Here is a 115,343-nt window from a genome sequence, read left to right on the forward strand (position 1 = left end):
ACGGACTTGAGGTCGCTGAAGGTGTGCACCTCGGAGGCGGGACGGCCGTCGGAGGTGGGTACGGGGACGACGCCCCAGTCGACGCTGTCCTTGTACGCGGCGATCGCCCACGGTCCGACGGTGGCCATCGCCGCCTTCCCGTCACCGAACGCGTCGCCGGGGTACGCCTCCTGCGGCGCCAGCTTCTGCGCGTACAGGCTGCGCCAGAACGTGGCGGCCTCGCGGCCCGCCGGGGAGTCGAACTGCGGCTTGCCGTTCTCGACCAGGGGCTTGCCGCCGCTCTCGGCGATGAAGGCGGGGTAGAAGTCGAACCACGACTGGAAGAACTCGCTGCTCGGGGCCGGCCAGATGGCCGCCTTCGCCGCCCCGCTGTGGACCAGGGTGCGGGAGGTGTCCAGGAACTGGTCGTAGGTCGCGAGCTTCGGGTGCTCGGGGTCGAGTCCGGCCTGTTTGAAGAGCTTCTTGTTGTAGAGGATCATCACCGGGTTGCTCTTCCAGGGCAGTTGGCGGAACGCCCCGTCCTCGGACCGGTACTGGTCGGCCAGCGAGCCGCTGCGCGCCTCGATGTAGCTCTTCGCGCCGGGGAAGTCGTCGAGATCGACGAGCCCGGCCTGTTTCTGGAACTGCGGGACGGACGCGGGCGAGGTGTTGAACACCAGGCATGCCGTGTTGCCCGCGATCACCGAGGCGCTGATGGCCTCCTCGGAGGTCTTGCCCGCGGGAATGTTCTGCGCGGTGACGTGCTGGTCGGGGTGCAGCTTGTTCCAGTCCGCGACCATCTGTCTGCCCCAGGCCGCCTCCTGGGCGTTGTTGGACAGCCAGACGGTGATGGGCCCATGTGCCTTGGCCGCCGTCGCGGCGTCGGGTCCGGACCGGGCGCAGGCCGCGAGTGCGCCCGCCATCGCCAGCGCGAGCAGCGCGGACGCCGTTCTCCTGAACATGATCTCTCCGTACTCTTCGCGTCCGGCCCCGTTGCCGGACGCGGTCCCCGAGGGGTGCCCCGCTCCTCCGCTACGCGGTCGGGGCCGGGCCCACAGATCCCCGGGGCAGGAACTCGGCGGGCGGCAGCACGACGTCGGGCGCGCTGCCGTCCCTGACAACCAGATCCAGCGCCCTGGCCGCCGCGATGCCCCAGCCCTCGGCGTTCGCGCGGGCGGAGGACAGCGGCGGGTGCGTGAACCGGGCCAGTGGTGTGTCGTCGTAGCCGATCACCGACAGGTCGCCGGGCACGGACACCCCCAGCTCCTGCGCCACGGCGAGACCGGCGGTGGCCGCCAGGTCGTTGGCGAAGACGATCGCCGTCGGAGGCTCGGGCAGGGCGAGCAGTTCGCGGGTGGCCGCGGCACCGCCCTGCGCCGTGAAGCCGCCGGAGCGCACCAGGTCGGTTGCCAGCCCGTGCGCGGACATCGCGTCCTGCCATGCGCGGCGGCGCCGCTGGGCATGGCGGAACTCCGATGGTCCCTCCACATGGGCGATACGACTGTGCCCCAGTGCGGCGAGGTGCCCCACGGCCGTCTCGAACGCCGGGAGGTCGTCCAGTTCGACCGCGCACAGGCCCTCGGCCCATTCGGGGCGCCCGAGCACCACGGCGGGCAGGCCGACGGCCCGCACCAGGGCGGGGCGGGGGTCGCCGACCCGCAGGTCGGTGACGAACACGCCGTCGACCCTGCGGTCGGCGGCCAGCCGCTCGTACACGGCCTGCTCGCGGCTCAGGTCGGTGACGTGCAGGACGAGCCCGTCACCCCGTTCCGACAGCACGGACTCGATCCCCGCGATGAAGGCCGGGAAGAACGGGTCGGCACCGAGCAGCCCCGGCTCGCGGGTCACGACCAGTCCCAGGGCACCCGCCTTGCCGCGGGAGAGCGCCTGGGCGGGCCGGCTCGGCCGCCAGCCGAGCTCGTCGATGGCCGCCCGGATCCTCGCGGTGGTCTCCGCCGAGAGCCCGGGGCGGTCGTTGAGCACGAACGACACGGCGCTGCGGGAGACACCGGCCCGCCGAGCGACGTCGGCGATGGTGGGGCGGTGAGCCATGGCTCCTCCAGACAGCGTCTAAACCGATTTAATTTGCTGTGCGGCGAAACTAAACCGGTTTAGGTGGGAGGTCAAGAGATCTGTGCGGCAGATCTCGGAACGACGCGCGAGAGGCTGCGGACGGCATGTCCGCAGCGGGCGCCGGACGGCGGGTGTGCGGGCGGTCCGGGTGCCGGGTACCGGGGTCCAAGGTCCGGGTACCGGCGGGGCTCCAGGTTCGCCGGGGTGCCGGGGGCGCCAGGTTCGCCGCGGTGCCGGGCCTCGATCACCGGCCGCCGGGGCGAACGCCGGCAGGGCCCGGCTCGAAGGCCCTACGAAGGTCCTACGAGGACACTCGGATGCCGGGGCGGCGGCGTGCCAGGTGGCGCGAGCCGAAGAAACCGGGCCGAACACGTCAAGTGATGGAAGAACGAGGCGACTTGAGATCGTCCGAACGGTCGGAGTCCGAACGGGCCGGAGAACGCGGCACGTGACGCTGCCGCCGCTGCCAGCGTCGCACCGCCCTCGATCCGTGAACTCCGGTGATTTCGGCTTCAGTTGTTGACGTCGGGCAGGGGTGCGGATACAACCCGAGAGAGCGCTCTCACGCCTGCAGTTGCTCCAACCCCCACGCACGCCGGCTCGGCCTGAGGAGATCCCATGCAGACTTCCGCCAGCGCACTCGCCACCAGACCACCCACCGGTGTCTTACGGTCCCGCACGGCTCTCGGCCTGGTCATCGCCCTTCTCGTCGCCTGCGTCGCCGCCCTGACGCCGACGTCCGCGCACGCCGCCGACCAGATCCTGTCCCAGGGGCGCCCGGCCACGGCCTCCTCGACGGAGAACGGCTCGTTCCCCGCGTCGGCCGCAGTCGACGGCAACCCCGGCACGCGCTGGTCCTCGGCGTTCGCGGACCCGCAATGGCTCCAGGTCGACCTCGGCTCCGTCCAGCAGATCACCCGCGTCACTCTCAACTGGGAGGCCGCCTACGCCAGGGCCTACCAGATCCAGACCTCCACGGACGCGAACACCTGGACCACCGTCTACTCCACCACCACCTCCACCGGCGGCGCCCAGAATCTCGGCGTCACCGGCAGCGGGCGCTATGTGCGTGTCTCCGGAACGGTGCGAGCCACCCCGTACGGCTACTCCCTGTGGGAGTTCCAGGTCTACGGGCCCGGCAGCACCACCCCGCCGGACAGCTTCTGGGGCAGCACCAGCGACATACCCCCGGCGAGCAACGCCGTCGAAGTGAAGATCCTCAACCGCACCAACGGCAAGTACCCCGACAGCCAGGTGTACTGGAGCTTCAACGGGCAGGTCCACTCCATCGCCGAACAGCCCTACCTCGACATGCCGGCGAACTCGGCGGGCCGCATGTACTTCTACCTCGGGTCGCCCAACGGCCCCTACTACGACTTCATCGAGTTCACCGTCGGCAACAACGTCTTCAACGGCAACACCACCCGGGTCGACGCCTTCGGCCTCAAGCTGGCCATGCGTCTGCACGCCAAGGACGGCTACGACGTCGAGGTCGGTGAGAACCGGCAGACCTTCGCCGAGGACCGCGCCACGACCATGCAGCGCTTCACCGACGCGGTTCCGGACCAGTTCAAGGTGCTGGCCCGGACCCAGGCTCCGTACCGGATCATCGCGCCCGGCAGCGACCCGAGCTTCCGCACGGGCGGCGTGAACGCCAACTACTTCACGTCCTACGCCCAGTCCGTCGGCGTCAACGCGGCCACGTCCGACATCTTCGGCTGCGCCGCCTCCCTCGCCGCCAATCCCGACATGTGCGCCGCCCTCAACCGCCACGTGGCCACGCTGCCGGCCTCTCAGCAGTCCGACCCGGCCCAGTACTACAAGGCGGCACCCGCGAACTACTACGCCAAGTTCTGGCACGACAACGCCATCAACCACCTCGCCTACGGCTTCCCCTACGACGACGTGGCCGGCCAGTCCTCCTTCGTCTCCCACGGCGACCCGCAATGGCTCCTGGTCGCCGTCGGCTGGTAGCCGCGCCGGTGTCATGTCGGTCGTCCGCGCCCGCCTGACGGCATGACCCGTCCTCCGCTCCGACGAATCCGGCCCGGCCCGGGACCATGCGGTCCTGGGCCGGGCCGGATTCGTCCCCCGGTTCCCGGTCAGTTGAACGCGGCCGCGAACATGCCGGGTTCGTAGGAGCCTCCCCGCTGATGCACGATCACGGCGAGCCGGTTGGCCGCGTTGATCAGGGCGACCAGGGAGACCAGCGCGGCGAGCTGGTCGTCGTCGTAGTGCTCGCGCGCCCGGGCCCAGGTCTCGTCGGACACGCCGTGGTGGGCGTCGCCGAGCCGGGTGCCCTCCTCGGCGAGCGCCAACGCGGCCCGCTCCGCCTCGGTGAACACGGTGGACTCGCGCCAGGCGGCGACCAGGTGGAGCCGTACCGCGCTTTCGCCGGCGGCCGCCGCCTCCTTGGTGTGCAGGTCGACGCACCAACCGCAGCCGTTGATCTGGCTGGCACGCAACGAGACCAGTTCCTGCGTGGACTTCGGCAGCGGCGACTGGTGGATCACCAGGGCCGCGTTGGCGAACCGCTTGCCGAACCTGGCGGCGATCTCGTTGTCGAACATGTTGAATCGGGCGTCCATGATGTCGTCCTCACTCGTGGAGATGCGCTGAACGAACACGAGATGCCGGCGACCCGATCCCTGTGACGGGGCGATCGTGTGACGTGCGCCACCCCTCTGGGCTGTCACAGAGCCACGGAGGCCGGTGTCTTGTGTGCGTGGCACCACCACGAGGACCAACAGGCGGGAGCAGCCGGTGCGGAGCGAGCGGAGCGGACCCACGGACGACACGGGCGGGCAGCCGGCCGACGGCGGACGGGCGGACCTCGCCACCGAGGCTTTCGTCGCGCATCGCAACCTGCTGTTCACCGTCGCCTACGAGATTCTCGGCTCCGCCGCCGACGCGGAGGACGTCCTGCAGGAAACGTGGCTTCGATGGGCGGCCGTCGACCTCGGCACGGTGCGGGACCAGCGCGCGTACCTGGTCCGGATCACCACACGGCAGGCGCTGAGCCGACTGCGTACGCTGGGCCGTCGCAAGGAGTCCTACGTCGGCCCGTGGCTGCCCGCGCCCCTGCTCACCGCACCCGACGTGGCCGAGGACGTCGAACTGGCCGACAGCGTCTCGATGGCGATGCTGCTGGTGATGGAGACGCTGACGCCCACCGAGCGGGCGGTCTTCGTGCTGCGCGAGGTCTTCGACCTCGGATACGACGAGATCGCCGAGGCCGTCGACAAGAGTCCGGCCGCGGTGCGCCAGGTCGCGCACCGGGCACGGGCACACGTCGCGGAGCGCAGGCCGCGTGAGATCGTCTCCCCGGCCGAGACCAGGGACGCGCTCGACGCCTTCCGACGGGCGACAGAGACGGGCGATCTGCAGAGGCTGCTCGACATCCTCGCGCCGGACGTGGTCTTCCTCGGTGACGGCGGCGGAGTGAAGCAGGCCGTCCTGCGTCCCGTCGTAGGGGCCGAGAAGGTGGCCCGCCTGCTGACCGCCGGAGGGAGCAGGACCACCGCGGCATCCCTGCGACCGGCGCAGGTCAACGCCTACCCGGCGCTGATCCTCCGGCTCGACGGCGCGATCGACACGGTCTTGGCGGTGCGCATCGACGACGGCCTCATCACCGGGCTCTACGCCGTGCGCAATCCCGAGAAGCTGTCGCACATGGAGCAGGAGACGGTCCTGCGCCGCTGAGCACAGACGGGAACTGTCGGACAGGGCCTGAGGGGCGGGAATTCGGTCACTGGCCGACACACGGGCTTGCTACGTTCTTGATCGGTTTTCGCAGGCGGCGGTCGGTGAGTTGGAGGTTTCGGTGGAGGATGCTGCGCCGTTGGATCTGGTCGGGGTGGACGCGGAGGCGGAGAGGGCCTACCGCCACCTGCTGGCGCGCGGCGGCGGCACCGTGGACGGCGTGACGGCGGCGCTCGGGGTGACGTACCAGGAAGGGCTGGCGCTGGTCGAACAGCTGCACCGCTTCGGACTGGTCACCCGGCGTACCTCGGGAGAGTTCCTCACCGTGGATCCGCGGCACGCACTGCGCGCTCTGGTGGAGTCACGCGAACGGCAACTCGCGTCCGTGCGCGATGCCGCGGGCTCCCTCGGGGCGATCTTCGACAGCGCGAGACGGGCCAGGAACGGCGGTCACGGGACGCTGGTGATCAGCGGACCGGAAGCGGTCGGCGACCGCTACTACCGGTTGAAGCAGGCCGCGCGCGCCGAGATCTGTTCCCTCGACCGTCCGCCGTTCCTGCTGGCCCCGAACGGACCGCTCGACGAGGCGGTGGTGGGCCGTGGTGTCCGGGTCCGCGCCGTCTACGCGGCCTCCAGCTTCGTCGCCGACGGCGGATGGCCGGAACTGGGCAGTCTGGTGTCGAGAGGCGAGGAAGCCAGGATCACGCCGACGCTGCCGATCAAGCTCTCGATGGCCGACCGCTCGGCCGCGATGGTGTCGCTCAGTCTCTCGGCCGGGAACACCGAGTGCCTCTACACCGAGGCGCCCCCACTGCTGGATGCGCTCGCGGAACTCTTCGAGCGCTACTGGGCGGCCGCGTCCCCGCTGGCCCGCGACCCAGGTCCTGATGCGCCGCTGCCGCCGGTCGGTCTCCCGGAGGAGGACCGCAAACCCACGGACGAGGAACGGAATCTCCTGGCCCTGTTCGCGGCCGGCGTCAAGGACGAGGCGATCGCCCGCCAGTTCGGGATATCGTCACGGACGCTGCGAAGGCGCATACAGGACCTCTACGCGGAATTGGGCACGACCAGTCGGTTCGGCGCCGGCGTCGCGGCGGCTCGCCGCAACTGGGTCTGAGTGCGCGGTTGCCTTCTCACGGACACTCAGGCGCACCGTCCGCGATAAAGCAAAAAGCTTCTCCGTAAAGGGAATTGACGATGCGTCAAGACGCGTGAAAGGAGTGCCCGACCATGTGCGACGGGTGGCCACCCCACGGTGTCCTCCCGGCGAATTCCCGTGTTTGCACCGCCACTTGTCCACTTGAGGACAATGGCACTCAAGGGACATGGCGAGTTCTTTACAGCGAGGCAGATGAATGACTGACTACGGACATCTTTCGCACGCCTAGCTCGTGAGGTTCCCTTGCGCATACCTCCGTCGCCCAGACGCGGCCTGACCGTCGCGGTCGCCGTGCTCGTGGCACTGACGACCACCGGTCCGGCCGTGTCGGCCGGGACGCCCCTCTCATCCACCACATCCGCCGCCGGACGTCCGCAGGCCACGGGAAACGTCACGCTGATCACAGGCGACAAGGTCGCGGTGACCGTCAGCAACGGCCGTACCAGCGCGACCGTTACCGATCCGCAGGGCAGGCCCGGCGGCGCCCATGTCATGTCGGTCGGCCCCGACACCTACGTGTACCCCGACGCGGCGCTGCCCTACATCGCGTCAGGAGCGCTCGACGAGCAACTGTTCAACGTCGACGAACTGCTCAGGGACGGCTACGACGACAGCCACAGCGACCGACTGCCGCTAATAGTCACCTATACCGATGCCGCCGCGCGCTCCCGCAGCGCGAAGACCCCGGACGGCGCGCGCAGGACCCTGACGCTCAGCAGCATCCAGGGCGCCGCGATATCCGCCGAGCACGCGCGGACGAAGGACTTCTGGGCCTCCCTCACCGGCACCGCTGGGACCCGGTCGGCGGCGCGCTCGGCCGTGAACGCACAACCGTCCGGGCGGCTGACGGACGGGATCGCCAAGGTGTGGCTGGACGGCAAGGCCAAGGCGACGCTGTCCGACACCACCGCGCAGATCGGCGCGCCCGAGGTCTGGGCGGGCGGGGACACCGGTCAGGGCGTGGACGTCGCCGTGCTGGACACGGGAATCGACGCCGCGCACCCCGACTTCGCGGGACGGATCGCCGCGTCGGAGAGCTTCGTACCCGGTCAGGACGTCACCGACCGGCACGGCCACGGCACCCACGTCGCCTCGACCGTCGCAGGCACGGGCGCCGCGTCCGGCGGCAAGGAGAAGGGTGTCGCGCCGGGCGCCTCGCTGCACATCGGCAAGGTCCTGGACAACGATGGCAGCGGTCAGGACTCGTGGATCCTGGCCGGCATGGAGTGGGCGGCCCGCGACCAGCACGCGAAGGTCGTCAGCATGAGCCTGGGCGGTGATCCCACCGACGGCACCGACCCGCTGAGCGAGGCCGTCAACCGGCTCAGCGAGGAGACCGGGGCGCTGTTCGTCATCGCCGCGGGCAACTCCGGCCCGGAGGCGTACAGCATCGGCGCGCCGGGAGCGGCGGACGCCGCGCTGACGGTCGGCGCGGTGAACGGTCCGGGCAAGGGCGTGGACCAGCTGGCGGAGTTCTCCAGCCGCGGGCCGCGCGTCGGCGACAACGCCGTCAAGCCCGACCTGACCGCCCCCGGCGTCGACATTCTCGCGGCCCGGTCGCAGTACGCGCCGGAGGGTGAGGGCGCGTACCAGACCATGAGCGGCACCTCCATGGCGACGCCCCATGTCGCTGGCGCCGCGGCCCTGTTGGCGGCGAAGCACCCGGACTGGAACGGGCGGCAGCTCAAGGACGCGCTGGTCAGCACCACCGCCAGTACGCGGCAGTCCAGCCCCTACCAGGGCGGCAGCGGGCGGCTCGACATCGCCGCGGCGGTGAAGGCCACCGTGGTCGCCTCCGGTTCCGCGTTCGCCCAGGTCCACTACCCGTACACGCCGGGCCAGACGGTCCGCAAGGACGTCACCTACAGCAACGTCGCGGACGAGCCGGTCACCCTGGACCTGAGCCTCGTCGCGGACAACATCCCCGCCGGGCTGTTCACCCTCACCGACACCCACCCGACCGTGCCCGCGCACGGGACCGTGGCCGTCGGTGTGATCACCCATCTCGACCAGGCGGCGGACAACGCCGCCTACACCAGTCAGCTCACCGCCACCGGCCCCGACGGCACGGTTCGCGCCCGTACGCCGGTCGGCGTGAACAAGGAGGGCCGGCGCGTCAAGCTGTCGGTCACCGCGAAGGACCGCAAGGCCGAGGGGCTGCCCGGCACCCTCGTACTGAAGGACATCGACCGGAACACCGTGCCCAAGGTGTACACCGTCGACTCCTCCGGCACGCTTGATCTCAGCCTGGTGCCGAGCACCTACGCGGCCTGGATGTACGCCGATGTCCCCGGCATCGACGGCACGCACACGCTGGGCCTCGGCCTGTTCTCCGCACCGGAGGTCGACCTCACCAAGGACCGGTCGCTCCACTTCGACGCCGCCGACCTCCACCGGGCCGCGGCGCTCACACCGCAGCCGACCTCGAACAGCTTCATGCGGGTGGACCAGTACCGGTCGAACGGCGATGTGCTCCCGTTCCTCGACAGCTACATGCCCGAGTACTGGCGCTATGACAGCCTCTGGGCAGCCCCGACGCCCAAGGTGACGCAGGGCTCGTACACCTTCGCGACGCGCTGGCGGCAGATCCAGCGGCCGCTCACGTTCTCCCTGGGCTCCCAGACGTACGAGAGCGCCGTCGTGCAGAGCATGTCCCCCGTGCTGCCCGAGGGCAGCACCGCGTACCGGGCCGTCTGGGCCGGGGACGGTTCGACCGCGGACTTCGGCAGAGTCAAGATCCGCGGCCAGGTGGCGGTCGTCCGCCGCAGCGACACCGTGTCCGCCCCGGACCAGGCCGCGGCCGCGGCGAAGGCCGGCGCCAAGCTGCTGCTGATCCTCAACGACGGCTACGGAAAGCTGGATCCGTGGGCCGACCTGCCCGACGCCGCGCCGCTGCCGGTCGCCTCGCTCGGTACCGACGACAGCATCCGCCTGCGGAGCGGGCTTCGCTGGCCCGGAGTGGGACTGCTGAAGGTGGTCTCGCACCCTCAGCCGCACTATCTGTACGACCTGGTGCGGCACTACGACGGGGCGGTTCCCCGGAGTCTGACCTACCGGCCGAGTCCGGGCGAACTCGCCAGGATCGACGAGTCGTTCCGCGACACCAAGCAGGGCAAGGCCGTACAGATACGGTACGACCTGACCGTCGACTCCGGTCTGCCGTTGAACAGCAATGCCACCCCCGTCCCCGCCCAGGGCACCCTCACCTCGTGGGTGACGGCGGATCCCGGCGTCTCATGGGTGACCCAGGCCGCGGTCAGCGACCTCGGGCAGCAGGGACCACCACGCTCGTACAAGGGGCGCGGGACATCCCGGGAGGTCTGGCTCTCCCCCGTCCAGCACCCGCGGCTCCTCGATGACAGCGCCCACCGCGCCCCCTTCAGGATCGGCGATGTCATCAGCACTTCGTCGATCACCGCGTGGGGGGACTCCGGCAGCCACGCGGGCGTGGTCTGGGCCGACGGGGACACCTCGAAGGTCTCCCTGTACCAGGGTGGCCAACTGCTCGGCGAAGTCGTCAACGAACGGATCGTCACCGTCGAAGGCGTACCGACCGATTCGCTGCCGTACCGGATCGTGGTGGAGGGGAAGCGTGACCTGCCGGGCCGGCCGTACTCGACCCGGACGCGTACCGAATGGGGATTCACCTCCGGCACCACGGACTACAGGGTCCTCAGCCCCCTGCCGCTCATCCAGCTGGACTACGCGGTGGCCGCCGACCTCTCCGGCCGGGCGGGCCGACGGAGCTCGGTGACCGTCACTCCGTCGCACTTCAAGGGCGCGACGGGCGCCGCCCCGGTCCGTACCGTGAGCCTGGAGGTCTCCTACGACGACGGCGCCACCTGGCACCGGACGACGCCGCGCCACTCGGGCGCGGACTGGAAGGCGTCGATCGACGCGCCCTCCAGGGCGAGGTTCGCCAGCCTGCGTACGACAGCGCGGGACGCGGGCGGCAACAGCGTCAGCCAGACCGTGATCCGCGCCTTCGGCCTCAAGTAGGCGAACAGGGCGGCCGGCACGACCTGTGGGCCCCTGTTCGCGCCTTCGCGAACAGGGGCTCATTGGCGTCGCTGTCCGGCACCGTGGCGCCGCCAGCACCTGAGTCCTGGTCGGTGAAGCGCCGGTGAGACGTCGCACCTGACGGGAACTGCATCCATACGACTGAATCGCCACCCGGCCGGGAACATCGGGGTCGGGGTCACGGTTGATCACAGTATGGCTTCTGAGACACGTGAGGAATTCGGGCGGATCGGTATCTGGAGCGGTGCTCTGCACCGGTCGCGGGTCGACGACGCGGGCAAGGAAGCGATCGCGGAAGCGGTCGCCGAGCTCGAAGACCTGGGGTACGGCACTCTCTGGCTCGGCGGCAGCCCCTCACCCGACGACGCCGCGGCTGTCGTCGACGCCACCCGCACGGTCACCGTGGCCACGGGCATCCTGAGCATCTGGGAGCACACGGCTGAGGAGGTGACGGCGCGGATCGCGGAGCTCGACGCGAGCGCCCGTGGACGGTTCGTCCTCGGCCTGGGCGTGAGCCACGGTCAGTTGGCCCCGCAGTACGCGAAGCCGTACAGCGCGATGGTGGCCTACCTGGACGCGCTCGACGCCGCCACCCCGCCCGTGGACCGTGGTCACCGGGTCCTGGCGGCGCTCGGCCCGAAGATGCTGAAGCTCGCGACCGACCGGGCACTGGGTGCGCACCCCTATCTCGTCACCACCGAGCACACGGCGGAGGCCCGCGAGGCACTCGGTCCCGACGCGCTGCTCGCCCCGGAACTGTCGGTCGTGCTCGACACCGACCTCGACCGGGCACGTACCACCGCGCGGACCATGCTGGCGATGTACCTCCAACTGCCCAACTACACCAACAATATGCTGCGCCTGGGGTTCACGGAGAGCGACTTCGAGGACGGCGGAAGCACACGTCTCCTGGACTCCGTCTTCGCCCTGGGCGACGCCGAGCGCGTGCGAGCCCGGACCCGGGAGTACTTCGACGCCGGCGCCGACCACATCGCTCTCCAGGTACTGACCGCCGATGAGGGCGGAGCCGGTCTGCCGCGGGCCGAGTGGCGTGAGCTGGCCGCGGTGTTCGCCGACGAGCTGTAGAGAGCGGAAGTGCTCTGGATACGGCGATCAGCGGTCGGAGACCTCACGCAGCCATCGCGCATGCCGCCGGACGCGTGACGCGTCGACGGGGAAGTAGCCGGCCCAGGCCTCGTCCAGCGACGTCCAGGTCGCGGGCTGTCCTCTTTCGGTGACCAAAGGCGTCGCAGCGTCCACGATCGCGACGAAGGACAGTCCAAGAGTCGCCGGCCACCGCGGGTGATAGGAGCGCACGGTGGCCGCGGCGGGTTCCCGCAGCAGCTCCGCCTCGACACCGGTCTCCTCGAAGAGCTCGCGGCGTGCTCCCTCCCGGGGAGTTTCCCCGGGCTCGACCCGGCCGCCCGGCGGGACCCGGCCGCGCCACCGGTGATGGACCAGCAGCACCCGGGAGAGGTCCTCGTCGAAGACCCACACCTCTGCGGCAAGTGGCCCCGGAGGCCCCTGGGCGGCAGAAGTGAGCCACCGTCCGGCGCCGTCGAACTCCGTTCTCGCCAGACGGACATCGGCAGTCGCGGCCTCCACCACCCGAGGGTCGAACGCGTCACGCATCATCGGGACAACATAGGGCGGGGGTCTGACATCGCAGACGCCCGACAGCGTCTGGGACGCGGTCCCCCCGGTCGTGCGCCGGGCGGTCATGCACGGTCAGCCGCACCGATCAACCCGCACCGGTCGGTCGTTCTCCGGTGGTCGTACCGGCTCGTTGCCGCCGCGCGGACCGGCGACGAGCGTCGTCATGGGCGGCGCGCAGAAGCCTCACGACCGTGTCCGCCGTCCTGTCCCCGGGAGTGACGACACAGATCCAGCCGTACGCTCCGTAGACCGGGTGCGGCAGCACACGGTCCGCGGCCGTGTGGTCGCGGGGACGGCCGTCGAGCGCGCGTGGGTCCTCCCCCACGAGCTCGCGGAACCTCGCGCGGCCGACGTGGATGTTGACGCGCCAGCGGTCCGGCGGATCGAGGTCGGAAGCGGTGTCGCCGGGGTGGTTGCGGGTGACGATCGTTCAGGGTCCCCCCCGGGCGTCGGCCGCGAGCCGGGCTTCAGGAACGGGTCCGCCGGGCGGGAGCGCCGTAGTCGTCGGCAGGCCCCCACCTGCCCGGAAGGGCCGGACGCGTCACGCCACTACGGGTTCGCCGGGCCCCCGAGGCCTTCGTCCTCGCCGGTCTCCAGGCCCTGTTCCGTCCAGACCACCTTGCCGTGTGAGGTGTAGCGGGTTCCCCAGCGCTGGGTGAGCTGGGAGATGAGGAAGAGGCCGCGGCCGCCCTCGTCCGTGGTGGCCGCGCGCCGCACGTGGGGTGAGGTGCTGCTGGCGTCGGAGACCTCGCAGATGAGGGTGCGGTCACGCAGCAGGCGTAGCTCGATGGGGGGCGAGGCGTACCGGATGGCGTTGGTGATCAGTTCGCTGAGGATCAGTTCCGTGGTGAACACCGCGTCGTCCAGGCCCCATTCGGTGAGTCGGCGTTCGACCGCAGCGCGCGTCTCGGCGACCGTCGCGGGGTCCGCGGGAACGTCCCAGGAGGCGAGGTGCTCGTCGTCGAGGGCCCGCGTGCGGGCCACCAGGAGGGCGATGTCGTCCCCGGGGTGGCCGAGCCGGTCGGGCACCAGGGCGTCGAGCACGGCTTCGCAGGTCTCCTGCGGTGACCGGCCCGGGCGTCCGAGTACCTGGCGCAGCCATTCCTGCCCGGTGGCCGGCTCCGGGTTGTGGTGCTGGAGCAGGCCGTCCGTGTAGAGGACGAGCCGGCTGTTCTCGGGGACGTCGACGGTGAGGCTCTCGAAGGGCTGGCCCCCGAGGCCCAGGGGCGGGCACTCGCGTACGCGGGGGAAGTCCGCGGTGCCGTCCGGCAGGATCAGGACGGGCGGCGGGTGGCCGGCCCGGGCCATGACGCACTGCCTGCGGACCGGGTCGTAGACCACGTACAGGCAGGTGGCCCCGGTGAGTACGGAACCGTCCGCGTCCCCGGCGCGGCCGGGCCGCCGCTCCCCACCGGCCGGGCGTCCCTCGTCGCGGTCGAGGCGGATCACCAGATCGTCGAGGCGGCCCATGAGTTCTTCGGGCACCAGATCCAGGTCCGAGAAGTTGTGGACGGCGGTGCGCAGGCGTGCCATGGCGACGGCGGCGTGCAGGCCGTGCCCGGTCACGTCACCCGCGACGAGGGCGACACGCCCGCTGGAGAGCGGGATGACGTCGAACCAGCCGCCGGCCGCCGTCGCCTGTCCCGGCAGATAGCGGTACGCCGCGTCCACGGCGTTCTGCTCGGGCAGCCCGTGCGGCAGCACCGGGTGGCCTCGGCCAGGGGTTGCAGTGTCGTGCTCGGACGTGCTCGGACGGGCGGACTTCAGCGCGTCCAGTACGGCCGGGGAGTGGGCGAAGGTCTCGGCGACCGCGAGCGCGCGCGTGCGGGCCTCCTGCGTGGCCTCCTTCCGGTCCTGCAGCACCAGGACCGTGGTCGCGGCGGCTATCAGCAGCACCGCGATGGTCACGGCCAGCGCGAGCATCTGGCCCGCGATGCTGTGCGGGAGGAGGCTGAAGCGGCTCCGCCTGCGGCCGGGTCCGGGGCGGGATCAGCACCCCGGTCCAGACGCTCGCGCCGCCCGGAAAACCTGCGTCCGATCAGGCTGGGCGGTGTCCGGGACCTGTCGACTGCCCGAGGCATACAGCCATGGTCGTACGCACTATGAGTAAAGGTCCAACCATATGACCGTCCGTACGGATTATTGATGTCACGGATGCCGGTCACGGGCGCCGGAGTACCACGGTGGGGCCCGTGATCCTCCGGGCCCACGGGCCGGGGACGTCAGGTCGTCGAGGTGCGGGCCGGTGTGCGTCGCGGCCGGGGTGGACCCGCGCGCCGTCACTCGAATCCGGCTTATCGTGCTCATATGGGTGATGTTCGGTGCGGCTGGTGCGACAAGCCGCTGCCGGATGAGGCCGGACCCAACCGGCGGTACTGCGGACCGGCCCACCGGCAGGCTGCCTGGCGGGCGCGCCGCCGCTGGGAGGCCGCGGCCCAGGCGCGCCATGCGCTCGTCCTGGCCGACGCGGAGCTGCTGTCCCGGGCGCGGACGATGTCGCAGGAGGCGGCCACCCAGGATCCGGAGCGGATGGCCACGACGGCGGGCCACTGTGCCGCGGCCGCCGGCCACAGCGTCGCGGCGGCGGAGATTCTCGGGCTGGCCGAGCAGTTGGTGCGGTCCGCGGTACTGGCCGACCGGCAGGGCGGGGCCGACTGGACGCGGATCGGCGCGGGGCTGGGGATGAGCGGCGCGGCGGCCCGGCACCGCTTCGGACGGATGTGCGCCCGCGAGCAGGACGGGCAGGGGGCGCGCGGCCCGTCACCGCCCGTCGGCTCCACCGGTTCGACGCACCCGGAAGCGCTCGGCGCGCTGCTGCTCCCGGCGGTGCGGGACACCGGTGCGTCCGTGAGCGGGATCTACCTGTTCCGGCCGGGCCGGCCGGTGCTCCACCTGGCGGTGACGACCGGGGGCACGACGGTCGCGCTGTGGGAAAGGGTGGAACCGGCGGCCGAGGGGCCCGTGGCCGAGGCGGTACGCGAGCAGCGCCTGGTGTGGGTCGCCGGCCATGCGGAGCTGGCCCGCCGCTATCCGCGGGCCGCGCTCACGCTGCCCTATCCCGTGGCGGTGGCGGCCGCACCGGTGACCACCGGCGCCACCATGTGGGGCGCGCTGGCGTTCCTGTGGCCCGGTACGCATCCGCGCCTGCTGAGCGCCGTCGAACGCGACGCGGTCACCACCGCGTGCCACCGCGTCGGCGCGTTCCTGCGGCAGGCCGCCGCCGACGGGCGGCCGGTCCTTCCCACGGAACGTCCGCACGTCCCGGACCCGCCCCGGGCCCGCACCCCCGGACCGGCGGAGGCGCTGGCCGCCGTAGATCTCGTCGACCGCCTCCCGGAGGGCTGTCTGGCGCTCGACCTGGACAACCGGATCACGTTCATCGACGCCACCGCCCGCGATCTGGTCGGCGGGAGCATTCCGGACCTGCTCGGGACGTCGTTGTGCGAGGCCCTGCCGTGGCTGGACGAGCCGGTCCTCCAGGACCACCAGCGAGCCGCGACCATAAGCCGTCGCCCCGCCGTCTTCACGGCCCTGGGTCCACAGGGCCGGTGGCTGGACTTCGAGCTGCATCCCGACGTCTCCGGCACCACTGTCCGTGTCACTTCCGCCGACGAGGCCGGTCCGGCGGACCGGGCACGGCGGGGCGGCCGGGACGGCGCCCTCGTCCCGACGCGGGCACGCGTGCTGTACGACCTGATGCATCTGGCCGCCTCACTCACCGAAGCCGTCAGTGTGCAGGACGTGGTGGAGCTGGCGGCCGACCAGATCATGCCCACCTTCGACGCGCAGGGCTTCGTCCTGTCCGTGGCCGAGGACGGCCGGCTGCAGATCGTCGGCTCCCGTGGGTACCGGGACGAGGTACTCAGGCCCTTCGACGGACCGCCGCTCACCGACCGGTCGGCACCGACGGTGTACGCCCTCACCGCCGGAGTCCCTCTCTTCTTCGGCTCCCCTCAGGACATGGAGAGGTTCCACCCCGACATCCCGCGGCTGACCGGGAGGGCGGCATGGGCCTTCCTGCCCCTGGTCATCTCGCGTCGCCCGGTCGGCTGCTGGGTGCTGTCCTTCGACCGTCCCCGCCCCTTCGGTCCCGACGAGCGTGCCGTCCTGACCTCGCTGGCCGGGCTGATCGCCCAGGCCCTCGACCGCGCCCGACTCTACGACGCCAAGCACCAGCTCGCCCACGACCTGCAGAGTGGCCTGCTCCCCACGACCCTGCCCGCGGTGCCCGGCCTGGAGGTCGCGGCCCGGTACCTGCCCGCGGCCCGTGGCATGGATGTCGGAGGCGACTTCTACGACCTCATCCGTCTGGACGCCACCACCGTCGCCGCCGCCATCGGTGACGTCCAGGGGCACAACGTGCACGCCGCCGCTCTGATGGGACAGATCCGCACGGCCGTCCACGTCACGGCGGGGGCGTCACCCGACGAGGTCCTCGCCCGTGCGAACCGTCTGCTCACCGACTTCGACCCGGGCCTCTTCGCCAGCTGCCTGTACGCGCATCTCGATCTCGCGCATCATCGCGCGCATCTGGCCACGGCGGGTCACCCGCCGCCGCTCCTGCGCGACGCCCGCGGACGTACCGAGGTCCTCGACCTGCCGCCCGGGCTCCTGCTCGGTATCGACTCCGCCGCCGACTACCGGACCACCGAGATCCCGCTGCCACCCGACTCGCTGCTGGCTCTGTACACCGACGGCCTGATCGAAACCCCGGGCGGCGACATCGGCGAGGCCGCCGCCGACCTCGCGGATCACCTCGCCCGCATCGCGGACCAGCCCGTCGGCACCCTCGCCGACGCCCTCATCCGGCACACCCCCCACACCGACCCGCGCAGTGACGACGTGGCCCTGCTCCTGCTCCGCGCGACGGACGCGACCTGACGGACGATCCGGCCGGCGGCCGCCGAAGGGACCGGCGCCCGGAGCACGTCGCGATCCTCCGGAGGAGCGCCGTCGCTCCAGCACACGGGGAGGCCCGGTCCGCCGCCTCGGGGAGCGACGGACCGGGCCTGCGTCCACGGTGCCACACCCGCCCCTGACGCGCTCGCCCGCCGGGCGACGGCGGCGCGGGAGGGCGCGGGACGGCGCGGCTCCCGAACGGAACGGAATCCGGGCGGAGCCGCATGGGGGACCTGCGGCACGTCGAGCGGGGACCACGCGCCAGAGCGTGACCGACCTGCACGATCCTCACGAGCCGCCGACCGGTGCGACGCCCACAAGCCTGCGATCCGCCTCGTGTCCACGAGCCGGTGATCTCCACGATGCCCACGAGCCACCGCGCGCGGCACACCCGTGCCTGCCGCCTCGCCCGTACGAGCGAGGTCCCCGGCGCGACGGACCGGTCGGCCCCCTGCCGCTCAGGACGGTGCCGGGCGCTTCGTGGGTGTCAGTTCGGCCAGGAGGAGCGTCCGGTCGTCCGCGCCGCCCCCGCTCGGCGACGTCTTGTGCAACAGCCGCTGGCCGAGTGATTCCAACGCGTCCGGGCCCTCGGTTCCCACGGGTTCGGCGCCGTCCGTGCCGAGGAGACCGGCGAGGCGGGCGATGCCCTGTTCTATGTCGGTGTCGCGGGACTCGACCAGACCGTCGCTGTAGAGCAGCAGCAGTATCGGTTCGGGCACCCGGACGACGGTCGGTTCGTAGCTGCCCATACCGAGTCCGAGGGGCAGCCCCGCGCTGGTGAGCGTGACGGGTCTGGCGCGTCCGTCCGCAGTACGGATCAGGGGGGGAGGATGGCCGGCTCCGACGAAGGTGCAGAGCCGCTTCTCCGCGTCCCACTCGGCGTACATGCAGGTGGCGAAGGAGGCACCCGGCGTGTCGCAGGCCAGTTCGTCCAGCCGGCGCATCAGCTCGGCCGGCGTGATGTCCAGCCCCGCGAGGGTGCGGACGGCCGTGCGCAGCTGGATCATGGCGACGGCCGATTCCGGCCCGTGCCCCATGGCGTCCCCGACGATCAGACTGACGCGGCCCTCGGACCGCGGCAGTACGTCGAACCAGTCGCCGCCGATGATGTTGTCCTGCCCGGCCGGGAGATAGCCGTGGGTGATGCGACACCCCTCGAACGTCTGTGAGGTCGCGGGCAGCAGGCTCTGCCGGATGGCCAGCGCCATGCGACGTTCGCGTTCGTAGCGCCGCGCGTTGTCCAGGGCCACACAGGCCCGCGCGGCCAGCGATTCCACGGCGGTGGCGTCCGCGGTCAGGAAGGGCGCCCGGTCCGGGCCGCGCGTGCACGCGATGAACCCGACCGCGATGCCCCGCAGATGCAGCGGGACGACGAGGAAGGATGCCGTCCGCAGCAGGGCGTCCATCCGGACGTCGTCGCCCCCGGCGGCGCTGAGCCGCTCCGACGTGTGGGCGTCGACCGAGTCGAGCAACTGTGTCGTACGGGTGGCGATGCAGCGCGTGTACGGGGTCTCGCGGGGAAAGACGATCACCTCGCCGACGGGCAGCGTCCCCTCCCAGTCCTCGGGCGCGTCCGTCCCGATGCGCAGGGCCAGTCGCCGGGCCTCGATCTTGGCCGGATCCGCGGAGTGGTACGCGTTCTCCTCCAGCAGCCACCGCTCCAGCAGGTAGACCGATGCGGCGTCGCAGAACCCGGGAGCCAGCGCCTGGACGACATGGCTGCCGGTCAGGTGCAGGTTGAGTTCCGAGCCGATGGCGTCGGCCGCGCCCGAGAAGACCGGCCGAAGGCGCGCGAACGTGGCTGCCGCATCGTCCGCGTGACTGTGTGCTTCGTTCCGCAGGGCGGTGCCTTCCACTGGAGGGGGTCGAATCGCGTGGCATGGACACACCTCGCCGCGCCTGGTCGGCAACTATATGATGGGGCGTCAAGATCACTTCCAGAACGGGGAGTTGTGGTGTCAGGTAGCGAAGGTCTGCCTCAGGGGGTCGACCCGGACAAGGCGAGCGTGGCCCGGATGTACGACGCAATGCTGGGCGGCCAGCACAATTTCGCCATAGACCGGGAGGCGTTGGCGGCGTTCACGGCCATCGACCCGCAGGTGCGCACACTGGCCCGGGCCAACCGCGCCTTTCTCGGGCGGGCCGTGCGTTTCCTGGTCGACGCCGGGGTGCGGCAGTTCATCGACCTCGGATCGGGCATCCCGACCCAGGGCAACGTCCACGAGGTGGCGCAGGCGGCCTGCCCGGGAGCCCGGGTGGTGTACGTGGACAGCGATCCGGTCGCCGTGGCGCACAGTGCCGCGTTGCTCGCCGACAACCCGGACACGGACATCGTTGACGCCGACATCCGTCGCCCGGCCGATGTGCTGTCCTCGCCGCAGGTACAGAAACTGATCGACTTCGATCAGCCCGTCGCCGTGCTGATGATCACGATCCTGCACTTCATCGCGCCCGAGGAGGACCCGGCCGGCATCGTGGCCGCGTTCCGGGACGCCCTTCCCGAGGGGAGCTGGCTGGCGCTGACGCACGCGACGAACCAGGACCGCCCCGACACCGCCGCCGCCGTGGGGAAGTTGTACCGTTCCCGGGCCACCTCGCCGGTCACCGCCCGGTCCCACGGCGAGATCCTCGGACTCTTCGACGGCTTCGACCTCGTGGAGCCCGGCCTGGTCTACGTACCCCTGTGGCGCCCCGATGCGGACGACCACGTCCCGGAGAACCCGTCGGAGTACTGGGTGTACTCGGGCGTCGGCCGCAAGCGTCCGGCGGGCGCCTGAGCCGGTCACCCGGCGAGCCTCTCGGAGGCTGTCCCCGGGTCACCGTCAGGGTCGCCGGCCGGAGCGTCGGCTCTCGCCACGGACGTGGTCGTCGGCCCGGTCCCGGGCGCCCCTGATGCGTACCGGCCCTGATGGTGCTCCATCCGCGTCCGGAACTCGCGCTCCCTCCGCGGAGGGCCGCCCGCGCCGGACAGGCCCGTCCGGTGCGGTGGTCAGGGGATGACGGCGTCGATGCAGCCTCCGTCGACCCGCAGCGCGCCCCCCGTGGTGGCGGAGGCCTGGTCCGAACTCAGGTACACCACCATGTTGGCGATCTCCTCGGGAGCGATCAGACGCCGCAGCAGCGACTGCGGTCGGTGCTCTCTCATGAAGACCCGCTCCGCCTCCTCCCAGGGCAGGTCACGGCCGACCAGTTCGTACACGAACTCCTCGACGCCGGCGGTGTGGGTGGGGCCGGCGAGGACCGAGTTGACGGTGACGCCCGTTCCGGCGGCCTTCTTCGCGAAGCCGCGGCCGACGGCCAGGAGAGCGGTCTTCGTCATGCCGTAGTGGATCATCTCCTCGGGGATGGCCACCGCCGATTCACTGGCGATGTACTGGATGCGGCCCCAGTCGCTCTCGATCATCCGCGGCAGGTACGCACGGGTGAGGCGGACCGCGGCGAGCACGTTCACCTCGAAGTACCGGCGCCATTCCGCATCGGTGATGTCCAGCGGGTCCTGGGAGCCGAAGACACCCAGGTTGTTGACGAGCACGTCGACGTCCGGCAAGGCGTCGAGGGCACGCCCGGCACCGTCCTCGGAGGCGACGTCCGCGTCGATGGCGACGAAGTCACCGTCCGGCACCTCCTCCCGCAGTTGCCCGACCGCCGCGTCGACCCTCTCCTTGTCGCGGCCGTTGACGCCCACCCGCGCCCCAGCATCCGCGAGACCGGCCGCGATGGCGGCCCCGATGCCCTGCGTCGACCCTGTCACCAGGGCGGTCCGTCCCGTGAGATCGATGCGCATGTACGACTCCCTTGCTGTGGCCGGCCGAGGTGCCGGTCCGGGGTCCAGGCCCTGGAGCACGGCTCTCACCCGTGCGTGGGCCGCCGCACTCCGTGTGACGCGACGGCGTCACGTCGTGGCCACGCCGATCCGGAACGACGCCGACGTCCCTCGCCCGCCCGCGCCCGGGCCTCGAGCCAGGCATCCGCCGCGCCGTCCCCGTGGCGTTTCCGTGCCGCGGGCCGGTGCCGACTACGGCTGCCGGCCGCAGGGCCGGGCGGTGGACGGCCGCCGTCGGCAAGCCGCCGTCGGCACCCGGGCCTGGGGTCACGCGGCCTCATCCCTGTGCGTCGTCCGCCGGCGTTCAGTCCGCCAGCATCGTGTGCAGCGCGTCGAGACCGTCGCGGTAGACGCCGGTGAACAGGGCCACCATCTCGTCGTCGCTCGCCCCTTGCGGGTAGAAACGGCCGGACCACTGCACTTCGGCACTGTCGGGCTCGCCGGGCACGGTGTGCACCCGGAGCGTCGCGAGATAGCCGACGACGGGGAACGGCGCCTCCACGATGGTGTACGAGTAGGACCGGTCCCCCTCGCTGAACCCGACCAGCCGCTCGACGACGACCTCTCCGTCGCCCATGATCAGCCGACGGACACGGCCGCCCTCCAGTGGCGTGCTCTCGGGGATCTGCGGAACCCACTCGGGCAGGGAACCGAAGCCGCCGATCACCTGCCACACGCGCCCGGGGGACGCGGGGACGACCCTGCTCACCGAGGTCGATGCCATTGCTTCTGCTCCAGGACTCGTCGGTCTGCGGGGGCGGGAGTGCTCGCGACAGTCGGGCCGGTCGGCTTCACACCTTTCACAGATCATCATAAAAGGCACATGCGATGAGAGGCACGCGGAACCCTTCGCGCGGCCCACGGAGGCCCTCACGCGGCATGCCGAGGCCCCCGCGCCACGGCGTCCGGCAGGGCGTGACCGCCACGGCGGGCGCCCGCTCCGTGTCTCCTGCCGCCCGGCCCTGGGCCCCTGAGCACGCGGGGTGGACGCAACGGGTGGCCGGAGAGAGTACCGTGGCGTCACCGAGCGCACCTCGCATGCCGTTATCCGTTTCGGCGTCGCCCTCGGGGAACGGCAGACGCCGGAGCTGTGCGCTCCGGCCGGAAATGAGCCGCCCCATGCCTTCTGGCTCGTACTCTCGCGCCGTCATCCGTATTCCGTTCGGCGCCCCGCGGTAGCGGACTTCCTGGTCCCCGAGGTGTTCCGGCACCTCGCCCCCCTTGAGCCGATGACCGACGAAGAGGATGCGGCACTCATGTACTCACAGGACGCGATCTCCGGCCATCGCCGGGGCCGCCCCGAACCGACCGCCGAGATGGTCTCCGGACTGGCCTGCCTCATCTGCGGCACGGACTACCGGAACGCACCGGACGCGGACGCGGTGGTGGTCTCGCACCGCGACGACGGACAGCTGCTCGCCTGTCACGGAACATGCGCCCGGCTGGCGAGCGGGTCGGTCACCGGGCTGGAGGAGACACCCCTCCCGCTGGACGAGCGCCTGCGCAGACACGAGGCCCGTCAGCGCTGAGACGGGGAGGCACGTGGCACCCCGGACGCACCCTCCGGCGGTGGTCACGGCCGACGCGCGCCCGGACTCCCCCGGCTGCGGCCGGCGCCCGCCCGCGCAGCGCGCGCAGGCGACGACGAACCCATCTTCATGACAGTTACATGACAAGGAAGCGCATGACCCTTATGAGTCTCGGAGTCCTTGCCTCCTCCCGCAAGGAGAACGAGTTCCGGCTGCCGTTGCACCCCGACCACCTCGAACGGATCGCCCCGGACGTCCGCGAGAGGATCTTCCTGGAACGCGGCTACGGCCGACGGTTCGGCATCGACGACGATGCCCTGCTGCCGCTCGTGGCGGGCCTGCGCTCCCGCGAGCGGCTTCTCGCCGAGTGCGAGGTGCTGCTGCTGCCCAAACCGACGCACGACGACATCGCCGAGCTGCGCGAGGGCCAGGTGCTGTGGGGATGGCCGCACTGCGTTCAGGACGGGAAGACGACCCAGCTCGCCATCGACCGACGACTGACCCTCGTCGCCTGGGAGGCGATGAACCACTGGACGTCCACGGGCGCGTTCAGCGTCCACGTGTTCCACAAGAACAACGAGCTGGCGGGCTACTGCTCGGTGCTGCACGCCCTGCAGCTCGGTGGCGTGACCGGCAGCTACGGACGTCGGCTGCGCGCCGTGGTCATCAGCTTCGGCGCCACGGCGCGCGGAGCGGTCACGGGACTGGGCGCGATGGGGGTCTCCGACGTCACGGTGCTCACCCAGCGCGCCGCGGCGGCGGTGGCCTCGCCCATGCCGTCGGTCGTGATGGGCCACTTCGAGGAGCAGGCGGACGATCCGTCGCGCCTGCGGGCCCTCACCGCGGCAGGTCCCGTGCCGCTCGCGGAGTACCTGGCAGGGTTCGACATCATCGTCAACTGCATCCGGCAGGACACCGACGCGCCTCTGATGTTCGTCAGCGAGGAGGAGCTCTCCCTGTTCCGCCCCGGCACCTTCTTCGTCGACGTCGCCTGCGACGAGGGCATGGGCTTCGGCTGGGCCCGTCCGACCACCTTCGGCGAGCCCATGCCCACGGTGGGACCGGACTGCCACTACTACGCGGTGGACCACAGCCCGTCCCACCTGTGGAACTCGGCCACCTGGGAAATCAGCGAGGCGCTCCTCCCCTACCTGCGCAAGGTCATGAGCGGCCCCGCCGCCTGGGAGGCCGACGCCACGGTCAGGAACGCCATCGAGATCCGCGACGGCGTCGTACGGAACCCGAAGATCCTCTCGTTCCAGCACCGTACGGCCGCGTACCCCCATGCCCCCCAGATCCCGGCCCCGACGCCACGCCCCGCCGCGCAGCCGGCCTGACAACGCCCGAGGTGTTCGTCACCGGCCCTGCGGCCGGTGCCGGCCACCGCGCGCTCGCCGGCCGCGCCTTCCCGGAATCAGGCTTCCGCGCGCTTCGGCAACCGCCAGTTCGGCCGCGGGAAGTGGCAGGTGTAGCCCTCGGGGTACTTCCGCAGGTAGTCCTGGTGCTCGGGCTCGGCCTCCCAGAAGGCGCCGGCCGGCACGACCTCGGTCACGACCTTCCCCGGCCACAGTCCCGAGGCGTCGACATCGGCGATGGTGTCCTCGGCGACCCGTCGCTGCTCGTCGTCGAGATAGAAGATCGCGGAACGGTAGCTGAGGCCGATGTCGCCTCCCTGCCGGTTCTTCGTGCTCGGGTCGTGGATCTGGAAGAAGTACTCCAGGATGGCCCGGTAGTCCGTCACGGCGGGATCGAAGGTGATCTCGATCGACTCGGCGTGCGTTCCATGATTGCGATAGGTCGCGTTGGCCACGTCGCCGCCGCTGTATCCCACCCGCGTGGCCAGGACACCCGGAAGCGTCCGGATCAGTTCCTGCATCCCCCAGAAGCAGCCACCCGCCAGCAACGCCTTTTCCTCAGTGGCGCTCATAGCTCTTCACATCCCTTTTCGTCTCTTTGCACGGTCCACGTGCGGACCGTGCGGACTCAACGGCGCGACCACCGGCCGTTCCCCCACGGACAGACGTCGAAAACGTGCCCGGAAATTCCCGTCGGCCCGCACCGCCTGGCAGTACGCCGTCCGGCGACCGCCCGGAACCCACACCCGAAGTGAATCACGGAGCGCACGCCGCACGGTGAGCGGAAGCCGTCGCCGGGCGCACGTCCGGCGGCCGGCCGGCCGGTACGGCACTCGCCGTCCACCGCGGTGCCCCGGGTCAGGGCGACCGGCGCAGCCCTGCGACGAGGAGTTCGACCAGTCGGCGCGCGTCATAGCGCGGATCGGCGTCCGCGCCGATGCAGAGGTTCCCGACGCCGCGCATGAGCACGATCGCGTCCATGTCGGAGCGGATCTCGCCGGCGGCGGCCGCGGCTTCGAGCAGCCGGCCGCACACGGGCACCAGACGGTCGAGGAAGTAGTCGTGCAGCGTGTCGAAGCCGGCGGCGTCGGACTGCAGCACAGCGGCCAGTCCGTGCTTGGTGACCAGGAAGTCGACGAAGAGATTGATCCACTGCCCCAGTGCGACATGGGGGGTGGGGCTGCTCGCCAGCAGGGCCGGACCGGCCTCGGCGCAGGCTTCGACCTGGTGCCGGTAGACGGCGATGATGAGATCCGCCCGCGTCGGGAAGTGGCGGTAGATCGTGCCCGTCCCGACCCCGGCCTTGGCCGCGATGTCCCGCACCGGCGCCTCCACACCCGAGGTCACGAAGATCGCGGCGGCCGCGTCGAGCAGCGTCTCCTCGTTGCGCCGGGCGTCCGCCCGCTTGGGCCGGGCCGTACGCCCCGCCTCCCCGTCGCTGTCACTCACCGCGCCATCCTCTCCACCACCGGGCTTGCTATCCGGAACGGCGTTCCGTATCTTCAAACGGGACAAGGTTCCGTTTGCTCATCATCCCAGAGCCGGGCCCGACCGCCAAACCGTGCGCGGCCGGCCGCCGACCCGTCGGAAAGGCCCGGCGACGGCTGTGCGGGAAGCCCGTCGCGGGTGAACGCGAACACGGTGGCGGCCCGCGTCGGCACGACACGAAACCGGCCCGCTCCCGACCCGGCGCGGACCTCCGACGCACCGAAGACCCCCACCGAACCGACCGCGCGAAGAACTTGAACGGAAGGCACCTCCATGCCCGAAACATCCATGGCGACCACCCCGACCGGCACGCTCACGCCCACCCCGGTCGTCTCCGTGAAGCCGGTCGTGCTGCCGGCCCCCGGCCGCGGTGAGGACCTGCGGGTCCGGGTGTCCGCGCCCACGACCGGGCACGACCTGCCCGTCATCGTCTTCTCGCACGGCTACAGCTGGTCGATGGACGGTTATGCCCCACTGGCGGACTTCTGGGCTGCGCGCGGCTTCGTGGTCCTGCAGCCCACCCATCTCGACTCGAAGACGCTCGATCTGCCTGCGGACGACCCCCGTACGCCACTGATCTGGCGTTTCCGGGTCGAGGACATGAAGCGCGTCATCGACCGGCTCGACCTGCTGGAAGCTTCCGTTCCGGGCCTCGAAGGGCGCCTGGACCGCAGTCGCGTCGCCGTGGCCGGTCACTCCTGGGGGGCCCAGACGGCGAGCATGCTGCTGGGCGCGCGGGTGCTCGACTCCGAAGGTGCCCCCGGGGAGGACATGTCCGACCCGCGGGTCTCGGCGGGTGTGCTGCTCGCCGCGCCCGGCCGGGGCGGGGACGACCTGTCTCCGTTCGCGGCCGAGCACTTCCCCTTCATGAACCCGTCCTTCGACCACATGACCCCGCCGGTCCTCGTGGTAGCGGGGGACGGGGACCAGTCCGCGCTGTCCGTCCGGGGACCGGACTGGTTCACCGACCCGTACTTCCTGAGCCCGGCCGGCAAGAGCCTGCTGACCTTGTTCGGCGCGGAGCACTCGCTCGGCGGGATCCCCGGGTACAGCGTCGCGGAAACCACCGACGAGAGTCCCGAACGAGTCGCCCTGATACAGCAGTTCACCTGGGCGTTCCTGCGCACCGCGCTGCACCCCGGGGACACGAGCTGGCCGACGGTCCGCTCCGCGCTGGAGGCCGATCCCAAGCCGCTGGGCGAGGTTCGGAGCAAGTAGCGAGGCGGGTCGTGCCACCGGCCCCAACCGGGCACCGCACCCTGTGCCTGCGGCCCTGCGACCCGCTCGGGCGGCCCTGTGCCTGCGGCCCTGCCCGGGCGGGCGGCCGGAGCGTGACCGGAGGCCGGGAGGCGGAGCGCCGTGTTCTTGGCGCTCCGCCTCCGGGTCACGGGCGGTCGCCGGTGCCGCCGCCGGTGGGCGCGGCGGTCTGCTGACGGCCTCCCGGACGTGGTGTGCCGGCCGCGTCGTGGACGCTGTCGTGGGCGGCGGCCGCCACCGCTTCGGCCGTGATGCCGAACTCGGTGTAGAGACGCTGGTAATCGGCCGAGGCGCCGTAGTGCTCCAGACTGACGATGCGTCCCGCGTCCCCGACCACGTCGCGCCAGCCCTGTCCCACGGCGGCCTCCACACTGACCCGTGCCCGTACCGCGGGCGGCAGCACCTCGTCCTGGTAGTCACCGGGTTGGGCGGCGAACCACTCCCGGCACGGCATCGACACCACCCGTGCCCTCAGACCGTCCCGGGCCACGAGGGCACGGGCGTCGAGGGCGATCTGCACCTCCGAGCCCGTCGCGACGAGGATGACGTCCGGCATCGCGCCATCGGCGCCATCGGCAAGGACGTAACCACCGTGTGCCGCACCGGAGGCCGCGGCGAACTCCCCGCTGTCGCGGTCCAGGACCGGCAGGTTCTGACGGGTCAGGATCATCCCGGCGGGGCGGTCGGTGTGTTCCAGGACGGTGCGCCAGCAGGCGGCGGTCTCGTTCGCGTCGGCGGGACGCACCACGTCCAGACCGGGGATGGCGCGCAGCGCGGCGAGGTGTTCGACGGGCTGGTGGGTGGGCCCGTCCTCGCCGAGACCGATGGAGTCGTGGGTCCACACGTAGGTGGCGGGCAACCGCATCAGCGCCGCCAGGCGCACGGCGGGACGCATGTAGTCGGAGAAGGTGAGGAAGGTGCCGCCGTACGGGCGGGTCAGGCTCTGCAGGGCGATGCCGTTGAGCACCGCGCCCATGGCGTGCTCTCGGATCCCGAAGTGCAGCGTGCGCCCGTACGGGCCGCCCTTCCACTCCCTGGTCTGCCGGTCGGCCGGAAGGAAGGACGGTTCGCCCTCCATCGTGGTGTTGTTGCTCTCGGCCAGGTCGGCCGAGCCTCCCCAGAGTTCGGGCAGTACGCCCGCGAGCGCCGTGAGGACCTGGCCGGACGCCTTCCGGGTGGCCATGCCCTTAGGGTCGGCCGGGAACTCGGGCAGGGCGTCGGTCCACCCCTTGGGGAGCTCCTGTGCCCGGAGCCGGTCCAGCAGTGCCGCGCGGTCCGGGTCGGCCTCCCGCCAGGCGTCGAACGCCTCCTGCCACCGGGCGTGCGCCTCGCGGCCGCGCTCGGAGGCGGCGCGGGTCCGCGCCAGGACCTCGTCCTCGACGACGAACGTGCGCTCGGGGTCGAAGCCCAGCAACTCCTTGGTCGCGGCGACCTCCTCGTCGCCGAGCGCCGAACCGTGGGCCTTCCCGGTGTTCTGCTTGGTCGGGGCCGGCCAGCCGATCAGGGTGCGCAGCATGATCAGCGAGGGGCGTCCCGTTTCCGTTTTGGCGGCCTCGATCGCGGCCAGCAGCGCGTCGACGTCCTCCACGTAGTCGCCGGTGCGGGTCCAGTCCACCGTCTGCACGTGCCAGCCGTACGCGGCGTAGCGGGCGGGGACGTCCTCGCTGAAGGAGACGTCGGTGTCGTCCTCGATGGAGATGTGGTTGGAGTCGTAGAACACCACCAGGTTCCCCAGCTCCTGATGGCCGGCCAGCGACCCGGCCTCGGCGGTGACGCCCTCCATCATGTCGCCGTCCGAGGCGATCACGTACACGTGGTGGTCGAAGGGCGAGGCACCGGGTGCGGCGTCCGGGTCGAGCAGGCCGCGCTCGCGGCGCGCGGCCATCGCCATGCCCACCGCGCTGGCCATGCCCTGGCCCAGTGGGCCGGTGGTGATCTCCACACCGGCCGTGTGTCGGTGTTCCGGATGCCCGGGGGTGGCCGAACCCCAGGTGCGGTACGCCTCGAGGTCGGACAGCTCAAGGCCGTACCCGGCCAGGTAGAGCTGGATGTACAGGGTCAGGCTCGAATGTCCGCACGACAGCACGAACCGGTCCCGGCCGAGCCACCGGTCGTCACTCGGGTCGTGCCTCATCACCTTCTGGAACAGCAGATACGCCAGAGGGGCGAGGCTCATCGCCGTCCCGGGATGGCCGTTCCCGACCTTCTGCACCGCGTCCGCGGCCAGCAGTCGGACGGTGTCCACCGCCCGCACGTCCACCGGGTCCCAGCCCGCCCGGTCGGCCACCGGCAGGCCCAGGCCGCGATCACGTCCGGCGATCACGCTCGCGGTGTTCGACGGCTCGCTCACCATGGGGTTCTCCTCAACACGTCGTGGATTCACAAAGTAGGCGACTTCCTGGCCGACGGCGCTCCGACGCGCACCGTCCGCTCCGGCGCGCCGGAGCTCCCCGGAGAGCCGGTGCCGGCCGACCGCACAGGCCCGGCGAAACGGGCACGGTGGAACGACTACCCGGGCCCCGCCGCCACACGCCCCACGACTCGGACCTGCGCGGCCCTCGCGCACCAGGTCTGTGTACGCGGTGGCGCGCGAACCGTCGCGGGCCACCGCGAGGCGCCGTCGTCGATCAGGCCGACCGCGAAGCGTGACAGGACCTCGTCCGCGACCTCGTGGGGCCGGGGACCTACTCCGCCGGGGCCGAGGAGTCGCCGAGTCCGAGCTCGCGCTCCAACTGGCTGCGAATCTCACCGGGCAGCCGGCCCGTTCGCGCCCAGTCGACGATCAGTTCGGCCACATGGCGCAGCTTGACGTTGGTGTTCTGGGAGATGCTCCGCAGCGTGTCCCAGCCCTCGTCCGGAGTCAGGCGGCCGACCGCCAGGATGACGCCGATGGCCTGATCGACCACGGCGTGCGACCGCACGGCCTGCTTGAGCTGGAGGTTCTCGTCCTCCAGGCGCAGCACCTCGTCCGCCGAGGCCTCGAAGGGCGAGGGGAGCTGCCGCGTCATGTCCGCTTCGGACGTCAACGTCGCCTCCTTGGTCCGGGGAGTCCGGCGCTACTTCGTCTCATCTCATGCCCTCGAATTCGACGCCGTCACACCGGCGTCGGGAGCCGGCTCGCGCTGCCGCCTCAGACGCGCGGGGACCGCGCCGGCGACGTCACCGCTCACCTTCCGTGGCATGTGCGTGCGGGGACGCCCTTCGCGACTGCCGGTCGCCGGTGCTGCCGTGCTCGGCGTCGTGCCGGGCGAGGAGGGCCAGCAGGTCCGCCACCTTGGGTCCGGAGTCCGCCGGGTGCCGCAGGAGGGTTCCCTCCTCGATCTGGTACTCGTTCGAGCGTCCTTGCCGGGTGTGGGTGAGGTATCCGCCCTCCTCCAAGTCGGAAATGATCTTCTGGACGGCCCGCTCGGTGAGCTGGCAGCGCGCGGCGATGTCGCGGATGCGCGTGGTGCGGTCCTCGGCGATGGCGGCCAGCACGCGGGCGTGGTTGGTGAGGAACGTCCAGCCTGTGTGGGACTCGGGTACTCCCTGCATCCTCCCAGAGTAGACGCAGCATTCACGTATAAGAAAGGGTGAAAATCTTTTCGTGTATCTCTTGACGGGTGAAGGGTGGGGCACGGACCCTTGGGGGGTTCCCGTCCACGGCGACCCGGCGTCGTGGACTTCGGCCCTGGCACGCCCCCACCGAGCCCTGTCACACGGAAGGGATGACCGTGATGGAGTCCCCACGGCTGTCGGTAACCCGTTCCACCACTGCCGAGGGCATCGCTGTGCTGGCCCTGCGCGGCGAGATCGACTTCACCACCGGCACCGAGGTCCAGCGTGCGCTCCTCGGTCCCGACGGCGAGGCGGCCGCCCGTACCGTGGTGGAGCTGAGTCAGGTGACCTTCATGGACTCCAGCGGCATCAACGCGCTCATCGGGGCCCACCACACCGCTACCGCCCGGCAGGGCTGGGTGCGCCTGGCGGCCCCCTCCCCCGCGATCCTGCGCGTCCTCCAGATCGTGGGCCTCGACAGCGTGATCACCTGCTACCCCACGCTCCAGCAGGCGTTGAGTGTCGGCGCGCGGGGCAGCCGGGCCGGTGCCGACCGTGATCGACCGGACGGTTCGGCGGGTGACTGAGACGAGGGTGTACGACGGCCCCGCGCCGTGACGCCGCTGTCCGGGCCCAGGCCGGGCACGGACCGCGCGGCCCGCTCGCAGCCCGTGTCCAGCCCGGCGAAGACCCGGGGCGGGTCCCGGTTCAGCCTTCGTGGCTCGGGAGGATCTCCTTGACCTTGGCGATGGCGAAGCCCCATCCCTGGGACACGGTCGGCTTGCCCGGCACCGCCACCTCCTGCGGATTGGTCAGCACGTCCAGCAGGACCGGCCCAGGGGTGTCGAGGGCCCGGCGCACGCTGTCGTCGAGATCGGCCGGGTCGGTGACACGGATGCCGGTGAGGCCGAGCGCGGTGGCCACCGCGGCGAAGTCGGGGTTGTCGAGCTCCGTACCGAACTCGGGCAGTCCGGCCTGCTCCTGCTCGAGTTTGACCATCCCCAGGCGGCGGTTGTCGAAGACCACGAGCTTCACCGGCAGCCGGTAGGTCTTGATCGTCATGAGGTCGCCGAGCAGCATGCTCAGTCCGCCGTCGCCGCAGAAGGCGACGATCTGGCGGTCGGGCGCCCAGAGTTGCGCCCCGAGGGCCTGGGGCATGGCGTTGGCCATCGAGCCGAGGTTGTACGAGCCGATCAGGCGCCTGCTCCCCCGCATGCCGACGAAGCGGGACAGCCAGACGGTGGCCATTCCGGTGTCGGACGTGAAGACGGCGTCCTCGGCGGCGTGGGCGTCCACCGCGGCGGCCAGCGCCTCGGGGCGGATCTCGTGGTCCCGGTTGTCCAGGGCGGCCCTCAGCTTCCCGGTCCAGCGGCGCTCGTGACCCGGGTCGGCCAGCCGCCGCTGCCCTTCCTGCCAGTGGGTGAACCGTTCCCGCGCGTCGTCCAGGTGGCCCCGGTCCCGGGTCGCCTTCAACAGCGGGAGCAGGGCCCGCAGCGTCGCACCCACGTCGCCCGTCAGACCCACGTCCACGGGGACCCGGCGGCCCAGGTGCTCCTCACGGGTGTCGACCTGGACGACCTTGCACCCCTTCGGATACCAGTCCCGGTACGGGAAATCGGTGCCCAGCATCAGGAGCGCGTCGCCGCTGTCGAGCGCGTGGGCAGCGGCGGGGTTGCCTATCAGACCGGTCTGGCCGACCTGGAACTCGTTGTCCCCCTCGAACCCCTCCTTCGCCTTGAGGGTGAGCACCATCGGCGCCGCGAGTGTTCCGGCCGTCCGCAGGACCTCGGCCCGGGCGGCGCGGGCTCCGCGGCCGACGAGCAGGGTGACCCGGTCGGCGGCGTTGAGGAGTTCGGCGGCCTGCGCGAGCGCGGGGTCGTCCGGGCGGGTGACGGGGCGGTCGAGGGCGAAGCGGGCGGGCCGGTCGTCGCCGAGTTCCTGGTCGCCGAGGTCGCCGGGCACGGTGAGCACCGCCACTCCCCCCTGGCATACGGCCGCGCGGACGGCGGACTCCAGCATCCGCGGCATCTGGTCGGGGGAGGTGACGGTGGCCCGGTAGACGGCCACGTCGCGGAAGAGCAGGTCGTTGTCGACCTCCTGGAAGTAGTCGCTGCCGACCTCGGCGAGGGGTACCTGACCACAGATCGCGAGCACGGGGGTCCGGCTCTTCGCCGCGTCGTAGAGCCCGTTGAGAAGGTGTACGGAGCCGGGTCCCACCGTCCCCATGCACACTCCCAGCGTCCCCGAGAGCTGGGACTGCGCTCCGGCGGCGAAGGCCGCGGCCTCTTCGTGCCGGCAGCCGACCCAGTTCAGGTCCTCGGTGGTACGGATCGCGTCGGTCAGCGGGTTCAAGGCGTCTCCGACCACGCCGAAGACGTGCTGGACGCCCAGTTCCTCGAGTGCGTCGACGATCACACGGGCGACGGTTCGTGCCACGGGAGTGCCCTTCGGTTCGGTGCGGCCCCTCGGAACGGGTGCCGGGTTCAACGGGTGAGTGACGGGTGCCGGGTTCAGCGGGCGAAGCGGTCCGGGTCGGCCGCCTTCCAGTCGGATGCCCAGTCGGCGGGCGCCGATGCGATCAGCTCTCCGGGGGTGAGCCAGTCGTGGAGTTCCGCATAGGAGCGGACGGTGTGCGGATTCACCCGCTGCAGCAGCATGTGGGGCCGCAGATCGCGCGGCTCCTCGACACCCATCGAGGCCATGATCTGGAGCGCGCTCTTGACCGTCGCGCGCTGATAGCGCCGTACGCGCTGGGACTTGTCGGGTACGTCGACGGCGCGGGCGCGCCGTTCGTCCTGGGTGGCGACGCCGACGGGACAGGTGTTGGTGTGGCAGCGCTGGGCCTGTATGCAGCCGATCGCGAACATCATGGCGCGGGCGGCGTTGGTGTAGTCGGCTCCCTGCAGAAGGCGCTTGACGAGGTCGCTGCCGGTGGCGACCTTGCCGCCGGCGCCGATCCTGATCCGGTCGCGGAGCCCGACGCCCACGAGGGCGTTGTGCACGGTCATCAGTCCCTCGCCCAGGGGCAGGCCGACGTTGTCCGCGAACTCGAGGGGCGCCGCGCCCGTTCCGCCCTCCGCGCCGTCGACGACGATGAAGTCCGGCGTGCTGTCCTCCTCCAGCATCGCCTTGCATACGGCGAGGAACTCACGGCGTGAGCCGACGCACAGCTTGAACCCGACGGGCTTGCCGTCGGCCAGTTCCCGCATCCGGGCCAGGAAGCGGACCAGTTCGCGCGGCGTGGAGTAAACGCGGTGGTAGGGCGGCGAGATGACCGTCTCCCCCTGCGGGACGCCGCGGACTCCGGCGATCTCCGCGTTCACCTTGGCACCCGGCAGCACTCCGCCGATTCCGGGCTTGGCGCCCTGACTGATCTTCAGCGACACGCACTTGACCTGCTCGTGCGCCGCCTTCTCGGCGAACTGCCGCGGGTCGAAGTCCCCGTCGTCCGTGCGGCAGCCGAAGTATCCGGTGCCGATCTCCCAGACGAGGTCTCCGCCAGGCCTCAGGTGGTACTCGGAGAGGCCGCCCTCGCCGGTGTCCTGGGCGAAGCCGCCCAGTTGTGCGCCGGTGTTGAGGGCGAGTACGGCGTTGGCGGACAGCGAGCCGAAGCTCATCGCCGAGACGTTCAGCAGCGCCATGTCGTAGGGGCGGGTGCACTCGGGTCCGCCGATCCGGACGCGCGGTGCCTCGGTGGGCACCGGCCGGGGCGCCATGGACGGGGTGAGGAACTCACTGCCCGTCCGGTACAGGTCGAGTTCCGTGCCGAACGGTTCCTCGGCATCGGTGCCCTTGGCCCGCTCGTAGACGATGCTGCGCGTGTCACGGTCGAAGGGGCGGCCGTCGAAGTTGCGCTCGATGAAGTACTGCTGAAGCTCCGGCCGCAGCGCCTCCAGGGCGAAGCGGAGATGCCCGAGCAGTGGGTAGTTCCGCAGGACGGAGTGCCGGCGCTGCACGAGGTCGTGGACGGCCACCAGGGCGAGCAGGAGCAGGGGGGCGGCCGCGGTCCACCACCAGGGCGAGACCAGGACGGCGACGACCGAGACGCCCGTCGCCAGCGAGCCGAGCAGGACAACCAGAAGTATCTTCAGCACCTGATGCGTGTGTCCCGAAGCCCGGACTCCAATCCGTTCGTCCCGTCACACGCGAGCTGCCCGGAACCGGGAACGGGCCCGGACTCGTCGAGTCCGGGCCCACTCACGTGCGGGGGTCACATCATCGGCCCGCCGCCGAGGGGGGTGTGCGGTCCGTAGTAGGCACCCAGTTCGTCGCGGTAGCCGGCGTCACCGAGGTGCTTGTCACGGTGGAACTCCGGGGCGTTCTTGATCTGCTCCCTGGTGCGGTCGACGAAGATCTTCTTGTCCTCCGGGTCGATCTGGATCACGGTGCTCGCCGGGAGGAGGACCTCCTTGCCGAAGATCCAGACCCCGGTGTCCACGACCAGGTAGGCGTCACCGGCCTCGTCGGAGTGCTTGTCGACCTTGCCGATTCCACCGTCGGTCGCCTCGACCTTGTAGCCGGTCAGATCGGTGCCGGCCAGATGGCCCGAGGTCGACTGGTAACTCCACACATGCTCAGTCACGCGAAAACAGCTCCTCCGGTGAACGGAGAGCGGCGAGGAATTCCCTGCCGCTCCTCCTTTTCCGTATGCGGTGCGGGACGGTTCTCGTATTCCGTCCGGACTCCGAGTTCCCCTTCCGCGGCACTTCATTCGTCCGATGCGCGAAGCGACGCCGGAATGGCCGCAGTTCGGTGGTGCCGGCAGGGAATCCGCCTCCGCGGACGACGACATGGTGGTGGCCGCCCTCCTCGGCCGGAGGGCGGCCACCACCACGTCGGGCCGGAACGCCGGCCCAATTCCGGCTCCGCTACCAGCGGTACCAGCGACCGCTGCCGCTCTTGGGACGGGCGACGAAGCCGACCAGCCACAGCACCAGTACGACGATGGCGACCCACCAGAGAATCTTCAACGCGAAGCCCGCGCCGAAGAGAAGCAGAACCAGCAGAAGAACGAGAAGCAGGGGAACCATATTATCAACCTCCGAATACCCCTGTGCCCGGAACCTCTCGGCTCGCTCAGCCCCATGGCGGAGTTCACCCGAATACCGCGGGTCGATTACCCGTTCGGCCCATGAACTGCGAAGCCGGCGGGTCCGGGATTTCGGCATCGGCCTCCGACGCGGCGCCGCCCGACTCAACCGCGGACGAACTCCAGCGGTTCGATCCCGCGGTCCCGAGCGCCGGCCGCCGTCGGCCGGCGGCTCATTCCCGCGGTGACAGACCGTCGTCGAGGGACACGTTCTCCGGTTCGAGTGTGATGCCGGAGTTCCTGGCCTGTTCCAGGATCAGGGCGGCGAAGTCCTCGTCGACATGTCCCGCGCCGACGGCACCCGCGACGAACTGTGCGGTGGCGGCGGCCAGCGGCATCGGGACCTCCAGTTCGCGACCCGCCGCGAGCCCCAGCTCCAGGTCCTTGAGCAGCAGCGGCATGGTGAACGTCGGCGTGAAGTCCAGGTTGACCAGGGCGGGCGACTTGTACCGGGTGTAGGCCGAGCCCATCACGGAGTCGTTCAGGAATTCCAGGAAGGCGGCACGGCTGACGCCCCCCTTCTCCGCGAGGACGGTGATCTCGGCGAGCGACTGAGTGACGACGCCGAGGAAGACGTTGTGCGCGATCTTGACCAGCCGGGCGGCCTCGTCCTCGCCGACGTAGGTCACGCCGCGCCCCAGCGGTGCCAGCAAGGACTCGACCCGGTCGAACACTTCGCGGGAGCCGGACACCGCGATCGTCAGGCCGCCCGCGGCGATCACCTTCGGGTTCCCGCTCACCGGGGCGGCGAGGAAGTCCGTCCCGCGCCGGGCGGCCTCTTCCCGGATCAGCGCGGACGTCCCGGTGGACACCGTGGAACTGTCGATCAGAACACCCGGCGCGGCATCCGGCGAGGTCAGGACCCCGCCAGGGCCCGTGGTGACCGCCTGCAGGTCGGGCGAGGCGGAGACCATCGTGAAGACGACGTCCCGGTCGGCGAGTTCGGCCGGCCGGTCGACGACCGTCGCACCTCTCTCGATGAGCGTTTCGGCCTTGGCGCGCGTCCTGTTGTGGACGGCCACGTCGTACCCCGCGTCGAGCAGCCGGGCGGCGAGTTGGAAGCCCATCCGACCGGTGCCGATCCAGCCGACGCGCGGCGGGTCCTGGGTGATGTGCGCCATTTCTGTACCTCGTTCCCGGAAGTCTGCTCGCCGATGGGCTCCCGCTCCGCGCGAACCTCTACTCCAGTACGCCGTCGTGCAGTTGGGCGAACAGATCGGTGTTGTGGGTGTAGTCGACGCGGACGTCGATGATCGTCACGCCCGGCTCGTCCAGGAACTCGCGGCTCAGCGCGGCCTTGAGCTCGCCCTCGAACTCCTGGATCGAGTCGACCCGGACACCCTTCGCCCCGAAGGCCCCGGCGTACTGGACGATGTCGTAGTCACCGAGCTGCACCCCCGACTTGCGTCCGTACTTCAGGAGCTCCTGGAAGCCGACCATGTCGTACGTGTTGTCCCGCATGATGACGTGGGTCAGACGCAGACCGAGGCGGGTCGCGGTCTCCAACTCCTGTGCGCTGAAGAGGAATCCGCCGTCCCCGGAAACGGAGACGACCTGGGTCCGGGGCCGCACCATGCTGGCGGCCATCGCCCAGGGCAGGGCCACCCCCAGAGTCTGCTGGCCGTTGGAGAACAACAGGTGACCGGGCTGGTACGCGCGGAAGTGACGCGCCGTGTGGATGTAGTGCGATCCGACGTCACACACCACGGTCGCGTCGTCGTCGACGAGTTCCCTGATCTTCAGTACCACCGCCGCCGGGTTCAGGCCCGCCTCGGTGGCCGGTTTCCCTCGTGCCTCCTCGTCGATGCGCAGCAGTGCGGTGCGCTGCTCGGCGATCGCCGCGTTGGCCTGTTCGCTCAGACGCAGGCCGCCCACCAGCTCGGCCAGCCTGGTCAGCGTCGCGGCCACGTCCCCGCGCAGCTCCAGAGCGGGCTGGTAGTGGTTGTCGATGTCCGCCGGAAGCGCGTCGACGTGTACGACGGTGCGCGTGGGGTCGGTGTTCCACAGCCCGGGGTCGTACTCGACGGCGTCGTAACCGACGGTGACCAGGACGTCGGCCTCCGCGATCACGAGGTCGCCGGGCTGGTTGCGGAACAGGCCCACCCGCCCGAGGAAGTGGTCCTCCAGTTCACGGGATACCGCTCCGGCGGCCTGGAACGTCTCCACGACGGGAAGGTCGGTGCCGTCGATGAGCGTGCGCAGTGCCGCGCAGGCCTTGGCATCGGCCCCTCTGAGACCGACGAGCAGCGCGGGGCGTTCGGCGTCCCGGATCAGTCGTGCCGCGTGACGGATGTCGTCCTCGGGGGCAGGGCCGAGTGCGGGGACGGGCAGGGGCCGGATGATCTCGGCGGACGTCGGTGCGCCGAGGACGTCGGCGGGCAGCACCACGGCCGTCGCTCCGCGCGGTTCGGTGACCGCGGCGCGCAGGGCGTTGGCGAGGGCCTCGGTCACGTCGTCCGGGTCGTCGACCTCGCCGACGTACTTGGTGAACGGCCTGAGCGCGGCGGTGGCGTCCATGGACTGGTGGGTCCGCTTGAGGCGGTCCGCCCGCTGGACCGCTCCGCACAGGGCGACGACCGGATACTGCTCGGTGTTCGCGGTGATCAGCCCGGTCAGCAGGTTGGTGGTGCCCGGCCCGGAGGTGACCACGGCGGCCCCCGGCGTACCGGTGAGGCGGCCCACGGCGGCTGCCATGAGGGCGGCGTTCTGTTCGTGCCGGCACACCACGAGCTGGGGACCGCCGTCCGCCAGAGCGTCGTAGACGGCATCGATCTTCGCCCCGGGGACGCCGAAGACGTACTGCACACCATGCGCGGTGAGGGTCTGGATCGCCCGCTGCGCGGAGCGAACGCGCTGTTCGGCCATGTTGGTTGACAGCCTTTCGAAGGAGAGGTCACAGCACGGCTCAGCTCACCCGCGGCTCAGCCGCCTTCGGCCTGGTGGATCTGTTGGGCGAGGCTTTCCGACGTCAGGTCCGACGCGAGGAACTGCGGGGTACGGGGCAGGCTCAGATGCAGCTCCGACCGCGAACTGATCTCGATCACGCCGTGCTCCAGCCGGTAGTCGAGGGCATGGCCACCCTGCCGGTGGTCGCGGTCGATGAAGTGCATGTGATAGCCGGCGACCGCGATGGCCTGCTCGAGATCGGGGGTCCGGAAGCCTGCCAGGGTGCCCTCCACGTCGCGGAAGGTGCTTTCCTGCTGTCCTTCGGCCGCCTCCGTCAGGGGAGGGTACGGGGGTTGCTGGCGCATCACGGTGCGGGTGCGCACCGCACCGAACGTCCCCTTGATCCGCAGCGCGTACATGAGGTTGTCGCTGCTGAGCGCCGCGTCGATCAACGCGGTGATGGCGACGCGGTCCGTGCTCGTCGTCACCGGGATGCTCGTGTCGGGCCGGAACCAGGTGACGGCCGCGAAGGGGGTGAGGTCCCCGGCGTCGGCGATCCGGGCGCTGCCATCGGACCGCAGGTGGTGGCAGGTCCCGTCGAGGATCACCATCTCGCCGTCGAGGCGGTTGAAGGTACCCAGGCCGAAATCGCCGTGCCGGAGCAGTTCGCCGATCGTCACGTCGCCGTCGTACACGCCGTCGATCAACGCCCCCATCGTCGAGGTCTGGTAGATCTCCCGTGCGCGCCGCACGTCGTGGTGACCGTCGTGCATGCCGCGCACGTGAGCCACCATGCCCCTCGCCCATCGGCGGAACGCAGCATGCGGATCTTCCGGTGCGCGCATAGCGAAAAGCCTTCCCGGGTTCCGGTCGGCCACGGTTGCGTGCGGCGCCGCCGGCCGTGGTGATCACGGGCCGACCGCACGGCCGATTCCCCGCGCGCCGGACCCGAATATTGTGTCCGCATCACGAGCCGGACGCATCTTGGCCCGTGCCCCCGCTCCCTGCCGCCGTGCCTTCCACCGCGCACTCCCCCGCCGCGTACGGCGCGACTCTTCGGCCGGGCCACCGGACCTGTTCTCGGGACCTGCCCGCCGGACACCCGCAGACCCTGTCGGTCATGCGCGTATGCGGAAATTGTGCCTAAATTTACGGAACGGGGACTTTCGTGCTGCCGATCCGTCGTGGCTCACGGCTGCCCCCGGCAGGTCGCCCGGCTGCCCCCGACAAGTCGCCGCGGAGGGGGGATCCCCGGCGGTCCCCTCCCCACTCGAATCAGCAAGGGGTGCAGTTGTGGCGCATCAGTGGACACGGCGCGAGGACGCAAGACTGCTCACGGGAAACGGCCGCTATGTCGCCGACATCGACGTACCGGACTGCCTCGACGCCGTGTTCGTCAGGAGCAGGTCCGTCGCTCACGGTCTGCTGCGCTCCGTCGATTGCCGTGCGGCTCGTGAGGTGCCCGGCGTGGTGGGCGCCTGGTCCGCCGCCGACCTGGCGGACATGCCCTCGTGCGCGCACTCGGCGGCGGACCTCCAGGACCTGCCTCCGGTACCGCACACCGTGCTGGCCGAACTGTCCTCGGACGAGGTGGTCGCCGGCCGTGAGTGGCCGGCCCTGGTCAAGGAGCGTGTGCGCTACGCGGGCGAGGCCGTCGCCGTCGTCCTGGGCGAGGACCGCTACCGGGCCGAGGACGGGGCGGCCGAGGTCACCTTCCACGTCGACCCGCTGCCCGCGATGGTCACGCCGTCCGCCGCGGCCTCGGACGAGACCCTGCTCTTCGACGGTCTGAGCAACATCGCCCTGCGGGGAGAGACCGGCACGCCCGTCGAGGACGAGGTGTGGCAGGAAGCGGCCGCCGTGGTGGAGGGCCGCTACCGGCAGAACCTGCTGATGCCCACACCGATGGAGTGCAGGACGATCCTCGCCGTGCCCGAGGAGGACCGGCTGACGATCTGGTCGGGGCACCAGATGCCGCACCGGCTGCGCCGTGAGATGGCCGCGCTGCTGGGCTGGTCGCAGGAACAGATCCGCGTGGTGGTGCCGGACACCGGTGGGGCGTTCGGCGGCAAGAGCGCCTCGTTCCCGGAGTTCGTCGTGGTCGCCTTCCTCGCGGTCAGGCTCCGGCGACCGGTCCGGTGGATCGAGGACCGTCTGGAGTCGATGATGGTCGCCACGCGTGGCCGGGGACAGGACCAGCGCGCACGGCTGGCCGCCGACGCCGACGGGCGGCTTCTCGCCTACGAGTTGCACATCGACGCGGACGTCGGCGCCTACCCTCACCTCGGAGTCGGGCTGCCGATGCAGACCGCCTGGATGGCCACCGGCGCCTACCGCACTCCCCGGGTCCATTCGACGGTTCGCTCGATCCTCACGAACACCATGATCACGTACCCCTATCGGGGGGCCGGCCGCCCCGAGGCGGTCATCGCGCTCGAACGCTGTATGGACGTGCTGGCAAGGAAGTTGGGGATCGACCCGGCGGAACTGCGCCGCCGCAACTTCATCCCGCCCGAGGCCTTCCCGTACAAGACCCCCACCGGCCGGACCTACGACAGCGGGGAATACGCCCGCGCGCTGGACCTGGCACTGGAGACCGTCGGGTACGACGCATGGCGCGCCGAGCAGGCCCGGCGCCGGAACGATCCGACGGCCAAGCCGCTGGGAATCGGCCTGTCCTGCTATGTCGAGCGATCCGGCGGAGAACCGGGTGGGCTGCACGAGTTCGGCAGCATCGAGGTCGGCGCGGACGGCGTCATCACCGCGCGGTGCGGAGCCGCATCCAGTGGCCAGAGCCACGAGACCGTGTTCCCCGCACTGGTCGCCAAGACCCTGGGCGTGGACCAGCAGCGTGTCCGGCTGATCGAGGGCGACACCGACGAACAGCCGGAGGGCCTCGGCTCCTTCGCCAGCCGGACCGCACAGGTCGCCGGCGCGATGCTGCAGCACGCCTCCCGGCTGGTCGTCGCAGAGGCCCGGCAGCGGGCAGCGACCCTGTGGGATCTGCCCCTGGAGGAGGTGGAGTGGGCCGACGGCACCGTCCACGCCGCCCACGACGGCTCGGCCGCCATGGACGTCGGCGAACTGGTGAAGGCCACCGGGCCGCTGCGCGTGGAGGACCGCTTCGAGACGGGGATGGCGTTCCCCTTCGGCTCCCATGTGGCGGTGGCCGAAGTGGACCCGGAACTCGGCACCGTGGAGCTGCTGAAGGTGGTGACGGTCGACGACTGCGGGGTGGTCCTCGACCCCGCCGTCGTCCGCGCTCAGGCCTTCGGGTCCGCGATACAGGGCATCGGCCAGGCGCTCTACGAGGCCATCCCCTACGACGACAACGGCACACCCCTGCTGGCGAACGGCCTGCTGGACTACCTGCTGCCGACCTACACCGAAGTACCGCCCATCGAGATCAAGGACACCTGCACGCCGAGCCCCAGCTCGCCCCTCGGTGCCAAGGGCGCCGGGGAGTCGGGCTGCATCGGACTGCCGGCCGCGGTCGTCAACGCCGTGGTCGACGCGCTCCGTCCGGCCGACGCCGACCTGTTGCAGATGCCGCTCACCCCGGACGTGGTCTGGCGCGCGGCCCGAGCCCCGAAGCTGGAGGAGGACCGGTGAAACCCGCCGCCTTCGACTACGTCGCACCCCGTACGGTGTCCGAGGCCGTCGATGCCCTGGGCAGCAGAGGCCGCGACGCCCAGGTCCTGGCCGGAGGCCAGAGCCTGCTCCTGGAGATGCACCTGGAGCGCGTCCGTCCCGACCTGGTCGTCGACATCAACCGCATCCCGGAACTCGACACCCTGCGGGTCGTCGACGGCTCGCTGCGGGTCGGCGCCCTGGTCAGGCACCACGTCTTCGAGTCGGCGCAGGCCGTACGGGGTCCCCTGGGCTCGTTGTTCTCGCTCGCCGTCGTCAACATCGCGCACCCGCCGATCCGGTCCCGGGGAACGATGGTGGGCAGCTTCGGCTGGGGCCACCCCGCGTCCGAGTGGTGCGCCATCGCCATGGCCCTCGACGCCGACGTCCACCTGCGAGGACCGGAGGGCGCCCGTACCGTCGCGGCCCGCCACTACTTCCATGGTCCCCTCAAGACGGACCGCCGCCCCGGCGAACTGATCACCTCCGTGCGGTACCCGCTGCTGGCCGCGCACACCGGCGTCGGCTTCATCGAGCACCGGCGCACGCACTTCTGCTTCGCCCAGGTAGCGGTGGCGGCCGTCCTCACCGTGGACGACGGGGTGATCAGGGAAGCACGCATCGGACTGGTCAACTGCGCCGACCGTCCGCTGCGGGCGCACGCCGCGGAGCAGGCCCTGGCCGGCGTCGAGATCGGCCCGCCGACGGACGGATACCTGCTTCCCGAGGACCATCCGTTCGCCCGCGCCGGCCGCATCGCGGCGGAACGTGACGCCGCACCCCTCGCGGAGCCGTACGCGGACCTCGAATACCGCCGGCATGCCATCGCCGTCGTGGCCGCCAGGACCCTGTGCCAGGCGGCCGACGACCACCGGTCACGCATCGGCGGGACCAAGGGAGACAGCCAATGAAGATCACACTCACGGTGAACGGCGAGGAGTTCCCGCTCGACGTGGAGCCCCGGCGGATCCTGGCGGACGTACTGCGGGAGGACTGCCGGCTGACCGGCACCCATCTGGGCTGCGAGCACGGCGTGTGCGGCGCCTGCACGGTGCTCGTGGACGGTGAGGCGGTGCGCTCCTGTCTGATGCTCGCCGTGCAGTGCGACGGCAGGTCGGTCCGGACGGCGGAGGGGCTGGCCGGTCCGGACGGTGAGCCCAGCGCGTTGCAACGGGCCTTTTCCGCGGAACACGCGTTGCAGTGCGGCTTCTGCACCCCCGGATTCCTGATGGTGGCCGCCGGGGCGCTGGAAGCCGACCCCGCCCTCGCCGATCACCCCGAGCGCGTGGATCACATCGTCGGATCCAACGTCTGCCGGTGCACCGGCTACGAACCCATCCGTCGCGCGATCACGCGGGCCGCGCGGGAGCAGCAGGAGCCCGTGACCTGACCCCGTCCCGTCCGCGTGGTGTTGAGGAGTGGAGATGGCTGCGAGGGGAGAGTCGAGATGTCCGTAAGGGGAGACGTCCGCGCCGGAGTCGTCGACGTCCACGCGCACTGGCTGCCCCGGGAGCTGCTCTCCCTGCCGCCGGGCTTCCCTCTGGGCGGCATGAGCGACCGTGACGGGGAGCTGTACCTGGGGGACAGTCCGCTGTTCTTCGCCAGTACGGCGATGACCGACATCGACGTGGTGATCGCCGACACCGTGAAAGCGGGTCTCGGGGCACGCGCCGTCTCGGCGCCGCCCTTCGCCTTCCCCGTCTTCTCGCCCTCCGAGGCGGACGACTACGTCTCGGCCTACAACGACCGGCTCGAGCAGGCCGTCTCCTCCTCCGACGGCACACTGGTCGGACTCGGGCTGGTCCGGGTGGACGACGTGGCCGCCGCCCGTCGCGAGATGACACGCCTGACGGACATGCGGGGCATCGCGGGTGTCGCCGTCCCGCCGCTGGTGCAGGGCCGGTCCTACGGCGACGGTGCGATGCGGGAGGTACTGGCCACCGCCGTCGACGCGGACCTGGCCGTCCTCGTCCACCCGATGCAGTTGCCACGGCCGGAGTGGAAGGACCACTACCTGGTGAACCTGATCGGCAACCCGGTGGAGACCACGACAGCCGTGGCATCGGTGCTCCTGAGCGGCGTCATGGAGGAACTGCCGGACCTGCGCATCTGCTTCGTCCACGGCGGGGGGTGCGCGCCGGCCCTGCTCGGGCGGTGGGGGCACGGATGGCGGTCGCGGGAGGACGTACGACACGGCGGTAGCCGCCCGCCTGCCGAACCGTTCACCCGGCTGTACTTCGACACCGTCACCCACGATCCCGACGTGCTGCGGCTGCTGTCGGCCCATGCCGCACCGGAGCGGATCGTGTGCGGGAGCGACTACCCCTTCGACATGGCGCAGCCGGAACCCGTCCGGTTCCTGTTGGACCACGGCCTCGACGCCGAAACCCTCGAGGCGAACGGCCGGGCGTTCCTCGGCATCCACGGCCCCGACTGACTCCCGCCCGGACCCGCCGGGCACTCGGTTGCTCCGGCGGGTGCCGCATCCGAGGCGTCCGCGTCCGAGGCGCCCCCGCATCCGCCACAGCAGAGGTGTGCCATGTCCGAGACGAACGACTTCACAGCACTGGTCATCGGTGGATCGGTGGGCGGTCTGGCCGCCGCGCACGAACTGCGGGCCGTGGGCGCCGGGGTCGCCGTCTACGAACGGTCGGTGGGGCAGACGTCGGCGCGCGGCGCCGGCATCGTCATGCAGCCGGAGGTCGACGCGCTGCTGAACCGCCTCGGCAGAACGGCGTCCTCGGTCTGTGTCGAACTGCACGAGCGTCAGCAGCTGGACGCGCACGGCAGGACGGCGCGTTACGAGGCTCCGCAGCTCATGACCGCGTGGGACACCCTCTACCGCGCGCTTCGAGAACCGCTCTCCGGGGTCTGCTACCGCCTGGACAGCACTCTCAGACGTGTCCAGGTGAGCGGTCACGACGTCACGGCCGAGTTCTCGGACGGGTACACCGCGCGCGGCAACTTTCTGGTGGGCGCCGACGGAATCGGGTCGGCCACCCGCATGCTGCTCGACTCCGTCTCCCGTCCCGAGTACGCCGGGTACGTGGCCTGGCGTGGCCTGGAACCCGAGTCCGCGCTGCCGAGCGAGCTGCTGGACCTGCTCGCGGGCCGCTTCACGTTCTTCACGTCGAGCGGCATGCAGATGCTGTGCTACCTGGTGCCGGGGGCCGACGGCGAGCGGGAGGAGGGCTCGCGTCGCGTCAACTGGGTCTGGTACGTGAACGTCGCCGAGCCGGATCTGCCGAGGCTGCTCACCGGCCGCTCCGGAAAACGCTTCGCACACTTCGTGCCGCCGGGCGAGTTGCAGCCCGAGACCGTCGAACAGGTCGCCCGGCAGGCCGACGTCTCGCTTCCGCCGCCCTTCGCCGAACTGGTGCACTTGTCGGACGTCTTCATGCAACCGGTGTTCGACCTCGCGCCCGGGCGCATGGTGGCCGACCACGCGGCTCTGATCGGCGACGCGGCAGGCACGGTCAGGCCCCACACCGCCTCGGGAACCTCCAAGGCGTTCGGTGACGCCGCGGGCCTGGCGGCCGCTCTGCGCGGGTGGACCCCGGCGCGGCCGCTGCCCGCCTCCGAGCTCGAGCACTGGGAGATTCGGCGGCTCGACCGCTTCCTCACGTTGTCCGAGGCCGGGTTCGACCTGGCGGTGCGATCCACGTTGGGTGCCGAGAGAGGGAGCCGGTTCTTCGGGTCGGACTGACCGTGTGTTCGGCTCGCCGCGCGGCGAGGCCTCGCGAAGGGCCGCACTTGACGCGACTGATTGAAACTTTTACGGTTACACCCAGAGTCGTAACAGACATTGTTACGACGGATCAGTGGAGGATGTCATGGGTCAGCTCACCGGCAAGGTCGCGATCGTCACGGGAGGCACCACGGGCATCGGCCTCGCCACCGCCAAGCGTTTCGCCGCCGAGGGCGCACAGGTGTACGTCACCGGCCGCCGCAAGGCCGAGCTGGACGCCGCCGTCCAGGACATCGGCTCGGGCGCCGTGGGAATCCAGGGGGACATCGCCGACCTCGGCGACCTGGACCGGCTCTACGCGGCCGTCGAGCAGGACGGCCGCCGGATCGACGTGCTGTTCGCCAACGCGGGCGGCGGCGAGTTCGCCCGGCTGGAGGACGTCACGGAGGAGCACTTCGACCAGACCTTCGGCATCAACGTCCGTGGTCTCCTGTTCACCGTCCAGAAGGCTCTGCCGCTGCTCAACGAGGGCGCCTCGGTGATCGTCCCGGGCTCCACCGCCGCGGCGTCCGGCGGAGAGGCGTTCGGCGTGTACGCCGCGACCAAGGCCGCCATCCGCTCTCTCGCCCGCACGTGGGCCAACGAGCTCAAGGGCCGGGGAATCCGGGTCAACGTCATCGTGCCCGGCCCGATCGACACCCCTGGAATCGCCGGCCTCGCCCCCGACTCGGAGCAGGCCGGACAGCTCAAGGGCCACCTGGCGAGCCTGGTGCCGCTGGGCCGCATGGGCCGTACCGAAGAGGTGGCCGGCGCCGTACTGTTCCTCGCCTCCGACCAGAGCAGCTTCACCACCGGCTCCGAGCTGTACGTCGACGGCGGCCAGAACCAGGTCTGAGTTCCACGACGACGGTGGAGGCCGGCACGGAGTCCTCTCCACGACACGGGGGCCGGACACCGGAGACGGCGCGGGGACCGGCCGCCCCGGTGCCGGCCCGCGCGGCTCCCTTCCGACGTCACCCCCTACACGTAACAGCGCGGCTCTCGCGCGCGGGTCGGCGCGGATCGCGACAACCCAGCCAGAAGGAGGTTCGGCGATGCCCGCCGGTCCAACGGTCCGTTCCCTGCTCGGCGGCGTCGGGGTCTGGAGCATGGAACTTCGCTCGGCCGCCCGTCCCGAAGTCCGGGAGGCGGCGGCCGAGCTCGACGAACTCGGCTTCCCGGCGCTGTGGATCCCCGGACTCGACGGTGGCGGCGCACTCGACGACGCCGGACACCTGCTGGCCGCCGCGCCACGCGCCGCCGTCGCGGTGGGGGTACTCGCCCTCTGGGGTCAGGACCCGGCGGCCGTCGGAGCGCATGTCCACGATCTGGACCAGGCACACGGGCGGCGGCTCGTCCTGGGCTTCGGCGTGAGCAGCCCGCACTCGGCACAGGCCGCGGGACAGACGTACGGGAAGCCCCTCCAGGCCGTCGCGGACTACCTGGACCGGCTCGACGGCGTGCCGCATCCCGTTCCCTCCGAACGCCGCATGCTCGGCGCGCTCGGTCCGAAGATGGTCGACCTGGCCGCCCGCCGCACCGCCGGCCTGCACCCCTTCCTGGTGACACCGGAGTTCAGCGCGATCCACCGGCGCCGTATCGGCCCGGCCCCGGTGATCGCCCCGCACCAGGCCGTGGTCCTCGACACCGACCCGGCCAGGGCACGCGCGGCCGCCCGCCGGGGCATCGGCATGTTCATCGGGTTCCCGGCCTACCAGAAAAACCTGCGGCGGCTCGGCTTCACCGACGAGGATCTGATCCCCGGCGGCAGCGACCGTCTCATCGACGCCGTCGTCGCCCACGGCTCGCTCGACGTGGTGGCACGCCGCGTCCGCGAACACCTCGACGCGGGCGCCGATCATGTCGCCCTCCACGTCCTGGGCGGCGACCCCGGCCTTCCCCGCACGCAGTGGCGTGAACTGGCCGGCCTCCTTCCCGGGCCCACGCCCGTACGGGACGTCGTACCGGACGAAGCACCTGCGCCCGCGACCGCCGGCGGCGATCCGGCGATCTAGGTCGTGTTGCGAAAGTCCCGCCTGCCTCGCGGCGCCTGGCACGCCCTCTCGCCGCACCGGGCGAAAACCCGGGTACGTCCAGTACGCGGGCTTCCGCCCGGCCCGGTGACGGGCCGGGCTCCGGCGCGCCGGCGCCGCCCGCACTGGGGGCGCCGAGCCATGCCGAAGAGGTGAGGAGCGCTACGCCCGCTCCTGGGCCAGTACGTCCCGCAGTACGTCGGCGATGGTGGTGGCGGCCAGTTGCTTCCGCATGGTGTCCTCCACGCCGTCGTAGACGTGCCGCAGGGTGGGCCGGATCCCGAAACCGACCGGGCAGGACTGGTTCGGTTCGCTGTTGTGCATCCCGAAGACACCGCCCTCGTCCAGGGCCTCGTACACATCCAGCAGGGTGACCGTCTCCGGCTCCCGCGTGACGACCCAGCCGGCACCGGTGCCCCGCCGGGCCTCCACCAGCCCCGCCTTCCGCAGATCGCCCAGGCAGCGCCGGATCACGACGGGATTGGTGTTGACGCTGCTCGCGATGCGCTCGGACGTGGCGACTTCGTTCCCGCCCTGCCGGTCGAGCACCATCCATGTCAGGACGTGCACCGCGACCGTCAGTCTGCTGTTCGCACTCACCCTCGGATCACTCCTCCATCCATGTAACCCACAATGTTACATCGCCTCGGGGGCTGAAGCCCCCGACCGGATCGGCGCTCCCCCGCCGCACCGCACCCTCCTCGCCCGACGTGACCGGCATCACGTGACAGACGTGCATAGTGGGGCGCTCGCCGACGTCTTTCACCAGGTGTACGAAGCTGGCAAGGGCGGGGACGGTGCGGATGCAACAGGCTGGAGCCGAGGGTTTCGACGGGTTCGTCGCGGCCCGCTGGTCGGCGTTGTTCCACCTCGCGCGCCTGCTCTGCGGCGGTGACCGGCACCGCGCCGAGGACCTGCTTCAGGAGGCCCTGGTCAAGCTCTGGTTCGTCTGGCCGCGGATCGCGGACGAGGCGCCCGAGGCGTACGTGCGCAAGATCCTGGCCCGCGCCGCCGCCCGCTCCGCCCGCAGGCGGTGGTGGGGCGAGCGTCCCGTGGACCAGTTGCCCGACCTGGCGCAGATCGGGGACGTCTCCGCCACCGTGGCGGAACGGTCGCGGCTGGAGGCGGCCCTCGCCCAACTGCCGCCCCGGCAACGGGCCGCCGTGGTGCTGCGCTACTACCAGGACCTGCCGGAGAAACAGGTCGCGGAGGTCCTGGGGTGCCCCCTGGGCACCGCCCGGTCCCACGCGTCACGCGGTGTGGCGCGCCTGCGTCAGATCCTGTCCGTCGTCATCGAACCGGTGGAGTGAGAGGAAGCATGGATCACTTCGAGCGGGAGTTGGCGCGGATGATGCGCGACGCCGAGGAGCAGACCCCCTTCGAGCCGGCGCAGCAGGACCGCCTCAGGGCCGGAGTCCGCGTCCGCCGCCGGGTCCGCTCGGCGCAGAAGGCCGTGGGCTCCGTACTGGCGGTCGCCGGGCTCGGTGCCGGCCTGTTCCTGCTGCCGCACACCCCGAAGGGCGACCGGCCCCAGGCCCCGCTGCCGCAGCCCATGACCGGCCGTTCCTCTCCGAACATCTCACCGACCCCGACCCTGACCCCGAGCCCGACCCCGACTCCCACGCGGCCCTCCAGCGGAGCTCCCACCGGGTCGGCCACCACCACTCCCGACGACACCTCGACCACTTCCAGCCCGCCCACGGCACCGTCCTCGACGGGCGGTTCGACCTCGATCGGCACCGGTTCCTCCGGGACCGCGACGACCAGCCCGCCGCCCGGGGCGTCGTCGACGCCGAGCGAGAGCATCACGCCGCCCCCGCCGACGACGACCCTCGAGCCGTCCTCGTTCGCCGACGCGACCGACACCGGGTAGCCACCGCTCACCCGCCGCCGGGCCGTACGCCGTCCCGAACCCCCTGCCGCGAACCTTCCGCCCCGACCTCTGCCGCGGAAACCTTCCGTCCCGCGCACCGTTGCCCGCTCCGCCCGCAGCCGTACTCCGTGACCGCAGCTCCGCCGTGAGCGCCTTCGGGATGCCCTGCGACGACGCACAGACCTGGACGAACCATGACCAAGACCATGCGGCCCGGCCCGACCGGCCTCCCGACAGGACTGCCCATGGACGGGCTGCCGCTCCGACTGCCGCTGCCGGCGCACCATCCGGAACCCGTCCTGGACGTGGTCGTCCCGGTGTTCAACGAGGAGACGGATCTGGAGCCGAGCGTCCGGCGCCTGCACACGCACCTGCGGGAGACGTTCCCGTACCCGTTCCGCATCACCGTCGCCGACAACGCCAGCACCGACGCCACGCCGCGGATCGCGGCCCGGCTGGCCGCCGAGCTGCCGGAGGCCGAGTGGATACGGCTGGCCGAGAAGGGGCGCGGACGGGCTCTGCGCGTCGCCTGGTCGCGGTCTCGGGCGCCGGTCCTGGCATACCTGGACGTGGACCTGTCCACGGAACTGACGGCGCTGCTCCCGCTGGTCGCTCCGCTGATCTCCGGCCACTCCGACATGGCCATCGGCACCCGGCTGGCCCGTGGTTCCCGAGTGGTACGCGGTCCCAAGCGGGAGATCATCTCCCGTTGCTACAACGTCCTGCTGCGGTCCACCCTCGCCGTCGGCTTCTCCGACGCGCAGTGCGGTTTCAAAGCGGTCCGGCGCGAGGTCGCCGAGCGCCTCCTTCCCCTGGTGGAGGACTCGGAGTGGTTCTTCGACACGGAACTGCTGGTGATCGCCGAACGGGCCGGGCTGCGCATCCACGAGGTACCGGTCGACTGGGTGGACGACCCCGACAGCCGGGTCGACCTGATCCCCACGGCCGTGGCCGACCTCCGCGGTATCGCCAGGATCGGCGGGGCGCTGGCCCGTGGCACGCTCCCGACCGCGGGGCTGCGGCGCGCCACCGGGGGTGACCCGCCCGGTTCACTCGTCGCCCAACTGCTGCGCTTCGGTGCCGTGGGCGTGGCGAGCACGGTCGGGTACGTCCTGCTCTACGTGGCCCTGCGTCCGGTCGCGGGTCCGCAGGGAGCCAACGCGTGGGCACTCCTGTTCTGCGCCGTCGCGAACACGGCCGCGAACCGGCGGCTCACCTTCGGGCTGCGCGGGCGCGGCGGTGTGCTGCGCCAACAGGCCAGGGGGCTGGCGGTGTTCGGCCTCGGCCTGGCGCTCACCAGCGGGTCGCTCGCCGCGCTGCACCGCTGGGTCCCGGGTCCCGGGCGGCCCACCGAGGTCGTGGTGCTCGTCGTCGCCAACCTGGTCGCGACGCTGCTGCGTTTCCTGCTCCTCCGGGCCTGGGTGTTCACCGCCGCCCCGAGCGGCAGCCGAACGGGAGTCGAGGTCCGATGATCGACCCGCACGTCGCGAACCCTCCGTCGTACGAGGACAACCGGCCGCACACCGAGGGCCGTTCGTCCGCAACGCCGCCGTCGTACGATACCTCCCCTGCCTTCGTCCCCTCCCCCACCGCTGTTCCGCACCGGTGGCCGCGCTTGCGCCGGGCGGCGGAGCAGCACGGTCCGGTGCTCGCACTGTACGGGGCGCTGAAGCTCGTGGGCTTCTGCGCGTTCATGTACCTGCTCGACTCCTCCGGGGACTTCCGCCGGAAGAACCCGCGCTTCGGCGGCGGCGCCCACGTCTGGGACGTGCTGGCCACCTGGGACGGCTGGTGGTACCAGCAGATCGCCGCCCACGGCTACCACCCGGCGCTCGTGCCGGTGCCCGGTGCCAGCGGCCTGATCACCATCGAGGGCAATTCAGCGGCGTTCTTCCCTCTGTACCCGGCTCTGATGCGTCTGTTCTCCTCGTGCACCGGCCTGGGTCTGTTCGGCGCCGGCCTGCTGGTCTCGGTCGTCGCCTCGTTCGCCGCCGCCCTGGCGATCCACGCCGTCACCGCGCGGATCGGCGGCCGCCGGGCCGGGCTCGCCGCTGCCGGGCTCTGGGCGGTGTGGCCCGGTTCCGGCCTGGAGTGGTCGGCCTATTCGGAGTCGCTCTACGTGGCCCTCGCGGCCTGGGCCTGCTACGCCGTCATGCGACATCGCTGGCTCACCGCCGGCCTTCTGACCTGCGCCGCGGGTCTCACCCGCCCGACGGCCACCGCGCTGATCGCGGCGCTCGGCGTCGCCGCCCTGCTGGCCGTGCACCGGCAGTGGCGCGAGGCCCGCCGCTGGGGCGACACCCCCGGTCCGGACGGGAAGGGACGTCGGGGCATCGTCCTGCGCCCACTGGCCGCCGTGGCGATCGCCCCCCTCGGGCTGGTCGGCTACCTCGGCTGGGTGGGATACCGAATGGGCGACTACGGCGGGTACTTCAAGCTCCAGGAGGGCGCCTGGGCCCACACGTTCGACTACGGCAGACAGACCCTCGACGTGTTCACCTCCCTGCCGGTGGGCCACTTCGACTACCTCTTCGCCTCTCCCTACGAAGACCTCATCGGCGTCGGCACGGTCCTGCTGGCCCTGATCGTCCTCCCGCTGCTGCTACGGCTCCGCCCGCCACCGGTCCTCGTCGTCCACACCCTCCTCACGATCGCGCTCGTCCTGGGAAGCCAGCAGATCTTCGGCAACGTCTCGCGCTACCTGCTCCCGGCCTTCCCCCTGTTCATCCCGTGCGCCGTCGGCATGCGCCGGCTCGGTACGCCGGTGCTGTGCACCGTCCTCGGAATCGCCGCGCTCGCCTCCGGCTCGTACGCGGGGTACGCCCTGTTCGAACTCGGCGTTCCGTAACCGGCGTTGCGGGGACGCCGCTCCGGCCCGGACATCCCGGACCGGCCGCCGGCGCGCGCGACGGCCGCGGGGCACGCTGCGGACTCCCGTGCTCCCGGTCGGGAACCGGGAGTGAGATGCTGGACGTATGGATACCTCCCCCGCGGCCTCGGACGAGCTCGTGGTGATCACCACCCGGTACGAGTCGCCGAGGGCGTTCGTGATGCTCCTGCGGGGGTGTGCCGACCTGACGAGCTCCGGGGAACTGGAGGAGATCTTCGGTGAGGCCGCCGGGTCCGGCTGTCCGGTGATCGTGGACCTGGCCGGCCTCGCCTTCGGCGACGAACATCTGCTGGGGCATCTGCTGGCTGCGCGCGAGAAGGGCGACCTGACGCTTGTCGGCCCCCTGAGCAGGCAGTTCCACCAGCGCATGGACGTCACGGGTACGGTCGGGTGCTTCGATGTCCAGCCCGACCTGACCACCGCCCTGGCGCATCTGCCGGACTGACCGCACGCAGAAGGCGGGTCTCCTGGTCGAGATGACCTGCCCGGGAACCACCGCACGGACGACGCCCGCTATGTTTGCGGCAGGCCATGGGAAAACTGGAGGCGCGCGGGGATGCCGGGTGTGACGTTCCCGGGCGGAGTGCGCGCCGACGGACTGCCGGCGGCGTTGTCGGATCCGGCTCGGCTGGCGGCGGTGGCCGCGACGGGACTGATGGACACCGGACCGGAGCCCGAGTTCGAGAACCTGGCGCGGCTGGCGGCGACCGTGACCGGCTGCGGCCGCGCCTTCATCACCCTGGTCGACGACCGGCGTTCGTTCTTGAAGTCGTGCGTCGGCGTCGACGCCACGAAGACCGACGAGCGGCAGAACCGTGTGGGGGAAAGCTTCTGCTACTTCCTGGTCGGCCTGGAGGGTGACTCGTTCGCGGTGGAGGACGCGGCCCGGGACCCGCGCACCCGCGACCATCCCTCGGTGGCGCCGATGAAGATCGGCGCCTGGGCCGGCCACCCGATCCTGGGGCCCGGCGGGGAAGTCCTGGGCAGCATGTGCGTGATCGACGAGAACCCGCACGTGTGGCAGCCGCAGGAACTCGCCATGATCGCGACGATGGCCCACTCCGTCAGCAACGAGATGAACCTGCGGCTGTCCCTGGCCACCGCCCAGCAGGCGTTGGCCGCTTCCAGCGAACTGGCCCGCAGCCTGCAGGACAGCCTGCTGCCGCCCGTGCTCCGGCCCGTTCCCGGCCTGGACACCGCCGCGTCCTACCTGCCCGCGGCCGGCGGCACGGAGGTCGTCGGCGACTTCTACGACCTCTTCCGCGCCAAGGGCTCCTGGTGGTCCACCGTCATGGGGGACGTCTGCGGGAAGGGCACCGAGGCGGCCAAGGTAACCGCCCTGGCCCGCTACACCCTGCGCGCGGAGGCCACCCAGCAGCTCTCCCCGGCCACGGTGCTCACCCACCTGAACTCCGCGCTGCTCGACCAGCGGGTCGGCGGCGGCCGGTTCCTCACCGCCGTGTACGCCACCTTCCGCCTCACCGCGGGGGGCCTCGCCGGACGCCTGTGCACGGCCGGGCATCCCCCCGCCCTTGTCCGCCGCCGCGACGGCCGCGTCCAGTCGGTCGGCCGGCCGGGAACACTCCTGGGCGTCCTGCCCGAGGTCCGTCTCACCGACGTCCGCTTCCGTCTCGCCGCCGGAGACACCCTGCTGCTCTACACCGACGGCGCCACCGAAGCCCGTCCGCGCGCCGCCACCCCCGGCGGGACGCGCCCCCTCTTCGACGAGGCCGACCTCGCCGCCGCCCTGGCCGCCACCCATGGTGCCGACGCCACCGAGACCGTCCGCCACCTCGGCCGGGTCCTCGCCGACCACACCGGCGGCTGGGCCAGCGACGACACCGCGCTGCTCGCCCTCCGCGTCCCACCCACCCCCTGAACGCCGGCCGCCTTCGGCAGCCGATCCCGGTCCGGGCCGAGGTCCGCGGGTGAGCGGCGAGCACGGCGGAGCCGGCCTGCGCCCGAGATGTTCAATTTCCCCCATCGTGGGCATGGGTGGGGCAGCACCACATGCCGGAGAACCCGGCCCGATTGCAGCGGGCCGGGTTCTCCATGCGGTGCGGATGGTGCGGTGACGCCGTTACTACCAGCGGTGGTGGTCCTCGACGACGCGGAAGCTGCCCACGACGCCGTTCTTGACCTTCACGCCACCGTGGACGCGGAAGGGCATGACACCGTTGCTGGTGCTCCACGGGCCGACCGTGGCGACGGGCGAACCGTTGTCACAGGTGGCGCCGCGGAAGACCTCGACGGTCTTGTGGCTGTCGTTGCGGACGTTGAAGCTACGGGAGCCGAGACCGCTGATCACGGTGATGCAGCCCCAGCTCTGGGCGGAGTAGGTGCGCTCGTTGAAGTCGATGTGGCCCTCGTAGTGGCGACGGCCACCACGGTCGCCTCCGCCACCTCCTTCGTTGCCCTTGGACTGCCCGCTGTCGCCACCCATGGGAGCAACCTGCTTGACGACGGGGGCGGCCTCAGGAGCCGCGGCGGCGGAGGCGTAGGTGACGCCCGTGGCGACGAGGGCCGTAGCAGCCGCAGCGGCGGCCGTCACGGCAATGTTGCGCGTGGTCATGTCACTTTCCCAATCTCTGAGACGTCGGCCAAGCAGCCGATCTATGAGAGAACGTACCGATAATCGCTTTATCTGCCATATCGGACACGCGGGAGTTTTCCAGCAACACCCGAATGGACGCAGGTACCCGGGCGGCGCACCGCTCCGAGCGCACCTGACACCCACCCGAAGGGCTCGCTGACGTGGGAATCTGGCGCTTCGTGGCGCATGGCCGAGACACCGGTGGCGCCTGCCGCGGCAGCACCCGGGCCGCCGCCGACACGGCCGGCGAGACCGCCCGGGGCTGAGCGCAGCGGCCGAGGGGGAGCTGAGCCGGCCGACTCCCACGGGAGCACTTCCGCCCCCCCTCCGGCGTCGGAGGCATCACGGGCGTCGGTGCCCCAACTCGGTTCGGCGGCGGAGACGTTGATCCCCGACCGGTCGAGCCCGGGCACACGTCGGTGCCGTCGATGCCGCCCAACTCCAAGCGGGTGCCGCGTTTCCCGTCCGGCTCGCCCAGACCCGGCCCGGTGTCGACCGGAGCTCCGGCACCGTCTACGAGTAGCGCGAGCCGGCGGGGCGCCTGCGCCGAACGGGCCCCCGCACGGACGCGGGTGCCCTCACAGCTTGGCGCCGAAGTCCTGTGTCCACCACGGGCCGCCCGTCCCCTTGTGGACACCCACGCCGATGTTCTTGAACGAGCAGTTGAGGATGTTGGCGCGGTGGCCGGGACTGTTCATCCACGACTCCATCACCGCCTGCGGCGTCTGCTGCCCCTGGGCGATGTTCTCGCCGTACGTGGACCAGCGGTAGCCCGCGGCGGTGATGCGCTGCCCGGGGTCGGCACCGTCCGGGTTGGTGTGTTCGAAGAAGTTACGGGCGGCCATGTCGTCGGAGTGCGCCTGCGCGGCCTTCTCCAGCTCCGCGTCCTCGGTGAGCGCACCGCAGCCGGCCGCCGCGCGTTCCTTGTTCACCAGCGCGACCACCTGCGCGACGGTGGTCGTCGGAGCCGCCGCCACCTCCGCCGGCGCACTGGCCGACGTCCTGGCCGGCGCCGCGGACCTCCGGGGCGGCGGCACACTCTTCTTCGTGGCGCGCGGGGTCCTGGACGGGCTCGCCTTCTTCGATGCCGACGCGGACGGTGACCCGGACGGCGCAGCGGACGGGGAGGCCGACGGCGTGCCCTCGGAGGCGCTGGACGCCGAGAGGCCCACCACGTGGTCGTCGGCGGTCCGCGCGGCGTTGCCTCCCCCGCCCCCGTTCCCGGGGTCCGAATTGAAGTACCAGAGACCGCCGCCGGCCACACAGGCCGCCACGACGGCACCGCCGACCGCGCGGCGCCGGACACGCCGACGGCGACGGGCCTCGCCACGGGCGGTACCCGCGCGGCCGCCGGCACGGTGGCGGGCCCGCGCACCCGGTCCGGCGGTGCCGCCGGAAGCGTCGAGCTCCGACGCCGAGCCGGCCGGAGCCATACCGGCGTGGGCCGAGCGCACTCTCTCCAGCAGTGCGGGCGACACCGACACGAGCGCCAGGCCGGCCAGCAGCCCCTCCGCGGGCATCAGTCCGCTCCACAGGCCGGAGCAGCGTGCGCATCCGCGGGCGTGCCGGGCTATTCGCTTGCGCCACAGCGCCGAGGGCCGAGCGTCCCAGGAGGCCAGTACGCCGCGCAGTTCCCCGCACGGCGGCCGCGCGTCGAGCGCCCGCACGACCACACGCGCCGCCTCCAGTTGTGCCTTCATCCGCTGCACCCGGACCGCCGCGTGCTGAGGTGACACCTCCAGGGCAGTGGCGACCTCGGTCCGGGTGAGTTCGCCGGCGCACTCCAGCCACCACAGCGACAGCAGCGCCCGGTCGTCCGGCTCCAGCCAGCGGGTGGCGCGCGCGGTCTCCTGACGTTGGCCGGACAACTGCAGCCGCACCATCGTCAGGTCCACGAAGTCGGCACCCGGATCGGCGACGTCCTTGGTGTCCTCCGCGGTTCCCGGGGTGAACTGCCGGTCCTGCCAGTGTCTGCGGACCTGGTTCATCGCGATCGCCACGAGCCAGGAGCGGAAACTTTCGGGGGTACGCAGACTTCCCAGCGCGTCCAGCGCGCGGAGCATGGTCTCCTGCACCACGTCGTCGACGTCGACGGAGCCGTTCAGAGCCCGGCCCACGACGTTGTAGACCAGCGGGAGGTACGCACCGACCAGGGCGTCCTGAGACTGTGGGTCGCCGCTTCGGGCAGCGGTCACCAGCGCCGCCTCGTCCACCGTGTGCCGTGTGCTCATCAAACGCTTCCCTGTCCTCGACGCCGAACGATGCTGTCCGATACCTGGGAGACCGCTCGGTGAGCCTCGGATAACAGTTCTTCGGAGAATCGTTCCGGGAGAGACTCACCGCTGCGCCCGGGAAACGCAATTGGAGGACGTCACATCGGGGAGGGGCGGAACGCACGAGTGCCGAGCCCGACTCGGTCGGACTCGGCACCTCGGGAAACACAGGGACGGGTGGGTGGGAGTGAGGGCGGGGAGCGGCGGTTCAGCCGTTCTTGCGCCCCACACCACCATAGAAACCGATCTCGCCGGACCTCGCCGGAGGCGGGCCGTCCGGGCGCCAGAACGGAACCTGGGCCAGGCCCGGTTCGATCAGTTCGAACCCGTCGAAGAACCGCTCAACCTCGGCGCGACCACGCAGGTTCAGGGTGGCGCTGGCCTTGTTGTAGACGGCCTGAGCGTCACGGCGGTCGGCGAAGTCGCCCGTGGCGTGGGAGAGCACCAGGAAGCTGCCCGCGGGCAGCGCGTCGCGCAGGGCGGCGACCACTTGCTCGGGATTGTCCGCATTGGTGAGGAAGTGGACGACGGCGACGAGGAGAAGGGCGACGGGTTCGTCGAAGTCGATGACACGGCGTACGTCGGGATGGTTCACGATGGCCTGCGGGTCGCGCAGGTCGGCGAGTACGACACTGGTCGGAGCGGAGCGGCTGACCATCGCGCGGGCGTGGGCGTTCACGATCGGGTCGTTGTCGACGTACGCGATGCGCACGTCGGGCGCCACCGCCTCGGCCGTCTCGTGCACGTTCGGCGAGGTGGGCAGCCCGGTGCCGATGTCGAGGATCTGGCGGACGCCGCTGCCCACGACGTGGTGGACGGCGCGCCGCAGGAACGCGCGGTTGGCTCGCAGGCCGATCCGCGCCTCGGGGGCCGCGGCGGCGAGTTCGTCGCCGGCCCGCTGGTCCACCTCGTAGTTGTCCTTGCCGCCCAGAAGGTAGTCGTAGATCCGCGCAGGGTGCGGCCTGCTGGTGTCGATCTCCTCGGCACGGAATCCGTCCTGCTTCACGCTGCGCTCCTCTCGACGACCGCCCCGGCTCCCCGCACGTGAACGGCTCAGGACAGCCTGCCACATCAACTTGCCCGCGCATGACCACAGTTCGCCCCCATGGGCCGACTGTGGGAAACGGCGGCGGGCCACTGAACGTCGTACGGATGAAGCGGCCGGCCGCGGCCGGACACCGGCACGCTCGGCGACCCGGACCAGGGTCGGCACCGCTGCCCCGACGGGGCCGTCCGGGCATTGCCGGGCAGACCGGACGCCGCTGGTGGGCAGCCGACAGGCCTCAGGGCATGTCCATGGGCGGGAGGGGCTGTTCCGTCCAGATGGTCTTGCCGGCCGCCGAATAGCGCGTGCCCCACCGCTGGACCATGTGCGCGACGATGAACAGGCCGCGCCCGCCCTCGTCGTCACTGGCGGCCCGCCGGAGGTGGGGCGTGGTGTGCCCCGTGTCCGAGACCTCGCACAGCAGGCTGCGGTCGCGGATCAGTCTGAGCTGGATCGGACCGGAGGCGTAGTGGATCGCATTGGTGACCAGCTCGCTGACGACCAGCTCGGTGGTGAAGGACAGTTCCGCCAGCCCCCAGTTCCCCAGCTGCCGACTGGCGAGGTTGCGGGCGCGTCCGACCGCCGCGGGGTCCAGGGGCAGCTCCCACGCGGCCACCTCGTGCGAGTCCAGCACCCGGGTGCGTACCAGCAGCAGCGCCGCGTCGTCGGCGGCCGGCCCCTCGGGGAGGAGTTCGGCGATGATCTGATCGCACAACTCCTCGAGAGGCTTCTCGTGTTCGGACAGCACACGGCCCAGCCGCTCGAGTCCGAGCTCGATGTCATGGTCCTGGCCCCTGACCAGACCGTCGGTGAAGAGGGCCACGAGGCTGCCCTGGGGCAGGTCGAGTTCCGCGCTCTCGAAGGGCAGACCGCCCAGACCCAGCGGGGGTCCGGAGGGGAGCTCGGGGAAGGTGAGGACGCCGTCGGGGGTGACGACCGCCGGCGGCAGGTGCCCTGCGCGGGCCACGGCGCACCGCCCGGTCACCGGGTCGTACACGGCGTAGAGGCAGGTCACGCCGAGGGCCGGGTCGTCGTACGACCGGGCATCGGCGGGCTGACCGCTCACCCGACGTGCCGCCGTCTGTTCCTCGGAGGTCTGCTCGGCCAGGTCGTCGAGGCGAGTGAGCAGTTCGTCGGGGGTGTAGTCCAGCCGTGCCAGGGCGCGCACACTCGTGCGCAGGCGCCCCATCGTGGCGGCGGCGCGCAGACCGTGGCCCACCACGTCGCCGACGACCAGCCCGACCCGCGCTCCGGACAGCGGCACGAGGTCGAACCAGTCGCCGCCGACACCGGCCAGGTGAGCGGGAAGATAGCGGTGGGCCACCTCGACGGCCATCTGCGGCGGGATGTGCCGGGGCAGCAGGTCGCGCTGCAGCGCGAGGGCGGCCCTGCGCTCCCGGGTGTAACGGCGTGCGTTGTCGATGCAGACGGCGGTACGGGTGGCCAGCTCCTCGGCGAGCGACAGGTCGTCGCTGTCGAAACGGGCACAGGTCCTGCCGCGCAGGAACGTGACGAGCCCCAACGTCGTGCCGCGGGCGCGAAGAGGTACGACAAGCAGGGAATGGGCCCACGGTTCGGCGCCGGGCAGGGGCCCGGTGTCGCCCGGTCCGGTCTCTTCCAGTACCGGTCGGCCCGAGGACAGGCTGCGGGCCTGGGGGGAATCCTCGGCGTAGGTGACGCGCCGCTCGGCCGACGGTGTTTCCGCGGGTTCCCCCTCGGAAACACCGTCGGCCGAGCGGCGGGCCATGCGCAGCAGCGGCTCCGGGCACACCTGCCGGGGTGAGGGTTCCTCCCCTTCCGTGACACCCTCCACGAGGTCCACCACGACGGCGTCGGCCAAGTCCGGGACGATGACCTCGGTGCACTCCGTGACCGTGCCCGAGACGTCGAGGGTGCGGCCGATATGGGCCCCGGCCCGCACCAGGAGCGCCAGCCGCCGCTGGGCCAGATAGCGGTCGGTCACGTCGAAGGCGTCCTCGCACACGCCCAGCGTCTGCCCACGGGCGTCCTGCAGGCGGTAGTAGGAGCAGGACCAGACGTGGTCCTGCTCCCGGTCGGCCGGCGGCCGCCCGCGATAGCGCAGGTCTACGACCGGCTCACCGGTGGTGAGCACGTTCCGCATGACCTGTTCCAGCGTCGACGGTGCCCCCTCGGTCAGCACCGCGCCGCCCGGGTACAGGTCCTGCGACAGTGTCCCGATGACGTCCTCGACCGGTTCGGTGAACTCCCGTCCCGACGCGGTGTTGGCCCACGTCAGCCGAAGGTCGGTGTCGTAGATGGTCAGGCTGATGGGCGACTGGGTGGCCAGGCCGCGCAGCATGGCCAGGCCCGCCTCCCATTCGTGGACCTCCTCCAGCTCCGCCGCGACCACGACCCAGGCGGGTCCCTCGCTCCCGTGGGACAAGCGGGACATCATCGTCGCCGACCGGACGATGTGGCCGTCCCGGTGTTTCAGGTCGACCGCGTTGCTGCGCACGTTCGGGGCGTCGTGCCACGCGGCCAGGCCGGGCTGCCAGGAACGCCCGCCGGCGAACAGCATGTCCACGGGGTGCCCCACGATCTCGTCCGACCGGTAGCCGAGCATCTCCTCCGCCGCCGGGCTCCATCCCACGACCCAGCCCTGGGCATCCAGGACCGCCGTGGCGGCCCGCGTGACGTCGAGGGGACCACGGAAGTAGACGCTGTCGTTCGCATTCCAGACATTCATGGCACCACCCCAACCCGTGGCGATGTCTACAGCATCTGTCCGCAGCCCGGGGTGTACAACCGCGGCCACGCCGCGATCGCCGCCCGCCGGCGTTCCCGCGCGTCGATCCGCGGGCCCGCCGGAGCCGTCACGCGCCGGTGACCGTTCGGCCGCGGTCGGTGGCCGCACCGTTTCGTGGTCGGTGGCCGTACCGTTCCGTACCCGCGTCCCTCGCGCTGTCACCGGCGCCGCGGACGGCCGTGACACCTTCGACGGCGTCATGGGCCTTACGGGTGGCGCCGGGGAGAACACGACCGCGCGTGCACCGCGTCGGAGGGCGGCCCTGACCCCGGGAGGATCCCTCCGGCCCGTCCCGACCCGGCGCCGTGCCGGCGAGGGCACGCGTATTTTGAGCGGTAGCCGCCCGCGTCCGGCACGAAACTCCTGTTCCGGGGTTTGCGGCGGGTATAGCTGCGGGACTCGGCGTGGAGGGAGACGATGAGGAGGAGAATGACGTCTGCTGCCGAGCCATGGGGTACCTCGGCGTCCTGAAGCCACCGAGTGGCCGCGTGCAGTGAGGAGGGATGGGGATGGGTGCAGCCGAGTCGTTGGAGCGCGACGACGACGCGGCGGACGTCGCCCCGACCGCGTCCGGTGGTCTCCTCGACCTGCTGAGCGTGGCAGCCATCCTCCTCGACGACCACGGCAGGATCGTTCTGTGGAGCCCTCAGGGCGAGGATCTCTTCGGCTACAGCGCCGAGGAGGCGCTCGGCGAGTTCGCCGGCCGCCTCCTGATCCACGAGGAGCACCGGGACATCGTCCTCGGCCTGTTCGCGCAGGTCATGGAGGGCGGCGGCAGCTGGGCCGGAGTCTTCCCCATCCGGCACAAGGACGGCAGTACGCGGCGTGTGGAGTTCCGCAACATGCGGCTCCAGGACGAACAGGGTGACCACTACGCCCTGGGGCTCGCCGCGGACCAGGCGACGCTGCGGCAGGTCGAACGCGAGCTGGCACTGGCCGCACGACTGGTCTCCCAGTCACCCATCGGACTCGGTGTACTGGACACCGACCTCCGGTACGTCTCGGTCAACGCGGCAGAGGAACGGATGAGCGGCGTCCCCGCCGGCGAACACCTGGGCCGGCACGTGCATGAGGTGCTTCCGCTCCTGGACGAGTCCTTCGAAACGACCATCCACGAGGTACTGGCCACCGGCGCCCCGGTCCTGGATCAGTACACCTCCGGCCGCACCCCGGCCGACCCGGACAACGAGCACGCGTGGTCGATCTCGTTCCACCGCCTCGAAGCACCCAACGGAAAGGCGCTGGGCGTGGTGACCTCCAGCGTGGACGTCACCGAACGTTACCGTGCCTTCGAGGAACAACGACGCACCGTTCTCACCCTTCAGCGCAGCCTCCTCCCCCACCCTCCGCCGCAGCGGCCGGGGCTGGCCGTCGCCTCCCGGTACCAGCCCGCCAGGGCGGCCAGCGGGATCGGTGGTGACTGGTTCGACGTCATCGCTCTCGGCGGCGACAAGACCGCCCTGGTCGTCGGGGACGTCATGGGCAGCGGCGTCAGCGCCGCCGCCACCATGGGCCAGCTCCGCACCGCCACCCGCACCCTGGCCGGCCTCGATCTCGACCCCGCCCAGGTCCTCCAGCACCTCGACCGCATCACCGAGGACCTGGAGCAGGACATCATCGCCACCTGCGTCTACGCCGTCTACGACCCGTACAGCGCGCGATGCCTCATCTCGCTGGCCGGCCATCTGCCGCCCGCGCTCCTCCGCCTGGACGGGAAACACGAACTGCTCGACCTGCCCACCGGAACCCCGCTGGGCGTGGGCAACGGCGGCTTCCACACCAGCGTGCTCTCGCTGGGCCGTGGCGATCAACTCGTCCTGTACACCGATGGCCTGGTCGAGAAGCGCGGCTTCCCGATCGACGCGTGCATGGACAGTCTGCTCACCCTCCTGGACGACCCGCACCGCTCCCTCGACGAAACCTGCGAGGTACTCCTGCACGCCCTGCGCGATCCTGGCGGCCACGACGACGTGGCACTGCTCATCGTCCGAGTCCTGCAGGCCTGCGCCTCTGAGCAGACGCCACTGTCCTGAACGACTGGGCGCCACTCCCGCCGGCGCCGATGCGGCGGACGGCATGCGCCACCGGAGTCACGGCAGCGAAGGTGTCACCGTTCAGTCGGTCGGCACCGAACGTCGCACCACCAGGCTCTCCACCTCGTACGACATCGCGCTGGTCCCACGGGTGGGAGCCGGGTGGTAACGCCCGGCGCACACCGAGAGGTTGACGATGAGGTAGGCATGCCAGGCGCGCCCCACCCCCCGCCGGTCCGCGAACACCTGGGTGCCGTTCACCCACCACACCACCGAACGGACGCCGAACTCGACGCGCAGATCGACCCACGCGCCCGGGCCCACCGACTCGTCGGTGTAGTAGTGGCCGCTGCCGCGGACATGGTTGGAGAACTCCAGCAGATCCGCGTTGTCGGGGTGGTACTCGAAGACGTCGATCTCCTGGCCGCCGTCCCGCCAGGTCCAGATCGCCGGCCAGGCCCCGATCTCACGGGGCAACCGCACCCGCGCTTCCAGTACGTCGCCCGCACGGACGACGAACTCCTCTTCACTGCCTTCGGTCGTCAGCAGTCCCGTGTTCCACCAGCCGTCCCGTCTTCGGGTGGCCCGAAAAACGCCGGTACGGCAATAGGTACCGTCCTGAACCAGGTGATCGAGCTTGTCGTCGCCCGGATTGACCGGCCCGCCGCCGGGATAGGCCCAGGAACGGCCGGCCACCCACTGCCGCGCGGAAGCGAAGTCCGCTGTGAAGACCACATCGGTCGTGGGCTGGATTCCGGAGACGGGGAGCGGTTCGTCGGACACCGGTTCGTGCATGCACTGGTTCTCTCCGGTACGCGCCCCCGCCATGCCCGCACGCACCCGCACCACCGTGCAAACTACACGTCCGGGTGAGACGCCTTCCCGGCCTTCGCGGGCTCCGGTCCTCGCCGCACGTGCCACCTCCCGATGCCGCCGCGCGGTGCCGCTGCGCGGTGCCGCTGCGCGACCGGACGTCACCGTCCGGGATCGGATGCGCGCTCCCCACCGGACAGCCGACCACGAAGAGCCGAGCGGAGTAAGGATGGAAGCACACAGCCACGAACGCACGACGAAGACACCCGGCGGCCCGCCCCGGACGGACGCCTGACAGTGATCACTGTGCGGGGCGTGTGCGTGGCAGTGGCGCGGTCTTTCTCGCACGCCGCTCCAAGGCGTCATGACGACCCGACAACGAGCTCCGCTGTTCCTCGAAGGTCAGCCGCCCCCGCCATGGAACGCGGAGCGGAGAAGAGCCCCCCGTGAACTCCATCCCTCAGCGACTACGTGCTTCTCCCGATCCCCCGGCCGATACTCCGGTCCGGCGGGCGGTCTCGGCCGGTGACTGGGGTCTGCTGCTCATCAGGCTCACGTTCGGCCTGTTGATGGCAGGGCACGGCGCCCAGAAACTCTTCGGGATCTTCGGCGGCGACGGCTTGACCACCACCGCGAACAATCTCGCCGCGCTGGACTACCGACCCGGCAAGGTCTACGCCGTGATCGGCGGTGTGTCCGAACTCCTCGGAGGCCTCGGCTTCGCCGTGGGACTGTTCACTCCCCTGGCAGCGAGCGCCCTGATCGGCGTGATGATCAGCGCCATGGCGACCGTCACCGCGGCCCACGGAGTGTGGGTGACCGACGGCGGTCTGGAATACAACCTGAGCATCGCGGTCGTCGCACTCGGCGTCGCCGCGACCGGTCCGGGCAAGCTGGCCCTGGACCACCCGTTCCGCTGGGGCCGGGGCGGTTGGCCCGAAGCCGTCCTCGCCCTGCTCCTCGGAGGGATCGGTGCTGCCGTCGTGCTGTTGCTCTGAGGGCTGTCCCGACAGCCGGGCCGCCGGCACCGCCGCGAGGGAGCGAGAAGGGCCGGCCTTACTCCCCACAGCGTGGCGCCCCGGGCAAAGGTGCCCGGGGCGCCCATCGCCGCGGCGGCCGCTTTCCTACACCGCGGCGATGCCCTCCATGCCGGACTCGGCGAAGGAGGGAAGTCCGGTGACGGTGGTGACCTTCGTCAGGGAGCCGTTCCCGCCCACACGGAACCCGTCGACCGTGCCGGAGGTGGCGTTCTGCACGTAGAGGAAGCTGTCGTCCTTCGTCACCGCCAGGTCGATGACACCCTGGGACATGGCCGACGGCGGGGTGGCGACGCCGCCACCGGTGGTGAGCGCAAGCCTGCCGTGGCGGTCGGTACGGTATCCGGTGACGGTCGAGCTGCCGGTGTTGCCTCCGTAGAAGAAGTCCCCGGCGCGTTCCAGCCAGCACAGCGTCTTCTGCCCGTTCGGCAAGGGCTTCTGGACGACGTCCAAAGTGCCGTCGGTACGCACCTTGTACGTACTGACCGTGGAGTCCTCGGCCTCGGCCACGAGCATACGGCCGGCCCGGTCGAAGGTGATGGCGAACGGCACGCCTCCGGCCGAGTCGTTGACCACCGCACGGCGCGAGGGGCGCCCGTCATGCCGTACCGGGAAGACCTCGATGGTGTTCGCGGACTTGGTGGTGACGACCAACTGCCCACCATCCGGCGTGAACGCGAGCTGGCCCGGCGAACTGGAGAACAGCGGCACCTTCTTGTTGTCCAGCCCGAGGGAGCGGTGCGAACCGCGCAGCGGAGCAAGGCCCTTGGCCGTGATCCGGAACCCCTGAACGCTGCCCGCGCCCCCCGCGTTCATGACGTAGGCGAGCCGGCCCGACACCGCGATCGAGGAGGGGAAGTCCCCGCCCGAGCGCACCACCTGACGGTCGGTCAGCTTCTGTCCGCGCACCCGGAACGACGTCACGGTCCCGCTTCCCGCGTTGACCGCCAGGAGCCTCCCCGACCGGTCGTCGTAGACGAGCGAACCCTGGGAGGCGAGAGAGTCGGTGGGAGCGTCGACCTGGTCGCCGCCCCTGCCCCCGGTCGCGTAGCGGCCCAGGGCCGTCAACTCGCCGCCCCTGCCCCGCTTGAAGACGTGGATGGTGTTGCCGTCGAGTTCGTCGCCCTGGACGAAGACGGCGTGGTCGGCCTTGGCCGTGTCCCCACGTGGACGGGTCTCCCGCGCCGAGGCCACGGTCACCGACGTGGCGGCCGCCGCGGCGGCGAGGACTCCGGCCGCGCCGATGGTCAGCCGACGCCTCCGCGACGACCTGCGCCTGTTGTGCCTGCTCATGTGCTGCTCCTCGGACTCGGCCGCCCCCTCGGTCGGAAGCGGGCAGAGCCAGAGTTGCCCATGCGAAGGGTGGGACAGGAGAGGTTCAGCTGCCGCGTCAGCCTCTCGTAAGAACTCCGGCGGAGCGTTCCGCACAGCGGTCACTCGCCAACAGTCCTCTTCTCGGCGGACCGTAATGAAGCAGCGTTCACTCGGGCACGCTCAGGATGACGGCGGTGCCCTTCCCAGGAACGCTGCGGATCGTGAGCTGTGCTTCGATGAGGTCCGCACGCTCGTGCATGGCGGAGAGACCCACTCCCCGCACGGTGGAGGCCGGGCGGGCGGCCGCGCGCAGACCCGGCCAGCGCCTGGCGTCCGCGGCCTGAGGCATTCCGATCCCGTCGTCGGTGACGGTCAGCGTCATCACATGGCCGTCGGCCTCCACACCGACCGTGATCCGGGTGGGCTCGGCGTGTTTCACCGCGTTCGTCAATGCCTCCTGCACGATGCGGTACACGTGCGCCTGCACTTCTGAGGACAGCCGGTCGCTGATGTCGGCACACTGCGGATCGATCCGGAGATCGACGCGGATACCGAAGGTCTCCGAGGTGCGACGGCACAGCGCCTCCAGGGCCGCGCGCAGTCCCAGCTCGTCCAGGACCAGGGGACGCAGATCCGTGATCAGGTGGCGCAGCGAGGTGATCTGGTTGCCGACCAGCGCGCGTGCCTGCTCGATCGCGCTGCGCATGGCCTGGGGCCGGCCGTCGGCGGCAGCGGAGGAGAGCACCACCTGCACGGCGCCGAGTTCCTGGAGGGTGTCGTCGTGCAGTTCCCGGGCCCAGCGGCGGCGTTCGCGCTCCGCGCCGTCGTGGCGGGACCGGACACGTTCACGTTGGAGGCCCCGGTCGCGGTGGGTCGCGCTGCGCATGGTGGAGGCCGTGTACACGACCAGGAGAAGCGGGAGCACGTGCAGGGCGTTCAGCAGGGGCTGCTCGGTGATGCGGACCAGGCTGGCCACGGCGAGCATGAGCGCGATGGCGCCGGCCACCACCATCCAGGTACGGCGTCCCGCGGTGTAGAGGGGCGCTGCCCCGAGAAACGGGGTCGCCGCGGCAAGGGAGAGGGCCAGCTCGGAGGGCAGCGGCTGGTCGGTGACCTCCAGCACCACCGCAGCCGCGAGCAGACAGGTTCCCACCGCCTGCAGGGCGAGGCCCCATCGGGCCGTACGCCGTCCGCTCATGCCACCAGGCCGCGTTCGCGGGCCGCGGCGATGAGCTCCGCCCGGGAGTCCTTGCCGAGCTTGTCCCGGATGCGGGCACGATGGGTCTCCACTGTCCGGACCGAGACGTAGAGACGCTGCGCGATCTCCTGGTTGGTGTGGCCCAGCGCCAGCAGCGACAGGATCTCGGCCTCGCGTGCGGTCAGCGACTCCGGGTCGGCAGGTCCCGGCATCTCGACGGCAAGCCTGGCGCCCAGCACCGGCTGGACGTACGTCGCGCCTTCGGCGACCTGGTGTGCGGCTGCCCGCAGCTCCTCGGCGGCGGCCTCCTTGAGCAGGTATCCGGCCGCACCGGTGCGCAGCGCCTCCCGGGCGAACGCCGGATCCTCCTGCATCGTGAGGACCAGGATGCGCGTGCCGGGCGAAGCGGTGCGCAGCGCGGGAATCGTGGGCAGACTCGACTTGCCGGCCATGGTCAGGTCCAGGACCAACACCTGCGGACGGGTCCGGCGCACGGCCTCGAGGGTGTCGGGGACGGTGGCGCTCTCGGCGACGATCCGGAATGCCGGGTCCTGGGCCAGCAGAAGCCGCATTCCGGCCCGGACCACCAGATGATCGTCGGCCAGTACGACGGTCACCTCCCGGGGCGCTTGCCGGGACGGGAGAGAGCTGAGGTCGTCCATAGCTGCAACGGTAGATCCCCCGTGGCCGTCAGGCAGCCGCTGCCGGCCCGTGTGCGGGAAACCCGCAGGAGGTGCGCGGGGAGGATGCAGCCGGGGGCCGTAAGACCTGCGGTGGAATGCAGGGACTTACGGATGCGCGGTGCGGCCCCGCACCGATGTGCCCGCCCTCGTGCGGGCGGATGCTCGAAGTGACCGGACGTACAACCCCTCTCCTGAGGCGGCTCCCATGACCCGTTCCTCGCTCCCCCTCCCCCGAGGCGGCACGGGCAGGCCGAAGCGCCCGGGCGCCGAGCGGGGTGTCGGCGGCCGCGCGCGGAATCCGTGGCACATCCCCTTCAAGCGGGGTGGCCCGCGGGTGGGCGGCGGCGTCCTCGCCCTGTCGGCCGTCCCGGTCGCGCTGATCACCGTCATCACCCTGGCCGCCACCTTCGCTCCCATGGCCGTCCACCTGTCCCCTCTCCTGGTCGCCGCCCCCACCTCCACGGCGGCGTTCGCCAGCTCCCGGTTCACCGCGGGCACCGCCCTGGCGGCCAGCGCGGCCGTGTTCGTCATCGACCGCCATGACGGCCTGCTGCATTCGCCGGTCCTGCCGATCCACATCGCGGCCCTGCTGGTCGTGTCGGTCTTCGTCGTCACCGCCCGGACCCTGCACGACCGCGACCTGCGGGAGCTGACCCAGGTACGCGCGGTGGCCGAGGTGGCCCAGCGGGTCGTGCTGCGCCCCCTGCCCCGGCGGCTGGGTCCGCTGCGGGTCGCCTGTACGTACCGGGCGGCCGCGGCGCACGCCCTGGTGGGTGGCGACCTGTACGCCGCCGCCCGGACCGAGCACGCGACCCGTTTCCTCATCGGCGACGTCCGTGGCAAGGGCCTGCCCGCCGTCGAGGACGCCTCCGCCCTTCTCGGCGCCTTCCGAGAGGCCGCTCACCAGCACGACGCCCTTCCCGAACTGGCCGCCGCCCTGGAGAGCAGTGTCCGCAGGCATCTGGCGCAGCTCACCGACAGCGACCCCGAGCGCAGCGAGCGCTTCATCACCGCGCTGCTCGTCGAAATCCCCGACGAGGCTGCTCTCGTCCAGGTCATCAGCTGCGGGCACCCCTCACCCCTGCGGGGCCGCCGCGGCGTGGTGGCCGCCCTGCCGATACCTCGGCCCGCGCCACCCCTCGGGCTGGCCGGCATCTCTCCCGACACCTACCACGTCGACACCTTCGCGTTCGGCCCCGCGGACACCCTGTTGCTCTACACCGACGGCGTCGTCGAAGCCCGCAACACCACCGGCGGTTTCTATCCGATCCTCGAACGGGCCCCCAGCTGGCCGTGGGATTGCCCGCACCGCTTGCTGCGGCGCGTCAACGACGACGTGGACATCCATGCCGCCGGACACCTGGAGGACGACCTCGCCCTGGTGGCCATCCAGCGCACGCCCGCTCCGGGCGGCGGTCCGGGTCCACGACCGTCCCGGCCACTCCCGACGGAGGTCGACCCATGACTTGTCCGGTGCTCCCGAATCGACGCACCATCCATGGAAAGGCGATGAGGACGATGGCTGCCACGCGACTGAACAGGTGGCTCTTTGTGCTGCTCATCGTCTACATCGCCGGGTCGTGCGCCGTGCAGCTCCAGGATTCCGCAGGCGGCCTCGTCCGCTGGTCGGGCTTCTCCGTGCTCGTCCCCGTCACCGCCGCCGCGCTCCTGCCCATGCGGCGCTCCCTGATCATCGGTCTCGCCACGCTGGCTGCCAGTATCGTCACGTACGGCTTCGCCATCCACGGAGTGTCGGCCGGTGGCCGGACGGTCGTCATCACCGCGGTCGCCCTGTCCTTCGCTCTGGGCCTCGTCGTCTGCCGGCTGCGGGCGCGTCGGCCGAACACGCCCGCCACCGTCACCCGGAACCGGTCCTGTCCGCCCGATCCAGCCGACAGCAAGCCCCGTAGCACCCCCGAAGCACCGCATGCCGTTCGGGTCCCACCGCCCGGCATCCTGCCCGCCGCACTGCCGCAACCCGCGGTGGTGGAGCTGGCCGGCCACTGCCGAACCGGTTCGGGCCGACTCGGTATGCGCGCCCAGTGGCTCGACGCCATCCCGCTGTCCGGCGCCCGGGTAGGACTCGTCGCCGGTGCCGTGACCGGACCGGACGCCGCCGCCTCCGAACTCCGTGCCGCGGTACGCACATTGGCCGACGTCGATCTGCAGCCGGAGGAACTGCTCGCCCATCTCGCGGACGTCCTCGCCCGGCTACGGCCCGACGTCCGCCCCAGTCACGACACCCAGACCGCCGGCACCAGCACCGTCCGCGCCCAATGCCTGTACGCGGTCTACGATCCCGCGTCCTGCCGCTGCACCATCGCCTGCGCCGGGAGCCCTGCACCCGCCGTCATCACACCCGATGGCACGGTCACATCCCTCGACCTGCGCCAGGGCCCGCCCCTGGGACAGACGGACCTGCCCTTCGAAGCCACGGAGATCGACCTCCCTGAAGGCAGCACCCTCCTGCTGTACACCCACAGTGACGCCGACGCACCGGACTCCGGCAGGGACGAGCTGCTCAGCGCACTCGCCCGGCCCGAGCGCTGCCTGGACGCCACCTGCCGGTCCGCCGTCAAAGCCCTGCTCCACGCGCCCCACACCCAGGTCGCCGTCCTCGCGGTCCGCACGCACGCGCTGGACACCCGTACCGTCGCCACCTGGGACCTGCCGGCCGACCCGGCCGCCGTCTCCTACGCCCGCTCCCACATCGCGGAGAAACTGGATGCCTGGGGCCTCACGGACGCCGCCCCCACCACCGAACTCATCGTCAGCGAACTGGTCACCAACGCCATCCGCCACGCCCAACCACCCATCCAGCTGCGCCTGATCCACCACGCCGGCAGTCTGGTCTGCGAGGTCGCCGACGGCAGCAGCACCTCGCCGCACCTGCGCCGGGCCCGCACCTTCGACGAGAACGGGCGCGGACTGTTCATCGTCGCTCAACTCGCCGAACGCTGGGGAACCCGCCACAGCCCCCACGGCAAGATCATCTGGGCCGAACACACACACGCCCCCGACCAGCCCACCACCACCGCCTGAGCCGGTTCCACCGTCGCCCTCGCGGGATGGACCGGCGGGCCGCACGGCGGCGCACCGCGCCCGTGTCCCGGCCGAGTGGCCGGAACACGGGCGCGGTGCGCTGGAGTTGTCCGGCGGTGCCGAGACTGCCGGTGCCGGTGCCGGTGGCTCAGGTCGGCAGCTTCCAGCTCTGCGCGCTTGAGCCGTTGCAGCTGTAGAGCTGGAGCTGGGTGCCGGTGGTGGTGGAGGAGTTGGGGTCGTCCAGGCACAGCTTGGACTGGGGGTTGATCAGTGATCCGTTGGCCCCCGCGGTCCATTGCTGGGCCCCGCTGCCGTTGCATGTCCACAGCTGGACCAGTGTGCCGTTGGTGGTTCCGCTGTGGTCGGCGTCCAGGCATTTGCCAAGGGTTCGGACCGTCCCGTCGGCGGCGACGATCCAGTCCTGGGCGTAGGTGTTGTTGCAGCCCCAGATCTGGACGTGGGTGCCGTCGGTGGTGGAGGAACTCGCGTCGTCCACGCACAGGTTCGAGGCCACCGCGGAGGCGATGGGGCCGATGCGGGGCGAGGCCGGGGCCGTGGTGTCACCGGCGTAGGAGGGCGGGGCCGCGGAGGCGGCCGTCGCCCAGGAGGTGTTGGCGCCGGTGCCGAGCGTGTAGTTCAGCGTGCCGCCGGCGGTGATGGCCGTGGTGGGGGCGAAGGCGTTGTTCCAGGCGGTTCCGTTCCATGTCGCGGACTGTACGTAGGGGGCGTTGTCGGCGGCGCCGTCACCATTGATCGTCAGTGTCCTGCCCGACGGGAGGGCGACCACGGCTTGTGTGAACAGGGGGGAGCCCAGGGCGAGGTCGGAGGTGCCCGGGGTCTCGGGGTACATGCCGAGCGCCGACCACACGTACCAGGCGCTCATCGCGCCGAGATCGTCGTTGCCGTCGGCCAGGCCGCCCGGGGTGTTCGCCCAGATCTGGTCCTGGATCGCCCGGACGGTGCCCTGTGTCTTGTAGGGCTGTCCCGTGTAGTCGTACTCCCAGGGCAGTTCGATGCTGGGTTCGTTGCCGACCCATGCGTAGCCCTTGTCGCCTGTGTAGCTGCGCAGCACGGTGTCCAGGTAGTGGTTCATCGCCGTGTTGCCGCCCTTGGCGCGGGCGAGGCCGCCGATGTTGAACGGGACCATCCCGGTGTAGATCCAGGAGTCGGCCTCGACCATGTCGGTGCCGCTGGTGGGGTCGAAGCCGCCGGTCCAGGATCCGCCGGCGTTGCGCGGTTCGACGAAACCGGAGGCGGGATTGAGCACGTTGCGCCAGCCTTGGGCACGGTTGGCGTACGTCTTCTGGTTGCCGGTGTCGCCGAGTGCCCCGGCCATCGCGGAGATCGCGAAGTCGGCGGTGTTGTACTCCAGGGTGGTGGCCACCGGGCCGTAGAAGTTGCAGCAGCCGTAGCTGCCGTCGTGCGGCATGTATCCGGGTGAGTTCAGGTAGTTCAGACCCGGCCGGTCGTTGTTGGCCGTACTCGCCTGTCTGACCATGTCGGCCAGGGCGGTCGTGGTGTCGAAGTCCCTGGCGCCGAAGGCGTAGTAGTCGGCGAGGATCGCGTCCGCCGGGTCGCCCACCATGACGTAGGACTCGCCGTTGTTCTCCGACCACTTGGGGAAGACTCCGGTCTGGGCGTAGTCGTCGACCATCGACTGCGCGGTGTCCGAGGCGACCTGGGGAGCGACCAGGGCTTCGAGTTGGGCCTGCGAGCGGTAGATGTCCCACCCGGAGTAGTTGGCGTACGCCGCTCTGTGGCCGGTGTCCACGCTGTGCGTTCTGCCGTCGAAGCCGTAGTACTGGCCGTTGGTGTCGCTGATGACGTTGGGGTGCAGCAGCGAGTGGTAGAGCGCGGTGTAGAAGCTCTGCTGCTGTGCGGCCGTCCCGCCGGCGATCTGTATTTTGCCGAGAGCGCTGTTCCAGGCGTTCTGCGCGGCGGTGCGGGTCGCGTCGAAGTCCCACCCGGTGTTCTCCGCGGCCCGGTTGGCCGTCGCGTTGGCGACCGAGACGTAGGAGATGCCGACCTTGGCCTGCACCACCGGGTTGGCGGTGGTGTTGAAGGTGACGTAGCCGTTGGAGGCGGCGGCGTTCGGGGAGGCGCCGCCCTTGGCTGCCTTCGGAGCCGTCGCGGTGGGGGTCTTGCCGTGGAGTACCGGCTCGTCGGGCTTCTCGGCGGCGTTCCCGGACGACGTGCCCGGCTTCGCCGGGGTGGCGGCCGACGTCTTCGCGACCGAGGCGCCCTGCGAGGTGAACGGCTGGTCGAAGACCATGTCGAAGTACACGCTGTACGTGTTCCCCGCACCGCAGAAGTGGCCGCTGGTGACCTGCCCGCTCACCTCGGTGTTCGAGACCTTCGTGAACTGCGTCGAGGAGGCGCCGTTCTGGCTTCCGGTGAGTTTGAAGATCAGGTTGGCCTGGCTGCTCGACGGGAAGGTGAAGCGCGCCATGCCGCTGCGTGTCGTGGTGGTCAGCTCGGTGGTCACCTGGTTGTCGAGGGCGACCTTGTAGGAGCCTGCGGAGGCCGACTCGTTGGCGTGCGAGAACGTGTCTGTGGCGCCGGTGTTCACGGCGCCGACCGTGGGCAGCACCGGTATGTCGCCGGCCGCACCGCAGCCGGGCCCGGCGATGTGGGTGAGGCTGAAGCCGGTGATGGACGAGTCGTTGTACTCGTATCCGCCGCCGGAGGGACGCGACGGCGTGTCCGGGCTCCACTGCACCATGCCGAACGGCACGTCGGCCCCGGGGAAGTCGTCGGCCTGGTTCGACGTCCCGATGAACGGGTTGACCACGGTGGCGGGCGACGTGACGAGCGCGGCCTTCTCGGCCGCCGACGCGGGTGCGCACAAGCCGGCCACGGCCAGTGCGGCAGCCGCGAACAAGCCGATCGCGGGGGTTCCGGGCGGTCTCGGCAGTCGTTTCATCACGGTCTCTCCTCTACTCGGAGGCAGGAAGCGGCACTTGACAACGTTGCCTTCCGGTCGAAAGCGCGATGCCTGAGCCATGACCGGGGTTGACAACGTTGTCTCATCACTGGGACGGAGCGCCTGGCGATGCGAACGCGGTGACGGAGCCCCGGGGCCACGAGCACCTCGGGGCGCAGACGGGAACTCTTCGTGAAGTTAGCCACGCGGCAGGGGCATGTCAACGATCCACGCAGGACGAAACTGACGTCCTTTCAGATCACCCGACGACCTCTGCCCGTCCGAGGACCCGACGGCCACGTGCGCCGAACCGGCCGGCCGACACAAGGATCCGGCACGGTCTCAACCCCGTCGGTGCCTGCCGGACCGGCCCCCGGGACCGCGCAGGCCGCGAGCCTCGCCACGGCCCAGCTCGACACCACCCAAGTCCACCTGAAGGCACGGAGCGCACCCGCCCGCCGACTCGCTCGCCTCGAAGCCGACATGTCGACACCGATGGGGGAATCCAGCACCGGCGCGCTCGCGACCGATGGGGTGGGGCAGGGACCTGGGGTCTCCGCCGCACCCCGTCAGGGTGTCAGCTGATGCCTACGGCGCGGGCGATGGTCTGCGTGACGCCGTCGCCACGGGCATCTGAGGCGTGGACTCGGATCGTCAGGCCCGGCGCGTGTCGGTGACGACGAGGAACACGACTGGGGCTACGAGGCCACAGTGGGTGCGACCGGCTATCGCATTCCGGCGCCTCGGGCCAAGGTGCTCGGCGGCAGTTCCACAGTCAACGCGGCGGTGGCGCTGCGTGCACGCGCCGCGGACTCGCCACCTGGACTGCCCGCGGTATCGGCAACTGGTCGCTCGAGGAGGTGCTGAAGACCTACCGGCTGCTGGAGAACAGCGACGCCGGCAGCGACCTGCTGCACGGGCGGACGGGACCTTTCCCTATCCGCCAACAGACCTTCGAGGAACTCACTCCGTCGCTGAGGGCCTTCGTCGAAGCGGCCGCGAGTCAGGGCTTCGCCCGGATCGCAGACCCGAACGGCGACCGGCAGAACGGAGTGACGGCATACCCGTTCAACATCCTCTCCGGCGTACGCCGGAACACGGCGTTCGTCTACCTTTCCGACGAGGTCCGCGGCCGCCCGAACCTGACCGTCGTCGGCCTGGCCGAGGTGGACTCGGTCGAGTTCAGCGGCACCACGGCCACGGCTGTTCGGACGGTCGACGGGACCATTCACGAGGGCGGGGAGATCATTCTGTCGGCCGGCGCCTACGGCAGCGCAGCCATTCTCATGCGTTCCGGCATCGGCGTACCCGGGGACCTGGAGCGCCATGGAATCAAGTTGGTCGCCGACCGCCCGGTGGGACTGCGCTTCCAGGACCACCCGTTCCACTACAGCGTCCACGCCCTCAGGCCCGACGCGGCCCGCATGACCCCGGCGGCCGGAGCCATCCTCTGGACAGCCTCTTCCAGGGCCCACGCGGACGAGCTCGACCTTCACATCTCGGTCTCGCATCTGATCGACGGCGCTGTCAGCCCCACCGGTTCCGCGGTCGTCCTGGCCACCGGCCTGGTGCGACCCGAGTCCATGGGCTCGGTCAAGCTGCGCAGCGCCAGTCCGAAGGCCGCGCCGCTCATCGACTACAACTTCCTGGCTACGCCGCGCGACCGCAGCCGGATGGTCGGGCGTCAAGCTCAGCCGCCGGATAGCGAGGGAGGACGCGTTTGCCGCTGTCACCGCCGGCGAGTTGCTGCCCGGCGAGCACATCCGAAGCGACGCGGACCTCGACCGGGCCGTCCGTGAAAACCTGAACACCTACCAGCACCCCACCTCGACCGCGCCCATGGGCGGTGCGAACGACCAGCGGGCCGTGGTCGACGGCTTCGGCTCCGTGCACGGGATCAACGGTCTTCGGGTGATCGACGCCTCGATCTTCCCCGAGGTGCCTTCCACCGCGACCGACCTCACCACCGTCATGGTGGCCGAGCACATCTTCCGCCAGGCTCTCAGCCGTTGAGGTGAGGCCGATCTCTTTCACCGTGCCCCCCATGCCGCGCAGCCGGCGGGATCCGTCCCGCTCGACCCGGACGCGCTGTCGGGTTGAACGGTGGGTGCTGTTCCGTCCACGTCTCCCCGGACCGACACGCGCGGCGGCGCCACACGCACCGGCGCCGACGAGGCACATCGCAAGAAGTCTGGCTAGGAGCATGTCTCAGTAACCGGCAACCCGCCTGCGGTTCGTGATTATTCATACGGGATGATCACGGTATGCGTGGTGGCGAGGGGCTGTTCGAGGTCGAGCCGGTCGGGAAGAAGCGGCCGCAGGGTCAGCTGGCGGCGGTGGACAAGACGTTTCGGCCCTTCGATCCGCATCAGGTCCTGCTGCTGCCGCCGTCGCTGGACGACTGGCTGCCCGAGGGCCACCTGGCCCGGTTCGTCGCCGACCTGGTCGATGAGGTGCTCGACCTCGGACCGGTCCTGGCGGACTACACCGAAAAGCGCGGCTACCCGCCCTACGATCCGCGGCTGATGGTACGACTGCTGATCTACGGCTACACCACCGGCGTCCGCTCCTCCCGGGCGATCGAGCGCCGCCTGGCCGACGATGTCGCGTTCCGGTTCCTGGCCGCCGGCCAGGAACCGGACTTCCGCTCGATCGCCCGCTTCCGCCGCCGCCACCTCGACGCGCTGGCCGGTCTGTTCACCCAGTCCCTGCACCTCGCACAGACACTCGGCATGGTCAAGATGGGACGCGTCGCGCTGGACGGCACGAAACTGGAGGCCAGCGCCTCCAAACACAAGGCGATGAGCTACGGCCGCCTGGTCGACAAGGAAGAGCGGATAGAGGCCGAGATCGCCGCTCTGGAAGCGAAGGCCCACGCCCTGCTGACCGACGCCGAGGCCGCCGACGAAGCCGAGGACGACACCTTCGGCGTGGACGGCAAGGAGGCGGACCTGCCCGCCGAGCTGGACCGGCGTGAGAAACGCCTGGCGAAGCTGCAGGCCGCCCGCGCGCAGATCGAGGCCGAGGCCGCCGCCAAGGCCCGCGCCCACGCCGAGGACAAGGAACGCCGCCGTCAGGAACGTGCCGCCAGCAGCGACGAGCAGGCCGTCACCGACGCCGGGGAAGCGGCCGCCGCCAAGGCCCGTCCCAAGCCCAAAGCCCAGGCCAACTTCACCGACCCCGACTCGCGGATCATGAAGAACAGCGACGGCGCCTACATCCAGGCCTACAACGCCCAGGCCGTCGTCGACGAAGAACACCAGGTCATCACCGCCGCCGACGTGACGACCAACCCCTCCGACGCACTGAACTACACCACGATGCTCGACCAGTCCGCCCACAACACCGGCATCCACCCCAAGCAGGCCCTGGTCGACGCCGGGTACTGCTCCGAGACCAACCTCGAAGCCGCGAACGAGCGCCAACTGGCCTGCGGCACCGACACCTTCATGGCCACCGGCCGACTCGCCCACGACGAGCAGGTCCCGCCCGCTCCACGCGGACGCATCCCCAAGGACGCCACGCTGAAGGAGCGCATGGCCCGCAAACTGCGGACCAAACCCGGCCGGAAGGCATACAGCCGCCGCAAAGCCATCGTCGAACCTGTCTTCGGACAGGTCATGACCTGCCAGAACGGCCGCCAGCTCCTCCTGCGTGGCGAGGACGGCGCCCGCGGTGAGTGGCGACTGCTCGCCGCCTGCCACAACCTCCGCAAGATCTTCCGACACTCCGGGCTCGCCGCCCAGGCCGGCTGACCAGCCAGGCCCCCGGCCCACGCCACAGGCCCTACCAGCCGAACAACAGCCGGGAAGGACCCAACCACGGCCTCACAGGTGCACACGAAACGGCCGCGACCGATCCCATCGATCACGGCCAGCGAGCCCCTTGCTCGTTACCGAGACACGCTCCTAGTCTGAAATCGACACCATCATTCGGTGGCCTCGCCCCAAGGCCACCGGTCAGCGCTGACCTGCAGGCGACGCCGGCCCGTAGGCGTCACCTCGCGTGACGGGACTGGGCATGGGCAATCCCTCCGAGGTTTCCTCCGCGCACCGTCTCTCGGACGCACCTGGCGGTGGGACGATCGCCGGCTTCGTCCTCGACGACCACGGTGTCGTATCCGCGTGGAGTGCCTCCGCCGAGGAGCTCTTCGGATACAGCGCCGCCGACGTCATCGGACAGTCGGCCGTCGCGCTGTGGCCGGAGGCATTCACCGAATACTCCGGAAGCACCCAGGTCTCGCTCTCGGGCCACCCCGCCGTGGTCGACCTTCCGGGAAGGTGTCCTGCCGAGGTCGCCTTCCGTACCACCCAACTCCTCGGGACCGGCGGATCCTCCAGCGAGGGCTCCATGGTCATCGCGGCCCCCGTCACTCTGTCCGCAGGTACGGAGGGGCAGGCGATCCTGGAGGCACTCTTCACCCAAGCGCCGATCGGGATCGCCGTGTACGACCGGAATCTGCATTTCGTACGGATCAACGCCGCCCTGGAGCGTATCCACGGCTTCCCCGCAGAACAGGCTCTCGGCCGTCCCATCAGCGATGTCCTTCCCGGGCTCGATGCCAGGGCGATCGAGGGGAGGGTCAAAAGGGTTCTGGAAACCAGGGAGCCGATCATCAATGCCGTCCATCACGGGCGCACGCCAGCCGAACCGGACAGGGACCACGTTTGGAACGTGTCCTCCGTCGTCCTGACCGGGCCGGACGGAAACGTCCTCGGGGTAACCGATCTGATCATCGACATCACGGAACGCCACCAGACCCGTGAACGCCTTTCGCTCCTCGGCGAGGCCGCGGTCCGCATCGGTACGACGCTTGATGTGGAGCGCACGGCGGAGGAACTCGTGGACATGCTGGTTCCGCAACTTGCCGACGTGGCGACGATAGACCTCCTGGACAGCGTCTTGGACGGCGCGGAACCGGGGCCGATGGGCGCAGGCCCGGTATTGCTGCGTTGTCTTGCCCGCAAGGCCGTCAACACGGTGGTCATCGGTGGCGCGCCGCCGCCCGGTGAACTGCAGAACTACCCACCCGACTCACCTCACGTGCAATGCCTCGTCGACAGCCAGCCGCGGCTGATCCCTGCCCTCGACCCCGACACCGAATGGCTGCGGGACTCTTCCGACCTGCGGATCCAGGTCATGCGCGAATACGGGGTCGACTCGTTGATCCTCGTACCGCTGCGCGCCAGGGACACGACCTTGGGCTTGGTGCATCTGTACCGGGCGCGTCATACGGATCCCTTCGAACCCGATGATCTTGTTCTCACTCAGGACATCGTCGCGCGCGCCGCCGTCTGCGTGGACAATGCCCGCCGCTACACCAACGAACACAGGGCGGCCCTCACCCTGCATGCGAGCATGTTGCCCCGCAGCGTCGCGGACCAGAGCGCGGTAGAGGTGGCGCACCATTACCAGCCATCGCGAGTGCATGCGGGAGTCAGTGGCGACTGGTTCGATGTGATCCCGCTCTCGGGCGCTCGGGTCGCTCTCGTCGTCGGCGCGGTACCGGGCACGGGATTCCAGGCGGCCGCCTGCATGGGGCACATCTGCTCCGCCGTACGTACGCTGGCTCAACTGGATCTCGCCCCGGACGAGTTGCTCGGCCAGATCGACGACATGGTGCCGCGGCTCCTGGAACGCGAACACTCCAGCGGGTCCGGTCCCGCGCCCGTGGTGGAGGCATTGATGGGTTCGACCTGTCTGTACGCCGTCTACGACCCGGTCTCGCGGCGATGCGTGATGGCGAGCGCCGGTCATCCCTCACCGGCCATTGTGGGCCGGGACGGGGCTGTGTCCTTTCCCGATCTGCCGACCAACAGGCCGCTCGGTCTCGGCGATCCGGTCTTCGAACCGTTGGAGGTGGAGCTCGCCGAAGGCAGTACCGTCGTGCTCTGCAGCCAGAATGTCCTGCGCCATGCGGACAAGTCCGACGCGCTGACCGCCCGACTCAGCACCGTTATCGCCGGTCACAGCCGCCCACTTGACGTCACGTGCCGCTCCATAACCGACCTGATCGCTCCCCACCTCACGGTGGAGGGCGGTCTGGCCGTTCTCCTCGCCCGTACGCATTCCTTGAACTCCGAGAAGGTGGCCACGTGGACCGTGCCCCCTGTCCCGGCAGCCGTTGGTGACATGCGCTCGCTCGTCCTTCGGCAACTCGACCAGTGGGATCTGGAGGGCCTGGCCTTCACCACGGAACTCATCGTCAGCGAACTCATCACCAACGCCATCCGCTACGGCCATGATCCGATACAACTCCGGTTGGTCCTCGACCGGACGCTGATCTGTGAGGTGAGCGACACGGCGAGCACCGCGCCGCACATTCGCCGGGCAGCCTCCACGGACGAAGGAGGACGCGGACTCTTCCTGGTCGCTCAATGTTCCCATCGCTGGGGAACCCGGCACGCCCCTGCCGGCAAGACAATCTGGGCCGAGCAGATCCTGGATCCAGTGGGGTCCGGCGAGGTTGCGGCTCAAAAAACAGGAGCTTCGTGAGCGAGGCCGGCGGAGGGCCGTGGCCTCCCTGCCCTGCAGGTCGGCGGGCTCGCCATCGGCGGCGGCCTCACCGCCGGCCGCGGCGAGGCGCACCGAAGCCACCGATGGATGGATGCCTACTCAGGCCAGGAGCCGAACTCGGTGACGACGGGGCTCCCACGGCGGCCGCCCTCGCCGGCACTCCCCGTGGCCGTCGCGGCCCGGCGGCGCACCGCGACCATGGCCACGTCGTCCTGCACCTCCCCGCCCGCATGGACGGTCAGGTCACTCATGAGGCGTTCGATCAGGTAGCACGGTTCATCCTCGGCGAGGAGCGCGAAACGGTCCAGTGCCGGGTAGAACGCACCCGCCCCGTCGCGAGTCTCCAGGAGGCCGTCGGTGTGCAGGAGCAGCGTGTCCTCCGGCTCGAATCGGAAGGTGTTCACCTGATAGGCCGCCCGGTCGCCGCCCAGGCCGAGCGGTGGTGCCGGCTGCGGCACTTCGAGGCAGTCCACGTCCGCTCCTTGGGAGCGCATCGCGTCGGGGTGGCCGCAGCTGATCACGCGGACGACGTGCAAGTCGTCGGGTATCTCCAGGACTAGAGCGGTGATGAACCCCTCCGCCGCGTCGTTGTCCGTCTCGCTGACCTGGTCGACACGGCGGCGCACACCGGCGTCCAAGGAGAGGGCGACATGCTCCAGTTGCACGTCGCGGTGCGCGGCTTCACGGAAAGCACCGATGACCGCTGCGGCGTCGTCGACTGCCGCCAAGCCATTGCCCCGCACGTCGCCGATCAACATGCGGACCGTACAGCCGACGCGTTCGGCGGCGTACACGTCACCGCCGATGTGTGCGTGGGCGGCTGCCGAGCGGTAGGCCGTGGCGATCTCCAGCCCTGCCATACGACGGGGCAACGGCGGGAGCAGCGCCTTCTGCGCTGTCTCCGAGACGGAGCGCACCGCACAGAGCGTTCGATGGTCCACGTCACGCATGCGCCGGACCACGAGGACCAGGACGCAGACGACCAGCAGGCCCAGGACGTCGATCGGGAGGCTCGGTGAGCTGGGCAGACCGTCGTCGGCGTCGACCGCCACCACGCCGAGACAGGCGAGGGCGGTCATGCTGACGGTGGTACGCGCGTTGTCCGCAGCGGCGGTGAGCGCCGGCACCGCCACCAACAACACTTCCAGGTGGACGTCCGCGGGGACGATCACGCCCAACAGGGTGACGCCGAGCAGTACGGCCGAGGCGACCACGACCGCGATGAGCGTTCGTGGCCGTACCGCCGGGAAGCTGACGGCAAGTCCCCCGGCGGTCGCGACGCGGTGCGTGCCTGTCACGATGTATGTCTGCTTCGTCATGAGAACCTCCTGCCACGTATGACATCTGGCTGGTCCGGCCGGCATGACCGGTGTCCGCCGGCGCCGGTGGGAAGCCTCGGTCGTGCGTCGTGTCATGCGCGTCGCCCCACCGTGGCTGATCGGGCAACGCTGCTGCGGGCCGGGCCGGTTGTCCGCCGGTCGACAGTCGCGTCCGTGGACCGCGAGCCTACGGTCAGGCCGAGAGTCGGCTGTTTTCCGCCGTGTGACGGCACTGGCCGGAGGCCTCCGGGTACCGGCGGGCGGTCGCGCTGCGCCGGAGCCGCGGTCGTCGGCGTGTCATCGCGGAACGCCGTCCTGGAGTTGTGCGAAGAGTTCCGCGTTGTGCGTGTAGTCGACCGGGACGTCGATGACCGTGATGCCGGGCTCGCAGAGCCCGACCGGGTCGAGGGACCCGCGCAGTTCGGTCTCGAAGTCGTCCATGGTCTCGGTCCGAATCCCTCTGGCGCCGAACGCGCAGGCGTACAGGGTGATGTCGCAGGCGCCGGACCGGACGCCGGAGGCTCTGCCGTATTTGCGATGCTCCTGGAAGGCCACCGTGTCGAAGGCGTTGTCCCGCATGATGACATGCGTGGCGTGGAGGCCCAGACGGGTGGCGGTCTCCATTTCCGGTGCGCCGGCCAGAAAACCGCCGTCCCCGGAGACCGACACCACCTGTGTCCCCGGCCGCAGCAGCGCGGCGGTCATCGCCCGTGGCAGGCCGACTCCCGGCGTCTGCGGGCCGTTGGAGAGGAGGATGCGGCGCGGCTGGTGTCCGCGGAAGTGACGGGCCAGGTAGAGGTGCGAGCCGGTGTCTGACACCACGGTGGCATCGTCGTCCACGACCTCGGAGATCTTCCGGATCACCGCGCCGGGATCGAGGCCGGCAGCGGTGGCCGGTGCCGTCCTGGCCTCCTCCTCGATGCGGGCCAGGGCGGTGTGCTGTTCGGCCAGGGCAGCTCGGGTCCGGTCGCTGATCGGCAGCCCGGAGAGCTCCCCCGACAGCTCATCGACCGTCGCGGCCACATCGCCCCGCAGTTCCAGAGCGGGCTGGTAGTGGCTGCCGATCTCGGCGGGCAGCGTGTCGATGTGGACGATCGTTCGGGCCGGGTCGGTGTTCCAGAGGCCCGGGTCGTACTCCACTGGATCGTAGCCGACGGTGATCAGTGCGTCGGCGTGCGTCACCATGGCGTCCCCCGGCTGGTCACGGAAGAGGCCGACCCGGCCGGCGTACTGCTCCTCCAGTGCGCGCGGGACAATGCCCGCGGCCTGGAAGGTCTCCACCACGGGCAGGCCGGTGACGCGGATCAGTTCACGCAGCGCGGTGCAGGCCTCGGTGTCCGCACCCCGCGCCCCGACGAGGAGGACGGGCTGCCGTGCGGCGCGGATGATCTGTGCGGCACGGTGGATGCACTCGGCGGGAGCGGGACCGTGAGACGGGTGCCTGTGCGGCTGGACGACGCTTGCGGCGGTGGGCGCTCCCGCGACGTCTTCCGGTATCACCACCGCGGCCGCGCCGCGGGGTGGGGTGACCGCTGCGCGCAGGGCGTTGGCGATGGCTTCGGGGACATGGTCCGGGTCGCGGACCTCGCAGGTGTAGGTGGTGACCAGTCTCAGTGCGGCGATGGCGTCCATCGACCGCTGGGTTCGCCTGAACCGGTCCCGGCCGGTCCCCGCCGCGCACACCGCAATCACGGGGTGCTGCTCACTCGTCGCCAGGAGCAGGCCGGTCATCAGATTGGCGGTGCCGGCTCCTGGGGTGGCCAGGACCGCTCCGGGGGTGCCGGTCAGCAGCCCGACAGCGGCGGCCATCACGGCCGCGTTCTGTTCGTGGTGGCACATCACAAGTTCGGGGCCTGCGACGGCGAGGGCATCGTGAACGGCGTCGCTCGCGCTTCCCGGGACACCGAAGACGTACGGCACGCCGTACTGGGAAAGGGTCTCGACCATGCGCTGGGCCGCGCCGATGGGTGGGGTGGGCATGCGCCCGCCGCCTTTCTTGGTCCTTGTGTTTGCGCAACGGTGTTGGCCATCGCCGCACAGGGGGTGCTGTCGCAGGACCGGCTTCGCGCTGTCGAGGCGTTTGAAGGCGTCCGAGCCGAAGTCGCCGCCGTTTCCAGAGAGTTCGCGGACCGTCACCTCGCCGCCTCATGCCGTCGGGCGATGTGGCGATCGTGTGGGACGGGCGCTCCGTCGGAGTCAACTCAGGACGACGTCCGGGCGGTGCGCGGGCAAGCGGCGGGCATGCCCATGGGCTGAATGCGCCGTGCCGGGACAGGGGGGAATCAGATGTGGTCATGGGCGTGATCATGGCAGTCCGCTCGCTTTCCGCGGTGTAGCACGCGGGGCGCGCCCGACGGTGTACCGCCGGCACGCTCCGGTGCCGCATCACTGGTAACCGCATCACTGGCAACGGTAGGCACACGCCCCCGCCCGGGGGCATCACGTGAATGCGTAGTCGTCTCCGCTAGCGGCGTCAGGGACGCTCTGTGACTCCGGGAACCGGCCGGCCGTCTCGCAGCAGCCCGGCAAGCTGCGTACGCGTGGTGACCTTGAGCTTGCGGAACACCTTACGCAGATGGTAGTCGACCGTGCTGGCGCTGATGAACAGCCGCGACGCGATCTCGGGGTTGGTGGCTCCCTCGGCCGCCAGCATCGCGACCCGTCTCTCCTGGGGGGTGAGCTGGTCACCGAACCGGGACCGGCGCTTGAGGGTGGGCTCGCCGGCTGCCGACAGTTCGCAGCGGGCCCGTTCGGCGAAACCGTCCATGCCGAACCGCACGAACATCTCGTGTGCCCGCCGTAGTTGGTCTCGTGCCTCAAGGTGGCGGCGCTCGCGCCGCAGCCACTCCCCGTACAGAAGATGGACACGGGCCACCACGGCACGCAGGCCGGTGCGCTCGAGCCGTCCCAAGGCCGTGCGGTACAGGTCCTCGGCATCCGGGCCGACGGCGAGCAGAGCCCGGCAGTGTGCCTCGACGCCCACCGCCCAGTGGCTGGAGCAGGGCCCGGTCGTCCGGCACAGCTCCCCCAGGGCCTCGTCGGCCAGGTCCTGGTGTCCGGTACGTACGGCCGCCTCGACGAGTTCGGCCAGCGCCCAGTTGCGGATGCGCTGGACGCTGGAATCGGCGCCGGCCAGGCGCGCGGATTCCAGCGCCTGCTCGTATCGGCATGCCCCGTTGTGGAGGACTGCGCCGGCCCACTGGAGGTAGGTCAGGGCCATGCCTTCGCCCCGCGCCATCGAGTCCCGGGTCGCGGTGTGGATAGCGGCAAGGGCCTCGTCGTCCCGGCCACGGAAGACGGCGAGCCCCACCTCGGCGTAGGGGACCGGGCCGGCACCGGTCATGAAAGTGACGTCGGCAGCCGTCTCGGCCAACGACGCGGCCTGCAGGAGTTCCCCGCCCAGCAAGTGCAGTCCCGCACGGGTGGCCGCCGCGACCGGGAGGATGCTGATCGCCCCTCGTACCTCGCACGATCGCACAAGCCGCGTGGCCAGCAGTCGCCAGGCCTCGTCGTCCCACAGCAGCCCGGCGCCGTGACCGGCCAGCCACAGCCAATACAGTTCCTCCTCCGGGGCCAGTTCCTCGGTGATGAACGCCGATACCGCCCTGCGCAATACCGGAACCGAGGCGCCGCGGCCTTCGACGACGAGGAGCGTCAGTCCGTCCAGCAGGAGATCCGAGGCGCGTGGCACCGACGCCGCGGGCAGCCGGCGAGCGCTGTGGGCGATCTCCGTGATCCGGCACTCGTCACCGAGCCGGCCGGCGAGCAGCGCCGCGGCCAGCGCTTGCAGATAGACATCCCTCGCACGGGAGACGTCGATGGACTCGAATCGGCGGGCCGCGCGCAGCAGCAGGGGGGCGGCTCCACCGCCGAAACTGCGGGCGAAGGCGATCTGCCCTCGCAGCAGCTCGCTGTTGGCGGCCCGCAGCTCGTTCTCGGGCCCCCGGTCCGCCAGCGTGAGGAGGCCCAGAGCGCTGTCGTACGCGCCGGCCTGCAGTTTGGCGCGTGCGGCACGCAGCGCCCGCTCCGCCCTGGCGGCCGGGTCGGCGGTGAGCGCGACCGACCGCTCCAGGAATGCCCCGGCGGCAGCGATACCACCACGTGCCAGGGCCCGGTGTGCCGACCCCTCGAGCTCCGCTGCGGCTTCCTCGTCGAAGCCGACGGCCGCGAGCGCGCGGTGCCAGGCACGCCGGTCCGGTTCCGAGGGGCCGGTGGCGTCCGCCAGAGCGCGGTGCGCCGCCCGCCGCTGCGACGGCGGCACCGCCTGATAGACAGCCGACCGCACCAGGGGATGGCGGAAGACCACCCGCGTGCCGATGGAGAGCAGCCCGTCGGTCTCGGCCGCCGCCGCGGCCGAGACCCCGATTCCCAGAAGGGCGGCCGCGCGCCACAGCAGTGCGGAGTCGCCGGTCGGTTCCGCCGCGGCCACCAGGAGCAGCATGCGGGTGGCCGCGGGAAGGCGGAGGACCCTGCTACGGAAACTGTCCTCGATGCGCCCCGGCACGGCTGCGGTGTCGGTCGGACCGAATCCGCCCGCGAACCCCGCGGCCGTCATGGTCCGGGGCAGTTCGAGCAGGGCGAGCGGACTGCCCCGGGCCTCCGCGGCGATCCGCTCCACGACCACCTCGTCCAACGGCACGTGCAGGGCCGAGTGCAGCAGGGCGCGGGCGTCCCCGGGGCCGAGCCCGGTCAGCACCACCTCCCGCAACCCGCGTAGACCGCCACCGGCGCGGCGAGTGGCGAACACGAGACCGAGGGGCTCCGCACCGACGCGGTGCGCCACGAACGTGAGCGCCTGTGCCGAACCGGGATCGAGCCATTGGGCGTCGTCGATCACACAGATCAGCGGTTGGCGGGCCGCCGCCTCGGACAACAACCCCAGTACGGCCAGGCTCAGCATGAGGCGGTCCGGCGCCGCTCCGGTCCGCAGCCCGAATGCCGCGGCCAGCGCGTCCTGCTGCGGTCCGGGCAGGTGCTCCAGCGTGGCCAGGAACGGCGCGCAGACCTGATGCAACCCCCCGAAGGGCAGTTCCGCCTCCGCTTCCACACCGGCGGCTCGCACCACGTGGAAGCCGACCGCGGTCAAGGCCATGTGGTCGAGCAACGCGGACTTGCCGATACCAGGCTCACCGACGACCACGAGAGCGCCACCCCGTCCGGCCTTGACGGCATCCTGCCAGCGGTCGAACAACGCGCATTCGGCACGCCGGCCCAGCAAATCCGCGGGACGCCCCGGGAGCTCCATGTCCCCAATCTACCTGTGGCGTCCGGTCCATACCTCTCCTACCTGGACTTATGCTCATCTGGCACCACCGGAGACGTGGGATCCGCCAACCGACCGGCTCGTGACGCGCACCGGGGCTTCGCCGGAGTCAGGGCACAGGACCGCGCGGCGGCATCGCGAGGGCAGCGGAACGGTGGTCACGAACCGGCCGCCCGCGGCGGACGCCGTGGGAGACGAGTCAGGAACCGGGTGTCGCCCGGCTCGGAGGTGACAGACAGGCTCCCGTGATGCCTGTCGGCAGCGGTCCGCGAGGAGAGGTCCCCGATCGGGCCTGGCCGTCCGGTAAGGCAGCGGTGCCCGGCTTTCCGAGGAGGGCGGGGCTCCGGGGGTGTGCGGGCGCGGCCGCGGCCGAGAAGCGCGAGGTCACTTTGGTGGCCGGTTCTCTCGCCTTCGACCGGAAGGACGACCAGGATCAGTGATCGTCAGCGGTGTGATCATGAGGGCGCTAGGTTGTGGTCGGAGGTGCCCATGCTGGAAGTTCTCGGGCTGGATCAGCCTGCCGAGGCGTTGTACATCATCCTGGTCGACAACCCGCCCATGTCCGCCGGGGAGTTGTGCCGCCGTACCGGCATCGAGCCCGACGCCGCCATCGCCGCCCTGGTGCGGCTGGAGGACGGCGGCCTGATATCCCGGCTGCCCGGCAGCCCGCCCATGTACACCGCGCTGCCGCCCGACCACGCCCTGGAAGTGCTTCTGCTCGCTCGCGAACGGGACATCCACCGGGTGCGTGCGCTGAGCGAGCGGCTGACGCAGCGGCACCGTGAGGCGCGTCGGAGCCGGGACTCGACGTCGCTGATCCAGGTGGTCACGGGCCGCGACGGCGTCGCTCGCTGCGGGCAGCAGTTGTTCAAGCGCGCCGAGCGGGAGATCCGCGGCATCGACGCGCCTCCCTACGCCCAGGCGAGCGACGGCGAACGCGTCAACTCCGCCACCGCCGTGGCCGGACGCAGCGTTCGCAGCCGCTTCATCCATGCCCGGGACACCCTCAGCATGCCCGGTGTCGTGGCGCGGGTGGAGGTCGACATCTCAGCGGGCGAAGAGGTCCGGTTCCTGCCCGAGGCCCCGATGAAGCTGATCATCGCGGACGACCAGGCAGCGCTGATTCCGCTGCTGGCCACACCTCAGGTGCTGGACGCGTGCATTTTGGTCCATCCCTCCGCCCTGCTCGACGCGCTGTCCACCCTCTTCGAGTCGCTGTGGGAGCAGGCGCAGCCCTACCTGCCCGGCAGGCCGGCGTCGGTCGGCCCGAACGAGTTCGTCAACGACGAGGAGCGGCGGATCATCTCTCTGTTAGCCATGGGGATGTCGGACGAGGCCATCGCCCGTCAACTGGGGATCGGCCACCGCACGGTGCAGCGCCGGGTCCAGGCCTTGCTCGGCCGGCTGGGGGCGGCGAGCCGGTTCCAGGCCGGAGTGCTCGCCGCCAGCCGCGGCTGGTGGCGGCCGGATCATGAACAGCACGCCGTACCGCTGGCGTTGAGCGGGGAGCCCGGACGCACCGGTTCGTGAGCGGCGGTGCGCGGGCCGGCCGGGACGCCCCGGCCGGCCCTGTCTCACCTCGCCCGCAGACGGAAGTCCGACGTGACCGCTCCCCCCTTCACCAGTCGGATCGACCGGCTCGCGGACCGGTAGCCGTCGGCCGACACGACCACCCGCACCGGCCCGCCCTTCGCCGGGAGCCACGCGGAGTACGTGCCGTCCTGGGCCGTCGTCGCGGTCAGAGTGCCGTCCGGGCCGTCGATGTCGATCGTGGCACCCGAGAGGGGAGCCGCCTCACCTGCGGGCGTGGTGCCCGTGACGGTCCCGGTCAGCCGGCCCCAGCCGGCGGGCGGCACCACCGTCATGGCCACCGGCAGCGACACCGCTCCGTACGGGGTGTCCGTGTCGACGACGAGCGCTGCCCGGTGTGCGCCGGCGTCGGCGGCGGTCATCGCCCCGGCGTCGAGGGTCAGTCGTATCCGGGCCGACCCGTGCGCTTCGACCGTGAGCTTCCCGGCCGATTCCGCGAGCCACGACACGTCGCCATGTGCCTGGTCCCAGCCCGGCAGTTCACGCACGGCCGGCTGCGGCACGCTGTAGGCGTCCATGCCGCCGATCGCGAACCAGCCGGGCGCCGACTGGGCACCGAGCACGGGTTCGGCCAGGTTGGGCAGCGCCGACCAGGTGTCGGTGGACGGGTCGTAGGCGTGCGCCTCGTTGGTCAGCGCGCCGGCGCTCACCTCGAACCCACCTGCGACCAGCAGTTGGCCGTCGGCCGCCGTCCCGGTGGCGCCCCAGACGTCGGCCGGGGCGTCGGCCACCCGATGCCAGGTCCCGTTCGCCCGGTCCAGCGCGTAGGTGTGGTCGGTGGCCTGCGGGGCGTGGCCGTCGGGCTCGTAGGCACCGCCCGCGCAGTAGGCCACGCCGTCCGCGGTGCCGCACACCGGGTAGGAGATCGGTTCCGGGTAGGGCGTGCCCGCCGACCAGGTGTCGGTCGCCGGGTCGTAGACCTGGACGTCGGCGGTACCGCAGTTGATCCGGTCGCAGCCTCCGATCACGTACAGCCGGTCACCGAGGACCACCGAGCCGGCGGCACCGTACGCCTTGGGCGCGTCCGCGATCTGCGACCAGGTGTCGGTGGACGGGTCGTAGACCTCGCCGCCCGCGATGGGCGCGCCCGAGGCGTCCCGGCCGCCGGTGACGTACAGCTTGCCGCGGATGAAGCCGTAGGCCGGACCGAGCCGTTTGGTGGCCGGCGCCGTGAGTGTGCGCCAGGTCGCGGTGCCCGGATCGTAGGCGGAGAAGGCACCGCTCCACTGGCCTCCCGGTGCTTCGCCGAGGCCGGCGTACAGCGTGCCGTCGTCGACCGCGGCGATGCCCGCGAAGGTCCCGGTCGGCAGGTCGGTCAGCGCGGACCATTCCCGCCCGGCCGGGGCGCGGGTCGCGGACGCCGGTGCGGCGGCGGTGCGCAGCAGGGTGTTCGGGGTGAGTGCCGCTCTCGTGTGCCGGGCCGGGGTGCCGGACAATGTCGCCGGAGTGCCGCCGAGACGCTGCTCGCCGAGCGAGACGGTGGCGGGCGAACCACCGGTGTTGTGGACGGTGACCGTGACGTTCTTCCTGGCGCCCCACGGCACGTTGGCCGTCACCGCCTGGACGTCGTAGCGCAGTTGTGCCGGGTGCAGCGTGAAGTCGGCCGTGGTGACGGTGTCGGGCCGCACCCTGACCGTGTCGGTGACGGGCGGGTATCCGAAGCCGGGCAGTCCCGCGGTGAATTTCTGTGGGCCCGTGCGCGGGGAGAAGAGCCAGTACAGGCCGTCGCTGCGCGCGGGGTCGCCCGGCGCGGCCACCATACGGCCGCTGTCGGCGGCCACCGCCGCGGCGGCGACGGTCGCGCCGAGGACGCCGTGGCCGGAGTTGGCGTCGTCGATCCTTCCGACCAGCAGCCCGCCGGGACGGGTGACCAGGGCGGGGGTTCCGACTCTCACGTCGTCGATCTGCCAGATGCCGGTCAGGGAGCCCGTGAAGTGGAACCTGACGCGTACCGACTTCTTGCCGGCGTACGTGGTCAGGGGCACCGTCTCGTGGGCGGGACCGGCGACGATGTCGGTCCGGTGCCACAGTGTGGTCCAGGTGGCTCCGCCGTCGGTGCTCGCGTCCACGTCGGCGGTCAGGTCGCCGACCCGGTAGAGCGACGGCAACGCCGTGTCGAACTGCAGCTCGGGGACCTTTTCGGCGCTGAAGTCGTAGCTGGGGCTGATGAGTTCGGTGTCGGCGGGTGCCCAGCCCAGGGCGAAGTCGTCCACTTCGGCGAATCGGCCGGTGCCGCCGGTCTGGTTGCCTCGGTTGAGCGGGTCGTCGAACTGCCAGCCCCCGGCCGCGGTGTTGTTGCGGACCGTCCATCCGTCGGGTGTGGCCGTGGTCGGGAAGGACTGCGACTCACCGCCGTGGTAGGTCATCCGGTACCCGGGGGCAAGCGTTCCCGCGGTGTCGAGCGGCAGTGTCAGGTCGGCGGTCCGCGGGGCGGACCGCACGGGGGCGGTGGTGTCGGCGGGGCGGTAGCCGGGATAGAGCGCCGTGGCGTGCAGCGTGTAGGTGTGGTTCTCGGGCACGCGGACGGTGTACCGGCCGGTCGCGGGGTCGGTGAAGAACGTGCCGGGCACGCCGTCGATCGTGAGGCGGGCGTAGACACCCCAGCCGTGTTGTCCGCCGTCGTGGACGGTGCCGGACAGGGTCTGTGAGGGAAGCGCGGTCAGCGCCACGTTCTTGGTCGGTGTGGCACCGTCGTCCACGCGGACCGTGCCCAGGTCGGTGTCCTTGTAGCCGAAGGCGCTGACCGTCAGCGCGTACGAGCCCGCCGGTATGTCCAGCCGGTACGCGCCCTGGGCGTCGGTGGTCGCCCGGTGGTCGCCGAGCGCGACCGTCGCGCCGGGTACCGGCCGGCGGGTGGCCGCGTCGGTGACCGAGCCGGCGACGGTGCCGTGCGGACCGGGACGGAAGGCGGTGATGCCGTCCGGTGTGCCCAGCCCGCTCGGTCCGTCGTAGCCGGGCCGCGCGGCGCAGGTGAAGGCGGGGGTGCAGTCGGGTGTCGGGCCGTGGCCGCACACCGAACGGTCGGCGCAGCTGGCGTCGTCGCCCCGGGTCACGTCGTGGAGGGCGCCGGGCGCCTGGTAGGGATAGGCGGCCGGGTATGTTCCGGAGACGGGGGTGCCGGCCAGCGCGTACACGCCGGCGATGATCGGCGCGGAGGCGCTGGTGCCGCCGTAGACGTTCCAGCCGCCGTCGGAGAAGGAGTTGTAGACCGCCACACCAGTGGCCGGGTCCGCGACGGCGCTGACGTCCGCGACCGAGCGGCCCGGGCAGTCGACGGACGACTGGAAGGCGGGTTTCGGCTCGACGTCCGAGCAGCCCGATCCGGGCGCGCCCCAGTGCTGCTGGCCGCCGCCGTCGACGGTGGTGGCGTTCCAGACCGACTCGTTCCAGCCGCGTGTGCTGCCGTCACGGACCAGTGAGGTGCCGCCCACCGCGGTCACGTACGGCGACGAGGCCGGGTAGCTGGCGCCGTAGCCGTTGTCACCGGAGCTGAAGACGACCGCGACTCCTGGGTGGTTGAAGTACGCCTCGTCGTAGGCCAGTTGGCCGGCGTCGTCGCCGTAGCCGCCCCAGGAGTTGGAGACGTAGCGCGCGCCCAGGGACACGGCGGTGTTCTCGGCCGTGCCCAGGTCATCGGAGGACGCGGTGTCGGCCTCGACGAGCAGGAGGTGCGCGTCGGGTGCGATCGCGGAGACCATGTCGAGGTCGAGGGATATCTCCCCCGCCCAGCCGTCGTCGGCGGCCGGGTAGGCGGCGGAGCCGTGTTCGTCCACCTTGCGGAAGCATCCGTTGTCGGAGGTGCAGGCGGGCAGCCCGTACTGCCTTCGGTAGACGGCGAGATCGGCCTCGGCGGTGGGGTTGTCGTAGGCGTCGACGATGGCGATCGTGGCCCCGGCCCCGCCGTCGGCCGGCAGCCCGTAGGCCGCGCGCAGTTCGGCCGGGGAGTAGCCGTCGGGGTCCGCCTGGCCGGCCCCGGCGCGGCGCAGGCCGCGCGTGGCGGGGACGTCGGTGCGGCGCAGGGCGAAGCACGTGAAGGAGCCGGGTCGGGGTGTGCCGCAGGCGGGCTCGGCGGAGACGGCGGGTGCCGAGGAGGACGACGGGTCGGACGCGGAGGGCGCGGCGAGGGCCTGTCCGGGCAGCAGCGCCACCAGGACGGTGAGGACGGCGGCGGCCACCGCGGCCACGACGGACCGGGGGCGGGACGGTCTGCGCCGCCCCGGTCCGGCGGGCGATCTGTGCAGCAAGGACGGCTCCAGGAGGTGACGGGGCAGGGGCCCGGCATGGTTCGACACGCGGGCGCTCGGCGGAAGAGACGTGTTGACCAGCACAAAACTCCAACCATTCGCATCGGCCGGTCAACGCGGACCGCTGGCGGTTTGACGCCGTGTCGTATTCACGCCTTCGACACATTCCGGTGAACGCGGGCCCGCAGCAAGCGCTTTTTGTCCGCTCAACGGACAGACGGAACGCACATTCTCTGCGAAACGCACCTGAATCACGGGCGGTAAACGCCTCGAGGGCACCTCGATACTGACGTTCAGTCACGGCGGTCACACAACGCAACTGATTGACACGCGAATTACTGGTCCCGCTAATTAGCCACCGGTGAATACCAAGACATTCACCGTCGCCCGAGAGCCGTGTACGGGTCGACCCCAGCAACCACGCATGGGAGTCACACGTTGCGCACCACAGGCACTACAACGCGAACCAGATCCCCTCTCAGACGAACGATATCCACCGGCCTGGCCGTGCTCGGCGCCACCGCAATGGCGCTGCTCGGCCTGCAGGCCCCGGCGTCGGCCTCGGATGCCGCGCCCGCCTCCGCCGCTGCCGCTTCGGACGGCGCACGCCCGCTCTTCGAGCCGACCTGCGCCGTCCCCGAGCGCAGCCACTTCTCCTGCTTCGCCCTGCGCCGCTCCGACGTGAAGTCGGTCAAGGGCGTGTTGCGGGCAGCCGACACTCCCGACGGCTACGGTGCCGCCGATCTGCAGAGCGCCTACAACCTGGCCGCCGACGGCGGTGGCGGGCAGACCGTCGCCATCGTCGACGCCTTCGACGACCCCACCGCCGAGGCGGACCTCGCCGTCTACCGCGAGCAGTACGGGCTGCCGGCCTGCACCACGGACAACGGCTGCTTCCACAAAGTCAACCAGCGCGGCGGGACCGACTACCCCGACCCCGACCCTGGTTGGGCCGGCGAGATCTCTCTCGACCTCGACATGGTCTCCGCGATCGCGCCCAACGCCCACATCCTGCTGGTCGAGGCCGACGACAACAGCTTCGAGAGCCTTTCCTCGGCGGTCGACGAAGCGGTCGCGCTCGGCGCCAAGTTCGTCTCCAACTCCTACGGCAGCGACTACCGCGGCGGCAACGGTGAGGACCCGTCCGAGACCACCACGCTGGACGCCCACTACAACCACCCGGGTGTCGCGATCACCGCGTCCACGGGCGACTACGCCTACGGCGTCGGCTACCCGGCGGCGTCCCAGTACGTGACCTCCGTGGGCGGCACCACGCTGACCCGGGCCCCCTCCACGCCGCGCGGCTGGACCGAGTCCGCCTGGAACCTCGCCGGCTCCGGCTGCTCACTGTACGAACCGAAGCCGGCGTTCCAGCACGACACCGGCTGTGACAACCGGGCCCTCGCCGATGTCTCCGCCGTCGCGGAGGACGTGGCGGTCTACCAGACGTACGGCAACGGCGGCTGGGCCGTGTACGGCGGCACCAGCGTCTCCGCGCCCATCATCGCCTCCGTGTACGCCGACGCCGGAACCCCCGTGACCGGCACCTACCCGAACTCCTACCCGTACGCGACGCATGCCGGGATCAACGACATCACCACCGGCAGCAACGGCACGTGCTCCCCGTCGTACCTGTGCAACGGCAGCGACGGCTACGACGGTCCCACCGGGCTCGGCACACCCGCCGGTCTGTCCGCGTTCCGCAGCGGCCCGCACGGCGTGATCTCCGGCAGTGTGACCGACAGCGCCACCGGCAAGCCCGTCGCCGGGGCCACCGTCAGCGCGGACACCAACGTCGCCCATACCGACGCCTCCGGCGCGTACTCCCTGACGGTGCCGACCGGTACCTACGACGTCAGCGTCCAGGCGTTCGGCTACGCCGACGGCTCGGCCGACAAGGTCGTGGTCGACGACGGCGCCACGCTCACCAAGAGCTTCTCCCTCACCCCGGTACCCAGCCGGACCATCGCCGGCAAGGTCGTCGACGGCTCCGGCCACGGATGGCCGCTCTACGCCAAGATCACCGCGGACGGCGTGCCCGGCTCCGTGTGGACCGACCCGGCCACCGGTTCCTACAGCCTCGACCTGCCCGAGGGGCACACCTACACCCTGCACGTCGCCACGGCCTCCACCGGCTACCGCGCCGTCACCAAGAAGATCGACGTCGGCGGCTCCGACCAGACCGTCGGCTTCTCCGTCCCTGTCGACTCGTGGGCCACCAACACGCCCGGATACCAGGTCCACGACAGCGGCAGCACCGAGCCCTTCGACGCCACCGACGCCCCGCCGACGGGCTGGAGCGTGGTCAACGCGGATGGCACGGAAGGCGGTTGGCAGTTCGACGACCCGGGCAACCGCGGCAACGGCACGGGCGGTGACGGGGCGTTCGCCGTCGCCGACAGCGACCACTTCGGCGGCGCGGCCACCCAGGACACCTCACTGGTGACCCCGGTCTACGACTTCACCGGCAAGGACAACCCGGAACTCGCCTTCAACACCCAGTACCAGCAGTTCACCAACCAGACCGCCGAAGTCGAGGCGACCGAGGACGGCGGCAAGACCTGGACCAAGGTCTGGACCGCGGGTTCGTCCATCTCCCCCGGCCAGCGGATCACCGTCCCGCTCACCGACTTCGCGGGCAAGTCCGCGGTGCGGTTGCGCTTCCACTTCGCCTCGCACTTCGGCTGGTGGTGGTCCGTCGACGACGTCCTCGTCGGCAACCGCGAGGCCACACCCACCCCGGGCGCCCTCGTCGTCGGCACCGTGACCGACGCGAACACCGCCACGGGCGTGGTCGGTGCCACCGTCACCAGCCAGGACAAGCCCGCCGAGCGGGCCACCACGGTCGCCACCCCCGACGACCCCAACCTCCCCGACGGCTTCTACTCACTGCTCTCGACCACCTTCGGCAGCCACACCTTCACCGCGGCCAAGTCCAAGTACACGTCCCTGTCCAAGGCGGCGAAGGTCGGCGCCGACAGCACGGTCACGGCCGACTTCAAGCTCAAGGCCGGGAACATCACCATCACCCCCGCCTCCGTCTCCGCCACCGTCGCCTGGGGCGGATCCAAGACGCAGAACCTGACGGTGAAGAACACCGGTGACGCGCCCGCGACGGTCAAGCTCGGCGAGCAGTCGGGCACCTTCACCCAGCAGGGCAAGGGCGCCGCGCTGCGGACCGTCAAGGGTGACTTCACCCCGCTGTCCAGCAAGGCCCATGCCAAGAGCAGCACGGCCAAGCCGGCCGCCGTCCCGGCCGACGGCCCCTGGCAGGCCGTCCCGGACTTCCCGGGCGCCATCATGGACAACGCTGTCAGCGCGTATGACGGCAAGATCTACTCGGCCTTCGGGTACACGGGATCGGCCGACAGCAAGGACATGTACGTCCTCGACCCGGTCGCCGGCAGCTGGACGAAGCTGGCGAGCGCGTCCGACACCCGCGAGGACCCCGCGCACGGCATCATCGACGGCAAGTTCTACGCCGTCGGCGGCTGGGCCTCGACCGGCAACCCCGATGCGAAGCTGGAGATCTACGACCCGGGTTCGGACAGCTGGACCACCGGCGCGTCCGCGCCCAAGCCGTACGCCGGCTCCGGCAGTGCCGTCCTCGACAACAAGCTCTACATGGTCGGCGGATGCGGTGCCGACTCCTGCGGCACCACCGACGCCAGTGTCTACGACCCCAAGACCGACACGTGGTCCGCGATCGCCGCGTACCCCGAACCGATCTCGTGGCAGGCCTGCGGCGACATCGACGACCTGCTCTACTGCGCGGGCGGTCTGAGCGCCAACAACACCGACGTGACCCACACCTACGTCTACGACCCGGGCACCGACAGCTGGTCACAGCTCGCCGACATGCCCGCCGCGCAGTGGGGTTCGGCCTACACCGCGGCCAACGGGCAGCTGTTGCTGGCCGGCGGTGTCGGCAACAACGCGCTCACCAACCGCAGCCAGGCCTTCGACCCGAAGGCCGGCACCTGGAGCGCGCTTCCCAATCCCAGCGTCCCCACCTACCGGGGCGGCGGCGCCCCCGGCTTCTACAAGATCGGCGGCGGCACGGCGCCCAGCACCCCGACGTCCAAGGCCGAGTTGCTGCCCGGCTACGACCAGACCGGTGCGGGCGACATCACCTGGCTGAGCGAAAGCACCCAGCAGCTCACCCTGGAGCCCGGCGCGAAGACGACCGTCACCGTCTCCCTGGACGCCTCGGTCCCCGAGGTGACCCAGCCCGGTGACCTGACCGCCGCCCTCACCGTGGGCACCGACACGCCGTACTCCGTGCCGCGCGTACCGGTCAGCCTGCACGTCAACCCGCCCAAGACCTGGGGCAAGATCACCGGAACCGTCTTGGGGGCCACGTCGTCCGGCGGCACCGCGCCGCTGGCCGGGGCGACCGTCCAGATCGACAGCTGGGCCTCGACGTACACCCTCACCACCGCGGCCGACGGCACGTACGCCCTCTGGCTCGACGCCCGCAACAATCCGCTGACCGTCATCGTCGCCAAGGACGGCTACCAACCGACCGTGACGACGGTGAAGGTCCAGAAGGGAGCGACGGTCACCAGCAACTTCACCCTGAAACGCAAGTAGCACAGCAAGTACGCAATGGCGCCGACGGCACGTGGAACCACCCCGCCGACGCACGCTCGGTTCGACCTGGGCATGAAGGATGGGCCGGTCCTCAGGGACCGGCCCACCCGTCCTTCACCGTCCTCCGTGGAAATACGTGCTGCGGCTGGTGGTCGGCCATGACCGGTGCCATGGAGCCGACGTCGAGGGTGTGTTCCACCGCCTCGGGGACGTTGTGTAACGCTGCGGTGTGCAAGGGGGAATCGGCCCTGAGCACGAGGATGCGTCTCCGGCCGTTCACACGGGGAGCGCCGGTACGAGACGGAACCTAATCCGTCACACGGAACCGGTGGCTCCCCGCGCCGACCGTGAAGCGGGCGTGTCCGTCCCTGCGTTCGCCGGCCGTCGCGCCCGCGGGGGCGTGTACCTTCTGGCGGCCGCCGACCGGTACGAGGACATCGGCGGTCGACCCCACCGGCACGTCGACGCGCAGGGTGAAGTGGCCCCGTGTCCGCGTCCACGACGAGGTGATCCGGCCGAGAGGTGACTCGACATGGGCGGAGGCGTGCGTCAGGTCGCCGACAACACGGGGGTGAATCGTCACCTTCGTGTAGCCGGGTGCGGTGGCCTCGATGCCGGCGACATCCTGGTAGAGCCAGTCGTCCACGGTTCCGAGGAACGCGTGGTCGTGCGAGCGCGAGTTCGCGTTCCACTCCTCCCACATGGTCGTGGCTCCGAGGCCCTCGAACCAGTAGCCCCAGCCGGGGTAGGTCGGGTTGGTGGCCACGGTGTAGGCGAGATCGGCGTGCCCGGCATCGGTGAGGACCGGAAGGAGCACTTTGGTGCCGAGCGCGCCGGTGTCCAGGTGGTCGGCGCGGGCCTGGATGTCGGCGACGAGGTGGTCGGCCACCGCTTGGCGGTGCTCCTTCGGTACCAGGCCGAAGCTCAGCGGGAGCAGGTTCGACGTCTGCCGGTAGCCGGCGGCCCGGTCGTCGTAGTAGGCCTCCTTGTCCCGGTTGTAGAAGGTGGCGTTGAAGGTGTTCTTGACCTCGGTGGCGAACGCGTCGAAGTGCCGCGCGTCGGCGTCGTGGCCCAGCGCCCTCGCCATTTCGGCGAGCCGTGTCGCGGTGAGGTAGATGTATGCGGTTCCCGAGAGCCGGGTGCCCTCCGGCGCGTTGGCGCCTTCCGGGGAGAGCCAGTCGCCGTAGCTGAACCCGGTGTAGATGCCCCCGGTGCCGGCGATGTCGTGCTCGTAGTACGCCAGCCAGGCCTTCATCCCGTCGTAGTTCTCGGCCACCGCCTCGGTGTCGCCGTAGTACCAGTACAGGTCCCAGGTGCCGAGTACGAAGCTGGCCGACCAGACCGGGTCCTTGACCTGTTTGCCCGACTCGGTGGTGGGCACGGTGGGGCCGATCGATCCGTCGTCGTTCTGGTCATCGCGGTGCGAGCGCAGCCAGCTCTCGTAGAAGTTCTGCATGTCGAAGTTCGCGATCGCCGAGTCCGCGTACAGGAAGCCGTCGGCCGTGTACGGGCGCTTCTCGTACATGGGTGTGTCGGTCGGGATCGAGTGCAGGTTGTTGAGGATCGTGTCGGCCTGCGCGTCCTGGTAGCGGTTCAGCAGATCGCTCGAGCTGGTGAAGCCGCCGGTGGACGCCACCGCCGTGTGGACCCTCGCCCCGTCGACCGACCGGAGGGTGACCCCCTGGGGTACGACGACCTGGGCATAGCGGAAACCGGCGTAGCTGTAGCTCGGCCGGTATTGCTCCACGCCGTCGCCCTTGAGGGTGTACGAGTAGGTCTGCAGAGCCATCCCGAAGGCGCCGGTGTTGTCGACGGTGCCGTCGGCGCGCAGCTTCTCGCCGTAGGTGACCGTGACCGTCGCCCCGGCAGGCCCCTGGACCCCGATGCCCGCCCAGCCGGCCGTGGGGCTGCCGAAGTCGTAGACGTGTGTGCCCGCGGCCGGAGTGGTGGTGTGCTCGGCCTTCAGGTGATCGGTCACCTCGACGGGCGGGAAGCTTTCCGCGCGAAGCGTGCCCTTCGGCCCGTCGACGCCCAGTGCGGGGCGCCAGGTGTCGTCGTCGAAGCCAGGGCTGTTCCAGCCGGACTGCTCCGCGCGGGCGTCGTAGGTCTCCCCGAACCAGAGCGACTGCGTGGTGGTCGGCCCGTCGGACACCTTCCACCCGCTGTCGCTGACCACTTGCCGGTGCGTGCCGTCGGTGTACGTGATGTCGAGTTCCAGCTTGAGCTTGGGCTCGCCCCACCAGGACGACGCCTTCCACTCGTCCGGGTCGGTCATCGCGTAGAAGCCGCGGCCCAGGCTGACCCCGATGGCGTTGCCGCCGGTGCGCAGCGCGTCCGTGACGTCGTAGGTCGAGTACAGGACGGTCTTGTCGTACACCGTGAATCCGGGTTCGAGTTCCCGGTCGCCGATGCGTCGGCCGTTCAGGTAGAGCTTGTTGTAGCCAAGGCCCGCGACATGGGCCCGCGCCGAGGCTATGGGCTTGCCCGCGGTGAACTCGTCCCGCAGCAGCGTCTCCGGTGGAGGCGGAGCCGACACCGACCGGCCCCAGGGGCCCGAACCGTAGACGGCGGTCTCGACGGCGTTCGGCCACGCCGCGTCGTCGTATCCGGGCTGCTCCCAGCCGTCGTCCGCGGAGTTCGAGGTCTTCCAACTGCTGTCGGTGACGAGGTCGGCCGGTGCACCCGCCCCCTCGAAGTGCAGACTCCCGAGCACACCTGCCGGCCCCTGATCGGTGTTCGTCGCCTCCACCGCGAGCACGTTGGTGCCCGTGTGCAGGTACGGGGCGATGTCGATGACGCTCGCGGTCCTCCAGGAGTCCGCGACGCGCGCGGAGCTCGTCACCTCGGCGCCGTTGACGAAAAGCGTGAAGCGGTCGTCCGCGGTCAGCTGCGTCTCTACCGTGCTGATCCGCGCCCCGGCGGGCAGGTCGAAGCTCCGGCGCAGGTAACGCGTCCCGGCGGGAGCGGAGTCGGACGGGTTGCCTTCGGGATACCAGATCCAATGCGCGTCGTCGAGCCGCAGTGCGGGCGCTTTCGCGTGCGCTCCGATCCACGCCCCGTGGAAGTCGCCGGGGTCGACGAAAGCCGTCTCGAACCGCGCCTCACCGCTCCACGGCGACGCCTTCCCGGCGGGGTCCCAGGACCGTACGCGCCAGTAGTAGCGCGTACGGGACGCGAGAGCGGGACCGCCGTACGCCACGTCGAAGGACCGGGAGGAGCGCACGCGCCCGCTGTCCCACACCTCTCCCCGGCCGCCGTGCGACGTCGACACCTCGACCTCGTAGGCCACTTGCTCGGCAGCGGTGCGACCGTCCGTGCCGCGGGCCGAGGTCACCTGCCAGCTCAGCCTCGGCCGGGGGACGTCGACACCCAGTGGCTGGACCTGGTGCTCGACCCGGAGCCCGCTCACCGCGAGCGCCGACCCGCCTGCCGCCAGGCCCTGTTGGAGATCCGGGTCGGACACTGCCGCCGCACCGGGTGTGGACCCGAGCCCTGACGCGGCCGCTACGAACGCCAGCATCAGCCCGACGGCCACCCTGCGCTTCCTCACGCTTGCCTCCATCGACGGCGGACGGTTCGGCGTGCGCGTGTACGCCGCCTCCCCGAGCGAGTGAAACGTTTCAAATCCCTTGTATGTCACTCAACCACAGGCGTCACGACGGGGACAAGATGTCGTCGGCGGACCCGTCCGCCCGGCGGCCGAACCATGTCTCGGACGGGACCGACTCCGGCACCACGCACGGCTTCCGCATGATCACCACGCCGGCGATCTCCGCTCTCCCGTGGGCGTTTTCACGCTCACGGACGCGGGTGGCCGACTCACCGACCCGGGGAGCAGGTTGCCCTACGACCGCTCCGCGGGTTTCACCGTGCACGGCACGGGATTCGAGGGCGGGCCACTCGCGGGTTCCTTCGACTACGTCATTGCGATCAACTACAACCACGAGCCCGGCACCTCCCCCCTGGACTGGACCCGCCCGATGGGTGCCGGCAAGGGGGGCGGCACCTGGCTGCACGTCGACCACGGTGGCCCCACGCACGGATGCGTCAGCCTCGCCGACGGCCGTATGAGAGAACTGCTGCGCATCCTCGACCCTGCCCAGCACCCGGCGATCGTGATGGGCGACGCGGCCTCTCTCACCGCCTGAGGAATGGGGCGAGGTCGTGCCCCTGTACGTGACGCTCGTGGACGAAGGCCCGCCGACTGCGGGCCGTCACCCCTAGCTCGGTCAGACGGTGCTGACCACCTGCTCGTATGCCAGACGTGGGGAGCGCGTGAACCACGCGTCCTCGCCCGGCCTGCCGATGTTGACGACGGCGAGAACCGAGTGTTCGCCGTCGCTGAAGAACTCCTTGTCGATGCCCTCGGCGTCGAAGCCGGTCATCGGTCCTGCGGCCAGGCCCGCGGCACGGACGCCGATGATGAAGTAGCCGACCTGCAGAGACGCGTTGAGTCTCGCGGACCGCTCGCGGACCGCGCGCTCGGCGAAGAGAGTCTTGGCCTGTGGGAAGTGCGGGAACTGGCTGGGCAGTTCCTCGTGGAACTCCAGGTCAGCGGCGAGTATGGCGACGAGCGGGGCGGCCGCGGTCTTCTTGCGGTTGCCCTCGGACAGGTGCTCGCCCAGACGCTCGCGCGCCTCGGCGGAACGGACCAGCACGATACGCAGCGGCTGCTGGTTCATCGAGGTGGGGCCGTACTTGACCAGGTCGTAGACCGCCTCGACCTGGTCGTCCGTCACCGGCTCGTCGGTGAAGGTGTTGGCGGTCCGTGCCTCCCGGAACAGGAGGTCCTGGGCAGCGGGATCGAGCGTGAGGGACATGATGGACCTCTTACGGTTGAGTGTCTGTGGTTTCTCGGTGCCGGCGAACTGCGAAGCAGAGGAACTGGGCGCTGACACCCAGCAGGTACACGGTGGTCGTGGACGTCCCCACGAGCCCCCACAGGAGGGGCCCTGAACAGCACCGGGCCAGCGACAGACCGGCCAGCGCGGCGCAAGCCGCCATGGGCAGGTGGAAGGCCGCCCAGATCCGCGTACCGGCCGGAGCGGACCTGCCCGGCGTCATGGGGGCACCACCGTGTGCGACCGCGGCCAACGCGACGAAGGCGAGCGTCGCGCCGGCGAGGAGCGCCAGGACGTCGGGTGTCCCTGGGGCGCCACGATCGGACGACGTCACCGCCGTGGCGGTCCACAGGGCCAGGGTGTACCCGTGCGGGGCCGCGCTCGCGGTCACGGTGTCCCGGAGTCGGCCGCGGTATCCGCGCCGCCGGTCCGTACGGGCATCGGGCCCGAACACCCTGGAACGCGGCCGGCTATCCGTCCGCGACATGGATGACGGCCTTGCCACGCGGGCGCTCGTCCGGGCCTCGGCGTCGGTGGGCGCGTGCCGCGCGCGTGGTGTTCGTGGAGCGCGTCGTGTTCATGAGGTGGTCACCTCCTGATGAGTGACGGCGCCGTCCTGGAGGCCACGCCGTTGCTGCCAGCATCACGGGTGGTGCCGCACTCGGGCGTCACCCATTCAAGGGATCCTCGCCGTCGTGTCAGACGCTCGGTGCACCGCTCAGTCGACTTCGTCGGCGCTGATGGCCCGCTCGATCGCCAGTCGGGTCAGCTCGACCCGCGAGTTGATGCCGAGCTTGGTGAAGATGTGCTTCATGTGCGTGTTGACGGTGTGCACCGACACGTACAGCTGGTCGGCCATCGCCCGGTTGGTGAGTCCCTCGACGACGAGCGGGATCAGTTTCCGCTCGGACTCGGTCAGGCGTCCCAGCCCCGCGGGGCCGGCTGTGTGGTTCCGCACGGGGGCGGTGCGCACACCGAGCCGGCGCAGGCGTCGTCTGACGCGTTCCTGGTCCCGCCCGGCTCCCGAGACAGATGCCAGCCGGCCTGCTTCCTCGAAGTACGGGATCGCAGGGGTCGTGTCGGCCGATTCCGCCATGAGCTCGCCCAGGTCCTCGCAGGCCGCTGCCAGGGCCAACGGCCTGCCGGTGCTCCGGTAACCGGTGATGGCGGACTCCAGTGCACGGGGGTCACGGTCGACCAGGCCGTCCACATGGGCGCGGACAGCCCCGATGATCTGCGGGCACCCGTCCTCCGCGGCCAGGCCGCGCAGCGCGCCGGACACGGCCCGCGCCAGCGACGGGTCCTTGTCGCGGAGCGCGATGCGCACGATCCCAGGCCAGTGGGACGGAGGTACCGCCAGCAGTCGCGCCGGCTCACGACTCTGGAAACCTGCCGTGAGTGCCGCCACGGCTTCGCCGTCCTCGCCCTCCGCGTCCGCCAGCGCGGCGCGCGCGAGGGACACCCAAGGGCCGTACCGCTGCGTCGTGTTCGTGCCGGACCCGGTTTCGGCCGCGCGGAGGTGGTCCCTGGCCCTGGTGAGGTCACCGCGTCCGATCTCCACCAACACCAGTACGGAGCGTGCCTGCGGGTTCTGCAGTGTGATCTCGAGTTCGCCCGCCACCATCAGGCTGGCCTCGGCCTCCACGGCCGCGTCGTCCAGCGCTCCCTGTTCGAGGAGCGCGCAGGCACGGGCGGCATGCCAGTGGGGTAGGGACCAGCCCAGGCCCAACGCCTCCGCCTCGCGCTGTCCCTCCCGCAGCACGCGCTCCGTGTCCGCGAGCCGGTCGGTGGTGGTCAGCACGGTGGCCAGCCACAACGCCGGGATCCGCGGGGGCCGCAGGTAGCGCGCGGCGGACTGGGTGCCGGCGCGGCGGGTGGCTTCCTCGGCGAACTCGAGGGCGCGGGCCAGGCGCCCTCGGTAGAAGGACGTCTGCGACTGGAACACCATGGCGCTGACGATGACGGCCGGGTCCTGGCTGCGGTAGGAGGCCTCGACCAGCCAGGGCCCGGTCTGCTCGGCAGCGGTGATGTCTCCGAGGTACACGTGGCCCGTCGCCTTGGTCTTCAGCAGCCGGACGCGCAGGTCGGACGGCAGTGCGGGAAGGTCGAGTGCCTGCTGGAGGTGTGTCATCGCGGCGGCGTCGTCGCCGGCGGCCTGGTGGATCTCGGCGGCCACCAGGCGCAGGTTCGCCTCCTGGAGCGGCTCGAGACCTTCCGGCAGAGTGGCGTCGACCAGGTCGAGCGCCTCGTGCACCCGGCGGGTCCGGCCCAGATACTCGGCGGCGTCCGTCAGGAGGGGGATGCGGCGGCGGTCGTGCGGGGGCAGCAGTCCGGCGACCCGCTGGGCCAGGTCCGCGGCCGCGTCGGGGGCCGACGACGACAGCTCCCGTACGGCGGTGGTCAGCGTGGTCACGGCGTCGTCGTCGACGGGGCCGCCCGACATGACGACGTGCCAGGCCACCTCGGCCGATCGCGCTCCGCGCAGACTGTCGGCCGCCTCCCGGTGCAGAGCCATGCGTACGGCTGGCGGCAGGTTCTCGTGAACGGCCTGCCGGATGAGGTCGTGGCGGAAGGCGAGTCGCGGGCCGTCGGCCGAGAGCAGACCGGCGTGCAGGGCCGCCTCGATGCCCGACAGCAGGCTTCCGACCTGCCTGCCGAGCATGCGGGCGGCCGTGCCGAGGTCGAATTCGCGGCCGAGGACGGACCCGATCTGGAGCAGACGTACGGCATCCTCCGGGAGCCGGTCCAGGCGCGCGGCGATACTCCGCCGGAAACTGACGGGTATGCCGTCGTGCAGGAGGCTCGCCTCGCCCGCCTCCATTTTGGCGGCATCCGTGTCGGCGAACGCGCGGACCAGTTCAATGGCCAGGAAGGGATTGCCCGCGACGGCTCGCAGGAGCCTGGCCAGACCGGGTGACGGCCTCGCTCCGAGGACGTCCGCCGCGATGTCCTGCAGTTCCTGCTGGGGCAGGGGGCCGAGGGTCAGCCAGCTGGCTCCGAGGCGTTCGAGGTCGTCCCGCACCCTGGCCACGGTCGGTCGCTCGGTGTCCGACCGTACCGCCAGTACCCAGAGGATCCGGGAAGCGGACAGGCGTCCGGGCAGGGTGCGAAGGACGAAGAGCGTGGCCGGGTCCGCCCATTGCGCGTCGTCCACGAGGACGGCCACCGGGGCGTGCTGTGCCCGGTCCTCCAGGGCGTCCGTGATGCTGTCCAGCAGCCAGAGCCGCTGGTCGTCGGTGGCCGCGGCGGCTCGGCCGGAACCGTCGGAGGACTGCAGGGCGGACTGCAGTGCGGCTCCCGCCGCGTACTGGTCGAGTTCGTCGGCCCGTACCGACACCACGTCGAAACCGGACCGCCGCCCCATCTCGTCCAGTTCCCCGAGCAACCGGCTCTTGCCGACGCCGGGCGCGCCTTCCACGACGACGCAGGCACCCCGTCCGCCACGCACCGTGTCCAGCGCCTCGCGGACAGCCGTGATCTCGCGGTCCCGTCCTCGCAGGCGCAGACCGGTCACGGCCTGGTTCCCCTGCCCGCCTGCTGGGTCGCCGGCGGCGTCTGTGCTGCTCATGGGGCAAGCATCGCTCACGGCCGCGTCTGTCCTCAACGCCGGTTTCCCGGTGATCGCCGGTTTCACCCGGGTGATGTTCGGCCGCGCGCCGTCCTGTCACCCCGGGGCGACGCATGCTCCGTGCCATCCGGATCTCTTGCCCTTGAGAGGAGCACTACGTGCGTACAGGCAAGGAATACCTGGCAGCGCTGAACGACGGCCGCAAGGTGTGGGTAGGTGACGAGCTCGTCGACAACGTGGCCACGCACCCGAAGACCAGGGCGTACGCCCAGAGCCTCGCGGCCTTCTACGACCTGCACCACCGCCCGGACCTCCAGGACGCCATGACGTTCGTGGACGAGGGGGGCGTCCGGCGGTCCATGACGTGGTTCGAGCACCGCTCCAAGGAGGACCTGCGGCGTAAGCGGCACTACCTGGAGACGGTGCAGCGGGAGCTCGGCGGCGGCGCGATCCCGCGTACACCGGACGTCAACAACTACGTCCTGCTGACCTACGTCGACGACCCGGAGCCCTGGAGCAGCCAGTCCGTCGGGACCGACGGGAGGGACCTCACCGAAGGGATCCTCGACTTCTGGAACGTGGTGCGGGACGGCGACCTCAACGCGACACCGGCCTTCGTCGACCCGCAGGCGGACCGCTCGCGCGATTCCGCCCAGGCCGAGTCGCCCGCGCTGCGGGTGGTCGCCACCTCGGACGAGGGCATCACCGTACGGGGTGTGAAGGCGATCAGCACCGGCGCGGCTTTCGGCGACTGGATCCACATCGGCGTCTTCTACCGCCCCGGGATCGTCGCCGAACAGATCATTTACGGGGCGGTGAAGCCCGACACCCCCGGCGTCACCATCATCTGCCGGGAGAGCAACGTCCACGACGGCGAGGAGGTCGAGCACCCGCTCGCCTCGCAGGGTGACGAGCTGGACAGCGTCATCGTGTTCGAGGACGTGTTCATCCCCTGGAACCGCGTCTTCCACATCGGTAACCCCCAGCACGCGTCGCTGTATCCGCAGCGTGTCTTCGACTGGCTGCACTACCACTCGCTGGTGCGCGCGATGGTGAAGGCCGAGCTGATGCTCGGCCTGGCCCTGCTGATCACCGAGCACATCGGCACGTACCAGCTGCCGCCGGTCCAGGCCCGGGTCGCCCGGTTCGCCGGCTTCCACCAGACGCTCAAGGCGCATACGGTCGGCTCGGAGGACGAAGGGTTCTTCACTCCCGGCGGCATCTTCAAGCCGAACGTCCTGATGTTCGACTTCGGGCGGGCGTACTACATCGAGCACATCACCGACATGGTCCACGAGCTCCTCGACCTGGCCGGCCGGTCCGCGCTCATCTATCCGACCGAGGGGCAGTGGCAGCAGCCTGAACTGCGGCCTTGGCTCGAGGCGTTGCAGACCGGACCGGTCGGCAGGCCCTATGACCGACTGAAGATCAGCCGGGTGATCCGAGACATGTTCCTGTCCGACTGGGGCGGCCGCATCAGCACCTTCGAGAACTTCAACGGCACGCCTCTGCTCGCCATCCGCAGTCTCACCATGAAGCGTGCCGAGATGTCCCCGGGCGGCAGCATGGCGGACCTCGCGCGCAAGGTCTGCGGCATCGAGGGCGTGAGCGACGAGCAGGAGACCGTGTACACGGCTCAGGCGAACTACGCCCGGCGCCAGGACGCCTCACGTCAGGACGCCTCCTAGCAGGACGCCGGGGCCCGGATCAGAGCACACCGCACTCCCGGGCCCTGGCGACCGCTCCGCCTCTGTCGTGCGCGTCGAGTTTGCGGAAGATCGCGCGTACCTGTGTCTTGACGGTGTTGTGGGACACGTAGAGCTCGGACGCGATCTCACGCAGCGTCAGCGGGCCGCACAGGGCACGGAGCACCCGCCGCTCCCCCACCGACAGATCCTGGGGGCAGGGGGCGGCGGGGGCCACCACCGTCTCCGCGTCCGCTCGGCCGAGCAGAACCGTCAGTACCCCGGGCGCCTCGCACCGGGCCGCCGCCCGCTCGGCGGCCTCGCGGGCCGTTCGCGCCGCGTCGGTGTCGCGCCGCGCGCTCTCGAGCCGCGACCGCGTGAAGTGGCACAGGGCGCGTACGTGGGGTTCGCCTCCCGCCCGGGGCGATCCCGCCAGTACCGCTTCCGCGCCGGCCAGAACCACCTCGGCCTCCTCGGTCCGTCCCTCCTCCAGGAGCAGGGCGGCTCGGCCTACGTAGGCGGCCACAGAGACGAAGTGCCTGCTCAGACCGACCGCCGCGACCGCTTCGAGGGCCTCGTCGCAGAGAATGCGCGCCAGTTCGTGCCGTCCCGCCAGGAGCGCGCACAGCGTCCGCAGCCCCAGCGCGCGGACGAGCGCCAGGCCGTGCCCGGCGGCATGCGCGTCACGGGTCGCCTCACCGAGCAGCGTCTCTGCCTCCTCGTACCGGCAGGTCCACAGCAGGGCGGCACCGCGGGCCGTGCAGGCCAGGGCACGCCACGCGGTCAGCGGCAGGGTACCGGCGACGGCGGCTTCCCCGAGACGGCCGGCGGTCAGCACCTCCCCTTTCAGACAGCAGGCCACGACCTGAGCGACGGCTGCGGCGTCGGACACCGTGCTGCCTTCGCCGACCGTCTCCGATCCCGTCCGCCTCAGCCGGGCCACGTCCAGCCAGCGCAGGGCCGTTTCCGGGGCGCCTCCTGAGAGAGCCGCCATCGCCGCCACGACGCACAGTCTCGCGTCGGCGGCGACCGTGCGGGGCGGCAGGAGGTCCAGCCACTGCGAGACCCGCGCACCACGGCCTGCCGAGATCGCCTTCTCCCAGCCGTCGAGGACCGACGCGACGGCCGCGGCCTCGTCGCCGCCCTTCGTCCAGTGCCGCACGGCCCCGGTCGTCTCCCCGTGCCGGGAGTACCACTGCGCCGCCGACCGGTGCAGGGACACGACGGCGTCGGACGCCTCGGATCCGAGGACGTCGGACAGCAGCGAGGACAGGCCTCGGTGATGCCGGTACGCGGACGGATCGGCGGTGACGGGCACGAGCAGTTGCACGGTCCGTGCGAGTTCGCGCAGCAGTACGCCCGCCCGGTCCCCGGCGAGGGCCCGGCACGGTCCGGTGCTCAACTCGTCGAGCACACTGGTGCGCAGCAGGAACCGGCGCTGTTCGGCGGTGAGCCGATCGAGCACCTCGGTGGCCAGATACTCGGTGACGGCCCGGCCGCCGCGGGCCAGATTCCCTTCCGTGTCGGCCTCGTTCGCCGAGCGGGCGAGGGTGCGCCCCATGATGCACAGCCCCGCCGCCCATCCCTCGGTGGCCTCGTACAGCGCGCGCGAAGCGTCCTCGGTGGGGGCGGAGCCGAGCAGACCGGTGAGCACGGCCTGTGCCTCCTCAGGGGTGAAGGTCAGGTCGTGCAGGGTGAATTCGGCGATCAGACCCCGGGCGCGCAGGGTCGGGAGGGGGCTTCCGGGAATGTGCCGGGTCGACAGAACGACGCGGAAGCCGGGGGGAAGCCTTGTCAGGAAGTCCGCCAGGCTGCGTACCGCGTCGGCGTCCGTGATGGATTCGAGTCCGTCGAGGATCAGCGTGAGCGGTGCCTCCCCGCCCAGTCCGGTCACCAGGCCCGGCAGGATCTCCTCGAGCCACGCGTCGAGCGTCCACCCGTCGCCGTCGAGGCGGCCGGGCAGGTTCGGGCGCGCGTGGTGCACCGCTCGCAGGATGCAGGACCACAGCCGGCCCGGCGCGTTGTCGTACGCGTCCAGGCTGAGCCAGGCGCACTCTCCACGGGCAGTCAGGCCCCGCGCCCATTCGGTCAGGAGCACCGTTTTCCCGGCACCGGCCGGCGCGGAGAGCACCACGACGGGCTCGGTCGCCGCGTCAAGCCTGCGCAGCAGGCGCGGGCGTGTCAGCAGATGCGGGGGCTGGGCCGGGGGATGCAGCTTGAATGTCGCAACGGAGCTGGTCATGGCACTTTCCGTGGAGTCGTCGGGACGGGCGAGCCCCCGGCGCCCATGGCTCGCCTCGCAGGAGCCGGACGTCGGGGGCGGTGGTACCGGCGGGCCGGTCATGGGCCTGGCAGCGGCCTCCTTCGTACCGCTGCCTCCAGGGCTAGCGCGGAGCCCCGAGCGTGCCGAAGCCGCCCGCGAAGTGGAGCAGCGGTCGGCAGTCCACCTTGTGCACCCCATGGCGGACGTTGCCCACGAAGATGGTGTGGTCGCCGCCGGGGAGCGCCTCGGCGACGTCGCACACGACAGCCGCGATGGCGTCCTTCAGTACGGGGACGCCGTGGTCGTCGAAGGTCTCGACGCCCGCGAACTTGTCCGCCTTGGAAGCGGCGAAGTTCCGTGCCAGGTGCTCGCTGTCCTCGCCGAGCACATTGACGGCGAAGCGGCCGTGCGCCGCGATCGCGGTCCGCGTGTACAGGTGGTTGCCGATGCATACGAGCAGTTGGAGCGGGTCCAGGGAGAGGGCGGACACGGCGCTCGCCGTCATACCGATGGGCGTGCTTCCGGAGCATGTGGTGATCACGCTGACACCCGTGGCGAGCCGGCTCATCGTGGCTCGGAATTCGACTGTCATGTCGAGGGTTTCGGACATCGGAGGACCTCCGTGAGAGTCGGGGAGAGCGTCGGCCTGCTGCACAGGTCAGTGGGCGAACTCGCCGTCCCACCAGGTGGGTTGGCGGGTATGCCGGGAGGGCGGGGCAGGAGTGTGGGCGGCTGCCCCGCGACGTGCGCGAGGTGGTCGCGCGCGGGGTGGACGGAACTCGCTTCGCCGGGTTCCAGACGGAGTCGCGGGCCGGGCCGGTGGGTGCCGGCCCCGTGGTCCGCCGGTTCTTCGGCGCAGCCGGTCGGCCGGGCGCCGGAAGTCGGCGGGTGGCGGGCGGCACTCCGAGCTGCTGGGTCCTCAGCCCGCGGGGAGGGGTTCGAGGACGAAGGTGTGGCGCAGCAGGGTGTAGGGCACGTCGGTCAGCCCGCGGCACGGGCCGGCGTCGGCCGCGTACGTGTCGTAGGACTCGAGCAGTGATTCCTTGACCCCGAACACCGGATCGGTGTCCAGGTACGGGTCGTCCGTGGGGAACAGCATGCTGGTCACGCGCTGGTATCCCGGAGCTTCGATCAGCAGGTGCACGTGGGCGGGACGCATCGGCGACCGGCGGGTGGCGCGCAGGAGTTCGCCGACCGGGCCGTCGGCGGGTATCGGGTAGCTGGACGGGCGGATGGAACGGAAGCTGAAGTGGCCCCTCTCGTCGGTCCGGAACAGCGCGCGCATGGCCGTGTCGACCTGGCCGGGCACGTCCACGTCGTAGTGGCCGTCGGAGTCGCTGTGCCAGACATCCACCGCGGCGCCGGTGACCGGCGCTCCCTCCCGGTTCACGACCCGTCCCTCGAAGAACAGCGGGGTGCCGGGCAGGCCTGCGGAGATGTCGGCGGCGTCGGCGAGCTGCGGCCTGTCCTCCCTGAAGAAGGGGCCCAGTACGCTGTTCTGGGTGGCTTCGGCGGGGCGTCGGTTGCTCAGGGCGTCGACCAGCATGGTGACGCCCAACACGTCGGACAGCAGGATGAATTCCTGGCGCGTCGGTGTGCACATCTGCCCGGTGCGCGTCAGGAAGTCGATTCCCCGGGCCCACTCCTCCTCCGTCGGTTCGACGTCCCGGACGAAGTCGTGGAGGTGCCGTACCAGTGAGGCCAGGATCTCCGCGAGGCGGGCGTCCTTGGTGTCCCGCATGGTCGCGATGACAGCATCGGTGATGGTGTCGCTGGTCAGATCACGCATGGCGCGCTCCCGTGGTGATGGGGGGTTCGATGACGGAGTCGGGCGGGGAAGGTCCGTCGCCCGGTGGTGTCCATGGCGTCTCCCCGGCCCAGGCGCGGGTGAGGAGGGCGCGGACCGCTGTCCGGTCCACCGGGCGCGGATTCCAGTAGCCGTCCCGCACGATGAGTTCGGCCGCCTGCTCGATCCCTGGTTCGGGCATGCCGAGGTCTCGCAGCGCCCTGGGGGCGCCGAGCCTTCCGGCGAAGTCGAAGAGACCGCTCGCGGCGTCGTCCGCCGGGAGCGCCCGCGTGATGCGTGCCATGGCTTCGGGGGCCATCGGCCCGTTGTAGGCGACCACGTGGGGCAGGAGCACGGTGTGGGTTTCGGCGTGCGGGAGACCGAAGGTGCCGCCCAGTACGTGGCACACCTTGTGGTGCAGGGCCATGCCCACCGTGCCGAGGCATGTGCCCGCGAGCCACGCCCCGTACAGCGCGTCCGCCCGTGCCTCGCGGTCGTCAGGACGGCGCGCGATGACCGGAAGGGATCGGGCGAGGGAGTCGAGCGCTTCACCGGCCATCAGGAAGGCGACCGGGTCGCGGTCCTGGGCGTAGAGGGCCTCCACGGCGTGCGCCATCGCGTTGACGCCGCTGACCACCGAGGTCGCCGCCGGAAACGTGAGCGTCAGGTCGACGTCGTAGACGACCGTCTTGAGCAGCGCTTCCGGCAGCCGCCGGGTCGTCTTCCTGCGGCCTTCGGTCTCTCCGAGGATCGGCGTCATCTCCGAGCCGGCGTAGGTGGTGGGCAGTGCCAGCTGCGGCAGGCCGGTCCGTACGGCGATCGCCTTGCCGAGGCCGATGGTCGATCCACCGCCGAGGGCGAGGACGCAGTCCGCCTCCACGGATCCGGCGTACGCGACCGCCTTCCGCGTGACCTCGACAGGGGTGTGCGGGGCCGCTTCGGCGAAGGTTGCCACGGCTGCCGTACCCAGCAGGTCGCGTATCTCCGCCGCCTGGTCCACTTGACCAGGTGTGCACAGGATGAGCACCCGACTGCATTCGAGCGCACCGACCTCTTCGGGGATACGGCTGCGCGTACCGCTGCCGAAGACCACCTTGGTGATCTGCCCCCGGTGCACGAACGTCTTCATGAGAATTTCCTCGGTCCCGACGATCCCGTGTTCATGGGGAAAGCGTCGGCAGTCGGATGACGCGCGTCAACGGAATCCGTGAGTGATAGCGGGAATCGGGGAGGGAATACCTTGTTCGCGCAACGTTCACCGGCCGGGCGGCCTGGGGATCACGGGCGATATCACTCATCTGCGGGATGCCGGCGGAAGCGAGGGCGCTGGACCTCGGGCGGGGGGGCAGGTCAGGTGAGACGCGAAGGAGACGGACATGTACACGACGGATGCGTTCCGCCGCACCCGCAATGTCCGCGAGGCCCTCGGAAACATTACCGATCCCGACCGAATTCCTGACCTTGCGCGGAGACAGCGTCCGATGGCTCGGCATGGGCGGGAGACGGACCGGAAAAGGGTGGATGAAGTGGTCGCCACGGCCTTGGAGGCGGTGTCGGATGTACCGGAGGGTGCGTCGTCGGCGATGGACGGGGCCTGGTTCGGGTTGGGTTCGGGTTGGGTTCGGGTTCGGGTTCGGGTTCGGGTTCGGGTTCGGGTTCGGGTTCGGGTTCGGGTTCGGGTTGCACGGTGTGCCGAACGATCTGATCCAGCCGCTGTACGAGCAGGGGTCCTTGGGGCCAGAGGACGCAGCCGGCAAGTGCGGGCGATGGAGTCGGGGTCGGCCTCGTGGCGCTGCCCGCCGGGGAGTTGGAGGTAGGGCTCATCCCCAGGGGCACGCCGACCGACTGGCGGCCGCGCGCAGGCCCTCGTGAACTCCTCGCCCGTACGTGCCTGTTGGACCCGTCGCGGATCGCTGCCGCGTACCCGTGCAACGGCATTCACGGGGGCGCCGGCCGGATCACGGGTGAGCAGGGGAAAGCCAAGCCGAAGCCGGGACCGCCGGACCAGGTGCGGGGTGGGGCGGGGCCGGTGAAAGAGGTGACGAGCCCGGCGGTGGCCTCCCGGGCCACGCAGCCGCGCCTCCCGCGCGGGGCCGGCCGGTGCGGACGTAGGGTTCTGGTATGTGCGCCATACGGGAAGACGGCGCCGCGCACCCCTACGGGTCCCGCCCCCCTTCGCCCACCGAGTCGGAGCGCCGGTCGGAGCTGGACCGGCTGCTGGAACTCGCCATGCGCGACACGGGCGTGCACGCGGGAGCGGTCTTCCTGCTGACCTCCGACCGACGGGCGCTGCGGCTGGAGGCGATCGCGGGCATCCCGGCGGAGTACCTCGCGCCCTGGTTCGGGGTGGCGCTGTCCAGTCCCGTACCGGTGGCCGACGCGGTGCGCGAACGGAGGTTGGTCTGGCTCGGCGACCCCCAGGAGACCGCCCGTCGGTACCCGCGCGAGGCGATCGCGCTGCCGTACCACCATGCTGTGGCAGCGGCGCCGATCCTCACCGGGACCACGGCCTGGGGCGCGCTGCTGCTGTTCTGGCCCGGCTCGGACACCGCCGGGCCCGCCGGTCCGGGCCCCGAGCGGGTCCGTGCCACCGGTCCGAGCCCCCAGCGGGTCCGGGCCGCCGCCAGGAGCCTGGGGCGGTTGCTGCGTGACGCCGCCGGCACCGGGCACGCCGTCCTTCCCGGACCAACGCCACGCAGTCTGCCGCCGCCGCCCGCCCGCAGACGGGGGCCGGGCGAGGCGCTGGCCGCGGTGGACTTCGTCGAACGGCTGCCGGAGGGCAGCTGCTCCCTCGACCTCGAGGGCAGGTTCACCTATGTCAGCGCCACCGCCGCCGCCCTCCTCGGCGGCAGCGTCCCCGATCTGATCGGCACCCGCCCCTGGCAGTCGTTGGCCTGGTGCGCCGACCCGGTGTTCGAGGACCACTACCGCGCCGCCGTGATCAGCCGGGAGCCCGGCTACTACACCGCCATGGCCCCACCGGACCGGTGGCTCGCGTTCGAGCTCTATCCCGACGGATCCGGGGTGAGCGTCCGCATCTCGCCGACGGATCCGGACGGGGCCTCGCAGGGTGCGCCCGCCAGGACGGAGACGCCCCAGGGCGAACCGATCCGGCTGGGCGAGGTCTACCGGGTACTGCACCTGGCCGCCGCGCTCTCCGAAGCCGTGGGCGTGTGCGACGTGGTCGATCTGATCACCGAAGAGATGCTGCCGGCCTTCGGGGCCCGGACCGTGGCCCTGCTCGCGGCCGAGGACGGCCGCATGCGGGTCATCGGCTGCCGCGGATACCGGACCCGGCTCCTCAAACAGTTCGACGGAGTGCCGCTGACCTTCCCGGCGCCCGCCGTCC

The 115,343-nt window shown here is 71.0% G+C and carries 79 protein-coding genes and 2 pseudogenes (2 of these 81 cut by a window edge); 38 read left to right on the plus strand and 43 right to left on the minus strand.

Going from position 1 to position 115,343, the window contains the following annotated elements; translation table 11 throughout:
* Both OHB41_RS02450 and OHB41_RS02455 read right to left on the minus strand, forming a co-directional pair.
* Positions 1-941: the 5' portion of an extracellular solute-binding protein gene (locus OHB41_RS02450; protein WP_266696279.1), read on the minus strand. Its footprint begins 346 nt before the window's first position; 941 of the gene's 1,287 nt are visible here — the first part of the coding sequence; the start codon lies at positions 939-941; the stop codon falls past the left edge of the window.
* A gap of 70 nt (positions 942-1,011) precedes the next feature.
* A complete protein-coding gene (locus OHB41_RS02455) occupies positions 1,012-2,031 on the minus strand; it encodes a LacI family DNA-binding transcriptional regulator (RefSeq protein ID WP_266696280.1) in 1,020 nt (339 codons plus the stop codon).
* Positions 2,032-2,670: 639 nt separating this feature from the next.
* Between OHB41_RS02455 and OHB41_RS02460 the strand changes: the two genes are divergently transcribed.
* Entirely contained in the window at positions 2,671-4,026 is a 1,356-nt protein-coding gene (locus OHB41_RS02460; RefSeq protein WP_266696281.1) for a beta-1,3-glucanase family protein, read from the plus strand.
* A 128-nt stretch (positions 4,027-4,154) separates the two neighbouring features.
* On the opposite strand, the gene OHB41_RS02465 is transcribed toward OHB41_RS02460, so the two are convergent.
* Entirely contained in the window at positions 4,155-4,640 is a 486-nt protein-coding gene (locus OHB41_RS02465) for a carboxymuconolactone decarboxylase family protein (protein ID WP_266696282.1), read from the minus strand.
* 175 nt (positions 4,641-4,815) lie between these two features.
* Between OHB41_RS02465 and OHB41_RS02470 the strand changes: the two genes are divergently transcribed.
* The 4 genes from OHB41_RS02470 (at position 4,816) to OHB41_RS02485 (ending at position 12,019) form a co-directional block, all read left to right on the plus strand.
* Entirely contained in the window at positions 4,816-5,754 is a 939-nt protein-coding gene (locus OHB41_RS02470) for an RNA polymerase sigma-70 factor (RefSeq protein WP_266696283.1), read from the plus strand.
* A 121-nt stretch (positions 5,755-5,875) separates the two neighbouring features.
* Positions 5,876-6,871: a LuxR family transcriptional regulator gene (locus OHB41_RS02475; protein ID WP_266696284.1), complete on the plus strand. Its 996-nt coding sequence runs from the start codon at positions 5,876-5,878 to the stop codon at positions 6,869-6,871.
* 285 nt (positions 6,872-7,156) lie between these two features.
* Positions 7,157-10,912 carry a S8 family serine peptidase gene (locus OHB41_RS02480; RefSeq protein WP_266696285.1) on the plus strand — a complete coding sequence of 1,252 codons (3,756 nt, stop codon included), beginning with the start codon at positions 7,157-7,159 and terminating at the stop codon, positions 10,910-10,912.
* Between the two features lie 216 nt (positions 10,913-11,128).
* Positions 11,129-12,019, plus strand: coding sequence for an LLM class F420-dependent oxidoreductase (locus OHB41_RS02485; protein WP_266696286.1), 891 nt, complete (start codon positions 11,129-11,131; stop codon positions 12,017-12,019).
* 27 nt (positions 12,020-12,046) lie between these two features.
* Here the strand turns inward: OHB41_RS02485 and OHB41_RS02490 are convergent, their stop codons facing one another.
* From OHB41_RS02490 to OHB41_RS02500, 3 genes are all read right to left on the minus strand, one after another.
* Positions 12,047-12,568, minus strand: coding sequence for an NUDIX domain-containing protein (locus OHB41_RS02490; RefSeq protein ID WP_266696287.1), 522 nt, complete (start codon positions 12,566-12,568; stop codon positions 12,047-12,049).
* A gap of 106 nt (positions 12,569-12,674) precedes the next feature.
* The gene (locus tag OHB41_RS02495) at positions 12,675-13,016 is read right to left on the minus strand and encodes a DUF6194 family protein (protein ID WP_323138447.1); all 342 of its coding nucleotides are present in this window, start codon (positions 13,014-13,016) and stop codon (positions 12,675-12,677) included.
* Positions 13,017-13,138: 122 nt separating this feature from the next.
* Positions 13,139-14,512: an ATP-binding SpoIIE family protein phosphatase gene (locus OHB41_RS02500; protein ID WP_526024880.1), complete on the minus strand. Its 1,374-nt coding sequence runs from the start codon at positions 14,510-14,512 to the stop codon at positions 13,139-13,141.
* A gap of 384 nt (positions 14,513-14,896) precedes the next feature.
* Here OHB41_RS02500 and OHB41_RS02505 point away from each other — a divergent pair, with 384 nt between their 5' ends.
* Positions 14,897-17,470 (plus strand): SpoIIE family protein phosphatase, encoded by a 2,574-nt coding sequence (locus OHB41_RS02505; RefSeq protein ID WP_266696288.1) that lies wholly within the window; start codon positions 14,897-14,899, stop codon positions 17,468-17,470.
* Positions 17,471-17,946: 476 nt separating this feature from the next.
* On the opposite strand, the gene OHB41_RS02510 is transcribed toward OHB41_RS02505, so the two are convergent.
* Positions 17,947-19,344, minus strand: coding sequence for a PP2C family protein-serine/threonine phosphatase (locus tag OHB41_RS02510; protein ID WP_266696289.1), 1,398 nt, complete (start codon positions 19,342-19,344; stop codon positions 17,947-17,949).
* Between the two features lie 96 nt (positions 19,345-19,440).
* Between OHB41_RS02510 and OHB41_RS02515 the strand changes: the two genes are divergently transcribed.
* Positions 19,441-20,265 (plus strand): SAM-dependent methyltransferase, encoded by an 825-nt coding sequence (locus tag OHB41_RS02515; RefSeq protein WP_451289638.1) that lies wholly within the window; start codon positions 19,441-19,443, stop codon positions 20,263-20,265.
* Positions 20,266-20,477: 212 nt separating this feature from the next.
* Here OHB41_RS02515 and OHB41_RS02520 read toward each other — a convergent pair whose 3' ends face one another.
* Entirely contained in the window at positions 20,478-21,272 is a 795-nt protein-coding gene (locus tag OHB41_RS02520) for an SDR family NAD(P)-dependent oxidoreductase (protein WP_266696291.1), read from the minus strand.
* Between the two features lie 343 nt (positions 21,273-21,615).
* Positions 21,616-22,035 (minus strand): SRPBCC family protein, encoded by a 420-nt coding sequence (locus OHB41_RS02525; RefSeq protein ID WP_266696292.1) that lies wholly within the window; start codon positions 22,033-22,035, stop codon positions 21,616-21,618.
* Positions 22,036-22,540: 505 nt separating this feature from the next.
* Between OHB41_RS02525 and OHB41_RS02530 the strand changes: the two genes are divergently transcribed.
* Together OHB41_RS02530 and OHB41_RS02535 are read left to right on the plus strand one after the other, a co-directional pair.
* A complete protein-coding gene (locus OHB41_RS02530; protein ID WP_266696293.1) occupies positions 22,541-22,840 on the plus strand; it encodes a hypothetical protein in 300 nt (99 codons plus the stop codon).
* Between the two features lie 155 nt (positions 22,841-22,995).
* Positions 22,996-24,177, plus strand: a complete 1,182-nt coding sequence (locus OHB41_RS02535) for a N(5)-(carboxyethyl)ornithine synthase (protein WP_266696294.1) — start codon at positions 22,996-22,998, stop codon at positions 24,175-24,177.
* 77 nt (positions 24,178-24,254) lie between these two features.
* Here OHB41_RS02535 and msrA read toward each other — a convergent pair whose 3' ends face one another.
* Together msrA and OHB41_RS02545 are read right to left on the minus strand one after the other, a co-directional pair.
* The gene (gene msrA, locus OHB41_RS02540) at positions 24,255-24,767 is read right to left on the minus strand and encodes a peptide-methionine (S)-S-oxide reductase MsrA (RefSeq protein WP_266696295.1); all 513 of its coding nucleotides are present in this window, start codon (positions 24,765-24,767) and stop codon (positions 24,255-24,257) included.
* A 286-nt stretch (positions 24,768-25,053) separates the two neighbouring features.
* Positions 25,054-25,644 (minus strand): TetR/AcrR family transcriptional regulator, encoded by a 591-nt coding sequence (locus tag OHB41_RS02545; RefSeq protein WP_266696296.1) that lies wholly within the window; start codon positions 25,642-25,644, stop codon positions 25,054-25,056.
* 312 nt (positions 25,645-25,956) lie between these two features.
* On the opposite strand from OHB41_RS02545, the gene OHB41_RS02550 reads away from it, so the two are divergent.
* Positions 25,957-26,901 (plus strand): alpha/beta hydrolase family protein, encoded by a 945-nt coding sequence (locus OHB41_RS02550; protein ID WP_526024881.1) that lies wholly within the window; start codon positions 25,957-25,959, stop codon positions 26,899-26,901.
* 166 nt (positions 26,902-27,067) lie between these two features.
* On the opposite strand, the gene tkt is transcribed toward OHB41_RS02550, so the two are convergent.
* The 3 genes from tkt to OHB41_RS02565 all read right to left on the minus strand — a co-directional run bounded on the left by tkt (position 27,068) and on the right by OHB41_RS02565 (position 30,474).
* Complete coding sequence (gene tkt / locus OHB41_RS02555) at positions 27,068-29,293, minus strand: transketolase (RefSeq protein WP_266696297.1); 2,226 nt, start codon at positions 29,291-29,293, stop codon at positions 27,068-27,070.
* Positions 29,294-29,624: 331 nt separating this feature from the next.
* Positions 29,625-29,966, minus strand: a complete 342-nt coding sequence (locus OHB41_RS02560) for an ANTAR domain-containing protein (RefSeq protein ID WP_323138347.1) — start codon at positions 29,964-29,966, stop codon at positions 29,625-29,627.
* A gap of 133 nt (positions 29,967-30,099) precedes the next feature.
* On the minus strand, positions 30,100-30,474 hold the full coding sequence (locus OHB41_RS02565; RefSeq protein WP_266696298.1) for a helix-turn-helix transcriptional regulator: 375 nt from the start codon (positions 30,472-30,474) through the stop codon (positions 30,100-30,102).
* A 182-nt stretch (positions 30,475-30,656) separates the two neighbouring features.
* Between OHB41_RS02565 and OHB41_RS02570 the strand changes: the two genes are divergently transcribed.
* The gene (locus tag OHB41_RS02570) at positions 30,657-31,064 is read left to right on the plus strand and encodes an STAS domain-containing protein (RefSeq protein ID WP_266696299.1); all 408 of its coding nucleotides are present in this window, start codon (positions 30,657-30,659) and stop codon (positions 31,062-31,064) included.
* A 121-nt stretch (positions 31,065-31,185) separates the two neighbouring features.
* On the opposite strand, the gene OHB41_RS02575 is transcribed toward OHB41_RS02570, so the two are convergent.
* The 7 genes from OHB41_RS02575 to budA form a co-directional block, all read right to left on the minus strand.
* Entirely contained in the window at positions 31,186-32,913 is a 1,728-nt protein-coding gene (locus tag OHB41_RS02575) for a thiamine pyrophosphate-dependent enzyme (RefSeq protein ID WP_266696300.1), read from the minus strand.
* A gap of 74 nt (positions 32,914-32,987) precedes the next feature.
* On the minus strand, positions 32,988-34,571 hold the full coding sequence (locus OHB41_RS02580; RefSeq protein ID WP_266696301.1) for an FMN-binding glutamate synthase family protein: 1,584 nt from the start codon (positions 34,569-34,571) through the stop codon (positions 32,988-32,990).
* Between the two features lie 116 nt (positions 34,572-34,687).
* Complete coding sequence (locus OHB41_RS02585) at positions 34,688-35,059, minus strand: ribosome maturation factor RimM (protein WP_266696302.1); 372 nt, start codon at positions 35,057-35,059, stop codon at positions 34,688-34,690.
* Between the two features lie 286 nt (positions 35,060-35,345).
* The gene (locus OHB41_RS02590) at positions 35,346-35,507 is read right to left on the minus strand and encodes a hydrophobic protein (RefSeq protein ID WP_168525801.1); all 162 of its coding nucleotides are present in this window, start codon (positions 35,505-35,507) and stop codon (positions 35,346-35,348) included.
* Positions 35,508-35,739: 232 nt separating this feature from the next.
* Complete coding sequence (locus OHB41_RS02595) at positions 35,740-36,687, minus strand: NAD(P)-dependent oxidoreductase (RefSeq protein WP_266696303.1); 948 nt, start codon at positions 36,685-36,687, stop codon at positions 35,740-35,742.
* A 58-nt stretch (positions 36,688-36,745) separates the two neighbouring features.
* Positions 36,746-38,431, minus strand: a complete 1,686-nt coding sequence (alsS, locus tag OHB41_RS02600) for an acetolactate synthase AlsS (protein WP_266696304.1) — start codon at positions 38,429-38,431, stop codon at positions 36,746-36,748.
* A 56-nt stretch (positions 38,432-38,487) separates the two neighbouring features.
* The gene (gene budA / locus OHB41_RS02605; RefSeq protein WP_266705606.1) at positions 38,488-39,225 is read right to left on the minus strand and encodes an acetolactate decarboxylase; all 738 of its coding nucleotides are present in this window, start codon (positions 39,223-39,225) and stop codon (positions 38,488-38,490) included.
* Between the two features lie 520 nt (positions 39,226-39,745).
* Here budA and OHB41_RS02610 point away from each other — a divergent pair.
* The 7 genes from OHB41_RS02610 to OHB41_RS02640 all read left to right on the plus strand — a co-directional run bounded on the left by OHB41_RS02610 (position 39,746) and on the right by OHB41_RS02640 (position 47,824).
* Entirely contained in the window at positions 39,746-42,064 is a 2,319-nt protein-coding gene (locus OHB41_RS02610) for a xanthine dehydrogenase family protein molybdopterin-binding subunit (protein WP_266696305.1), read from the plus strand.
* A complete protein-coding gene (locus tag OHB41_RS02615; protein ID WP_266696306.1) occupies positions 42,061-42,993 on the plus strand; it encodes an FAD binding domain-containing protein in 933 nt (310 codons plus the stop codon). The genes OHB41_RS02610 and OHB41_RS02615 overlap by 4 nt, the downstream gene beginning before the upstream one ends.
* Positions 42,990-43,472 (plus strand): (2Fe-2S)-binding protein, encoded by a 483-nt coding sequence (locus OHB41_RS02620; RefSeq protein WP_266696307.1) that lies wholly within the window; start codon positions 42,990-42,992, stop codon positions 43,470-43,472. The genes OHB41_RS02615 and OHB41_RS02620 overlap by 4 nt, the downstream gene beginning before the upstream one ends.
* Before the next feature lie 57 nt (positions 43,473-43,529).
* Positions 43,530-44,519, plus strand: a complete 990-nt coding sequence (locus tag OHB41_RS02625; protein WP_266696308.1) for an amidohydrolase family protein — start codon at positions 43,530-43,532, stop codon at positions 44,517-44,519.
* A gap of 102 nt (positions 44,520-44,621) precedes the next feature.
* Positions 44,622-45,788 (plus strand): FAD binding domain-containing protein, encoded by a 1,167-nt coding sequence (locus OHB41_RS02630; protein WP_266696309.1) that lies wholly within the window; start codon positions 44,622-44,624, stop codon positions 45,786-45,788.
* Positions 45,789-45,915: 127 nt separating this feature from the next.
* The gene (locus OHB41_RS02635) at positions 45,916-46,665 is read left to right on the plus strand and encodes an SDR family oxidoreductase (protein WP_266696310.1); all 750 of its coding nucleotides are present in this window, start codon (positions 45,916-45,918) and stop codon (positions 46,663-46,665) included.
* Between the two features lie 199 nt (positions 46,666-46,864).
* On the plus strand, positions 46,865-47,824 hold the full coding sequence (locus tag OHB41_RS02640; protein ID WP_266696311.1) for a TIGR03620 family F420-dependent LLM class oxidoreductase: 960 nt from the start codon (positions 46,865-46,867) through the stop codon (positions 47,822-47,824).
* A 180-nt stretch (positions 47,825-48,004) separates the two neighbouring features.
* Here the strand turns inward: OHB41_RS02640 and OHB41_RS02645 are convergent, their stop codons facing one another.
* Positions 48,005-48,442 (minus strand): Rrf2 family transcriptional regulator, encoded by a 438-nt coding sequence (locus tag OHB41_RS02645; RefSeq protein ID WP_266696312.1) that lies wholly within the window; start codon positions 48,440-48,442, stop codon positions 48,005-48,007.
* 203 nt (positions 48,443-48,645) lie between these two features.
* Between OHB41_RS02645 and OHB41_RS02650 the strand changes: the two genes are divergently transcribed.
* The 6 genes from OHB41_RS02650 (at position 48,646) to OHB41_RS02675 (ending at position 54,484) form a co-directional block, all read left to right on the plus strand.
* Positions 48,646-49,152, plus strand: coding sequence for a SigE family RNA polymerase sigma factor (locus OHB41_RS02650; protein WP_266696313.1), 507 nt, complete (start codon positions 48,646-48,648; stop codon positions 49,150-49,152).
* 8 nt (positions 49,153-49,160) lie between these two features.
* Entirely contained in the window at positions 49,161-49,715 is a 555-nt protein-coding gene (locus OHB41_RS02655) for a hypothetical protein (RefSeq protein WP_266696314.1), read from the plus strand.
* Between the two features lie 245 nt (positions 49,716-49,960).
* On the plus strand, positions 49,961-51,187 hold the full coding sequence (locus tag OHB41_RS02660; protein WP_266705608.1) for a bifunctional glycosyltransferase family 2/GtrA family protein: 1,227 nt from the start codon (positions 49,961-49,963) through the stop codon (positions 51,185-51,187).
* On the plus strand, positions 51,184-52,563 hold the full coding sequence (locus tag OHB41_RS02665; RefSeq protein WP_266696315.1) for a putative hexosyltransferase: 1,380 nt from the start codon (positions 51,184-51,186) through the stop codon (positions 52,561-52,563). Before OHB41_RS02660 ends, OHB41_RS02665 begins: the two co-directional genes overlap by 4 nt.
* 127 nt (positions 52,564-52,690) lie before the next feature.
* A complete protein-coding gene (locus OHB41_RS02670) occupies positions 52,691-53,050 on the plus strand; it encodes an anti-sigma factor antagonist (RefSeq protein ID WP_266696316.1) in 360 nt (119 codons plus the stop codon).
* Between the two features lie 111 nt (positions 53,051-53,161).
* On the plus strand, positions 53,162-54,484 hold the full coding sequence (locus tag OHB41_RS02675) for a GAF domain-containing SpoIIE family protein phosphatase (protein WP_266696317.1): 1,323 nt from the start codon (positions 53,162-53,164) through the stop codon (positions 54,482-54,484).
* A gap of 204 nt (positions 54,485-54,688) precedes the next feature.
* Here the strand turns inward: OHB41_RS02675 and OHB41_RS02680 are convergent, their stop codons facing one another.
* The 4 genes from OHB41_RS02680 to OHB41_RS02695 form a co-directional block, all read right to left on the minus strand.
* Positions 54,689-55,177, minus strand: a complete 489-nt coding sequence (locus OHB41_RS02680; RefSeq protein ID WP_266696318.1) for a hypothetical protein — start codon at positions 55,175-55,177, stop codon at positions 54,689-54,691.
* A gap of 599 nt (positions 55,178-55,776) precedes the next feature.
* The gene (locus tag OHB41_RS02685; protein ID WP_266696319.1) at positions 55,777-57,429 is read right to left on the minus strand and encodes a sigma-70 family RNA polymerase sigma factor; all 1,653 of its coding nucleotides are present in this window, start codon (positions 57,427-57,429) and stop codon (positions 55,777-55,779) included.
* Between the two features lie 250 nt (positions 57,430-57,679).
* On the minus strand, positions 57,680-58,477 hold the full coding sequence (locus OHB41_RS02690) for an SAM-dependent methyltransferase (RefSeq protein WP_266696320.1): 798 nt from the start codon (positions 58,475-58,477) through the stop codon (positions 57,680-57,682).
* Between the two features lie 277 nt (positions 58,478-58,754).
* On the minus strand, positions 58,755-61,223 hold the full coding sequence (locus OHB41_RS02695; protein ID WP_266696321.1) for a SpoIIE family protein phosphatase: 2,469 nt from the start codon (positions 61,221-61,223) through the stop codon (positions 58,755-58,757).
* A gap of 569 nt (positions 61,224-61,792) precedes the next feature.
* Between OHB41_RS02695 and OHB41_RS02700 the strand changes: the two genes are divergently transcribed.
* A complete protein-coding gene (locus OHB41_RS02700) occupies positions 61,793-63,316 on the plus strand; it encodes a SpoIIE family protein phosphatase (protein ID WP_266696322.1) in 1,524 nt (507 codons plus the stop codon).
* An 81-nt stretch (positions 63,317-63,397) separates the two neighbouring features.
* Here OHB41_RS02700 and OHB41_RS02705 read toward each other — a convergent pair whose 3' ends face one another.
* Positions 63,398-64,111 carry a LamG domain-containing protein gene (locus OHB41_RS02705; protein WP_266696323.1) on the minus strand — a complete coding sequence of 238 codons (714 nt, stop codon included), beginning with the start codon at positions 64,109-64,111 and terminating at the stop codon, positions 63,398-63,400.
* 473 nt (positions 64,112-64,584) lie between these two features.
* On the opposite strand from OHB41_RS02705, the gene OHB41_RS02710 reads away from it, so the two are divergent.
* Complete coding sequence (locus OHB41_RS02710; protein ID WP_451289628.1) at positions 64,585-65,127, plus strand: DoxX family protein; 543 nt, start codon at positions 64,585-64,587, stop codon at positions 65,125-65,127.
* Positions 65,128-65,253: 126 nt separating this feature from the next.
* On the opposite strand, the gene OHB41_RS02715 is transcribed toward OHB41_RS02710, so the two are convergent.
* The 3 genes from OHB41_RS02715 to OHB41_RS02725 form a co-directional block, all read right to left on the minus strand.
* A complete protein-coding gene (locus OHB41_RS02715) occupies positions 65,254-66,459 on the minus strand; it encodes a lactonase family protein (RefSeq protein WP_266696325.1) in 1,206 nt (401 codons plus the stop codon).
* Between the two features lie 187 nt (positions 66,460-66,646).
* Positions 66,647-67,678, minus strand: coding sequence for a sensor histidine kinase (locus tag OHB41_RS02720; protein WP_266696326.1), 1,032 nt, complete (start codon positions 67,676-67,678; stop codon positions 66,647-66,649).
* On the minus strand, positions 67,675-68,340 hold the full coding sequence (locus tag OHB41_RS02725) for a response regulator (protein WP_266696327.1): 666 nt from the start codon (positions 68,338-68,340) through the stop codon (positions 67,675-67,677). The genes OHB41_RS02720 and OHB41_RS02725 overlap by 4 nt, the downstream gene beginning before the upstream one ends.
* A 226-nt stretch (positions 68,341-68,566) precedes the next feature.
* Here OHB41_RS02725 and OHB41_RS02730 point away from each other — a divergent pair, with 226 nt between their 5' ends.
* Entirely contained in the window at positions 68,567-69,826 is a 1,260-nt protein-coding gene (locus OHB41_RS02730) for a PP2C family protein-serine/threonine phosphatase (RefSeq protein WP_266696328.1), read from the plus strand.
* A gap of 53 nt (positions 69,827-69,879) precedes the next feature.
* Entirely contained in the window at positions 69,880-71,403 is a 1,524-nt protein-coding gene (locus OHB41_RS02735; RefSeq protein WP_266696329.1) for an ATP-binding SpoIIE family protein phosphatase, read from the plus strand.
* Between the two features lie 148 nt (positions 71,404-71,551).
* On the opposite strand, the gene OHB41_RS02740 is transcribed toward OHB41_RS02735, so the two are convergent.
* On the minus strand, positions 71,552-74,326 hold the full coding sequence (locus OHB41_RS02740; RefSeq protein ID WP_266696330.1) for a lectin: 2,775 nt from the start codon (positions 74,324-74,326) through the stop codon (positions 71,552-71,554).
* A 692-nt stretch (positions 74,327-75,018) separates the two neighbouring features.
* Here OHB41_RS02740 and OHB41_RS02745 point away from each other — a divergent pair.
* The 5 genes and pseudogenes from OHB41_RS02745 (at position 75,019) to OHB41_RS02760 (ending at position 80,821) form a co-directional block, all read left to right on the plus strand.
* A complete protein-coding gene (locus tag OHB41_RS02745) occupies positions 75,019-76,125 on the plus strand; it encodes a GMC family oxidoreductase (RefSeq protein ID WP_266705610.1) in 1,107 nt (368 codons plus the stop codon).
* The gene (locus tag OHB41_RS02750) at positions 76,028-76,339 is read left to right on the plus strand and encodes a GMC oxidoreductase (RefSeq protein WP_266705612.1); all 312 of its coding nucleotides are present in this window, start codon (positions 76,028-76,030) and stop codon (positions 76,337-76,339) included. The genes OHB41_RS02745 and OHB41_RS02750 overlap by 98 nt, the downstream gene beginning before the upstream one ends.
* 323 nt (positions 76,340-76,662) lie before the next feature.
* Positions 76,663-78,081: an IS1182 family transposase gene (locus OHB41_RS02755; RefSeq protein WP_526025027.1), complete on the plus strand. Its 1,419-nt coding sequence runs from the start codon at positions 76,663-76,665 to the stop codon at positions 78,079-78,081.
* Between the two features lie 265 nt (positions 78,082-78,346).
* Positions 78,347-78,529: pseudogene (locus OHB41_RS52245) on the plus strand (PAS domain-containing protein); the annotation flags it as partial.
* Positions 78,530-78,676: 147 nt separating this feature from the next.
* Positions 78,677-80,821 carry a SpoIIE family protein phosphatase gene (locus OHB41_RS02760; RefSeq protein ID WP_266696331.1) on the plus strand — a complete coding sequence of 715 codons (2,145 nt, stop codon included), beginning with the start codon at positions 78,677-78,679 and terminating at the stop codon, positions 80,819-80,821.
* A gap of 116 nt (positions 80,822-80,937) precedes the next feature.
* Here the strand turns inward: OHB41_RS02760 and OHB41_RS02765 are convergent, their stop codons facing one another.
* The 3 genes from OHB41_RS02765 to OHB41_RS02775 form a co-directional block, all read right to left on the minus strand.
* Positions 80,938-82,161, minus strand: a complete 1,224-nt coding sequence (locus tag OHB41_RS02765) for a PP2C family protein-serine/threonine phosphatase (protein WP_266696332.1) — start codon at positions 82,159-82,161, stop codon at positions 80,938-80,940.
* Positions 82,162-82,458: 297 nt separating this feature from the next.
* Positions 82,459-84,141 (minus strand): acetolactate synthase AlsS, encoded by a 1,683-nt coding sequence (gene alsS / locus OHB41_RS02770; RefSeq protein WP_266696333.1) that lies wholly within the window; start codon positions 84,139-84,141, stop codon positions 82,459-82,461.
* A 493-nt stretch (positions 84,142-84,634) separates the two neighbouring features.
* Positions 84,635-87,406: a helix-turn-helix transcriptional regulator gene (locus OHB41_RS02775; RefSeq protein ID WP_266696334.1), complete on the minus strand. Its 2,772-nt coding sequence runs from the start codon at positions 87,404-87,406 to the stop codon at positions 84,635-84,637.
* Between the two features lie 507 nt (positions 87,407-87,913).
* Here OHB41_RS02775 and OHB41_RS02780 point away from each other — a divergent pair.
* Positions 87,914-88,954: a helix-turn-helix transcriptional regulator gene (locus tag OHB41_RS02780; protein ID WP_266696335.1), complete on the plus strand. Its 1,041-nt coding sequence runs from the start codon at positions 87,914-87,916 to the stop codon at positions 88,952-88,954.
* Between the two features lie 44 nt (positions 88,955-88,998).
* On the opposite strand, the gene OHB41_RS02785 is transcribed toward OHB41_RS02780, so the two are convergent.
* Complete coding sequence (locus OHB41_RS02785; protein ID WP_266696336.1) at positions 88,999-93,258, minus strand: carboxypeptidase regulatory-like domain-containing protein; 4,260 nt, start codon at positions 93,256-93,258, stop codon at positions 88,999-89,001.
* Positions 93,259-93,783: 525 nt separating this feature from the next.
* Here OHB41_RS02785 and OHB41_RS02790 point away from each other — a divergent pair.
* A complete protein-coding gene (locus tag OHB41_RS02790; protein WP_266705616.1) occupies positions 93,784-97,851 on the plus strand; it encodes a carboxypeptidase regulatory-like domain-containing protein in 4,068 nt (1,355 codons plus the stop codon).
* A gap of 307 nt (positions 97,852-98,158) precedes the next feature.
* On the opposite strand, the gene OHB41_RS02795 is transcribed toward OHB41_RS02790, so the two are convergent.
* Positions 98,159-101,401 (minus strand): family 78 glycoside hydrolase catalytic domain, encoded by a 3,243-nt coding sequence (locus OHB41_RS02795; protein ID WP_266696337.1) that lies wholly within the window; start codon positions 101,399-101,401, stop codon positions 98,159-98,161.
* A gap of 202 nt (positions 101,402-101,603) precedes the next feature.
* Here OHB41_RS02795 and OHB41_RS02800 point away from each other — a divergent pair.
* Positions 101,604-101,999 (plus strand): annotated as a pseudogene (locus tag OHB41_RS02800) (L,D-transpeptidase family protein); the annotation flags it as partial.
* A gap of 81 nt (positions 102,000-102,080) precedes the next feature.
* Here the strand turns inward: OHB41_RS02800 and OHB41_RS02805 are convergent.
* The 3 genes from OHB41_RS02805 to OHB41_RS02815 all read right to left on the minus strand — a co-directional run bounded on the left by OHB41_RS02805 (position 102,081) and on the right by OHB41_RS02815 (position 106,260).
* Positions 102,081-102,671 (minus strand): malonic semialdehyde reductase, encoded by a 591-nt coding sequence (locus tag OHB41_RS02805; protein ID WP_266696338.1) that lies wholly within the window; start codon positions 102,669-102,671, stop codon positions 102,081-102,083.
* A gap of 10 nt (positions 102,672-102,681) precedes the next feature.
* Positions 102,682-103,083, minus strand: coding sequence for a hypothetical protein (locus OHB41_RS02810; protein WP_266696339.1), 402 nt, complete (start codon positions 103,081-103,083; stop codon positions 102,682-102,684).
* Between the two features lie 327 nt (positions 103,084-103,410).
* Complete coding sequence (locus OHB41_RS02815) at positions 103,411-106,260, minus strand: helix-turn-helix transcriptional regulator (protein ID WP_266696340.1); 2,850 nt, start codon at positions 106,258-106,260, stop codon at positions 103,411-103,413.
* A gap of 158 nt (positions 106,261-106,418) precedes the next feature.
* Between OHB41_RS02815 and OHB41_RS02820 the strand changes: the two genes are divergently transcribed.
* Entirely contained in the window at positions 106,419-107,948 is a 1,530-nt protein-coding gene (locus OHB41_RS02820; protein ID WP_266696341.1) for a 4-hydroxyphenylacetate 3-hydroxylase family protein, read from the plus strand.
* 19 nt (positions 107,949-107,967) lie between these two features.
* Here the strand turns inward: OHB41_RS02820 and OHB41_RS02825 are convergent, their stop codons facing one another.
* From OHB41_RS02825 to OHB41_RS02840, 4 genes are all read right to left on the minus strand, one after another.
* Complete coding sequence (locus OHB41_RS02825) at positions 107,968-110,187, minus strand: helix-turn-helix transcriptional regulator (RefSeq protein ID WP_266696342.1); 2,220 nt, start codon at positions 110,185-110,187, stop codon at positions 107,968-107,970.
* 142 nt (positions 110,188-110,329) lie between these two features.
* Complete coding sequence (locus OHB41_RS02830) at positions 110,330-110,818, minus strand: flavin reductase family protein (RefSeq protein WP_266696343.1); 489 nt, start codon at positions 110,816-110,818, stop codon at positions 110,330-110,332.
* Positions 110,819-111,127: 309 nt separating this feature from the next.
* Positions 111,128-111,997, minus strand: coding sequence for a dioxygenase family protein (locus OHB41_RS02835; RefSeq protein ID WP_266696344.1), 870 nt, complete (start codon positions 111,995-111,997; stop codon positions 111,128-111,130).
* Positions 111,990-113,123, minus strand: a complete 1,134-nt coding sequence (locus tag OHB41_RS02840) for a maleylacetate reductase (protein ID WP_266696345.1) — start codon at positions 113,121-113,123, stop codon at positions 111,990-111,992. The genes OHB41_RS02835 and OHB41_RS02840 overlap by 8 nt, the downstream gene beginning before the upstream one ends.
* A 992-nt stretch (positions 113,124-114,115) precedes the next feature.
* On the opposite strand from OHB41_RS02840, the gene OHB41_RS02845 reads away from it, so the two are divergent.
* Positions 114,116-115,343, plus strand: the 5' portion of a protein-coding gene (locus OHB41_RS02845) for a SpoIIE family protein phosphatase (RefSeq protein WP_266696346.1). 977 nt of this gene lie beyond the right edge of the window; the window shows 1,228 of its 2,205 coding nt (coding positions 1-1,228); its start codon is at positions 114,116-114,118; its stop codon lies off the right edge, out of view.

Origin of the sequence: Streptomyces sp. NBC_01571 (assembly GCF_026339875.1) — a bacterium.
Taxonomy (GTDB): Bacteria; Actinomycetota; Actinomycetes; order Streptomycetales; family Streptomycetaceae; genus Streptomyces.

Coding starts and splice junctions, on each gene's coding strand:
- OHB41_RS02455 (WP_266696280.1), bottom strand. CDS start 2,031: ATGGCTCACCGCCCCACCATCGCCGACGTCGCTCGGCGGGCCGGTGTC.
- OHB41_RS02460 (WP_266696281.1), top strand. CDS start 2,671: ATGCAGACTTCCGCCAGCGCACTCGCCACCAGACCACCCACCGGTGTC.
- OHB41_RS02465 (WP_266696282.1), bottom strand. CDS start 4,640: ATGGACGCCCGATTCAACATGTTCGACAACGAGATCGCCGCCAGGTTC.
- OHB41_RS02485 (WP_266696286.1), top strand. CDS start 11,129: ATGGCTTCTGAGACACGTGAGGAATTCGGGCGGATCGGTATCTGGAGC.
- OHB41_RS02490 (WP_266696287.1), bottom strand. CDS start 12,568: ATGATGCGTGACGCGTTCGACCCTCGGGTGGTGGAGGCCGCGACTGCC.
- OHB41_RS02500 (WP_526024880.1), bottom strand. CDS start 14,512: ATGCTCGCGCTGGCCGTGACCATCGCGGTGCTGCTGATAGCCGCCGCG.
- OHB41_RS02505 (WP_266696288.1), top strand. CDS start 14,897: ATGGGTGATGTTCGGTGCGGCTGGTGCGACAAGCCGCTGCCGGATGAG.
- OHB41_RS02520 (WP_266696291.1), bottom strand. CDS start 21,272: ATGCGCATCGATCTCACGGGACGGACCGCCCTGGTGACAGGGTCGACG.
- OHB41_RS02525 (WP_266696292.1), bottom strand. CDS start 22,035: ATGGCATCGACCTCGGTGAGCAGGGTCGTCCCCGCGTCCCCCGGGCGC.
- OHB41_RS02530 (WP_266696293.1), top strand. CDS start 22,541: ATGACCGACGAAGAGGATGCGGCACTCATGTACTCACAGGACGCGATC.
- OHB41_RS02535 (WP_266696294.1), top strand. CDS start 22,996: ATGACCCTTATGAGTCTCGGAGTCCTTGCCTCCTCCCGCAAGGAGAAC.
- msrA (WP_266696295.1), bottom strand. CDS start 24,767: ATGAGCGCCACTGAGGAAAAGGCGTTGCTGGCGGGTGGCTGCTTCTGG.
- OHB41_RS02550 (WP_526024881.1), top strand. CDS start 25,957: ATGCCCGAAACATCCATGGCGACCACCCCGACCGGCACGCTCACGCCC.
- tkt (WP_266696297.1), bottom strand. CDS start 29,293: ATGGTGAGCGAGCCGTCGAACACCGCGAGCGTGATCGCCGGACGTGAT.
- OHB41_RS02565 (WP_266696298.1), bottom strand. CDS start 30,474: ATGCAGGGAGTACCCGAGTCCCACACAGGCTGGACGTTCCTCACCAAC.
- OHB41_RS02570 (WP_266696299.1), top strand. CDS start 30,657: ATGGAGTCCCCACGGCTGTCGGTAACCCGTTCCACCACTGCCGAGGGC.
- OHB41_RS02590 (WP_168525801.1), bottom strand. CDS start 35,507: ATGGTTCCCCTGCTTCTCGTTCTTCTGCTGGTTCTGCTTCTCTTCGGC.
- OHB41_RS02595 (WP_266696303.1), bottom strand. CDS start 36,687: ATGGCGCACATCACCCAGGACCCGCCGCGCGTCGGCTGGATCGGCACC.
- alsS (WP_266696304.1), bottom strand. CDS start 38,431: ATGGCCGAACAGCGCGTTCGCTCCGCGCAGCGGGCGATCCAGACCCTC.
- budA (WP_266705606.1), bottom strand. CDS start 39,225: ATGCACGACGGTCACCACGACGTGCGGCGCGCACGGGAGATCTACCAG.
- OHB41_RS02620 (WP_266696307.1), top strand. CDS start 42,990: ATGAAGATCACACTCACGGTGAACGGCGAGGAGTTCCCGCTCGACGTG.
- OHB41_RS02625 (WP_266696308.1), top strand. CDS start 43,530: ATGTCCGTAAGGGGAGACGTCCGCGCCGGAGTCGTCGACGTCCACGCG.
- OHB41_RS02630 (WP_266696309.1), top strand. CDS start 44,622: ATGTCCGAGACGAACGACTTCACAGCACTGGTCATCGGTGGATCGGTG.
- OHB41_RS02635 (WP_266696310.1), top strand. CDS start 45,916: ATGGGTCAGCTCACCGGCAAGGTCGCGATCGTCACGGGAGGCACCACG.
- OHB41_RS02640 (WP_266696311.1), top strand. CDS start 46,865: ATGCCCGCCGGTCCAACGGTCCGTTCCCTGCTCGGCGGCGTCGGGGTC.
- OHB41_RS02650 (WP_266696313.1), top strand. CDS start 48,646: ATGCAACAGGCTGGAGCCGAGGGTTTCGACGGGTTCGTCGCGGCCCGC.
- OHB41_RS02655 (WP_266696314.1), top strand. CDS start 49,161: ATGGATCACTTCGAGCGGGAGTTGGCGCGGATGATGCGCGACGCCGAG.
- OHB41_RS02660 (WP_266705608.1), top strand. CDS start 49,961: ATGGACGGGCTGCCGCTCCGACTGCCGCTGCCGGCGCACCATCCGGAA.
- OHB41_RS02665 (WP_266696315.1), top strand. CDS start 51,184: ATGATCGACCCGCACGTCGCGAACCCTCCGTCGTACGAGGACAACCGG.
- OHB41_RS02670 (WP_266696316.1), top strand. CDS start 52,691: ATGGATACCTCCCCCGCGGCCTCGGACGAGCTCGTGGTGATCACCACC.
- OHB41_RS02675 (WP_266696317.1), top strand. CDS start 53,162: ATGCCGGGTGTGACGTTCCCGGGCGGAGTGCGCGCCGACGGACTGCCG.
- OHB41_RS02680 (WP_266696318.1), bottom strand. CDS start 55,177: ATGACCACGCGCAACATTGCCGTGACGGCCGCCGCTGCGGCTGCTACG.
- OHB41_RS02685 (WP_266696319.1), bottom strand. CDS start 57,429: ATGAGCACACGGCACACGGTGGACGAGGCGGCGCTGGTGACCGCTGCC.
- OHB41_RS02695 (WP_266696321.1), bottom strand. CDS start 61,223: ATGAATGTCTGGAATGCGAACGACAGCGTCTACTTCCGTGGTCCCCTC.
- OHB41_RS02700 (WP_266696322.1), top strand. CDS start 61,793: ATGGGTGCAGCCGAGTCGTTGGAGCGCGACGACGACGCGGCGGACGTC.
- OHB41_RS02705 (WP_266696323.1), bottom strand. CDS start 64,111: ATGCACGAACCGGTGTCCGACGAACCGCTCCCCGTCTCCGGAATCCAG.
- OHB41_RS02715 (WP_266696325.1), bottom strand. CDS start 66,459: ATGAGCAGGCACAACAGGCGCAGGTCGTCGCGGAGGCGTCGGCTGACC.
- OHB41_RS02720 (WP_266696326.1), bottom strand. CDS start 67,678: ATGAGCGGACGGCGTACGGCCCGATGGGGCCTCGCCCTGCAGGCGGTG.
- OHB41_RS02725 (WP_266696327.1), bottom strand. CDS start 68,340: ATGGACGACCTCAGCTCTCTCCCGTCCCGGCAAGCGCCCCGGGAGGTG.
- OHB41_RS02730 (WP_266696328.1), top strand. CDS start 68,567: ATGACCCGTTCCTCGCTCCCCCTCCCCCGAGGCGGCACGGGCAGGCCG.
- OHB41_RS02735 (WP_266696329.1), top strand. CDS start 69,880: ATGGCTGCCACGCGACTGAACAGGTGGCTCTTTGTGCTGCTCATCGTC.
- OHB41_RS02740 (WP_266696330.1), bottom strand. CDS start 74,326: ATGAAACGACTGCCGAGACCGCCCGGAACCCCCGCGATCGGCTTGTTC.
- OHB41_RS02760 (WP_266696331.1), top strand. CDS start 78,677: ATGGTCATCGCGGCCCCCGTCACTCTGTCCGCAGGTACGGAGGGGCAG.
- OHB41_RS02765 (WP_266696332.1), bottom strand. CDS start 82,161: ATGACGAAGCAGACATACATCGTGACAGGCACGCACCGCGTCGCGACC.
- alsS (WP_266696333.1), bottom strand. CDS start 84,141: ATGCCCACCCCACCCATCGGCGCGGCCCAGCGCATGGTCGAGACCCTT.
- OHB41_RS02775 (WP_266696334.1), bottom strand. CDS start 87,406: ATGGAGCTCCCGGGGCGTCCCGCGGATTTGCTGGGCCGGCGTGCCGAA.
- OHB41_RS02780 (WP_266696335.1), top strand. CDS start 87,914: ATGCTGGAAGTTCTCGGGCTGGATCAGCCTGCCGAGGCGTTGTACATC.
- OHB41_RS02790 (WP_266705616.1), top strand. CDS start 93,784: ATGGCGCTGCTCGGCCTGCAGGCCCCGGCGTCGGCCTCGGATGCCGCG.
- OHB41_RS02805 (WP_266696338.1), bottom strand. CDS start 102,671: ATGTCCCTCACGCTCGATCCCGCTGCCCAGGACCTCCTGTTCCGGGAG.
- OHB41_RS02815 (WP_266696340.1), bottom strand. CDS start 106,260: ATGAGCAGCACAGACGCCGCCGGCGACCCAGCAGGCGGGCAGGGGAAC.
- OHB41_RS02825 (WP_266696342.1), bottom strand. CDS start 110,187: ATGACCAGCTCCGTTGCGACATTCAAGCTGCATCCCCCGGCCCAGCCC.
- OHB41_RS02830 (WP_266696343.1), bottom strand. CDS start 110,818: ATGTCCGAAACCCTCGACATGACAGTCGAATTCCGAGCCACGATGAGC.
- OHB41_RS02835 (WP_266696344.1), bottom strand. CDS start 111,997: ATGCGTGATCTGACCAGCGACACCATCACCGATGCTGTCATCGCGACC.
- OHB41_RS02840 (WP_266696345.1), bottom strand. CDS start 113,123: ATGAAGACGTTCGTGCACCGGGGGCAGATCACCAAGGTGGTCTTCGGC.